The organism is Paenibacillus fonticola DSM 21315 (assembly GCF_000381905.1).
Classification (GTDB): domain Bacteria; phylum Bacillota; class Bacilli; order Paenibacillales; family Paenibacillaceae; genus Fontibacillus; species Fontibacillus fonticola.
Window position 1 is genome coordinate 68,798 of sequence record NZ_KB907247.1, and the last position, 115,343, is coordinate 184,140.

109 protein-coding genes and 2 riboswitches are annotated in these 115,343 nt (G+C 48.3%); of the genes, 73 read left to right on the top strand and 36 right to left on the bottom strand.

Features of this window, described 5'->3' with window-relative positions:
• Positions 1-169 precede the first annotated feature (169 nt).
• Positions 170-937: a sporulation protein YunB gene (yunB, locus tag G358_RS29395; RefSeq protein WP_019635861.1), complete on the top strand. Its 768-nt coding sequence runs from the start codon at positions 170-172 to the stop codon at positions 935-937.
• Between the two features lie 195 nt (positions 938-1,132).
• Here the strand turns inward: yunB and G358_RS0103770 are convergent, their stop codons facing one another.
• A complete protein-coding gene (locus tag G358_RS0103770) occupies positions 1,133-2,206 on the bottom strand; it encodes a M23 family metallopeptidase (protein WP_019635862.1) in 1,074 nt (357 codons plus the stop codon).
• A gap of 175 nt (positions 2,207-2,381) precedes the next feature.
• Between G358_RS0103770 and lipA the strand changes: the two genes are divergently transcribed.
• Positions 2,382-3,281 carry a lipoyl synthase gene (gene lipA / locus G358_RS0103775; RefSeq protein WP_019635863.1) on the top strand — a complete coding sequence of 300 codons (900 nt, stop codon included), beginning with the start codon at positions 2,382-2,384 and terminating at the stop codon, positions 3,279-3,281.
• 24 nt (positions 3,282-3,305) lie between these two features.
• Positions 3,306-3,638, top strand: coding sequence for a YutD family protein (locus tag G358_RS29400; protein WP_019635864.1), 333 nt, complete (start codon positions 3,306-3,308; stop codon positions 3,636-3,638).
• Positions 3,639-3,676: 38 nt separating this feature from the next.
• On the opposite strand, the gene G358_RS0103785 is transcribed toward G358_RS29400, so the two are convergent.
• From G358_RS0103785 to ylbJ, 3 genes are all read right to left on the bottom strand, one after another.
• Complete coding sequence (locus tag G358_RS0103785; RefSeq protein ID WP_019635865.1) at positions 3,677-5,119, bottom strand: S41 family peptidase; 1,443 nt, start codon at positions 5,117-5,119, stop codon at positions 3,677-3,679.
• Positions 5,120-5,234: 115 nt separating this feature from the next.
• A complete protein-coding gene (locus G358_RS0103790) occupies positions 5,235-6,038 on the bottom strand; it encodes an NAD kinase (RefSeq protein WP_019635866.1) in 804 nt (267 codons plus the stop codon).
• Between the two features lie 224 nt (positions 6,039-6,262).
• Complete coding sequence (gene ylbJ, locus G358_RS0103795; protein WP_019635867.1) at positions 6,263-7,483, bottom strand: sporulation integral membrane protein YlbJ; 1,221 nt, start codon at positions 7,481-7,483, stop codon at positions 6,263-6,265.
• A gap of 389 nt (positions 7,484-7,872) precedes the next feature.
• Here ylbJ and G358_RS0103800 point away from each other — a divergent pair, with 389 nt between their 5' ends.
• The gene (locus G358_RS0103800; RefSeq protein ID WP_019635868.1) at positions 7,873-8,250 is read left to right on the top strand and encodes a globin domain-containing protein; all 378 of its coding nucleotides are present in this window, start codon (positions 7,873-7,875) and stop codon (positions 8,248-8,250) included.
• A 46-nt stretch (positions 8,251-8,296) separates the two neighbouring features.
• Entirely contained in the window at positions 8,297-8,995 is a 699-nt protein-coding gene (locus G358_RS0103805; RefSeq protein ID WP_019635869.1) for a DUF2225 domain-containing protein, read from the top strand.
• 205 nt (positions 8,996-9,200) lie between these two features.
• On the opposite strand, the gene G358_RS0103810 is transcribed toward G358_RS0103805, so the two are convergent.
• Together G358_RS0103810 and G358_RS0103815 are read right to left on the bottom strand one after the other, a co-directional pair.
• Positions 9,201-9,434 (bottom strand): hypothetical protein, encoded by a 234-nt coding sequence (locus tag G358_RS0103810; protein WP_019635870.1) that lies wholly within the window; start codon positions 9,432-9,434, stop codon positions 9,201-9,203.
• Entirely contained in the window at positions 9,431-9,619 is a 189-nt protein-coding gene (locus G358_RS0103815; RefSeq protein ID WP_019635871.1) for a YycC family protein, read from the bottom strand. The genes G358_RS0103810 and G358_RS0103815 overlap by 4 nt, the downstream gene beginning before the upstream one ends.
• Before the next feature lie 89 nt (positions 9,620-9,708).
• Between G358_RS0103815 and G358_RS0103820 the strand changes: the two genes are divergently transcribed.
• Both G358_RS0103820 and G358_RS0103825 read left to right on the top strand, forming a co-directional pair.
• Positions 9,709-11,511: a M3 family oligoendopeptidase gene (locus tag G358_RS0103820; RefSeq protein WP_019635872.1), complete on the top strand. Its 1,803-nt coding sequence runs from the start codon at positions 9,709-9,711 to the stop codon at positions 11,509-11,511.
• A 446-nt stretch (positions 11,512-11,957) separates the two neighbouring features.
• Positions 11,958-12,368, top strand: coding sequence for a hypothetical protein (locus G358_RS0103825; RefSeq protein WP_019635873.1), 411 nt, complete (start codon positions 11,958-11,960; stop codon positions 12,366-12,368).
• 70 nt (positions 12,369-12,438) lie between these two features.
• On the opposite strand, the gene G358_RS0103830 is transcribed toward G358_RS0103825, so the two are convergent.
• Both G358_RS0103830 and G358_RS0103835 read right to left on the bottom strand, forming a co-directional pair.
• Positions 12,439-12,660 (bottom strand): alpha/beta-type small acid-soluble spore protein, encoded by a 222-nt coding sequence (locus tag G358_RS0103830; protein WP_019635874.1) that lies wholly within the window; start codon positions 12,658-12,660, stop codon positions 12,439-12,441.
• A gap of 678 nt (positions 12,661-13,338) precedes the next feature.
• A complete protein-coding gene (locus tag G358_RS0103835) occupies positions 13,339-14,313 on the bottom strand; it encodes an aldose 1-epimerase (protein ID WP_019635875.1) in 975 nt (324 codons plus the stop codon).
• A 1,497-nt stretch (positions 14,314-15,810) separates the two neighbouring features.
• Between G358_RS0103835 and trpS the strand changes: the two genes are divergently transcribed.
• The 3 genes from trpS to G358_RS0103850 all read left to right on the top strand — a co-directional run bounded on the left by trpS (position 15,811) and on the right by G358_RS0103850 (position 18,656).
• A complete protein-coding gene (gene trpS, locus G358_RS0103840) occupies positions 15,811-16,794 on the top strand; it encodes a tryptophan--tRNA ligase (RefSeq protein WP_019635876.1) in 984 nt (327 codons plus the stop codon).
• A 228-nt stretch (positions 16,795-17,022) separates the two neighbouring features.
• The gene (gene cyoE, locus G358_RS0103845) at positions 17,023-17,961 is read left to right on the top strand and encodes a heme o synthase (RefSeq protein ID WP_019635877.1); all 939 of its coding nucleotides are present in this window, start codon (positions 17,023-17,025) and stop codon (positions 17,959-17,961) included.
• Between the two features lie 89 nt (positions 17,962-18,050).
• On the top strand, positions 18,051-18,656 hold the full coding sequence (locus G358_RS0103850; protein ID WP_019635878.1) for an SCO family protein: 606 nt from the start codon (positions 18,051-18,053) through the stop codon (positions 18,654-18,656).
• Between the two features lie 7 nt (positions 18,657-18,663).
• Here G358_RS0103850 and G358_RS0103855 read toward each other — a convergent pair whose 3' ends face one another.
• The 3 genes from G358_RS0103855 to G358_RS0103860 form a co-directional block, all read right to left on the bottom strand.
• Positions 18,664-19,023 (bottom strand): toprim domain-containing protein, encoded by a 360-nt coding sequence (locus G358_RS0103855; RefSeq protein ID WP_026342041.1) that lies wholly within the window; start codon positions 19,021-19,023, stop codon positions 18,664-18,666.
• 173 nt (positions 19,024-19,196) lie between these two features.
• The gene (locus G358_RS33790) at positions 19,197-19,313 is read right to left on the bottom strand and encodes a sporulation protein YjcZ (RefSeq protein ID WP_240479929.1); all 117 of its coding nucleotides are present in this window, start codon (positions 19,311-19,313) and stop codon (positions 19,197-19,199) included.
• Between the two features lie 184 nt (positions 19,314-19,497).
• Positions 19,498-20,670: an MFS transporter gene (locus tag G358_RS0103860; protein WP_019635880.1), complete on the bottom strand. Its 1,173-nt coding sequence runs from the start codon at positions 20,668-20,670 to the stop codon at positions 19,498-19,500.
• 247 nt (positions 20,671-20,917) lie between these two features.
• Here G358_RS0103860 and G358_RS0103865 point away from each other — a divergent pair, with 247 nt between their 5' ends.
• The 12 genes from G358_RS0103865 (at position 20,918) to G358_RS0103920 (ending at position 34,791) form a co-directional block, all read left to right on the top strand.
• Entirely contained in the window at positions 20,918-21,361 is a 444-nt protein-coding gene (locus G358_RS0103865) for a hypothetical protein (RefSeq protein ID WP_019635881.1), read from the top strand.
• Positions 21,362-21,476: 115 nt separating this feature from the next.
• A complete protein-coding gene (locus G358_RS0103870) occupies positions 21,477-22,625 on the top strand; it encodes a transglutaminase domain-containing protein (protein WP_019635882.1) in 1,149 nt (382 codons plus the stop codon).
• 143 nt (positions 22,626-22,768) lie between these two features.
• Positions 22,769-24,817, top strand: coding sequence for a peptidoglycan D,D-transpeptidase FtsI family protein (locus tag G358_RS0103875; protein WP_019635883.1), 2,049 nt, complete (start codon positions 22,769-22,771; stop codon positions 24,815-24,817).
• Between the two features lie 224 nt (positions 24,818-25,041).
• Entirely contained in the window at positions 25,042-27,084 is a 2,043-nt protein-coding gene (locus G358_RS0103880) for a peptidoglycan D,D-transpeptidase FtsI family protein (protein WP_019635884.1), read from the top strand.
• 345 nt (positions 27,085-27,429) lie between these two features.
• Complete coding sequence (locus G358_RS0103885; protein WP_019635885.1) at positions 27,430-28,404, top strand: metal ABC transporter solute-binding protein, Zn/Mn family; 975 nt, start codon at positions 27,430-27,432, stop codon at positions 28,402-28,404.
• 45 nt (positions 28,405-28,449) lie between these two features.
• On the top strand, positions 28,450-29,208 hold the full coding sequence (locus G358_RS0103890; protein WP_019635886.1) for a metal ABC transporter ATP-binding protein: 759 nt from the start codon (positions 28,450-28,452) through the stop codon (positions 29,206-29,208).
• Positions 29,209-29,213: 5 nt separating this feature from the next.
• Positions 29,214-30,173, top strand: coding sequence for a metal ABC transporter permease (locus tag G358_RS0103895; protein WP_019635887.1), 960 nt, complete (start codon positions 29,214-29,216; stop codon positions 30,171-30,173).
• Positions 30,173-31,054 carry a metal ABC transporter permease gene (locus tag G358_RS0103900; RefSeq protein WP_019635888.1) on the top strand — a complete coding sequence of 294 codons (882 nt, stop codon included), beginning with the start codon at positions 30,173-30,175 and terminating at the stop codon, positions 31,052-31,054. Before G358_RS0103895 ends, G358_RS0103900 begins: the two co-directional genes overlap by 1 nt.
• Positions 31,055-31,226: 172 nt before the next feature.
• Positions 31,227-31,676 carry a GNAT family N-acetyltransferase gene (locus G358_RS0103905; RefSeq protein ID WP_019635889.1) on the top strand — a complete coding sequence of 150 codons (450 nt, stop codon included), beginning with the start codon at positions 31,227-31,229 and terminating at the stop codon, positions 31,674-31,676.
• Between the two features lie 197 nt (positions 31,677-31,873).
• Complete coding sequence (locus G358_RS0103910; RefSeq protein ID WP_019635890.1) at positions 31,874-32,617, top strand: Cof-type HAD-IIB family hydrolase; 744 nt, start codon at positions 31,874-31,876, stop codon at positions 32,615-32,617.
• A gap of 7 nt (positions 32,618-32,624) precedes the next feature.
• Positions 32,625-33,110, top strand: coding sequence for a DUF456 domain-containing protein (locus G358_RS0103915; protein WP_019635891.1), 486 nt, complete (start codon positions 32,625-32,627; stop codon positions 33,108-33,110).
• A gap of 55 nt (positions 33,111-33,165) precedes the next feature.
• A complete protein-coding gene (locus tag G358_RS0103920; protein WP_019635892.1) occupies positions 33,166-34,791 on the top strand; it encodes a putative polysaccharide biosynthesis protein in 1,626 nt (541 codons plus the stop codon).
• A 106-nt stretch (positions 34,792-34,897) separates the two neighbouring features.
• Here the strand turns inward: G358_RS0103920 and G358_RS0103925 are convergent, their stop codons facing one another.
• Positions 34,898-36,187, bottom strand: coding sequence for a DUF2515 family protein (locus G358_RS0103925; protein WP_019635893.1), 1,290 nt, complete (start codon positions 36,185-36,187; stop codon positions 34,898-34,900).
• A gap of 386 nt (positions 36,188-36,573) precedes the next feature.
• Here G358_RS0103925 and G358_RS0103930 point away from each other — a divergent pair, with 386 nt between their 5' ends.
• The 12 genes from G358_RS0103930 to G358_RS0103985 all read left to right on the top strand — a co-directional run bounded on the left by G358_RS0103930 (position 36,574) and on the right by G358_RS0103985 (position 50,083).
• A complete protein-coding gene (locus G358_RS0103930) occupies positions 36,574-36,936 on the top strand; it encodes a thioredoxin family protein (RefSeq protein WP_019635894.1) in 363 nt (120 codons plus the stop codon).
• Positions 36,937-37,161: 225 nt separating this feature from the next.
• A complete protein-coding gene (locus G358_RS0103935; RefSeq protein WP_019635895.1) occupies positions 37,162-38,130 on the top strand; it encodes a COX15/CtaA family protein in 969 nt (322 codons plus the stop codon).
• A 24-nt stretch (positions 38,131-38,154) separates the two neighbouring features.
• The gene (locus G358_RS0103940) at positions 38,155-38,871 is read left to right on the top strand and encodes a Cthe_2314 family HEPN domain-containing protein (RefSeq protein ID WP_019635896.1); all 717 of its coding nucleotides are present in this window, start codon (positions 38,155-38,157) and stop codon (positions 38,869-38,871) included.
• A gap of 107 nt (positions 38,872-38,978) precedes the next feature.
• A riboswitch (SAM riboswitch) is annotated at positions 38,979-39,131 on the top strand.
• A gap of 153 nt (positions 39,132-39,284) precedes the next feature.
• Complete coding sequence (locus G358_RS0103945) at positions 39,285-40,301, top strand: methionine ABC transporter ATP-binding protein (protein WP_019635897.1); 1,017 nt, start codon at positions 39,285-39,287, stop codon at positions 40,299-40,301.
• Positions 40,301-40,969 (top strand): methionine ABC transporter permease, encoded by a 669-nt coding sequence (locus G358_RS0103950; protein WP_019635898.1) that lies wholly within the window; start codon positions 40,301-40,303, stop codon positions 40,967-40,969. The genes G358_RS0103945 and G358_RS0103950 overlap by 1 nt, the downstream gene beginning before the upstream one ends.
• Before the next feature lie 68 nt (positions 40,970-41,037).
• Positions 41,038-41,907: a MetQ/NlpA family ABC transporter substrate-binding protein gene (locus tag G358_RS0103955; RefSeq protein ID WP_019635899.1), complete on the top strand. Its 870-nt coding sequence runs from the start codon at positions 41,038-41,040 to the stop codon at positions 41,905-41,907.
• Positions 41,908-42,111: 204 nt separating this feature from the next.
• Positions 42,112-43,101 (top strand): ABC transporter permease, encoded by a 990-nt coding sequence (locus tag G358_RS0103960; protein WP_019635900.1) that lies wholly within the window; start codon positions 42,112-42,114, stop codon positions 43,099-43,101.
• Between the two features lie 24 nt (positions 43,102-43,125).
• Positions 43,126-44,013, top strand: a complete 888-nt coding sequence (locus G358_RS0103965) for a carbohydrate ABC transporter permease (RefSeq protein ID WP_019635901.1) — start codon at positions 43,126-43,128, stop codon at positions 44,011-44,013.
• A gap of 85 nt (positions 44,014-44,098) precedes the next feature.
• Positions 44,099-45,814, top strand: coding sequence for an extracellular solute-binding protein (locus tag G358_RS0103970; RefSeq protein ID WP_019635902.1), 1,716 nt, complete (start codon positions 44,099-44,101; stop codon positions 45,812-45,814).
• Positions 45,815-45,887: 73 nt separating this feature from the next.
• Positions 45,888-47,456 (top strand): helix-turn-helix domain-containing protein, encoded by a 1,569-nt coding sequence (locus G358_RS0103975; protein ID WP_019635903.1) that lies wholly within the window; start codon positions 45,888-45,890, stop codon positions 47,454-47,456.
• 2 nt (positions 47,457-47,458) lie between these two features.
• The gene (locus tag G358_RS0103980) at positions 47,459-49,186 is read left to right on the top strand and encodes a sensor histidine kinase (protein WP_019635904.1); all 1,728 of its coding nucleotides are present in this window, start codon (positions 47,459-47,461) and stop codon (positions 49,184-49,186) included.
• A 123-nt stretch (positions 49,187-49,309) separates the two neighbouring features.
• The gene (locus G358_RS0103985) at positions 49,310-50,083 is read left to right on the top strand and encodes an SDR family oxidoreductase (protein WP_019635905.1); all 774 of its coding nucleotides are present in this window, start codon (positions 49,310-49,312) and stop codon (positions 50,081-50,083) included.
• A 103-nt stretch (positions 50,084-50,186) separates the two neighbouring features.
• Here G358_RS0103985 and G358_RS0103990 read toward each other — a convergent pair whose 3' ends face one another.
• Positions 50,187-50,432, bottom strand: coding sequence for a NifU family protein (locus tag G358_RS0103990; RefSeq protein WP_019635906.1), 246 nt, complete (start codon positions 50,430-50,432; stop codon positions 50,187-50,189).
• Positions 50,433-50,512: 80 nt separating this feature from the next.
• On the opposite strand from G358_RS0103990, the gene G358_RS0103995 reads away from it, so the two are divergent.
• Entirely contained in the window at positions 50,513-50,740 is a 228-nt protein-coding gene (locus tag G358_RS0103995; protein ID WP_019635907.1) for a YuzB family protein, read from the top strand.
• 38 nt (positions 50,741-50,778) lie between these two features.
• On the opposite strand, the gene G358_RS0104000 is transcribed toward G358_RS0103995, so the two are convergent.
• Together G358_RS0104000 and mqnE are read right to left on the bottom strand one after the other, a co-directional pair.
• Positions 50,779-51,840, bottom strand: a complete 1,062-nt coding sequence (locus tag G358_RS0104000) for an NAD(P)/FAD-dependent oxidoreductase (protein WP_019635908.1) — start codon at positions 51,838-51,840, stop codon at positions 50,779-50,781.
• Between the two features lie 59 nt (positions 51,841-51,899).
• On the bottom strand, positions 51,900-53,027 hold the full coding sequence (gene mqnE, locus G358_RS0104005; protein WP_019635909.1) for an aminofutalosine synthase MqnE: 1,128 nt from the start codon (positions 53,025-53,027) through the stop codon (positions 51,900-51,902).
• Positions 53,028-53,248: 221 nt separating this feature from the next.
• On the opposite strand from mqnE, the gene G358_RS0104010 reads away from it, so the two are divergent.
• Positions 53,249-53,605 carry a HesB/IscA family protein gene (locus tag G358_RS0104010; RefSeq protein WP_019635910.1) on the top strand — a complete coding sequence of 119 codons (357 nt, stop codon included), beginning with the start codon at positions 53,249-53,251 and terminating at the stop codon, positions 53,603-53,605.
• A 176-nt stretch (positions 53,606-53,781) separates the two neighbouring features.
• Here the strand turns inward: G358_RS0104010 and G358_RS0104015 are convergent, their stop codons facing one another.
• Entirely contained in the window at positions 53,782-55,023 is a 1,242-nt protein-coding gene (locus G358_RS0104015; RefSeq protein ID WP_019635911.1) for an AI-2E family transporter, read from the bottom strand.
• A gap of 181 nt (positions 55,024-55,204) precedes the next feature.
• A complete protein-coding gene (locus tag G358_RS0104020) occupies positions 55,205-55,426 on the bottom strand; it encodes a hypothetical protein (protein ID WP_019635912.1) in 222 nt (73 codons plus the stop codon).
• A 197-nt stretch (positions 55,427-55,623) separates the two neighbouring features.
• Between G358_RS0104020 and G358_RS0104025 the strand changes: the two genes are divergently transcribed.
• Together G358_RS0104025 and sda are read left to right on the top strand one after the other, a co-directional pair.
• Positions 55,624-56,286 (top strand): YheC/YheD family protein, encoded by a 663-nt coding sequence (locus tag G358_RS0104025; RefSeq protein ID WP_019635913.1) that lies wholly within the window; start codon positions 55,624-55,626, stop codon positions 56,284-56,286.
• A 228-nt stretch (positions 56,287-56,514) separates the two neighbouring features.
• Positions 56,515-56,655: a sporulation histidine kinase inhibitor Sda gene (gene sda, locus G358_RS0104030; RefSeq protein WP_019635914.1), complete on the top strand. Its 141-nt coding sequence runs from the start codon at positions 56,515-56,517 to the stop codon at positions 56,653-56,655.
• A 62-nt stretch (positions 56,656-56,717) separates the two neighbouring features.
• Here sda and G358_RS0104035 read toward each other — a convergent pair whose 3' ends face one another.
• The gene (locus G358_RS0104035) at positions 56,718-56,966 is read right to left on the bottom strand and encodes a hypothetical protein (RefSeq protein WP_019635915.1); all 249 of its coding nucleotides are present in this window, start codon (positions 56,964-56,966) and stop codon (positions 56,718-56,720) included.
• A 72-nt stretch (positions 56,967-57,038) separates the two neighbouring features.
• A complete protein-coding gene (locus G358_RS0104040; protein WP_019635916.1) occupies positions 57,039-58,040 on the bottom strand; it encodes an NAD(P)/FAD-dependent oxidoreductase in 1,002 nt (333 codons plus the stop codon).
• 415 nt (positions 58,041-58,455) lie between these two features.
• Here G358_RS0104040 and G358_RS0104045 point away from each other — a divergent pair, with 415 nt between their 5' ends.
• Complete coding sequence (locus G358_RS0104045; RefSeq protein WP_019635917.1) at positions 58,456-59,649, top strand: NAD(P)/FAD-dependent oxidoreductase; 1,194 nt, start codon at positions 58,456-58,458, stop codon at positions 59,647-59,649.
• A gap of 1 nt (position 59,650) precedes the next feature.
• Positions 59,651-59,896, top strand: coding sequence for a hypothetical protein (locus tag G358_RS0104050; RefSeq protein ID WP_026342043.1), 246 nt, complete (start codon positions 59,651-59,653; stop codon positions 59,894-59,896).
• Between the two features lie 83 nt (positions 59,897-59,979).
• Here the strand turns inward: G358_RS0104050 and hemQ are convergent, their stop codons facing one another.
• Positions 59,980-60,726, bottom strand: coding sequence for a hydrogen peroxide-dependent heme synthase (gene hemQ / locus G358_RS0104055; RefSeq protein ID WP_019635919.1), 747 nt, complete (start codon positions 60,724-60,726; stop codon positions 59,980-59,982).
• Positions 60,727-60,948: 222 nt separating this feature from the next.
• Between hemQ and G358_RS0104060 the strand changes: the two genes are divergently transcribed.
• From G358_RS0104060 to dnaI, 3 genes are all read left to right on the top strand, one after another.
• Positions 60,949-61,242, top strand: coding sequence for a YuiB family protein (locus tag G358_RS0104060; RefSeq protein ID WP_019635920.1), 294 nt, complete (start codon positions 60,949-60,951; stop codon positions 61,240-61,242).
• 646 nt (positions 61,243-61,888) lie between these two features.
• Positions 61,889-63,415, top strand: a complete 1,527-nt coding sequence (locus G358_RS0104065) for a replication initiation and membrane attachment family protein (protein ID WP_019635921.1) — start codon at positions 61,889-61,891, stop codon at positions 63,413-63,415.
• Positions 63,416-63,436: 21 nt separating this feature from the next.
• The gene (gene dnaI, locus G358_RS0104070) at positions 63,437-64,390 is read left to right on the top strand and encodes a primosomal protein DnaI (RefSeq protein ID WP_019635922.1); all 954 of its coding nucleotides are present in this window, start codon (positions 63,437-63,439) and stop codon (positions 64,388-64,390) included.
• A 184-nt stretch (positions 64,391-64,574) separates the two neighbouring features.
• Here dnaI and G358_RS32870 read toward each other — a convergent pair whose 3' ends face one another.
• Complete coding sequence (locus G358_RS32870) at positions 64,575-64,730, bottom strand: hypothetical protein (protein ID WP_019635923.1); 156 nt, start codon at positions 64,728-64,730, stop codon at positions 64,575-64,577.
• Between the two features lie 256 nt (positions 64,731-64,986).
• Between G358_RS32870 and trxA the strand changes: the two genes are divergently transcribed.
• On the top strand, positions 64,987-65,304 hold the full coding sequence (trxA, locus tag G358_RS0104080; protein WP_019635924.1) for a thioredoxin: 318 nt from the start codon (positions 64,987-64,989) through the stop codon (positions 65,302-65,304).
• A 196-nt stretch (positions 65,305-65,500) separates the two neighbouring features.
• Complete coding sequence (gene uvrC, locus G358_RS0104085) at positions 65,501-67,429, top strand: excinuclease ABC subunit UvrC (protein WP_026342044.1); 1,929 nt, start codon at positions 65,501-65,503, stop codon at positions 67,427-67,429.
• Here the strand turns inward: uvrC and G358_RS0104090 are convergent.
• A complete protein-coding gene (locus G358_RS0104090) occupies positions 67,398-69,125 on the bottom strand; it encodes a CPBP family intramembrane glutamic endopeptidase (protein ID WP_019635926.1) in 1,728 nt (575 codons plus the stop codon). The two genes, uvrC and G358_RS0104090, sit on opposite strands and share 32 nt — an antisense overlap.
• Positions 69,126-69,404: 279 nt before the next feature.
• Positions 69,405-69,566: riboswitch (cyclic di-AMP (ydaO/yuaA leader) on the top strand.
• Positions 69,567-69,773: 207 nt separating this feature from the next.
• Here G358_RS0104090 and G358_RS0104095 point away from each other — a divergent pair.
• Positions 69,774-71,063: a TrkH family potassium uptake protein gene (locus G358_RS0104095; protein ID WP_157274260.1), complete on the top strand. Its 1,290-nt coding sequence runs from the start codon at positions 69,774-69,776 to the stop codon at positions 71,061-71,063.
• A gap of 15 nt (positions 71,064-71,078) precedes the next feature.
• Complete coding sequence (locus tag G358_RS0104100; protein ID WP_019635928.1) at positions 71,079-71,747, top strand: potassium channel family protein; 669 nt, start codon at positions 71,079-71,081, stop codon at positions 71,745-71,747.
• Between the two features lie 174 nt (positions 71,748-71,921).
• On the opposite strand, the gene G358_RS0104105 is transcribed toward G358_RS0104100, so the two are convergent.
• The 4 genes from G358_RS0104105 to G358_RS0104125 form a co-directional block, all read right to left on the bottom strand.
• The gene (locus tag G358_RS0104105) at positions 71,922-72,596 is read right to left on the bottom strand and encodes a DUF4052 family protein (protein WP_019635929.1); all 675 of its coding nucleotides are present in this window, start codon (positions 72,594-72,596) and stop codon (positions 71,922-71,924) included.
• On the bottom strand, positions 72,580-73,584 hold the full coding sequence (locus G358_RS29405) for an ATP-binding cassette domain-containing protein (RefSeq protein WP_084662658.1): 1,005 nt from the start codon (positions 73,582-73,584) through the stop codon (positions 72,580-72,582). Before G358_RS29405 ends, G358_RS0104105 begins: the two co-directional genes overlap by 17 nt.
• Positions 73,485-73,850: a GntR family transcriptional regulator gene (locus tag G358_RS0104120; protein WP_019635932.1), complete on the bottom strand. Its 366-nt coding sequence runs from the start codon at positions 73,848-73,850 to the stop codon at positions 73,485-73,487. Before G358_RS0104120 ends, G358_RS29405 begins: the two co-directional genes overlap by 100 nt.
• A 139-nt stretch (positions 73,851-73,989) precedes the next feature.
• Positions 73,990-74,895, bottom strand: coding sequence for a LysR family transcriptional regulator (locus G358_RS0104125; RefSeq protein WP_019635933.1), 906 nt, complete (start codon positions 74,893-74,895; stop codon positions 73,990-73,992).
• 320 nt (positions 74,896-75,215) lie between these two features.
• On the opposite strand from G358_RS0104125, the gene G358_RS0104130 reads away from it, so the two are divergent.
• The 10 genes from G358_RS0104130 (at position 75,216) to G358_RS0104175 (ending at position 85,975) form a co-directional block, all read left to right on the top strand.
• A complete protein-coding gene (locus G358_RS0104130; protein WP_019635934.1) occupies positions 75,216-75,887 on the top strand; it encodes a succinate dehydrogenase cytochrome b558 subunit in 672 nt (223 codons plus the stop codon).
• A gap of 124 nt (positions 75,888-76,011) precedes the next feature.
• On the top strand, positions 76,012-77,757 hold the full coding sequence (sdhA, locus tag G358_RS0104135; RefSeq protein WP_019635935.1) for a succinate dehydrogenase flavoprotein subunit: 1,746 nt from the start codon (positions 76,012-76,014) through the stop codon (positions 77,755-77,757).
• Between the two features lie 12 nt (positions 77,758-77,769).
• The gene (gene sdhB / locus G358_RS0104140) at positions 77,770-78,534 is read left to right on the top strand and encodes a succinate dehydrogenase iron-sulfur subunit (protein ID WP_019635936.1); all 765 of its coding nucleotides are present in this window, start codon (positions 77,770-77,772) and stop codon (positions 78,532-78,534) included.
• Between the two features lie 336 nt (positions 78,535-78,870).
• Positions 78,871-79,998 carry an ABC transporter substrate-binding protein gene (locus G358_RS0104145; protein ID WP_019635937.1) on the top strand — a complete coding sequence of 376 codons (1,128 nt, stop codon included), beginning with the start codon at positions 78,871-78,873 and terminating at the stop codon, positions 79,996-79,998.
• A 60-nt stretch (positions 79,999-80,058) separates the two neighbouring features.
• Complete coding sequence (locus tag G358_RS0104150) at positions 80,059-80,931, top strand: branched-chain amino acid ABC transporter permease (RefSeq protein WP_019635938.1); 873 nt, start codon at positions 80,059-80,061, stop codon at positions 80,929-80,931.
• Between the two features lie 3 nt (positions 80,932-80,934).
• Entirely contained in the window at positions 80,935-81,906 is a 972-nt protein-coding gene (locus G358_RS29410) for a branched-chain amino acid ABC transporter permease (protein ID WP_033403786.1), read from the top strand.
• A complete protein-coding gene (locus G358_RS0104160) occupies positions 81,906-82,682 on the top strand; it encodes an ABC transporter ATP-binding protein (RefSeq protein ID WP_019635940.1) in 777 nt (258 codons plus the stop codon). The genes G358_RS29410 and G358_RS0104160 overlap by 1 nt, the downstream gene beginning before the upstream one ends.
• 17 nt (positions 82,683-82,699) lie before the next feature.
• Complete coding sequence (locus tag G358_RS0104165; RefSeq protein WP_033403793.1) at positions 82,700-83,407, top strand: ABC transporter ATP-binding protein; 708 nt, start codon at positions 82,700-82,702, stop codon at positions 83,405-83,407.
• Between the two features lie 779 nt (positions 83,408-84,186).
• Positions 84,187-84,753, top strand: coding sequence for an L-2-amino-thiazoline-4-carboxylic acid hydrolase (locus G358_RS29415; protein WP_019635942.1), 567 nt, complete (start codon positions 84,187-84,189; stop codon positions 84,751-84,753).
• Positions 84,740-85,975 carry a Zn-dependent hydrolase gene (locus tag G358_RS0104175; RefSeq protein WP_019635943.1) on the top strand — a complete coding sequence of 412 codons (1,236 nt, stop codon included), beginning with the start codon at positions 84,740-84,742 and terminating at the stop codon, positions 85,973-85,975. Before G358_RS29415 ends, G358_RS0104175 begins: the two co-directional genes overlap by 14 nt.
• A gap of 345 nt (positions 85,976-86,320) precedes the next feature.
• Here the strand turns inward: G358_RS0104175 and G358_RS0104180 are convergent, their stop codons facing one another.
• Both G358_RS0104180 and G358_RS0104185 read right to left on the bottom strand, forming a co-directional pair.
• A complete protein-coding gene (locus G358_RS0104180; protein WP_019635944.1) occupies positions 86,321-87,337 on the bottom strand; it encodes a S66 family peptidase in 1,017 nt (338 codons plus the stop codon).
• An 81-nt stretch (positions 87,338-87,418) separates the two neighbouring features.
• Positions 87,419-88,222: an IclR family transcriptional regulator gene (locus G358_RS0104185; protein ID WP_240479931.1), complete on the bottom strand. Its 804-nt coding sequence runs from the start codon at positions 88,220-88,222 to the stop codon at positions 87,419-87,421.
• 355 nt (positions 88,223-88,577) lie between these two features.
• Between G358_RS0104185 and G358_RS0104190 the strand changes: the two genes are divergently transcribed.
• The 9 genes from G358_RS0104190 (at position 88,578) to G358_RS0104230 (ending at position 96,979) form a co-directional block, all read left to right on the top strand.
• Entirely contained in the window at positions 88,578-89,504 is a 927-nt protein-coding gene (locus G358_RS0104190; RefSeq protein WP_019635946.1) for a copper amine oxidase N-terminal domain-containing protein, read from the top strand.
• Positions 89,505-90,376: 872 nt separating this feature from the next.
• Positions 90,377-90,667: an MbcA/ParS/Xre antitoxin family protein gene (locus tag G358_RS0104195; protein WP_019635947.1), complete on the top strand. Its 291-nt coding sequence runs from the start codon at positions 90,377-90,379 to the stop codon at positions 90,665-90,667.
• A gap of 152 nt (positions 90,668-90,819) precedes the next feature.
• Entirely contained in the window at positions 90,820-91,344 is a 525-nt protein-coding gene (locus tag G358_RS0104200; protein ID WP_019635948.1) for a hypothetical protein, read from the top strand.
• Positions 91,345-91,585: 241 nt separating this feature from the next.
• Positions 91,586-92,782, top strand: coding sequence for a hypothetical protein (locus tag G358_RS0104205; protein WP_019635949.1), 1,197 nt, complete (start codon positions 91,586-91,588; stop codon positions 92,780-92,782).
• A 176-nt stretch (positions 92,783-92,958) separates the two neighbouring features.
• Positions 92,959-93,726 carry a YwaF family protein gene (locus G358_RS0104210; RefSeq protein ID WP_019635950.1) on the top strand — a complete coding sequence of 256 codons (768 nt, stop codon included), beginning with the start codon at positions 92,959-92,961 and terminating at the stop codon, positions 93,724-93,726.
• 205 nt (positions 93,727-93,931) lie between these two features.
• Positions 93,932-94,480 (top strand): mismatch-specific DNA-glycosylase, encoded by a 549-nt coding sequence (locus tag G358_RS0104215; RefSeq protein WP_019635951.1) that lies wholly within the window; start codon positions 93,932-93,934, stop codon positions 94,478-94,480.
• 216 nt (positions 94,481-94,696) lie between these two features.
• Positions 94,697-95,479, top strand: a complete 783-nt coding sequence (locus G358_RS0104220) for an amino acid ABC transporter substrate-binding protein (RefSeq protein ID WP_019635952.1) — start codon at positions 94,697-94,699, stop codon at positions 95,477-95,479.
• 79 nt (positions 95,480-95,558) lie between these two features.
• Positions 95,559-96,218 (top strand): amino acid ABC transporter permease, encoded by a 660-nt coding sequence (locus G358_RS0104225; protein WP_019635953.1) that lies wholly within the window; start codon positions 95,559-95,561, stop codon positions 96,216-96,218.
• A 14-nt stretch (positions 96,219-96,232) separates the two neighbouring features.
• Positions 96,233-96,979: an amino acid ABC transporter ATP-binding protein gene (locus tag G358_RS0104230; protein ID WP_019635954.1), complete on the top strand. Its 747-nt coding sequence runs from the start codon at positions 96,233-96,235 to the stop codon at positions 96,977-96,979.
• Positions 96,980-97,625: 646 nt separating this feature from the next.
• On the opposite strand, the gene G358_RS0104235 is transcribed toward G358_RS0104230, so the two are convergent.
• A complete protein-coding gene (locus G358_RS0104235; protein WP_019635955.1) occupies positions 97,626-99,314 on the bottom strand; it encodes a response regulator transcription factor in 1,689 nt (562 codons plus the stop codon).
• Positions 99,315-99,382: 68 nt separating this feature from the next.
• Positions 99,383-101,191 (bottom strand): cache domain-containing sensor histidine kinase, encoded by a 1,809-nt coding sequence (locus G358_RS0104240; protein WP_019635956.1) that lies wholly within the window; start codon positions 101,189-101,191, stop codon positions 99,383-99,385.
• 207 nt (positions 101,192-101,398) lie between these two features.
• Between G358_RS0104240 and G358_RS0104245 the strand changes: the two genes are divergently transcribed.
• The 6 genes from G358_RS0104245 (at position 101,399) to G358_RS0104270 (ending at position 110,194) form a co-directional block, all read left to right on the top strand.
• Complete coding sequence (locus G358_RS0104245) at positions 101,399-102,280, top strand: carbohydrate ABC transporter permease (RefSeq protein WP_019635957.1); 882 nt, start codon at positions 101,399-101,401, stop codon at positions 102,278-102,280.
• Entirely contained in the window at positions 102,280-103,113 is an 834-nt protein-coding gene (locus tag G358_RS0104250) for a carbohydrate ABC transporter permease (RefSeq protein ID WP_019635958.1), read from the top strand. The genes G358_RS0104245 and G358_RS0104250 overlap by 1 nt, the downstream gene beginning before the upstream one ends.
• Before the next feature lie 68 nt (positions 103,114-103,181).
• Positions 103,182-104,480: an ABC transporter substrate-binding protein gene (locus tag G358_RS0104255; protein ID WP_019635959.1), complete on the top strand. Its 1,299-nt coding sequence runs from the start codon at positions 103,182-103,184 to the stop codon at positions 104,478-104,480.
• Between the two features lie 162 nt (positions 104,481-104,642).
• Entirely contained in the window at positions 104,643-106,649 is a 2,007-nt protein-coding gene (locus G358_RS0104260) for a beta-galactosidase (protein ID WP_019635960.1), read from the top strand.
• A gap of 105 nt (positions 106,650-106,754) precedes the next feature.
• Positions 106,755-108,104 carry a GH1 family beta-glucosidase gene (locus G358_RS0104265; RefSeq protein ID WP_019635961.1) on the top strand — a complete coding sequence of 450 codons (1,350 nt, stop codon included), beginning with the start codon at positions 106,755-106,757 and terminating at the stop codon, positions 108,102-108,104.
• Positions 108,105-108,244: 140 nt separating this feature from the next.
• Positions 108,245-110,194, top strand: a complete 1,950-nt coding sequence (locus G358_RS0104270; RefSeq protein WP_084662660.1) for a DUF2207 domain-containing protein — start codon at positions 108,245-108,247, stop codon at positions 110,192-110,194.
• A 180-nt stretch (positions 110,195-110,374) separates the two neighbouring features.
• Here G358_RS0104270 and G358_RS0104275 read toward each other — a convergent pair whose 3' ends face one another.
• The 3 genes from G358_RS0104275 to G358_RS0104285 form a co-directional block, all read right to left on the bottom strand.
• The gene (locus G358_RS0104275) at positions 110,375-111,100 is read right to left on the bottom strand and encodes an HAD family hydrolase (RefSeq protein ID WP_019635963.1); all 726 of its coding nucleotides are present in this window, start codon (positions 111,098-111,100) and stop codon (positions 110,375-110,377) included.
• A gap of 75 nt (positions 111,101-111,175) precedes the next feature.
• Complete coding sequence (locus tag G358_RS0104280) at positions 111,176-111,994, bottom strand: TPM domain-containing protein (RefSeq protein WP_019635964.1); 819 nt, start codon at positions 111,992-111,994, stop codon at positions 111,176-111,178.
• Positions 111,991-112,650: a LemA family protein gene (locus G358_RS0104285; RefSeq protein ID WP_019635965.1), complete on the bottom strand. Its 660-nt coding sequence runs from the start codon at positions 112,648-112,650 to the stop codon at positions 111,991-111,993. The genes G358_RS0104280 and G358_RS0104285 overlap by 4 nt, the downstream gene beginning before the upstream one ends.
• A 352-nt stretch (positions 112,651-113,002) precedes the next feature.
• Here G358_RS0104285 and G358_RS29420 point away from each other — a divergent pair, with 352 nt between their 5' ends.
• Positions 113,003-113,182: a hypothetical protein gene (locus G358_RS29420; protein WP_019635966.1), complete on the top strand. Its 180-nt coding sequence runs from the start codon at positions 113,003-113,005 to the stop codon at positions 113,180-113,182.
• A 127-nt stretch (positions 113,183-113,309) separates the two neighbouring features.
• On the opposite strand, the gene G358_RS0104300 is transcribed toward G358_RS29420, so the two are convergent.
• From G358_RS0104300 to G358_RS0104310, 3 genes are all read right to left on the bottom strand, one after another.
• Positions 113,310-113,792, bottom strand: coding sequence for a threonine/serine exporter family protein (locus tag G358_RS0104300; protein WP_019635967.1), 483 nt, complete (start codon positions 113,790-113,792; stop codon positions 113,310-113,312).
• Between the two features lie 23 nt (positions 113,793-113,815).
• Positions 113,816-114,739: a threonine/serine exporter family protein gene (locus G358_RS0104305; protein ID WP_019635968.1), complete on the bottom strand. Its 924-nt coding sequence runs from the start codon at positions 114,737-114,739 to the stop codon at positions 113,816-113,818.
• 189 nt (positions 114,740-114,928) lie between these two features.
• Positions 114,929-115,267 (bottom strand): L,D-transpeptidase, encoded by a 339-nt coding sequence (locus G358_RS0104310; RefSeq protein WP_019635969.1) that lies wholly within the window; start codon positions 115,265-115,267, stop codon positions 114,929-114,931.
• Positions 115,268-115,343: the final 76 nt, after the last annotated feature.

Here is a 115,343-nt window from a genome sequence, read left to right on the forward strand (position 1 = left end):
AGGAGATATGTACAAGGAGGGTGCATGAGACGGCACACGAGGAAATACACAAGACGGCGCACAAAGAAGCACAAGGAGGTACAAACCGGGAGTTAGTCCGTCTTTTTCAGGGCATTCCTGCATAAACTGGGTGGTGAAGCAATTGAAGCGCTGCCTGGAGGGATAGAGAATGCGGATTAGAAGGGGATGGCACAGCCGAAGAAGGGGAAAGCTCAGCAAAGCGAATATTTGGCTCATTGTCTTCATCTTTGTTGTTACAGCCTTCGTGCTGTTTGGCCAGTATGTGGAGCGCAATATGATCGGGCCCATTAAACATCTGGCCCAGATCCGGGTGAAGCAAATCGCCACCGAATCGATCAATGATGCGATTGCGGCCCAAGTGGCCAACCGGGAGCAAATTGACAACCTTATCGATTGGAAGACCGATTCCTCCGGCAAAATTACCGGATTCATGCTCAATTACTCCGCACACATGCAAATTACTTCCGATACGATCCAGACGGTTCGTTCTACGATTGATGAAGTGTCCAGGCTGTCGGAGCATATCCCTCTAGGACAGGCGCTGGGCAGTCCTATTCTGGCTTCCTTTGGCCCCAGTATTCCGATCCGCATCGAGCCGAAGGGCGATGTCAAGGTCGATTTGAATACCCGCCGTCAGGAGGCGGGGATCAACATGATTCTCGTCGAAGTATTTCTGCGGGTGCGTACGGAACTGGCCGTGGTCGTTCCTTTTGACATGGGAGCACAGTCCGTTGAGACGGAAATACCGGTATCTTATATGCTGGTAGTCGGCGATGTGCCTATGTATTACTACGACAGCAAAGGCAACCCTGTCGGGGAGAATGGCGTGAGTGCGCCGAATATTGCTTTGCCTTCTATTCCCGGGACCGGACAACCGAATACCCATAGCGGGAATGAAGTCCAAAGCGAGCATTAAGCAATGATCGCTTATATAGAATTAAGTGAAGCTATCCGGGTTTTATTAGAAAGAAACATAATAAAGTTTTTTTCGCAAAAAGAGTGTCAGCCTGAGGCTTAATGGAACTGTTTAGCAACTACGAGTTCTCTGCTAGAATTGACGGAATCGGTTCAGAAACGAGCCCATCAACTCGTAAAAGGAAGCCTCCGTCATTCAGGAGGCGCGCTTTTTGCTCTTTTTCGCAAGCTCCTCTCTTTCCCACTGCCTGAGAAGCGGATACGGGTTAAAGGCCCATTCACGGCTTCCGGTATCCCGGTAAATGCCATAATGAAGATGGGGTGGGAACCTGCCCTGTGTCCCAGGAGGGCCATAGCCGCTGCTGCCAACCCAGCCTATCGTCTGTCCCGGGATGACCGTATCACCGATATTAATCTTTTTTTCAAAGCCTTGCAGGTGTGCGTAATAATGATAGCGGTTATTTAAATCACGAATTCCGATTCTCCAGCCGCCATAGGGATTCCATCCCTTGGTCTCCACTATCCCATAGCAGACGCTGCGCACAGGCACGCCATACGAAGCGAACAAGTCCGTCCCTTCATGGATCCGCACCCCTCCCCAGCCGCGCCGGTCTCCCCAAGTATCGCGATAAGTATAGGTGCTCTTTACGGGAAGCGGAAAGGCACTGTCGGACAAATCAATGCGTTCAAAGGTGCGGTAAATTTTGGAAAATTGGCGAATGCGCTCTACGGAGGAATCATTTTTATAATAACGCCACAGCGCAATGCGGATATCATCGTCACTGTAGCCGAATGTCAGCAAATAAGCTGCTACCGCATATAGGGCATCCCTGTCATTTTTCGGATCTGCTACTTTGTCCGCCGTAGCGTCTTTGCCTATCCCTCCAAACAGCGCGATCGTAGCGGGATTCGTATCGCCGGAATCAGGGTTGGATGGTCCTGCCCACATCGTTTCTTTAATGCGGATACCTATTAATTTGCTGTTTTTTTCAGAGTTTTGCTGATTTCGGGGAGTAATAGTCCGCTCATACTGATCGATGGCAGCAAGCCAATGCCATGGAATTTGCGTTAGTAATCCAATTTCCTCATATAGACTCCGTCTAAGCTCGTATGAGCTTTTGGGCAAGGAAGTGCCAGGCTTTCCGGGAGCTTCTGCTGCCGGCGCGCCAAAACCGGGTATCATCCAGAACGATGTCAAGATTGCTACGCCAATTAGGCTAGTAAAAAGTTTGCCGGCAAATCTGCTGACGCCTACAAAAATCGACCTCATTTTAGAGATTTCCCTCCTTAAAGTTTACGCCGGTAAAATACTAATACTAACGACGCTTGCTTAGAGTTTGACAAAAGATGTTTTTTTATTCCATTTGTCAAGGGGGTTTTTCCAGCAGATTCATGGTATAATAATGGCGCTATAGCTTATTTTATGAGAAGGAAGGTCTCTATTCTTGTCTAAATTAGCAAAAGAACCGAAGCCGGATTGGATTAGAATCAAGTTGACAACTGGGGATAATTATCAGGAAATCAAAGAGATGATGCGTTCGAAGACATTACATACGGTCTGTGAAGAAGCGCGTTGTCCCAATATATATGAATGCTGGGCAAATCGTACGGCTACATTTATGATACTTGGCGATATATGTACGAGGGCTTGCCGCTTCTGTGCAGTGAATACTGGAATGCCTACGGAGCTGGATCTGCAAGAGCCTGAACGGGTAGCAGAAGCTGCCGAGAAGATGGGCTTGCGTCATTGCGTAGTTACGAGTGTGGCCCGGGATGATTTGAAGGATGGAGGGGCGGCTATATTTGCCGAAACTGTTCGCGCGATTCGGTCGCGGCTGCCGTTATGCAGTGTCGAGGTGCTGATTCCTGATTTTCTCGGCAATGAGGAATCGCTGCGGACGGTCATGAATGCCAAGCCGGATATTCTCAATCATAATATTGAGACGGTGGAGCGTCTTTCCGATCGCGTGCGTGCCAAGGCAAAATACCGCCGTTCATTGGAACTGCTGCAGCGTGCCAAACAGATGCAGCCGGACATCCCTACGAAATCCAGCATTATGCTTGGAGTAGGGGAAGAATGGGCGGAAATATTGCAGGCGATGGATGATCTGCGTGCTGTGGACTGCGATATTTTGACGATCGGTCAGTATTTACAGCCCTCCCCGCAGCATTTAACAGTCGAGAAATACTACCGGCCGGAGCAGTTTGCCGAGTTAAAGGAAGAGGGCATGAAGCGCGGCTTCAGTCACGTGGAATCCGGGCCGCTCGTCCGCAGCTCTTATCATGCTCACGAGCAGGTTAAGTCTGCGAAGAAAAACCAGCAGAGCGTTCCGGCAGAAATTTAAGGCAAGGCAAGAGGGGGATACCGGATGATCCAGATCGGTGGCAGAACATACGAGCTGATTCAAAATTACAAAAATGCTTGGGACGCAGAGGCGTTTAAGCAGCGGTATAGTGAAGTACTGGATCGGTACGACTATATTATAGGAGATTGGGGTTATGAGAAGCTGAGGCTTAAAGGGTTTCTGCGGGATAATCACCCCAAAGTAAACCGGGACACCGCATTTTCGGGGATTACGGATTACATTAACGAATACTGCAATTTCGGCTGCGCTTATTTTGTTCTCCAGAAGACGAAGGAGAATAAGGAGGGCAAGGGCCAGAAGTCTGCATCTTCGCATACAGAGACGGCTTCCGAGTAATCGGAAGCCGTCTTTGTTGTCTAGCGGCCAAGACAGGCTTATTTGACTTTAAGCTTCAAGCTGCCTTGCTGATAGCTCCATTCAATAGCAGGATACTGCTTCTTAAAATCGTGGAGCTCAATATAAGCTTCATCGTTAACCATTTTAACGCTGCCTGCGCTCCGTTTGAACTGCTGCACATTCCCTGCATTTCCGGTTATGGTCAGCACCCCTGTATTCGTTGTCCAGGATGCTTGGCCGTCTACAAGAGCGGCAAGGATCCGGGAGGGAGCGTATACTTTCTTTCCCTCCTGGACGGTGTCGATATAACCGTTGAAAGATACGTTGTTAATCGTAAACTCGGAAGGGCTTCCGGCCACTTCCATATTTTTAAGCCCGATTTGACGCATAGCTGTAATGAGCTGAGCAGCTGAATTGCGGTTGACTTCCACGTCTGGAGTGAGGCCGACATAATTGAAATCCTCTAGCTTCGGCGTGAAATATTTCATGATCGTTAATTTAAGAGACCCGCCGCTGGACAGAGCAAAAATATTTTGAATTCGCGCTTTGCCAAATGTTTGGGAGCCGACTAGAGTCGCTATTCCGTTATCGCGCAGCGCTGCAGCCAATATCTCGGAGGCGCTGGCGGTGGCTTCATTTGTCAGGACCACGACAGGTATGCCGATGGAATTGCCGCCTGTAATTTTAATCTCCTCCAGCTCGCCGCCCTGGCTTTCAGTGTACATGAGCACTCCGTCTTTGATGAACTGCTTGGCGATATTGTGGGCGGATTCAACATAACCTCCCAAGTTGTCGCGCAGGTCGAGAACGAGTGCTTTCATGCCTAATTTGCGAAGCTTGCTCATATGTACAGCGAATTCTTCGTCTGCCTGATCAGAGAAAGTAGAGACGGCGATATATCCGATATCGCCTGAGGAGATCAGACGGCTCGTAACGGCTGGCAAAGAGAAGTGCCCACGGGTTACCTGGTAGGTGAGCTGACTGCTTCCCCGTTTGATGGAAATGCTCACTTTAGTATTTTCCGGCCCCTGGATCAAAAAAATATCCTCAGGACTGCTTACTTTATTTCCATTGATCTTGGTCATAATATCGCCTTTACGCAGCCCGGCAGATTGGGCCGGGGAACTATCCAGAACTTCTGTAATGTATAAATTGTCATTTGCATAACGGATTAATACCCCAATGCCGACATATTCCTGATTAAGCTCATCTTCGAAACCCTGCAGTTCTTCTTCTGTGAAATAATCGGAATAAGGATCATCCAGAGTATAGACCATGCCCCGGATGGCATTCTCGATAAATTCATCTTGCTGGACGCCTTCAATGTTGTTGTCACTTAAATATTGAAGTACCTCGTGAATAATGCCGATATCGTAAAAATCCGCAGCATCGCTCGTGGATTGGGCTGCTTGTACTGCTTGAGGTAAACAAAGAGTGAGGAAAAGGAGAGATAGAGCTGTTTTGTGCCATAATTTTTTCATAATAATAAAAACGTCCTTTGCTATGTAATAACTATATCATACAGGTAAAAAAGGGAAAATTATATAGGAAAACGGATGTTTGTCAGACATCCGTTTAAAAAAAAGCGATTCATTTTTATCCGAGAAAAGCGTTGCGTACACGATCCCAAAAAGGGAAAGGCCGATAGCGGACAAAGCTGATGCTTTGTTTCGAAACTTGACAGCGCACCGAAATGAGATCGCTTATCGGATGATTGATATGATCCAACGTGATCAGCAAATTTTGTTCCTTGCGCGAATAAATGTTGCAGTGATGGTGTTCGGGAAGCACTAAGGATGACCCGATCGTCCGGAACACCCGGTTATTGATCGAAGCGATCTCGGAAATTTGCAATGCTTTGATGGAGGGATGAATGATAGCTCCGCCAAGACTTTTGTTGTATGCCGTACTTCCGGAAGGGGTGGAAATGCAAAAGCCGTCTCCCCGGAACATTTCGAACATCTGGTCATTAATATCCACTTGGGCTACGATCGTTCCATCGACCCCCTTAAGTGTAAATTCATTCAGACAAATATGCGAGGAGGTTCCTGACTTCTTCTGGATCTCCAGCTCAATCAGCGGATAACGAACGATTCGGGGCTTCAATACCGATTCGTCTTTATGCCTGGCAATCATATCCACAAGCTCGGGAATTTCATTGGCTTGCCAGTCGGCGAAAAAACCGAGATGCCCTGTATGTACCCCTACAAACGAGATGGACGGAATACGGTCGATAAACGTATGGAAAGCGTGGAGCATCGTGCCGTCTCCTCCGATAGAAACGACGATGTCCGGTGACTCTGCATCCAACTGAAGACCGTTTTTTGCGGCCAATTGATGGAACTTCTCACTTAATTCCACGGACAATTGATCGCCACGGTCAAGAACGTAGTATCTCAAGATGACAGGCTCCTTTGTATTAGATATCAGAAAGTATAAAATTCGAAGCATGAGCTTCCTGGTATCGCGAGAAAAACTGCCGCTGATCGCGGTTTTCGGGGGAAGTAAATCGGCAGACGTTTGTCATACATCCTCATACATTCTTCGTACATCCTCATATATCCTACTGTTAAGATCATAATCAATTCTGAAACAGAACACAATGTTTCATTTTCCCGCTGCACTTACCGCCGCTTCCCTATTCGCTGAATGAATCGAACGAGAAAAGACAAAATAAGGAGAAGCGTTATTAGGGTTAAAAAGACGAAAAAGCCGCTTGAAATTCCGCTCCAGGATGTAACGGACTCTTCTCTGGCCATGGTCAGCCAAGTGCCGGAGGCCGGCGGGCTCATAAGCGGATTCCATATGACCAGCAGCAGTACGGCCGCCATTATACCGTGAATGAAGCGAGCTGCCAGAAAGGGGACATAGCGCAAGTCCGCACCGTTCAGAATGCTCGCTACCTGAGCGTGCACAGACAGTCCCCCCCAAGATAAAATAAATGCCGCCGCGGCAGCTTTATACATGAGCGGGACAGTGGCCGGAGCGGCGGAGGCTTTGGCGCCAAGCGTTACCTCGAACATTCCGCCCACTAAAGATTCAGCCAAGGCAGGCGGCAGGCCTGCTACGCTCAGGATGGCGTGCACGGCAGAGTACAGCAGAGCCATTAACCCTGAAGCATTTAGCAATTCCAGCATGACAGCGAAAAAAACGACCAGCCCGCCGACGACCGTCATAAGCTGTAATGCGGAGTACACGGCTTGTTTCAGCAGTTCGCCAAGGCTGCGCCCGTCGTTCAGGCGCGCTTCATGCATCGCCTGGAGCGCCAGCTTAATGCTGAACCTTGCTGAGGGTTGAGGGATAGAGGGGCTGCCGCTGAGCTTGTCTTCCTTTGTGCCATAAAAACGCATGAAGCAGCCCAATACAAGGGCGCTTCCGTAATGAGCAAGTGCAAGGACTCCTGCCAGCTTCGAATTGCCAAAGAAGCCGACGGATACTGCGCCAATCAGAAATATCGGGTCGGATGTAGTCGTAAACGCGACGAGCCGCTCGCCTTCCACACGGCTGATAAGCCGCTGTTCACGGAGCTGGGTTGCCAGTTTGGCGCTGACAGGGTAACCCGAGGCAAAGCCCATCGCGGCAACAAAGCCGCCGCTGCCGGGAATACGGAACAAAGGCCTCATAAGAGGATCGAGCAGCTTCCCTAGAAAATGGACAATACCGAAGCCAAGCATTAGCTCGGAGATGACGAAGAAGGGAAACAGGGATGGAAACAACACTTCCCACCAAATGGAAAGCCCCATGACGCCGGCCTCCCATGAAGCTTTAGGATATGTCAGCATCAGGATGCCGAACGCAGCCATGGAAAGCAGCAGGAGCAGCATCGCTAATCGCGTTTTGTTCATGAGAAACGCCTCCACAATCTTCATAGTGGAGTGTATGACATTGTTGGGACAAACAGCACAAAAAAATAAAGAAAGCGATTACAAAATATACTGTATTTTTGAAGCAATTATGTTAGAATAAAAATCATAGATGTATACTTCATGGGGCAAAAATCTCAGATGGATGGAGTGTTGGCTATGAGTTTTGTAGCAGGTGTTCTTGTCTGCGCCTTTGTATATGTTATCCGTGTTTCCCGCGTCCATTCCAATGAAGAGGATTGGCGAAGTTATTAACTATAGCAGCAGGTTGATCCTGTTTTTACGTAAGAGCTCCGGTAGGAGCTTTTATTTTTTTTTGCTATAATTGATACAGAGTTAAAAAATACAATGTGAAAGTTGGAGAGGATCTCGTGAATCCAAGTTTAAGCATTTATGATAACCTGGGCGGAGAGAAGGTCATCCGGCGGCTTGTGGAAACTTTTTATCCTAAAGTCCAAGCTGATCCTCTGCTCGGTCCGTTGTTCCCCGAAGATATCGATCCGGTGATGGAGAAGCAGTATATGTTTTTGTCCCAATTTTTTGGCGGACCCTCTTTGTATTCGGATACTTTTGGACATCCGATGATGAGAGCGAGACATCTTCCTTTTCCGGTCACACGCGAAAGGGCCGAAGCGTGGCTGGCCTGTATGACTGAAGCATTGGAGGAGATTGGAGTTGAAGATGCGCTAAGGGACTTTGTCATTGCACGATTGTCTGGTCCTGCTTTTCATTTCGTGAATACGCCTTGATTGAGGATGATGCGCCATATGGCAGCGATAGAAAGGAAGTTATCGTGTGGAAATGCAACCATTATACAATATCAAGATCAACTGCGCTTATTGTGAAAATGAGTTTTCCACGTCACGGGTACGGCCAAGCCTTAAACGGGCCATCCGGACGGACAGCGATTTTTGCGGATACTACCGGGAGTTGAACCCCGATTATTACGTGGTAAGAATTTGCCCGTCCTGCGGGTTTGCCTCGACGGAAAATTCGAATGACCGGTTGACGGAACGCCAGCGTAATGAATTTGCAAAGCATATCGGCAGCCGCTTTGTAAAGCGCGATTATGGAGGTTCAAGAGACTGGGACAACGCGCTTGAGACGTACAAGCTCGCCCTGCTTTGCGCGCAGACGATCGGCGAGAAGGAGAGAATTATCGCTAGTCTGCTGCATCATATTGCCTGGTTGTACCGCTATAAGGAAGATCATGAGCAGGAGCAGCGTTTTTTAAAGCATGCGCTGAATTCGTACATAAAAGTGTATGAGAATGAAGGTGCCGGGGATAATGATGCCCGTCTTATGTATTTGATCGGCGAATTAAACCGGCGGGTTGGTGCATATAATGAAGCTGTCAAATGGTTCTCCAGAGTTATTAATGACAAGCGGATTATGGATGCAGCCATGATTCGCGCTTGCCGGGAGCAGTGGGCGCTGCTTCGTGAGGAAATGCAGGCGAAAGGTGAGGAATTGACGGAAGAGGTACAGGGTTAAATCCCGATATGTTTATCATTCACGTGTTAAGTTCAGAAGAGGCTGTCCATTAGAACGGCCTCTTCTGAGACTGCTGGATTGCAAAATTTATCTCTGCAACGCTGAATCCGTCGGCAGAAAGTTATCCGCGCAGCGTTCGTATTGCGTGCTCAAATCCGCCAGCAGATAAATGATCAGAGCACGATCGTAACAGTCGGCAGTAAATTTATCTGCGGATGTTCGTGTCCGTCAACAGGTAATCCTGATCGCTATCCAGCACGGTAAGCTTGTTTTTACAACATGGAAAAACAAGCAGTTTCTTCTTGCCTTCGCGAACGCTTTGCACTTCGCCGGGCTTCATGGACAGGAGAACATTTTCCTGCCCGCAAAAAGGACACTTTGGCGCGTAAACATCGCCCATAACAATATCATAAGGAAGCGATTTTTCAAAAGGAATCATGAGGACGTATCCTCTTCATTCGAAGGCGAGTGCTCTGCCGTTGGATCCTTCGCTTCTTCTTTAGCGATTTCCGCAATTTTCTGCAGTAAAATATGTTGCGGCATATGCATAAGGTGCTCAAGGGGCACCTTTAGTTTTTGGGCCAGCTTTATGGCAGTATCCGGTGAGACTTGCAGTGGTTTCATATGATCCCCTCCTGTTGATCTGGTTTCTATAATATACACTTTTAACACCAATTGCATCAACAATGGAAAAAGGAAAGGATGCGTATTTAATGACACAATTAACAGATCCGGTACAAATAACTTGGGAACTGGAATCTATTTTTCCAGGAGGCTCCTCTTCAGATAAGTTTGATAAATTTCTCAGCCAATTGGAAGAGGATATTGCAGCGATGCACCAGGATTTACAGGAACGGAACGCACCTCTGGCTTTGGAAGAGACTGCTCACCTCGATAAGCTTATTGACGGATTGCAAAACGCAGCTGGAAAAATTATCGAAGCGGACAGCTTTGTCGCTTGCTTAACGGCTCAAAATCAGCATGATAAAAAAGCTGTGCAGCTCTCCGGGAAAGTAACTACGATCCGTGCGGCTTATGAAAATACGATGACATTATTTCAAAATGTGCTGCGCAATACGGAAGATGATTTGTGGGAAGCCTGGATGGCTCGCGGTGAAATTGCTCCAATCTCCTACGTGCTCAGCGAGAAGCGTGAAATTGCCCGGGAGAAGCTGGCGCCAGAGTTGGAGAGCTTGGCGTCCGATCTTGCTATTGACGGCTATCATGGCTGGGGACAGCATTATGATACGATCGTGTCAAAGGTGGCCGTTCCTTTTAAAGAAGGAGACGGCAAACTGGCATCATTATCTGTAGGCCAGGCCGCGAACAAGCTGAATGACGACGACCGGGCAGTTCGTGAAGCGACGTTTGCAAACTGGGAGCGGGCGTGGAGCGGGGTTGCTGATTACTGTGCAGATACGCTGAATCGGCTGGCGGGCTTCCGGCTTAAGCTTTATGAAAGAAGAGGCTGGGATGACATTCTCAAGGAGCCGCTGATGATCAACCGGATGTCTCGTGAAACGCTGGACATGATGTGGCGGGTCATTGAGGAAAATAAACCAGTCTTCGTCAAATATATGAACCGGAAGGCCGAACTGATGGGATTGGATCAGCTAAGCTGGAGCGATGTGGATGCTCCGCTCGGGCAATCCGCAGGCAAAATTTCTTACGAGGACGCTGCGAATGAGATTGTAAAGCAGTTCCGCAGCTTTAGTCCAAAGCTGGCCGAGTTTTCGGTAGAGGCTTTCAACCGGCGCTGGATTGAAGCGGAGGACCGTCCAGGCAAACGTCCAGGAGGCTTCTGTACCTCGCTGCCGGTAAGCAAGCAGACGCGAATCTTTATGACGTATGGCGGAACGGTATCTAACGTATCTACGCTGGCACATGAGCTAGGACACGCCTATCACCAATATTTGATGGAAGAATTGCCGCAATTCAATCAGGACTATGCGATGAATGTCGCGGAGACGGCTTCAACCTTTGCGGAAATGATTGTGGCGGACGCGCTCGTGAAGAACGCAGCGGACGAGAAGCTGAAGCTGAGCCTGCTGGCGGACAAAATCGGCAGCAGTATCAGTTTCTTTATGAATATTCACGCTCGCTTCCTGTTCGAAACCCGGTTCTACGAGAAGAGAAAGCAGGGCGTACTGAGTGCGGATGAATTGTCTGCTTTGATGGAAGAAGCACAGCGTGAGGCCTATCATGGCGCACTGGCTTCTTATCACCCTCATTTCTGGGCTTCCAAGCTGCACTTCTATATTACGGACGTACCGTTCTATAACTTCCCTTATACGTTCGGCTACATGTTCAGTACAGGACTGTATGCAAGGGCGCAGCGTGAGGGAGAGAGATTCGCGGCAAAATATGATGCTTTGCTGCAGGATACGGGACGAATGACCGTGGAGGAGCTCGCGAGCAAGCATCTTGACGTCGATTTGACGAAGCCGGATTTTTGGCGTGAAGCGATGTCTGTCGCAGTAGCGGATGTACAATTGTTCCTGGAGCTGACGCAGTAAGCAGTGGGATTCGGCAGAATAATTTTATTGACCGTCTAGTTGACCATCTAGTTGACTGCTAATTTGATCGTCAGTTGATCGGCATTTGATCGTCTTTGGGTAAAAAGAACTAATTTTCACTGCCCGGTTCGATTTCAAATTGGTGGTACATGCAAATTATGTCACGCAGGCGACTTGTTTGAAAAGTATTGCACGGCGGAGGGAGACGCATAGTTCTACTCTGCCGTACAATACAAAACAGCTCCAGAAAGCTTGATTTTACAAGGAGAAATCATTGTCGTAAAAGTATATATTTTGGCGAATAATAAGTTTTGCAGATGTTGAAAATATTATAGATGTAGTAATAAATAACCATTTTTGTTTTATATTGTTGATAGGTGAATGATATTGGAATATAATGAGTCGTAAGCCCTATATAGGGACTCATATGGGAAGGGAGGGTGGATATGCTGAAGACGGACCAGCTTTCACTTGCCAGGCAGGTTGATATGGTGTTTAAGGAGCTTGAAGTAGAACTATCCGGCATGACGTCGGGAACTGTATTCATTCAAATTCGCAACAATGCCATTGGAAAATTCGGTATCCGCCATAATCCGATAGCAGGTCGTAACGGACAGTTGTCTGAGGAGGATAGAGGATTATCGCATCAGCAATTGAAATCGTTCAAAGCGATGGCCATCGAAGCGCTGAAATTCAAACGTTATTGGACGCATGGCGAGATTAGCTACGAATTTGCCTTACGGCAGGAGACCATCATAGTTGATGCTATTTTGGAGTCTAATTACAATATGGCGAATTTGATGATACAACGCTATTCACGGAAGGATTCAGCCAGTACATATCATGATATTTCATAATTTTATAACAAAAGACAGGCGACCTGCTTTTGGCAGACCGCCTGTCCACTTATCGTTTAGAAAATCGAAGTTACTGGTTAGAACGACCCGACAATTGCTGCTCCGCTATTTGAACTAGACGTTTAGTAATGTACCCCCCGAGAGAACCTGTTTCGCGGGAAGTATAGTTACCGTAGTAACCGTCTTGTGGAATTTGAACGCCCAGCTCTTGTGCAGCTTCATATTTCAGCTGCTGCAATGCAGCGTTCGCTTGAGGAACGACAAGGTTGTTGGAACGGCTTCCATTTGCCATGTTTGTCACCTCCTTTGCCTTTGTGAAGTTAGTATGGATTTTGTGAGCTAAAATATGCAGTCTTATTTCCTTCTATATGATTGGTAATTATTGCATTGCAAAATTAATGAAATTCTGCGCAACAGAGCGGAATTTTAACTTATATATCGCAAAAAAATATCGCAATAAACAATGTAACATCTACGAAAACAACCACGTGAACAACCACGAAAACAACCACGAAAACAAACGCGCAAACAAACGCGCAAACAACCATGTGAACCAACACGCAGAACAACGACGACGAAAACAACCGCGGAATCAACACCAGAACAACGACGACGAAAACCGACCATGCAAACCAACAACGTAACCGAGAACGTAACCAACAACGTAACAAACAACGTGAAAAAGACGCAAAACACCACGCAAAAGAACACAAAAAAAGCAACTCTCAAAAGAGAATTGCTCGCTAAACTTATTTGCAGCCATTTACTGTACTGATCATGTTGACAGTAACCACGCTGGTAGTGATTTGCTGTACTGATCATGTTGACAGTAACCATGCTGGTAGTGATTTGCTGTACTGATCATGCTGACAGTAATCATACTGGTAGTGATTTGCTGTACTGATCATGCCGACAATGATCAATGCGGTAGTAATCTGCTGCACTGACCATGCCGACACATATCCATTCCTTAGGTTGTTTGCGGATAAATCATTTTCAGCTGTAAATTCAGCTCTAACGACTGTCCAGGCTGCAGTTCAATAAGTCCCGTCAACTCGTTGGCCAAGCCTGAGTTAGGGGCATCTGGAAGCCATGTGTACGGTTCGATGCACAGAAACTGCTCAGCCTCTCCCTTTGTATACAGCACCCAATGCTTGAAATAGGCTTGGTCAGCGGAGTAGACAAGGCCGTAACCGTCATCGTGGAGCAACGTTGCCTGTGCAGGATGATCTCCGATTTGCAGCATCGTATCAAAGTTCCTGCCTTGCATGTTCAGGCCTGTGTTTAATTGTTCAAGCTCTCCAAGTGGTGCAATTTCACCGGTAGTGATCAGCTCTTCGTCCAGCTTATACATTCCGGTGACTGGGAGTGTAAGCGTCCATTTGCTTGGCTCGCCGTCCAACAGAAACCAGGTGTGCAGACCAAGACCGAAAGGGGCGGGACGATCACCGAGATGACTGATCTTGAACGTTTGGCTAAGTTCGGCTCCCTGGAGACGTAAAGTCATTTCAATCTTCAGCGGTTCAGGATATTGCCGGATCCAGTTTGGATCCTCTGAAGTGACGAACTCCGTTGTAATTGTACAACCCTCATCATCTTCTTCAATATCGCTGACACACCAGGCCTGCGTCCGGTGAAGTCCGTGGATATGGTTGTCGTTAGCTGTATTGCGGTCAAACAGATATTCTTGTCCGGCATAAGTAAATTGGCCTCTGCGAATCCGCCCAGGCGGAATGAGCAGGGGAATTCCAAAGTGGTAAGGCTTCTGCAGGTAGAAATCGAGCTCGCTTTCTTCAGGGCTGCGAAGTACATCGCGTTGCTGGATATGATCCCGTATGGCGATCACATTATTGCCTAGGCGGGGCAGCAGCGTGACATCAAGTTCACGGCTATGTAACGTATAAGTATCGTAACCGTTCCATTGCCCTTTGGTCACTTTTTTCATATCGATGCTCCTTTTCCCACTAAATAATCGAAAATGAATAACTAGACATATCATAACACTTTTTCTTAGGGACGAAAAACGTAAGTTGACATAGCAATTCGCTGCCAGGTATGATTGGACATATAAATTTAACAAAAATGAATGCGATGACAGGGATAAGTAAGCGAAGCGGACTTCTGCTGCAGAAAGCTGGTGGTTGATGCGAACCAGTGAAGTTGCTTAGGCCGAATGGACCCTGGAGCGCCGAGCCTAACAGATAGACCAGGATCTATCTTAGTATGCCGGCCGGCCGGTTCCACGTTACGGAGCATAAAGGCTAGATGACAGTGTTTACGAAAATACCGTGCAATCTGGGCGAATAAGGGTGGCACCACGGTCTCACGTCCCTTTCGGGCGTGGGATTTTTTTGCGTTACCTTGCATTTTTTTGCGTTACTTTGCATTGGTGTATCGATAGTTGTTGGGTTGTCGCGTTGTTGCATCACCTGCTATGTTAGTGCTTGTTGTATGATTTTTCATACACATGCCAGGATCTGGCCGCTAAGCGAGTGTTTGTGTATGATTTTTCATATACAATGCCATCATCTGGCCGCTAAGCGAGTGCTTGTGTATGATTTTTCATATACAATGCCATCATCTGGCCGCTAAGCGAGTGTTTGTGTATGATTTTTCAAACACAATGCCATCATCTGGCCGCTAAGCGAGTGCTTGTGTATGATTTTTCAAACACAATGCCATCATCTGGCCGCTAAGCGAGTGGATTATGTATGATTTTTCAAACACAATGCCATCATCTGGCCGCTAAGCGAGTGCTTGTGTATGATTTTTCAAACACAATGCCATCATCTGGCCGCTAAGCGAGTGTTTGTGTATGATTTTTCAAACACAATGCCATCATCTGGCCGCTAAGTGAGTGTTTGTGTATGATTTTTCATACACAATGCCAGCATCCGGCCCTATGTGAGTGATTATGTATGATTTTTCATATACAATGCCAGCATCCGGCCCTATGTGAGTGATTATGTATGATTTCTCATACAAATTCACGCTCACTACACGCTGGACTGATCGACTGTTTAGCTTAGCGGCAGTTGACGACGATCGGCTTCTTAGCTTAGCAGCAGACGATCGGACGTCCGGATCGTCACAGCGCGCAAAGAGCAGGTAATAAGCCTGCGGCGTGCTTACATCGGCATTTCCAGCAGCGGATACCAGTTTTGCCCGGTTTACATTAAGTTAAGGCTTATTCGCAAAGGCTTATTCGCAGAATTCAAAGCTGCGAAAATTTCGCTACTAAGCAAAAAGTTGCCTTACTAAACAAGAAATAAGCAGGAAAATTTACGTTACTAAGCAAAGCGAGCTGCGCAAATGTAGTTACTAAGCAAAGCGAGCTGCGCAAACTGCGCAAATAAAGTTACTAAGCAAGCAAAGCTTAATCCATCTCTAAAAAGCAAGCAAAGCTTAATCAATGTCTAAAAAAATCAGGAGGATGATAATTATGAAAAAAGTTCTTTCCGGCATCCAGCCTAGCGGTAAATTAACGTTAGGAAATTATATCGGTGCCCTTAGAAATTTCGTCAAGCTGCAGCATGATTATGCGTGTAATTTTATGGTGGTCGATCTGCACGCTATTACCGTGTCCCAGGAGCCTGCAGCTTTGCGGGAGCAATCTGAAGCGGTTGCCGCATTGTTCGTAGCTGCTGGTATCGATCCGTCTAAGGCCAACGTGTACATGCAGTCCCATGTGCTTCAGCATGCGCAATTGGGCTGGATCCTGACAACGCTCACCTCCATGGGCGAGCTTGAGCGAATGACTCAATTTAAGGACAAGGCTGAAGGCAAGGAGTCGGTAGGTGCGGGACTCTTCGTCTACCCCTCTTTAATGGCAGCGGATATTCTTGTATATAATGCTGACTTGGTGCCCGTAGGCGAGGACCAGAAGCAGCATTTGGAGCTGACCCGCGATTTAGCCGGACGATTTAATTCCCGCTACGGGGAATACTTTACGATCCCCGAGCCTTATATTCCAGAGGTCGGAGCTCGTATTATGTCGCTGGATGATGCTTCTAAGAAGATGAGCAAGAGCAATCCCAACCCGGGAAGCTACATCTCCCTTCTGGATACGCCGGCAGATATCCGTAAGAAGATTAGCCGCGCGACGACAGATTCAGGCAGTGAAGTAAGATTTGATCCGGTGAACAAGCCGGAAGTAAGCAACCTGATTACGATTTACAGCCAGTGTGCGGAAATTTCTGTGAATGAAGTAGAACGGCTGTATGAAGGCAAAATGTACGGAGCATTCAAAAAGGATTTAGCCGAGGTTGTCTTGGGAGTCATTGAGCCTTTGCAGCAGCGATACCGGGAAATCCGCGAGTCGGGCGAAATATTCGATATTTTGTCCCTGGGGGCAGAGAGAGCGGCCGAGACGGCGGAGCAAACACTTGCCGATGTTCAACGGATGATGGGGTTTATAACCAAATAAGCTGCTGAATATAACTGAATAAATTAGTGAATAAGTTTGGAAGCCCGGGATAAGGAAATCCGGGTTTTCTTCTTGTCGTCACTGAATTGTCATAATAACTTGGTCAATATGTAACGATTGTCAGAGACTTCGTGGATTTGATATGATAAAGTTTATAGCGAGAAAGCTTTTATTTCGAAAATTAATTAAAATTTATATATATTTTAGCATAGGAGGAAGATATAACGCATGGAAAAACCACTAAGCTACTCTGCTCCTACGGATTCCGCTGCGTTGTCCGTGAGACCAACTCCTCCGGGAGAAACGGCAACTTGGAAAGATTTTATCGCCTTGACGAAGCCGGGCATTATCCGCTCTAACGTAATTGCGGTATTTGCCGGGTTTTGGCTGGCTTCACAATGGGATTTACAATTCGGCAAAATGATCTGGACGATACTTGGGGCCGTTCTTGTCATGGCGTCGTCCTGCGTGTTTAACAACTATTTCGATCGTGATTTCGATATGAAGATGGAGCGTACAAAGAAGCGCGCCCTGCCTACAGGCAGGCTGTCGCCGCGCATCGTATTATGGTACGCGATTATTCTCGGCATACTTGGATTGGTCTCGCTTTTCAGTTTTTCCGGTCTGCTGGCAGGTATATTTGGCATAGTGGGCATGTTCGTGTATGTCGTTGTATATACGCTATGGCTAAAGCGTACGTCCACCTGGAGCACTTCCGTCGGAGCGATTTCTGGCGCGATGCCTCCGGTTATCGGCTATGTTGCGGTCACCGGCAAGGTTGATTTGGGCGCATGGCTGTTATTTGCCCTGCTGTTTTTGTGGCAGCCGCCGCATTTCTGGGCCCTTGGGATCCGGCGCGTAGAAGAGTACCGGGCAGCAGGTTACCCTCTGCTTCCGGTCGTTAAAGGTATTCCGAGAACGAAGCTGCAGATGATTCCTTATTTGGTATTGCTGCTTCCGATCCCCGTATTAATGTATGTTTACGGCTACACCGGAATGTGGTTCCTTATTATCGGCGAGGCATTGTCCTTGGTTTGGCTGTACATGGCGCTTAAAGGCATTCGCTCGCAAAACAATGATACATGGGCCAAAAAGGTATTTATTTTCTCTGTTAACTATTTGACCATTAGTCTCATCGTTATGATTCTGGATACGGTTAGAATTTAAATGAAGCATTGCCGTAAGGGGAGCCGAGGCCAAATACTGGACGGATACCGCGACGGATGCTACCGGATGCTTGTATGGAGGAACTGTAAATGACCTTGTTAAAAAAATATAAATGGACTTGGTTGATGCTGGCCATTTGCGTAGTGCTCGCGGGATATTTGCTGAAGGATTCCTTTGTGAAACCGAAGCTTCCCGTCATTGGCCAAGTCTCAGCATTTTCCCTGGAAAATCTCGACGGCAGCAACGTTACTTTAGAAGACACCAACGGGAAAGTCAGATTGTTCTATTTCTTTTTCTCCAATTGCCCGGATGTGTGTCCAGTTACGACTTTAAGACTCTCCCAGGTTCAAGATGAACTGAAAGAGAAAGGTCTGTTCGGTGAGGACGCCTCGATCGTATCGATTACTTTTGATCCAGAGAGAGATACGAAGGAGCGGCTTAAAGAGTTTGGCGATAAATTTAAAGCGGATTATGCTGGCTGGTACTTCCTTAGGGGGGATCAGGGGCAGATCATTGATCTGGCGATGAATTCTTTTAAAATATTGGTGAACCAGGATAAGGACGGCAATTTCGTCCATATGGATCTTATTGGGCTCGTTGACCGCAAAGGGAACATTCGTGAAATGTACCGGCCTGAAGCAACGGCTCAGGAGATCGCCGAAGGCGTCGCGGCTTTGGCCAAAGAAAAGAAGTAAGAGCCGTTTAGTTCAGATGATGAAATGAAGCCGGGTGGGGGTAGATGATGTAATCCTCCAGCCCGGCTTTTTCCAATTGAGCGATGAGGTACTCATCCGGCGTTCCCTCGACCCCGGCATATCCGCGCCGTGTGTACATTTGGACCGCATCAGGGAAAGCATCCCGAAGTACTCCGCGGATTCGCTTGCCGGAAGCATCATTGTCCATAAATAGAAATACTTCCTGATCTTTGACCTGTTTCCGCAGTGCTTCCAATTTTAATGAATTTAATGTCCCAAAGGTACAGAGAATTTTTATTTCCTCATCCAACAGACGACGGAGCTTGCTTCGGTCATTTTTACCCTCAACAATGATGTAGATAGACAATGGGATCACCTCGGGCCGAATGTTATTGAAATGGTATGCCTCTAGTGTATACCGCAAGCCTTTTAAGTGCAAAAAAGAACACAAGCAGAAGGGACTCTCCCGAGTAGTTAAAGACTACTTTTGGAACAGTCCCATTTTGTTTAAGCTTAGTTTACAAATATGTCATTTGAATTTTAGTAAAGAGGAGCGCGGAGAATGATCACCAATAAAATGTAAAGTACAAGGATTGTACCTGTTGACGTCCAGAAACCACCGATTGGTTTATGTCCGCAATGACCGATATGTCCCATCTGCTTCACCTCGCTTTCCATTTAATTGGTGGCTACACGTTTATAATATGTACAGCTGGTAATATTGCGCTGTGTCACTGCCTAAAGCGGGGAATTAATACCCTGTTAGACAGCCTAAACAGGGAGAAATATTGCTTCCGCAGCAGCCCCTCTCTCTTCCTGTTCTTTCCCCACTTCTAAATGGCTAGTGAAGGTTTGATGGCTTGGTGAGGGGAGGCATCCCTAATCCTTTTTTGCGGCTAGGCGGAACAATGATAATGACGCTCATTAAAATTAAAAATGCCATGAAATAGGGCGAATATGTGCCATGTATCATTCCGGCTGTTATAGGGCCGACGAAAGAGCCTAGAGACATGGCGATGGATTGCAGGGAGAAGACCGTACCCAGCCGCTCGCCGCCGCTCAGGTCGATAAAAAGTGAGGACATAGCTGGGTAGACAACGCCTTTAGCGATGCCTAGAGCGAGCAGGGACACAGGCAAGGGTACGCTGCCTAAAGCGGCTAGCGAGAAAAAGGAAAGGGCGATGCCCAGTATCCCTAGATGAGTCCGCAAATACGGTGAGAAATGATTAAGGAACATCATTGATAAGGTGACGAGTGCTCCAAGGCTAATGATCGAAAAATAGATCCCGGTGTGCATAACCCCTGCCGTTCCGCCCATTTGCAGCGGCAATTCAAAGAACAGTATCCCTTGCGAGCAGGATACCGCAAACGGCAATAAATAATATTTTAAGGGGATGACCTGGAATTGGAAGGAGGCGGCTTCATTCGTTAACGCGGCATTTCGATGGCGGAGGCTAGCGCGCTCGGGACGGGATTCCTGAATCATAAATATGGCGACAATCCCGGTGATGATCAATAGCCAGCCAAGGGACTGGAAGGTCATGGAATAGCCGCTTTGGGCAACTAGAAAAGCGCCAGCCGCAGGAGAAACTACGGAAGCGAGGGTGTGAACTACACCGTGACCGGCCATGAGCTTTCCTTGTCCGACTGGATCTTTGGACAGGGAAGCGAGCAGCGCTAGGCAAGCCGGGGACAGAAACGCCAAGACGAACCCGCTGATGGAGCGGAGCACGAGCAGCTGCCATGGCGCTGTCACATGGGCTTGCAGCAGCAGGATGATGCCCGCCCCGATCAGACTGAAGATCATATAGCCTTTGCTGCCATGCTTATCAACGCCTTGGCCGGCGATTAAATTTCCAGGCAGATGAGTTAAGGCATAGATTCCCATCATCCAGCCGATAAATAACGGCGGCGCGCCCAGAGAAAGTGCGAATGGGGTCAGAATCGGGTACTGAGCATGCAAATCAAAGAAAGCGAGGAACAAAAAAAAGTAAAGCCAGAATGCCATTTTCATTTACCTTGCCTCCAGTAAATCCATTATGCTCTACTTGTACGTCGCTTGGGACGAACTTATACCCTTTTCATGAACAGCAGGCGATTTTTTTACCCAAAGACCAGGGAACAAACAAGGGTTAGCTGACATCACTTAGGCCGATCATGTATAATAACTTACACTGTGGAAACTCCAAATTTGAAATGAAACTAAGCTTGCTTGTAATACGTTAAATAATTGAAAATGAGATTATAGGGGTGTTGTTATAATGGATTTGCAAGTGTGGACGGAATTTCTGAAGCAGAACTGGCTCGTCATAGTCGTTGCGCTGGTTGTCCTGTTTCTGATTTTGAATTTAGTCAAGACCGTCGTTAAATGGGCTCTAGTGATTGTTATCGCTGCGTTCATTGTGATTTATAGCGGTATTACTCTTAAAGATATCGGAGATGCCGTGAATACGGTCAAGGATCAGGCGGTTGAAATCAGTAAATCGGAAGTGCTCAACGTGATGAGAAAGGAAGCGAAGGAAGCGCAGTGGGTGCAAAACGAGGACGGTACGTTTACAATTACAACTCCGAATCTCGAAGTAACCGGAACCCCTGGCAGCGATAAGGTGAAGGTGACTTTTCGCGGCGTATCTCTCGGTGAATGGAAAATGAGCGATGCGCTCGAAACTTTCGTACAAGAAGCAAAACGCAATGCAAAACAATAAGTATTGTACGTAAAACAAAAAGAAAATTCAGTTGGCATAGCACAAAAAACAAAAAACAGTATGTAAATGTTATTGTGAACAGCTTGCGAATTATGGCACAAGACAGGAGGCGGACATGACGGAGGTCTGGATGGACAGTTTGCGGGAATACAACATGATTACCGCCTTGCTCATGCTGATTATGCTGATATCGGTCATACAGGGGCTGCTGCGCGGGGCTTCCCGTTCGGCCGGCCGGCTATTTACCCTATTTAGCGGAGGACTATTGTCTTTATTAAGCCTAGCTGCTTCCATTCCGTTTTCGTTATGGATTTCTCCTCAAGTGCAGAAGTGGGCAGGCGGTATTACTGCTCCAGTCCGGGAGCTATCGAAATGGGAGCAGCTTTATTATACGCTGCTGACCGCTGTAGGGGATTTTCCGCTCCTGCGCTTTGCTGTAGTATTCATACTCAGTTACTGGCTGATACGTTCTATTATGGGGCTTATTTGTGCCTTTGCATTCGGGGGCCCGCTATTCGGACGATTGGCATTTGGCAGGGAAGGAGACTCCTCTTGGCTTAGCCGCTTGACTGGGGCCGGGATCGGTTCAGTTATTGGAGCAGTGCGGTGCCTGCTGATTATCGCTATGCTGTTCATTGTTACCGCCTTGTTCCCGAATAGCGGATTCAGCCGGTATATTGAAGCTTCCCCTGTATACCGGCATGTAGCTGAGACGATTATTGAGCCGATATCCGGTGATTTGATCAAAGATAAGCTCCCGGTATTTACCCGGGGGGTGGAGGAAGAGCTTAACGGCATTCTGCAGCGGCGTTATGAGGTTATCGATGCGGAAATTCCCCGGAATATTGAAGAAGCCGCTGCACAAATTACAGAAGATGCGGCTAGCGATGAGGAAAAGGCCTATTTGCTGTATAAGTGGATTGGCACAAGAGTAAAGTATGACTATGACAAGGTAAAAGATTATGAAGAGAAGGGCATCTGGCATGAACAGACGCCGCAGATGACCTTTGACAGCAAGCGGGGAGTATGCATCGATTATTCCCGGTTATATGCCGTAATGGCCCGTTCTCAGGGCCTGCAAGTTAAAGTAGTGACCGGTCTTGGATATGACGGCCAGGGAGGATATGGTCCGCATGCCTGGAATGAAGTGTTTTTGACCGAGAAAGGGGCCTGGATCCCGCTCGATGCGACATGGGCGGGCAGCGGGGATTGGTTTAATTCCCCGGCCTTTGACGAAACGCATATTGCGGACAAAATTATTTAGTGGAAGCTGTTGGGAAAGCCGAACAATTTCGCATTTCCCCAGGGCGGTATGATACAATAATCGTGTGAAAAAGTGAGACTTCAACAGGCGATCTAATGAATCGTCTCTATTCGTTTTAATATAAGAAAGTGAGATTTTAAGCAATGAAAAAAGTTTATTCGGAAGATCCGCAGGAGCAGGAAATCGAGCTGCAGCGCCATTTTAATATTCGACTTAATTTGTTCTTCTTCAGTGCCTTTGCGATCTTTACGGTAATCATTGTTCGGTTGGCCATTTTGCAGTTTGTCGAGGGGCCGACGCTTGCCCAGCAGGGAACCTCTCTAAGAGTGAAGGATGTTCCGCTTCCACCGAGCCGGGGGACGATTTATGCGGCAGGAGGGGAGAGGCTGGCTTATTCGACGCCAGTTCAATCCTTGTATATTACGCTGCAGAAGGACTACAGCAAGAGTACGAACCGGGGGAAAGAGAATCGCCCCGAGGCGATAGCCTTGGCCGAGAAGCTAAAGGAGGCCTTCGATAAATACGGTGATCCGAATGGAACGCCGATGACGCACGAAGACATTGTCGATGCGATGGATTTGGAGTACCGGCGAGCCAACGGCTTCGCGCCCCGCCGTATCAAGATCGATCTGACAGATCAGGAAGTCGCTTATTTCCTCGAGCGGAAGGATCAGTTCCCGGGAATCGACATTGTGGAGGAGAGTATCCGCCACTATGATGAGGAGCGGGTTGCCGTCCAGACGATCGGTTACCTGCGGAAGTTCAGCTCCACGATGGATGTGTCCTGGTATGATTCGGTCAGGGAAACGATGGCATCGGAGAATAAGGATCCAGGACTGGAATATACGCCGGAGGAATTTGTGGGCTTCGATGGTTTGGAGATGCAATACCAGCATGAACTGCGCGGAAAGAACGGATATAAGAGCGTTCCGATTGATCCGCGCAACATGGCTTCGGGCATTCCGGAATTGACAGCTCCACAGAAGGGCCATGATTTGCATACGACGATCAATAAGAACGTCCAATTGACTGCCCAGCAGGCGATTACCGATCAGCTTAAGTGGCTGCACAGCAATCCGGTATCCGGCAAGCTGCATCCCAACGCCAAAACGGGCTACGCCGTGGCGATGGAAGTAGAAACCGGCAATATTATTGCCATGGCCAGCATGCCCGATTATGATTCCAACGTATGGAAGAGCGGCGGAGTAACCGGTGATATATGGAAGCAAATCGAGAACAGTTATAAGAACGGGACGATAACGCCGTTCGGTTCTGGCCGCTCGGGCCATAACTTCGAATCGACGATACTGCTTGGCTCAACGATCAAGCCGCTATCCGTGCTCATTGGGCTGAACGAAGGGCTTTTCTCGACGAATGATTATTACACGGACAGAGGAATTGCGTATTTCGGGCGGAATGATTCCTCCAGAGTGCGGAACTCCGGCAGCCATGCTTATGGCCCGCTGGATCCATCTAAGGCAATTTATAAATCCTCGAATACCTTTATGGTCGATATGGTTGGGAAGAGGTTATATAACAAATACGGGGCCGAAGGAATCGATGTTTGGGATAAATACATGAAGGACTTCGGACTTGGCGTATCGACCGGGATCGATTTGCCCTCCGAATATTTGGGCAAGCTCGAATACAAGGACGAGAACGAGACGGCGCTGGCGAGACTGGTCTATGCCTCTTTCGGCCAGCAGGGGAAATATACGGCTATGCAGTTGGCCCAATTTACAGCGACACTGGCCAGCCGCGGCAAACGGATGGAGCCGCATCTCGTCAGCAAAATTACCGATTCCGACGGCAATATCGTCAAGGAGTTCGAGCCTAAAGTGCTGAATGAAGTGGACTTTAAGAAGGAACACTGGAATGAAGTTATCAGCGGCATGAAGACGGACGTCTCCGCATTCAACGGCTTCCCTTATGATTTTGCCCGAAAGACGGGAACCTCTGAGCAGGCTTACCGCGGTAAAATGATTGACAACGGAGTATTTATCGCCTTTGCTCCACGGGAGAATCCGAAGCTGGCGGTGGCGGTCGTTGTTCCTGAGGGTGGATTCGGTTCGATGAGCGCCGCGCCGATCGCACGGAAAATCTTCGATGCTTACGATCAGGAATATGGATTGGACGGCGTGCCGAAGAAAACAAAACAATCGGCAACCGGACAGGAAACGGACGGAAATTAGCGGCAGATTCCGTTCGTTTGAGTAGTCAGGCATAAATATAGAGCGGCTTTCCGATCGTTACGATCAGGGGAGCCGCTCTTTTGGCTTGTTTCACCCTTTGTATGCGCCAAAGGCTATTTGCTCGGGTGATGATCGTTCAATTCAAATCTCTGGCAATTGGTTTATTTTTCATGTTACAATTATTTCATGTAATGAGATATTAATGAAAAGTGGAGATTTGTCATATGAAAAGCAGTTATGCTAAGGATTCCTTTGAGCAGGATGCCGAATTGCAGCGTCATTTCAATATTCGCCTAAATTTATTTTTTTTCAGCACGTTTGCTATTTTTACGGTCATCATTATTCGCCTAGCTATTTTGCAATTTGTTGAAGGTCCAACCTTGGCCCAGAGAGGTACGGAGCTGAGAGTAAAGGATGTCCCGCTTCCGCCGACCCGGGGAACGATATATGCGGCAGGAGGTGAGAAGCTAGCTTATTCGACTCCCGTTCAATCCTTGTATATTACGCTGCAGGAGGACTACAGCAGTAATACGAAGCAAGGTAAGATGAACCGTCCGAAAGCGATCGCCTTGGCGGAGAAGTTGAAGGTGGCATTTGACAAATATGGAGATCCTCATGCTCCAGAGATGAGTCTGGAGGAAATCATTGACGCCTTGGACCTCGAATACCGGAAAGCCAACGGCTTCGAGCCGCGGCGAATTAAGCTTGACCTGACAACGAAGGAAATTGCCTATTTCCTGGAACGGAAGGATCAGTTTCCGGGCATTGAGATCATAGAAGAAAGCATACGGCACTACGATCCGGACCGAGTGGCCGTCCAAACGGTGGGATATATGAGGAAATATGCAAATGCGTCGACATCTATACCTTTCTATGAAGAGATCAGAGCACAAGAAAAATCAGATCCGGCTTTACAATACACGGAGACGGAGAATGTCGGCTATGACGGCTTGGAGTTGTATTTTCAAAATGAGCTGCGTGGCAAAAACGGATTTAAGAAGGTTCCGGTTAATCCGCGTAACATGGCCAACGGAATTTCCGAAGTGATAGCCCCGGAGAAAGGCTATGATCTGCATACGAATATTAATAAAAACGTGCAGCTGGCGGCCCAGCAGGCGATAACTGACCAGCTGAAATGGCTGCACACTAACCGGGTATCCGGCAAGCTGCATCCCGATGCCAAGACGGGTTATGCGGTTGCAATGGAAGTGGAGACGGGGAATATAGTGGCGATGGCCAGTATGCCGGATTATGATACCAACGTATGGCAGAGCGGCGGGATCTCCAGTGAGGATTGGAAGCAAATCGTAGACAATTATCAGAACGGGACAATTACGTCGATAAGCTCGGGACGCTCGGGACATAATTTTGACTCTACGGTATATCTCGGATCAACGATTAAGCCATTGTCCGTTTTAATTGGATTGAATGAAGGGTTATTTACAACGAATGAGCATTACACGGACAGAGGAATAGCCTACTTCGGGCGGAATGATTCCTCCAGCGTCCAAAACTCGGGAAGGGTGTCTTACGGGCCGCTGGATCCGGCTAAGGCGATTTATAAATCGTCGAATGCTTTCATGGTTGAGATGGTTGGAGAAAGGCTATACAACAAATATAAGCTTGATGGGATTGAAGTGTGGGATAAGTACATGAAAGAATTCGGATTAGGCGTTGCGACCGGCGTTGAATTGCCGAGAGAGTTCTATGGCATACTTGATTACCGGGATGAGGGGGAGACGGTACTGGCCAGACTGGTCTACTCCTCTTTCGGACAGCAGGCGAAATATACTACCCTGCAATTAGCGCAGTATACCGCCACCCTAGCGAGCCGCGGCAAACGAATGGAGCCGCACATTATCAGCAAAATTACGGATGCCGAGGGGAATGTAGTCCGGAACTACGAGCCTAAAGTGCTGAATGAGGTGAATTTCAAGAAAGAGCATTGGAATGAAGTCATCGGCGGGATGAAGACGGATGTTTCGGCTTTTAATGGCTTCCCCTATGATTTTGCCCGAAAGACGGGAACCTCCCAGCAGGATAGCAAAGGGAAAATGATCGATAATGGCGTGTTTATCGCCTTCGCCCCGCGGGAGAATCCAAAGCTTGCGGTGGCAGTCGTTGTCCCGGAGGGGGGATTTGGTGCGACGAGCGCGGCGCCGATTGCACGCAAAATTTTTGAAGCATACGATCAGGAGTACGGACTGGACGGCGTGCCGAAGAAGGCTGTGCAGCAGAGCGGGCTAAATGAAAAACAAGAGGATTAAAATACAAAACAGCATGAATAAAGTACAAAGCGGAACAGTCAAAGTACAGAGCTGAACGGTAAAGGTTCAGAGCAGGACGGAAAAAGCGTTACCGGCTAAACAAGATCACTATAAAATCAAGCAGGAGAAAAATTTTCTCTTGCTTTTTTGCATATGTATAGTTTAAAATTTGCACTAGGGAAACATTTTTTTACTAAACAAACAAATGAGGTTTGGGGAAACATGCATTCCGTGGCTCAACATAACAAAAGCTCTATTAGCGATTTAACGATACAGTCACAGGGAAGCTTAGATTTTTAATAATTTAATTAACATTATAAATTGGATGATTAGGAGGGGAGCTATATGAATCAGTATAAGGTGAAGAAAGGGCCTTTACAGCGGTTTAAAATGACGCTTGGTGTTCTGGCGTTGATTATAGTTGCCGCATGTTCCAAAGTGGATGGCAATGGAATGCTAGCGAAGCGTGCGGGGGATCAGGATGTCATCCGGGTGGTGGTGACGACGGGAATGATCGCTGATCTTGTTCAGGAGGTCGGGGGCGATGAAGTAAACGTGGTCGCGCTTATGCGCCCGGGGGTCGACCCGCATTTGTTCAAAGCATCCCAAGGCGATATTCAAAAGTTGGATGAAGCTGACGTTATTTTTTATGGCGGACTGCATTTGGAAGGGAAAATGACAGAAATTTTAAAGAAGCTGGAACGTCATAAGTATACGGTCCCAGTCTCCAAGCATATCGATGAAGCATTGCTTCGGTCAGGAGCTGATATTAACGGAACGCAATTTGACCCGCATATATGGTTCGATGTCAAGCTGTGGATATCCGCTGCAGGAACAGTCCGGGATACGTTAGCTGAATATGATCCGGAACACGCGGAGCTGTACAGGCAGAACGCAGAGGCATACATTGAGCAGTTGAATACGCTCGATGCTGAGATTAAGGAGAAAATTAACGAAATTCCTGAATCCGGCCGGGTACTGGTTACGGCGCATGATGCTTTCGGATATTTTGGCGATGCGTACGGAATGAAGGTTATGGGGCTGCAGGGCATCAGTACGGCGGCTGAATACGGCTCCAAGGATGTCAGTAAACTGCGGGATTACCTCGTAGAGAACAAAATCAAGGCGGTATTCGTAGAGTCCAGCATTCCTCCCAAAGCGATGGAAGCCGTCATTGCCGGGGCCAAGGAAAAAGGGCATCTCGTTAAAATCGGCGGGGAGCTGTATTCTGATTCCATGGGCGAGCCAGGCTCGGATGCTGATACGTATATCAAGATGGTTCGCCATAATGTTAACACCATTGTAGAGGCATTGAAATAATATATAGGACGTGAAGATAGCCTAGAAATAAAGGAGCGAAAACAGATGAATTCATATCCACTGGAAGTGAACAATTTAACGGTGGCTTATCAGAAAAAGCCGGTGCTGCGCTCCGTTTCTTTTCAACTCCCGTCCGGGAAACTGATCGGTGTGCTCGGGCCGAATGGGGCCGGAAAATCGACATTGTTGAAGGCGGTGCTCGGTTTGCTTCCGAAGGTCGATGGCGAGGTGAAAATTTACGGTAAGTCGTACGAGCAGCAGCGTAAGTTAATCGGATACGTACCGCAGCGGGAGTCGGTTGATTGGGATTTTCCAACCAATGCGCTTGATGTTGTGATGATGGGGCGCTACGGGCATTTAGGATGGTTCCGCAGACCGGGTGCCGAGGAGCGGCGGATTGCATTGGAATGCTTGACGAAGGTAGGCATGGCGGATTACGCCAGCCGGCAGATTAGCCAACTGTCAGGAGGACAGCAGCAAAGGGTGTTTCTGGCTAGAGCACTTGCGCAGAACGCCCAGCTTTATTTCATGGATGAGCCCTTTGCAGGCGTGGATGCTACGACGGAGAAAGCGATTATCGGGCTGCTTCATGAATTGAAGGAGCAGGGCAGGACCGTGCTTGTCGTCCATCATGACCTCTCAACCGTGAAGGAGTATTTTGATCATGTTATCCTGCTGAATGGACAATTGGTTGCGGAGGGAGAGACGGAGGAAACGTTCACTCCGCCAAATCTACAGAAAACGTACGGCGGGCGGATTGCTATACTTCAGGATTTTGCCGCTATACCGGCAGGGATGGAGTGATCGGTATGATCTCAGTTATTTTAGGATGGGTTAGCGATCCGAACATGAGATGGATTTTAATGGGCTCCTTGCTGCTTGGCTTAGGCAGTGGAGTGATTGGCTCCTTCACCTTTTTGCGTAAGCAGAGCCTGCTTGGAGACGCATTGGCCCACGCTGCTTTACCCGGCATATGCATCGCCTTCATGCTGAGCGGGGTCAAGTCTGTCGGACTGTTTATGATCGGGGCGATATTGTCAGGTATGGCAGCCACTTTCGGAATTCATTTCATTACTCGTTATTCGCGGATAAAGCAGGACGCAGCTTTAGGAATAATACTTACCGTCTTTTTCGGCGTCGGAGTCGTGCTTATGACCAAAATTCAGCATAGCGGCAATGGCAATCAAAGCGGGCTGGATAAATATATGTTTGGGCAGGCCGCTTCCATGATGTTATCTGATGTCTACTTAATGGGAGCTGTCTCCATCATGCTCGTCCTTATTTGTGCGCTATTGTTTAAGGAATTCAAGCTTGTAAGCTTTGATCCGGGCTTTGCCCGCGGCATGGGAATGAAGGTGGGCCTGTATGAGCAATTGCTGCTCCTGCTCACGGTTATAGCCGTCGTTGTAGGCATTCAGGCTGTCGGCGTCGTTCTCGTTGCGGCTCTATTGATTACGCCGGCGGTGGCGGCGCGTTATTGGACGGACACACTCGGCGTGATGGTTGTTCTTGCAGGCGTGTTCGGCGCTTTATCGGGAGTTGCCGGCACATTAATCAGCTCGACGCTGTCCAATTTGCCGACTGGGCCCGTGACGGTGCTGGCTGCAACCGCGCTCTTTACCGTATCGATTTTATTTGCGCCGCGCAGAGGGCTGCTAGCGAAATGGCTGCGCCGTATCCGCACGCGCCAAGAAGTGCAAAGCAGTCTGGAAGTCCATACGGCGACATCGATGATAAGTCATCATCGAGCCGAAAGGAGGATGGACTGATGACGGACTTTTGGATTATCCTCACAGGTACGCTTGTGGCCGCTACGAGCGGCATTCTAGGCTGCTTTCTTGTATTGCGCAAAATGTCGCTCGTGGGCGATGCGATCAGCCACTCTGTTTTGCCGGGGATTGCCATCGCCTTTATGATTAGCGGGTCGCGTGATTCTCTGCTCATGATGTTTGGCGCCGCTGTGCTGGGGCTTATTACGGTGTTTCTGATTCAATTGCTGCAGCAGGGCGGACTGCAGTCGGACGCCTCCATCGGCATCGTATTTACCGCACTCTTTGCGATTGGTGTAATCATGATCAGCCGCAACGCCTCGAACATTGATCTCGATCTCGATTGCGTACTGTTTGGTGAGATTGCTTATGTACAATGGGATACGCTTATTATCGGCGGTTATGATATGGGGCCTGCTGCTATCTGGTTTCTCGGCATTACGCTGTTCATCGTCCTGTTTGTGATCGGGCTTTTCTACAAGCAGTTCAAAATATGCGCGTTCGATCCGGCGCTGGCAGCGGCAGTAGGAATTCCCGTCGCATTGTTCCATTACTTGCTAATGGGCCTTGTCTCCCTCTCTACGGTCGCTTCTTTCGAAAGTGTGGGGGCGATTCTGGTCGTTGGCATGCTGATCGTTCCCGCCTCTACGGCATATTTGTTAACCGACCGCTTAAGCATGATGTTATTGTACAGCGTTCTTATCGGGGCGCTTAGCTCTGCCGGAGGCTATTACTTCGCCAAATGGCTGGACGCCTCCATTGCTGGCTCGATGATTTCGGCAGCCGGGCTGCTGTTTCTCCTGGCCTTTCTATTCTCTCCGCATCACGGGCTGGTGGCCCGCCTAAGCAAACGGCGGCGCATGAAGTCGGTCACCATCTAAATTAAAGCTGGACATAGATAGTCCGTTTAATGGATAGTCCTGTTATTGATGAAAAAGGTCGAATTCCAGATGAATTTCGGGATTCGGCTTTTTTTTATTTTCTAAGTTGAATGTTTATAAACTGGTAATGTATTGTTATTACTAAATAATGTAGTGCAGAGGAGGTTAGCATTTGTTAATCAAGCTGGATGTCACGGATAACGATACGGCCAAGAAAATGATTGCGGTGCAAATCCCGGCCTACCGGGTTGAGGCGGAGCTGATCGGTTATGATGGTATCCCACAGCTGCTGGATACGGTTGAGAGCATTATGGAATGCCGGGAACAGTTCGTGGGACACTATATAGATGAGGAGCTGGCAGCTTTCATCTCCTATGAGGAAACGGAGCAGGAGGTTGAAATATGCAGGCTCGTCGTGCACCCTGATCATTTTCGCAAAAAAATCGCCACCGTGCTGGTGAAGCATGTCGTAGAGAAAATTGCTGGCGGCCGGAAGATCCGGGTAAGTACAGGAGCGTTGAATTTTCCAGCCAAGGGCTTATATCAAGCATTCGGATTCCGGCAGGTTAGAGATGTTGAAGTGGCGCCGGGCGTGTTCATCACTGAACTGCAGCGAAATTAGACTGCGAGTTTTTAGAATTGTGATATTAGAAAAGTTATATTTAATGGGTATATTTAGAAATAAAAAACGAGGCTGCCAGAGTGCGGACTGTCATCAGGCTGTTCCGGAAAATTCATGCTCTATGTCGTCCTTTCGTAATATGATAGAATGGCGATATATAGAGAAAAAGATTGAATTTTAGGAATGGAGGAGCTGCATTGAAATACAAATTGCTTGCGCTTGATATGGATGGAACCTTGTTGACCAGCAATCATGATATTTCACCGAAGACGGAGGAGTGGCTGCGCAAGGCGATGGCTGCGGGAGTCCACGTCTGCCTGTCGACAGGAAGAAGCTATGATGAGGCCGTTTCCTACGGAGAACAGCTCGGTCTGGAGACACCGATGATTACGGTCAATGGCAGTGAAGTATGGCGGACACCGCATGAGCTATATCATCGTGAGCTTTTCGATAAGAAGCTGATCGGACAAATGTATGAAATTGCAAGGGAGAAGGACGTCTACTTTTGGGCCTACGCCGTGGAAGGCGTATATAGGGAAGATAACTGGGACCCGAGCTTACTGGACCGGAACCAATGGCTTAAATTCGGATTCACCACCAAGGATGACGAGCTGCGCCACGCGATTAACATAGAGCTGCAGAACTTGCAGGGACTTGAAATCACAAACTCATCCCCCTATAATTTCGAGATCAATCCCCAAGGGGTAAATAAGGCCACTGGGGCAGCTCATGTCTGCGAACTGCTGGGCATCCAGATGTCGGAGGTCGTCGCTGTCGGGGACAGCCTGAATGATCTGGCAGCTATTCAGGCAGCTGGTCTTGGTGTTGCAATGGGAAATGCTCAGATCGCGGTGAAGGAAAATGCCGATGTTGTAACTGCTTCGAACAATGACGACGGGATTGCCCTGATTATCCGCGATTATATTTTGACGGAGGAGTGATCCGCCTTTGGATATACTCGGCTGGATTATTGTGATCGCCCTTTTTGCCATCGGGATGGCTGGGGCGGTGTTTCCTGTTCTTCCGGGAGTACTGGCGATTTATTTCGCCTTTTTCGTTTATGGGTGGTTTTTCTCGTTCCAGGAGCTGGGCCCTGTGTTCTGGATTGTCCAGACGTTTATCGTCGCCGCTCTGTTGGTGGCAGATTATGCGGTTGGTGCTTGGGGCGTCAAGAAGTTCGGGGGCAGCAAGCTGTCCGTCTGGCTAAGTACGATCGGCATTATAGTCGGTCCCTTTGTCATTCCTGCCTTCGGGCTTGTTTTGGGGCCGCTGATCGGAGCGATGATCGGGGAATTAATCCGAGGGGAGCCGCTTGCAAAGTCTTTCAAAGTCGGTGTCGGCTCCGTAATCGGCCTGCTCGGCAGCATGGTTGTCAAAATTGTGCTGCAGCTGGCTATGATCGTTCTGTTCATCATCTGGATTGTCCTTTTTTAGGCTCCCCGGATGGGCCGGCTACAGTGCTTAATGAAATGGAAAGAAGGAAATTTCGTTGTCCAAGAAAGAGTCTTTTGTTAAAGGAACTTTAATTCTTACCGCAGCCGCTCTTATTGCCAGATTGCTCGGACTGTTTCAGAGGGTGCCCTTAGAGCATATTATGGGGTCGGTTGGAAATGCTTCTTATACTCTGGCTAACGGCGTATATTTTGTGCTGCTGCCTTTGGCTACGGCTGGATTGCCCAGTACGTTAAGCCGGATGGTTTCCGAGCGGCATGCTCTCGATCGTCCTGCTGAATCGGAGCGGGTATACCAGGCTGCTCTCTGGTTTGCAGCTGTCATGGGCATCATTATGTCGTTATTTCTGTATTTTGCTGCCCCTTACTATGCGGCGGCTTCCAGAGTGCCGGAGGCGGCGATTGCAATTCAGGCGCTGGCCCCGGCACTGCTCATATTTCCGGTTATCGCGATCATTCGCGGTTATCTCCAAGGCCGTAACATTATGATCGCCGGTGGGGTCTCCCAGGTCATTGAACAAATTATCCGTGTTGGCTCCGGGCTGGCGCTGGGCTTCATGCTCTATTACATGAATGCCAAAGGGGAAGAAATTGCCGCAGCGGCTACGTTCGGCGCGGTGCTTGGCGGCGTGGCCGCATTGCTAGTCATGCTCTATTACCACTTTAGGACGAAGCGCCGCGACCGCAGTGAGGGACTGCCTCGGGCTAAAGATGATCCGAACCGGCTGCCATTCTCTAAAATATATGCGGAAATATTCAAGCTGTCGATTCCGATCGTCCTGACCTCGCTCGCTGTGCCTGCGGTCTATTTCATTGACGGTTCCATTCTAAAGCCTCTGCTCGGCCAGCAGGTCGGCCTGGAAGAGGCGACCAACCTGCTGGGCATACTCGGCACCCGGGCCCAGATGATCGCCGGAATTCCGCCGATTTTGGCGATCGCATTAAGCACGTCGCTGCTGCCGATCATATCGGCGGCGTTTGCCAGGAAGGACGAGGAACATCTCAACCGGCAAGTAACGATGGCTTTGCGGGTGTCTGTCCTGACGGGAATGCCGGTGATCATTGCCCTGAGTACAGCAGCGTATTCGGTTAACGGCCTGCTGTTCAGTACACGCGACGGCAGCAGCATCGTCGCCTTGCTGACCTTTGGCACGATATTTCAAATTACGATGATGATCAGCAATTCGATTTTAATCGGTATTAACAAGGTGAATTTATCGATGATTCATGTCGGGATCGGTGTGGCGGTGAAGCTGGCGGGAAGTCTGCTTCTCGCTCCTGTATGGGGCATTTATGGCATTATCACGGCGACGATACTCTGCTTCCTCGTCATTACGCTGCTTAACATCCGAACGATGAAGCAGATCGTTACATTCTCGATTATGGGCAGCCGCTGGGGAGGCTTCCTGCTGACGGTAGTCCTGCTGTCCGGTGCCGGCTACGGCCTTAACCAGGCGGGAATTCAGCTTGTATCCATCCTTCCGGCTCGCCTGGCCTTCTTTATTACCTGCTGCATTGTCGGACTTGCCGTAGTTGCGCTGTACCCAGTCCTGCTAGTCCTGCTGCGCGTCGTCCGGAGAGACGAGCTGGCGACGTATCCTGCGCCGCTGCGCAAGCTGCTGTCGCCGCTTATGCGGCTGCAGCGCGGCGTACAGCGCGGGTAAGGCGGCTAGCACGCTTACTGCTGCCAGCGGTAGCCAGTGGCAGTTTGCGGTAAGCCTGCAGGAACTCCGTGGCCGCATAAAGTTACGGTAAGCCCGCAGCGAAGCGCTAATCGGCGGCGTCGTGGGCGAGCGCCGTCTTCAGCACGCCGGCTCTGTGCTCGCGACTGATGTCGCACAGCAGCGGCGTCGAAGGCGCGCTGATTCCGTTCAGCGCGCCCGTGTCCTTGAGCCAATCCTCACGGGATATTGGCTCATAAGGCGTGTCGCCCCAAGCATCAAGGAGCTTGGGGCTGTAGAGACGCTCGCCCGGCGGCAGCGTCTCGCTCTCAAGAAGCTCTGACCCCTGCAAGGGCGCGGTCAGAGCTTCTTCTTTATTGGCCGTGAAGATGTCCGGCCAATAATCTGCACGCGAGCCCGTGTGCGGCACGGCTCGCGCAAAGGCCAGCGCGCCGCTGCGCACAGCGCGCAGGCCCATGAGCATCGCGTAAAGGCTTTTGCCTAACGCGATGCGGGCGGGCAGGCTGCCGAAATCCGTGACGGTTCGGCCGGCCAGACGGGTTACCCCAGCGCCTTCCAGCAGGGGGAGGATGACCTGATTCAGGCCTGATAGGCTGTACAGGTGGAAATTCATCTTTTCCGTCACATGCCTCTGATAGAAAGGATGCTGGATAACCCGCTGCTCGATATAGTTCTGTTCGTTAATAATGAGCCCGACTGTCAGCAGCGCGCTCCCCCGGTCAATCCAAAACCGCTCCCAAAAGGGGCGCATAAAACGCGACACGCTGAAATAGCGCAGCAGGTGAAATTGGCTTGTCCCGAGCTCGCGGCTTTTGCGGTACAGCAGCAATTGCGGGTAGGCGTCTTGAAAAATAAGCGCATTGCTGCGCTCGAGGAAACGGTAGATGGACCGCTTGCCTTCTTCATCCACTACATCGGACATCCGGCTGCCGCGTAAATCCGTCATGTTCCACCCGGCATTACGGGACACCATATGGGCAAGGAAGGCCCAGTGCAGCTCGGGGCATGCTTCATAGCATTCCAGATAAGCGGCGGTGCGCGTAACGTTGCTGACACCGGCCCGGCTCGTTGCTTTTAAAATATCCTCGCCCAGTTCCCGGTCCGCAGAGGTCCATTTCTCTTCATCCTGGGAGCGGTATGCTGCACCGCGCCTTAACAGCTCTTCGATCTCACCGGACACCGTTCGGGCGGAAGCTTCGTTCCAGCCTAGCGAAAGCCGCTTTTCGCGGAGCTTCGAAGATTGCGTGAAGTCCATCGCTTTACAGCGGATGGCTTCGCGAACCGTCGATGGCAGGCGAAACAGCAGCAGTTTGAGACGCTGGACCGCAGTCGTGCCTGAAGGTTTATCCGGAGGGAAATTCTGCTCATTCTGCTTCATGTGAATTCCTCGCTTTAATATCCACACATTTTATTAAAAGTATGGCCTAAAAATTTGACTTCCACTCTCCAATTTGTTTGACTAAAGGAAGGTTATTCAAAACAAAAAAGATGTTCAAACCGCGCGCATCTCCCAGCGCGCGGTGCTTCGCTGCATGACATGACGGAGGTCGGTCGAGTGAGAAGGCCGCCCAAAGAAAGAAAGCCGTTTAATGTGAAAGCAGGCCGAAAGAAGTAGACCGTTCCAAGTTTATAGCATCGGCCTGAGCCAGAACATCGGCCAAAGAAAAAGGCCGTTTTAGGAAAGAATATCCTTCAAAGCGCTGGCCTTCAAAAATTTGAACTTGTGCTAACAATCCGGAGCGAAAGAGAAAGGAATGAGCTAAAGTGAAACAAGTGGCATCCGCAGGGGAATTCAATGTAAGCATTCAATCCAGCAATTTAATCGTGGCCGTCTTCAAGGCGGACTGGTGTGGTGACTGTAAGTTTATCGATCCATTTATGCCGGAGGTTGAGGAGAAATACGCTGACCGCTTAACACTCATCGAAGTCGATGTAGACAAAGTGGGCGAGGTTAGCCAGGAGCAGAACATTTTAGGAATTCCTAGCTTCGTGGCGTATACGGACGGACGCGAGCTGGTCCGATTCGTCAATAAGCTGCGGAAATCGCGCGAAGAGATTGAGGATTTCTTGAATAAGGCTTTGGCTGTTTATCATACTTTGCATGACACACCGGAGAGAAAAGAATAACATTGGCGCATAAAATGCCTCACTTAGATAACGAAATCAACAATAAATAACGCAATCAACAACATAAATCACATCGCCTCCTAAATTAACGGGGAGGCGATGTTTTATTTTTGAACATTTTGTCACAGTTTAACTATGACTGCATGTTCCTTATCGGTTATAATGAAGAATGATTTAGGGTGTAATCGGTACTTATTAATCCAGAAATTGCAGGTGAAGTAACCTTTGAACACAAAGCAACTGAAATGGATCGCTTATATTTCCTGTTTGGTCATGTTTTTGGCTACACTAGGCGGAAGCGTTGTCACCAAGACGGAGTCGGGACTCGGCTGCGGCAATGAGTGGCCGCTCTGCCACGGTAAATTCGTTCCGGCGCATACGTTAGCCTCGATGATTGAATACTCGCACAGGGCGGTTAGCGGAGCTGCGGGTTTACTTTCCGTCGCTGCGTTCGTCGCCTTTTGGAAATACCGTAAAAACCGCCGCGACCTGCAGCTTTATGCGCTGCTGGCGCTGATTTTCGTCATGGTCCAGGCGTTTATGGGCGCGATGGCTGTCATAAATCCGACGTCCTCCGCGGTGATGGCGCTGCACTTTGGCTTTTCACTGATCGCTTTTGCCAGCTCGGTCATGCTTGTACTCGGCATACGCGAAGACGAGATCAGGCAAGGAAGCCCGCCAACAGCTCCGCGCGCGCGCGTATCTTTGCGGTTTCGAAATTGGGTATGGGCAACGACGGCCTACACTTATATCGTTGTATATCTTGGCGCTTATGTAAGCCACACGGATTCGGCTGGCGGGTGCACGGGATGGCCGCTCTGTAACGGAGAGCTTATCCCGGAATTGTCCGGGGGCGTGGGCATTGCCTTTTTGCACCGGGTAGCGGCGGCTCTGCTGCTTTTACTTATCGCCCTGATAGGACACGTTGCCTTCTGGAGATATCCCGATAACCGGGAAGTCCGCACACTTGGCTTAGCGGGAACGATTCTGGCTGTCATTCAAGTTTTTACGGGCGCAAGCATTGTGTTCACGATGAACAATTACCATGTTTACTTGTTTACATCGCTGGCCCATATCGTCGTTTTGGCTGCTTTGTTCGGGGTGCTGTCTTATTTAAGCGTAAGGACATGGCAGATGAGCCGCTTAGGGGACGGGAAGAGCCAAGGCGAAGGCGTGCATACGGTGCAGTCATAATCATTCCAGGAAGCGAGGATAAGCATGCTGCGTATACTACTTGGTGAACCCCCCAGACAGAATGAAGGGCTGCTGGCGGATACGATAGACGCGATGTTCAGGACGATCAGGCTGCTGCAGAAGGAAATGGAGCGGCGCCAGGATTCCTTGCATGATTTGCGTAAGTTAGAAATTTGGATTCGCGGATTAATTTCTTCACTGGATGAGCTTGAACAAGGGAAGTATGCTGCTAACTTTTTTCGCCGCAAAGTAGTTCACGATTATTTGGAGGATATGACGGCGGAAGAGAGAAGCGATTATGCGCGGTACTTGTACTTTTATAAAGATGGCTTTATCCGTGTGTTTTCTATATTGGATAAATTAGGGACAGTGCTGAACGAACTGTTTGAGCTCAATACGTCGAAAGTGAAAATGCACTTTTCCTTTTTTACGGTGCTGCGCCAGTTTCGTTATTTGAAGGTGCATCCCGAATTGGCTGACCGGCTGTTCTCCATCAAGGAGAAGCATAAGGAAGCGATGGGCGTGCTGCGGCGCCGCCGCAATACCGAAATTCATTATATGAACGCAGAGATGCAGGATGATTTGTGGCAGAGGCATCAGACTCTGAATGACAAGGTGGAATTGGAGGATCTCGACCAGTATCTCCGCGATTTGGAGCATGGCTACGAGATGGTGTGCGAGACTTTATTTACCGTATTTGTCTATACGAACGAGAGATGGAAAAAAGTTAAGCAGAGTTAACGCATAGAACTAGAGTAATTTCCTTTGACAAAAGCGGATAAAGACTCTATACTCTATTTCTAAGATAGTTTTCAGAAATAATCATGCTTGTTTCTTAATTTCATATTTTCTTATCGAGAGAGGCGGAGGGAAAGGCCCGATGAAGCCCAGCAACCGATTTGGTCAAACTGTGGTTGATCACCGCTACCTTTGGCAAATGTCATGGTGCTAATTCCTTCAAGACCGTTCCTTAAGAAATGGGCGGTTTTGGCAGATGAGAAGGCATTGTCTTTACGTAAAGAGAGCCCTTTGATTCTGCGGGGCTCTTTATTTTATTATGGCGGTTCGCCCATCGAGCCCAGGCAGCCCTTATAGCTGCACAAGTCACTCCATTTGCTTTCTGATCGACTATGATTACGGGAGGATCATTCGTTTTGATAGAACTCAAACAGCTCACCAAAACTTACGGCAGCAAGAAGAAGTTAACAACCGCTTTGTCTGAGCTTAACCTTACCGTGAACAAGGGTGAAATCTTCGGTGTTATCGGTCATTCCGGGGCAGGGAAGAGCACGCTCATTCGCTGTATAAATTTACTGGAACGGCCAACCGAAGGGGAAGTATGGGTAGGCGGTGTGGAGCTGACCAGGTTAAAAAAGCGTGAACTTCAGCAGCAGCGCCAGAAGATCGGCATGATTTTTCAGCACTTTAATCTGCTGTCTTCCGCAAATGTATATGACAACATTGCCTTTCCGTTACGGCTGGTGGGCACTCCGAAACGGCAGATCGACGCCAAGGTCAATGAGCTGCTCTCGCTCGTTGGTCTGACCGACCATAAGCAGAAATATCCCGCCCAGCTATCCGGCGGGCAGAAACAGAGGGTTGGCATTGCCCGGGCGCTTGCGAGCGACCCTGACGTGCTGCTTTGTGATGAAGCGACATCAGCTCTTGATCCGCAGACGACCGATTCGATTCTGAATTTACTGCTGGAAATAAACCGGAAATTTAGTTTGACTATTTTGTTGATTACGCATGAAATGCACGTCATCCAGCGGATCTGCGACCGGGTCGCTGTCATCCATCAGGGCGGCATCGTGGAGCAGGGTCCGGTAACTGAAGTGTTCCTCAAGCCGCGGCATGCGGTTACGCGGGAATTCATCAGCCGCGAGCTGGCTGGCGAAGAAGGCTTTAAGCTGGCAGCCTCGGTTCCGCGGCCGGAATGGGCCCGTCTGGTTAAGATAACGTTCCTTGGCGCAAAGACGTATGAATCGGTGCTGTCCCAAGTCGTAAGAGAGACAGGAGTTAATTTTGCTATATTGCAAGGGACGATCTCCACGATTAAGGAAGTCCCATATGGCCAACTGACCGTTTCCTTCGAAGGCGATAATGCCAAGGTGGATGAAACGCTGAAGCTGCTGCGGGAGCGCGAGCTTGATGTGGAGGTGATCGGGTAATGGGCAATTTTGATTTTTCCAAAATCAATTGGGATGAAATGCGCACCGCCACGGGCGATACGCTGCTCATGATGGGCTATGCGACTTTCTTTACTTTTCTGATTGGCCTGCCGCTCGGGATTATGCTGTATAGCTTCTCGCGATCTAATCACTGGCTAATCGGTCTGCTCTACAGAATATTGTCGATCATCGTAAACATTGTCCGATCTGTACCGTTTATCATTTTGATCGTAGTACTTATTCCATTTACCCGGATGGTCGTCGGGGTATCGTATGGTGTTCAGGGAACGATCTTGCCGCTCGTGATCGGGGCTGCTCCGTTCTTTGCACGGCTCGTCGAGACTTCCTTGCGTGAAGTTGATCGCGGCGTTATTGAGGCGTCACAGGCGATGGGGGCTTCCCCGCTGCAGGTTGTTCGAAAGGTTCTTCTGCCCGAATCGCTGCCAGGGCTGATTGCCGGTATGACGATTACGGCAGTTACACTCGTCTCCTATACGGCGATGTCCGGCATGGTTGGGGGCGGGGGACTTGGCGACCTGGCGATCAGGTACGGCTACCACCGTTACCAAAAGGAAGTCATGATCGTCTCTGTTGTCTTTATGATCATATTCGTGCAACTGCTGCAAATGATCGGCGACCGTTTGGTTATTTATTTTACGCGGAAATAAGGAATTACTATATATATAAAGCACATCCTTATTCAAAAAAAACATATTCATTAGGAGGGCATACTGTTATGAAAAAATGGACATTATCTTTGTTGACACTGGCGCTTGTATTGGTGCTCGCCGCTTGCGGAAACAAGCCTGCGAACAACAGCAACGGTGCTGCAGAGGCACCGCAAAACAATGCGGGCAACGCAGAGCAGGCAGCACCGGCACCGGAAGAAACCGTTAAACTCGTTGTAGGTGCTACTGTACCGCATGCTGACATCCTGAAGTTCATCGCGCCACAATTAAAAGAAGAAGGCGTAGAACTGGAAATCAAAGAATTTACGGATTATGTTCAACCGAACGTACAAGTGTTCGAGAAACAGCTTGATGCAAACTATTTCCAGCATCAGCCTTATCTTGACAATCAAAACGAAGAAAACAAGATGGATCTTGTCTCTGTTGTAGGTGTTCACGTTGAGCCGTTTGGAGCATATTCGAAAAAATATAAATCTGCAGATGAGATCGCCGACGGCGCAAAGGTAGCTATTCCTAATGACCCTACCAACGGTGGACGTGCGCTTCTGTTGCTTGAGAAGCAAGGTCTGATTAAGCTCAAAGAAGGCGCAGGCATTACAGCTACAAAAGCCGACATTGTTGAAAACCCTAAGAACTTTAACATTATAGAGCTTGAGGCGGCTATGCTTCCTCGCCAATTGGATGAAATGGACTTTGCTCTAATTAATACGAACTATGCGATCGAAGCTGGCTTGAATCCAATTAATGACTCCCTGTTCATTGAGGATAAGGAATCCCCTTACACGAACTTGCTTGTATCCCGTCCGGACAACAAAGATTCCGATGCGATTCAAAAGCTGGCTAAAGCTCTTACTTCCGATGAAGTAAGAACGTTCATTGAAGAAACTTACGAGGGAGCATTGGTCCCTGTATTCTAATCATACGCAAGGGATTGACCCTTGCCCGTCATAATATAACGATGATGATTCCGCAGCCCTATGGCTGCGGTTTTTTTTGTTTTATGTGCGATTTCAGCATCCCTAAAGATCGTTAATTTGTTACATCATTCGTTGACCAGTGCTGTAGAAGGGGGAGGTGTTGTATTTTACAATGAAAATCAAAGATAAAAAGTTGGTGAGAGAATGAATGCGAAAGTGACGACAGAATTGCAGGGGCCGTCTCCTAAGGTTCCAGGCAGCAGGCCGGTAAAAGAAGACTCGCTGTGGCTCAGATTGGGGAGACAGTGGGAATTCCAGATTATGATTTGGCCAGCGCTCCTATTTTTGCTGATTTTCAGCTATGGTCCAATGTGGGGAATTGTAATGGCTTTCAAGGAGTACAATCTCTTCACAGGACTGAAAGGAAGCCCCTGGGTAGGCTTGGATCAATTTAAAATGTTTATTGAGTCTCCTGAATTTTGGGAGATTATGCGCAATACGTTCGGGATTAGCCTGCTTAAGCTGTTCATTGGATTTCCGGCGCCGATCATTCTTGCCTTGATGCTGAATGAGGTCGGGGGGCTATTTAAGCGTGTCGTGCAAACGGTAACCTACATTCCGCACTTTATGTCCTGGGTAGTCATATCCGGAATGGCATTTTCGATGCTGGCTGTAGACGGCGGTTCCATAAACAGTCTGCTTATCGCCTTGAAGCTGATTGATGAGCCGATTAACTGGATGTCTACACCTTCCTACTTTTGGGGAGTGGTGACAGGGCTGAATGTCTGGAAGGAAATCGGTTTTGGCTCCATAGTATATTTGGCAGCGATCCTCGGGATTGACCCAGCGCTGTACGAATCAGCGTCGATTGATGGGGCAAACCGATTTAAGCAAATTTTCAAAATTACGCTGCCGAGCATTGCGCCTGTTATGATCATTTTCTTAATATTGGCGATCGGAAATACGCTGAACGCAGGCTATGAGGATATTCTCGTCCTGACGAAAAATTTGAACAATGGCATACTGCTTCCTGTAGCCAATGTTATTGATACTTATGTGTATCAAATGGGCATATTGAACCAGCGCTTTTCCTATGCGACAGCTGTCGGGCTGTTCAAATCGCTATTGAGTGTTACGCTGCTGGTTACCGCTAACAGAATCGCAAGAAAAATGGGGAATACGAGCCTGTGGTAACACACGGACGGAGGTGAAGACAATATGAAATTATCCGCTGGCGATAAAGTGATGAAGCTGATTATATATATTCTGTTAACGTTTCTAGCTTTTATTACATTTTATCCGTTTTGGAACTCGCTGGTATTATCATTTAACGTAGGCTCAGATACCTCATTAGGCGGCGTTACCTTCTGGCCTCGCAAATTTACATTGGAAAATTATCAGATCGTCTTTAAGGAAAAACATATTTATCAAGCATACATCATTACCATTTTGAGAACGGGCTTGGGAACTGTGCTTTCCATGTTTTTCACGGCGTTATTCGCTTATGCCATGTCCAAGAAAGGGATTATATTCAAAAAGTTTTATATGCTGCTCGCTGTATTCACGATGTTTTTTAACGGCGGCTTGATCCCCTACTTTATTCTTGTATATAACATTGGGCTGTATGATACCTTTACGTTCTTGCTCATCCACGGGATGATCAGTGTCTATAATATGATTATATTTCGGACGTTCTTCATGGAATTGCCGGACGGATTGGAAGAGTCGGCCAGAATAGATGGCTGCAGCAACTTGGGGGTATTTTTCCGGATTGTACTGCCTGTTTCCGGCCCGGTATTAGCTACGCTATCCCTGTTTACGGCGGTTTTCCTCTGGAATGACTGGTTTACGCCGGCGGTGTTTATTAACAGCCAGAACCTGATTCCGCTGCAGACACTGCTAGTGCAAATTATTAACGCCGGAGCGACAGCTAGTTTGCTGACTAACTTGAACTCTTACGCCCAAAGCATGGTGCAAAATACGGTAACCGTAAAAGCGCTGCAAATGGCTACGATGATGGTGGCAACCTTGCCGATTTTGATGATTTATCCATTTTTGCAAAAGTATTTTGTTAAAGGCGTCTTGGTAGGTTCATTAAAAGAGTAGATTTATATATTGGGTTATTGAGCTGGCTGGTCATTTGACCGATCGGCATATAACATAAAATGCAGTAGGTGAAAGGAGAAATGAAATGAATAGAAAGAAATCGTTTCGGGGTCTGCTGGCGATCGTTATCGGATTATCGCTCATGCTGACCGCCTGCTCCGGAAGCAAGGGGGGAAATACAAGCGAGCCCGCGAATAATGCGGCTGCCGCTAACAGCACGAATCAGACGGAACAGCCGAAAGGCGGGGAAGCCGTATCTACAAATCCTAGAGAAAAAGTAAAACCCGTAACATTTACCCAGTTTGTCAACTATGACTGGTACACCGCTCCGACCTGGGACGAGCGTCCGCATGGGCAGTGGATTACGGAAAACCTCGGCGTAACGATGGAGCCTGTACAATCCAACGGTGCGGCTGCGACGAAGCTGAATTCCATGATCGTTTCTGGACAACTGCCTGACACGATCGTGCTTGACCGCGGCAAAGACGTTGAACGTATGGTAGATGCGGGCAAGCTGGTCGCCTTGGATCCTTATTTAGAGAAGTACCCTGAATTTGTTGCCACAGTCGGAGAAGAGACGCTGAACATGCTGCGCAGCGGTGACGGCAAGCTCTATCAAATTCCGAACTGGTTTATAAGTGGGGACAACGGCAACGGTAATGCCGCATACCTTGTTAACAGCAAAATTTACAATGAACTCGGAGCTCCTGCTCTCGAAACCTGGTCCGATCTGGAAGCGTATTTGAAGCTGGTCAAGCAAAAATATCCCGATATCGTTCCTTTGGATTTCGGTGAAATTCGTGATGGCGAATCTCAAATGCTCGGGATGCTCTATAGTGGGGCCGCTAACGATCGTACGCCCGCCTTCATTTCCGCTGGATCAGGAAGCGTGTTTGGCATCCCTAACGGTGACAAGCTCACTTCAATGTATGAAGATGAAGCGTTTGTGAAAACGGCCTTATTCGCCAACCATATTATGCGTGAAGGCTTAACTTCACAAGATGCATTTACGCAAACCCGCGATCAAATTCTTGAGAAGTTGAAAAAAGGTAAAATCGCCGTCTTTGCCGCTTACGATGCTGTAGTAGAAGGTATCGGCAGGGAGGCGAACAACCAATTGAAAGCGATCGATCCGGCAGACGGATACGACGTCATTTGGCCAATCCATGATGAAGGCGTTGACAAGGGCAAGGTTTATCCTAGCGGATACAATACACTCGGCTGGAACGTAAACGTTATTACTACGAACGCCAAAGATCCGGAAGCCATTTTTGCTTATATGAACTGGGCCGTTAGCGAAGAAGGCCAGCGCATATTCTTCTTTGGTCCGGAAGGGTTGTTCTATGATACGGTTGAGGATGGCGTACCGGTTCCAAACGATGCTTACATCGATCGCGATCCGAAGAAATACGACGAGTTGAAAATCGGAGAATTTAACTGGTACGGCAATACCAGTTATGTGGATACTACGAAAGGAAAGAGAGAGCAATTGCTGCCTGGCGAAGCGCAGGATTGGACGACAGTCGCCCAAACGACGGTATCCTTTCTAACTTCGATGAATCTGACCGAATTCTCCAACCTCGATCCGGTTCCAAACTCCAAAGAAGGCATTATCATGCAGCGCTTGAGAGACCATTACAAGCAGGTTATTCCTAAGGTCGTATTCGCGAAGAGCGAAGAAGAAGCTAGAAAGTTGATCGATGAAGCGAAAGCGGAGGCTGACAAGCTCGGCTATCCGCAGCTGCTGGAATGGAAAACGGCCAAATGGCAAGAGAATCTTAAAATTATGGGAAAGAAATAACTGGAATCTACTCCACGAGAGGATATACTTAGGTATATCCTCTCTCTGAATTTATTTTATAAGGAGCAATAGTATGTATAGAGCAATGCTGGTTGATGACGAGAACTTCGATTTGGTAGGCATGCAGAAGCTCATCCCGTGGAGCTCGCTAGAAATTGATGTCGTATACAGCACGAGTAGTTCCCTTGCCGCACTTGATTATGTACATAACCATGAAATCGATATACTTATTACCGATATTAAGATGCCCGTGATGTCCGGCATTGAGCTGGCCAGATTAGCTTTGGAAGTAAATCCGCAGCTTAAAACAGTGTTTATCAGCGGGTATCAAAACTTTGATTTTGCCAAGCAGGCCCTTCAATTGAAGGCCGATGGCTATATTCTTAAGCCGATAGACGATAACGAAATCATATCAACTCTCCAGGAAGTTGTAGCCGGATTATCCGTCCGCTTACATGAGAAAAGCGATAATGCACTGCTGAATGACTTTGACTTTATCCGGAATGATTTTCTGCTCCATTTGCTGGAGGGAACGATTGATGAAATTACATTGGCCGCTTTTCTTCGCAAGTACCCGATGGATCTTCCCAGCGGCAAGGCGCATGCCGTTATCGTAGAGATCGACGATGTGATCAACAAGCGGGGCGGGAGCGGAGAGCAGGAGGATTTGCACCATATATATGAGCTGCTTGAAGCTTATATATCCGCCCGGCAGCTAGGCCACATTTGCCGCCTTACACCGAACCGGCTGGGCATCATTTATTTAGCGGACCCGAGCAGTCTGCAGGTTGAACTGGAAGGCTTGCTGGCCGAAATCCGGGCAAAGACAGACTGTACAGCTACTGTTGCTTACGGGCGGCTGGCGGATGTGAATACGGAGCTGCCGGTCTCGTATCGTGAGGCCGTTTACTTTATCAGCTGTAAAATGTTTTTTGGTAAAGACAGAGTGATTGATCCAGGGGAAGCCCGGCAATTCAGCATCAAAAGCACGAAAGACGTCAATACGAGCCTGGACGAATTATTTCAGGCGATCACCAGCTATGAACTGGTGGCGATATGCGATGTGCTCGAGGAATTGTTTGAAAGTGTGAAGAAGTTTGCAGAGCCGGTCAAGGTGTATCATTTCTCGAGACATCTGATTGCGCGGTTTGAAGGTTATCTCAAGGCTTCTGGGAGGAATGTTCCAGCTTCAGCCATGGAAGGGTGGAGTGAAGAAAGTCTCGCTTATGTGGAGAAGTTTGAGACTATCGAGGAAATTAAATCCTGGCTGCGGCGCAGGGCGTTTGAGCTGTCGGAAATGCTGCATATGAGCAAGCAAAAAAGCTCCTGGAAGCTGCTCTCTCAAATTGAGTTTTATGTGAGAACGCATCTTTCCCGCGACATTACTCTAAAGGAAACCGCGGCTCATTTCGCTTATTCCCCCAATCATTTTGGCGTATTATTCAAAGAACAGACCGGGATGAGCTTCAATGATTTTGTAGTGCAGGAGCGGATGGAGCGGGCGAAGAAGCTGCTTCAATCCCCATCGCTCAAAGTATATGAAGTGGCGGAAGAAGTAGGCTACAGAAGTTTGACTTACTTCAGCCGAACCTTTAGAGAAATGTTCGGGATAACGCCCGGTGAATACAGGAAGCAGGTGTAGGTATGAAGCACGTCCGGCCTGGCTACATCCCTTTCCAGTATAAGCTGCTCATTTCTTATGTTCTTCTGTTAATTATTCCTATAGGCGTCATCGGTATTTATTCGTACTTGTCATCTTCAGCGGCCATTGAACGGAATACCCGGAACAATCTGGAGGTGGCCGTAAACCAAATCAGCAGCAATGTGCAGTATCGCGTAGTCGATATCAAGCGCAGCGCGGAAGAATTATACGATGATCAGCTGCTGTCGCGCTACTTAAATGGCCGTTACGAATACTGGGATCGCTTTCAAGTAACGACTCAGTATGTTCAGCCCCGCCTTGAATCAGCTGTACATTTGCCCAAGCCCAACATCCGGCTTACTTTATATTTAGAGGAGCCCGCGATCGGGGAAATCTATTATGAAGAGACCGAGCAGGCGCTGACAGCTGGGGAGCGCTTGTATCAGATCAGATATGCAAACCGGGTTGTGGATGAACCCTGGTACCGGTCGTTGAACCTGCCCTATGATGGTTTCGATTGGAAGCAGGTAAGTAGTGATGAGAAATTCGGATATATATCGCTCCTGCAGCCGATGATCAACTATGAAACGCTCGGGACGATCGGCTTGATCCGAGTATCCGTAAAGCTGAAGGACATTTTCGGGGACGTGGATGTGAATCAGCTGGGCGAGGAAACGAAGTTATTTGTTCTGGATGAGAACAGTAATTTACTCTATCCGGCCAGTATGGCCGACTTTTCCGAATCGCTATTAAATGATGAGAGATATTTGAAAATAACGAAAGAAATCGATCATCTTTCCGTGAGTCTCGTCGCGCTGATTCCCTATCAATCTTTCAAAGAAGATTCTATCAAAGTACGCAACTTAACGATTCTCATTTGTTTGCTTAGTCTTATTGTGATGACTTTTACCAGCTATCTGATCGCCAAAACTTTGACGAAATGGATAACGAAGCTGACTTTTTCTTTACGCTCCTTCAAGGAAGGAGAGTATAGCCGCCGTATTCATTATCGTGGAAAGGATGAGTTCGCACTTATTGCCCAGTCCTTTAATGACATGGCTTCCACGACCCAGAAGCTGATTGATGAAGTTTATATAAGCAAGCTGGAGAAAAAGGAAGCGGAGCTGCAAATTTTGCATTCGCAAATTAATCCACATTTTCTATACAACACATTCTCCTCGATTAGCCGTATGGCTAAGCTCGGTGAAATAAACAAGCTTCATGAGATCATCCGCGAGTTGGCCAAATTTTATCGTCTGACGCTGAACAAAGGCGAAATGCTGATCTCCGTTGAGAAAGAGCTGCAAATTATCGAGGCTTATCTGAACATCCAAAATATTAAATATGCGGATCGCATCAATATGTCCATTTCCGCTGACCCGGGGACGGAAAATTTTGAAACCGTCAAGTTCATTCTTCAGCCTTTCGTCGAGAACGTGCTTGAACATGCCTGGTACGATGATGAAATAACCATTCAAATTCGTGTGTTTTGTGATGGCAGCAACAATATGGTTATGGAAGTGAACGATAACGGACTTGGGATGAAGCAGGAGATGGTAAATCAAATTTTGGGCACGGGAGATAAGATCGGCTATGGCATCCGTAACGTGGATCAGAGAATAAAGCTCCATTACGGCAAAGAGTATGGGGTATCCCTGACGAGCAAGGTTGGTGAGGGGACGTCAGTCAGTATCGTACTGCCAAAAGTTCTATATGACAGCAGCAACTAAAATAAGGTGCCGTTGGATCGTCTCATCATTACGAGGGAAGCGAGGGTCCTACCCGTTTTATTGTGGGAACGCCTGTAATCATCTATACTTGAGAGGAGTATAGTTGTGAGGAGGAGAAGGACGTTGGTGGGAAAAGTCGTTCTGATTACAGGAAGCGCCAAAGGCTTAGGGAAAAAAACAGCGCTGACTTTGGCAGAGCAAGGCTGCCATATCGCACTGAATTATGTACATAGTGAATCGGAAGCCCGCGCCCTTCAGTCGGAGATTGAACAGCTTGGGGTACGATGTATCGCTGTACAGGCCGATATTTCCAAGCGAGATGAAATTGAGTCGTTAGCGGCACAAGTTTGCAGCGATCTTGGAACGATCGACATCCTTGTAAACAACGCAGGTCCTTTTATACGGGAGCGCCGATTGTTTACCGACTACAGCCAGACAGATATTTTGGCTATGATTGACGGTAATTTGGTCGGAGCAATGCTTCTTGATCATCTTGTCCTTCCAGGCATGAGGGAAAAGGGCTGGGGACGAATTATTCATTTCGGCTTTGGTCATGCTGCAGAGTCGAGAGCTTGGCCGCATCGTGCGGTGTATGCTGCTGCCAAAACGGGGCTTGTCTCCTTTACGAAGACTCTGGCGGTGGAAGAGGCTCCGTACGGCATTACTGTCAATATGGTGTGCCCCGGCGATATTCGGGGACAAAATAAAGAAATGTCGATTGCCGAAGTCCGGGAGCTGTCGGATCAGGAGACCCCCTTGGGCCGGCCGGGAAGCGGCGAGGATATTGCCCGTGTCATTTCATTTTTGTGCCATGCGAATTCCGATTTTATTACCGGCAACATTATGGATATTTCCGGCGGGCTTGACCCGATTCGTCCGTGGATTAAGCGATCATAAAATATAAAGAAAAAAACGACCCTTCCCGTAAAATGGGAAGGGTCAGTGTATTTGTGCTGCATGCAAGGTTGCCGATGCATATTTTGCTTACTGTGAACGGCTATTAGAATACTTGGACGACCTCTTGAACGCCTTCCACTTCTTCAAACAGCGCGCGCTCAATACCCGCTTTGAGGGTAATGGTGGAGCTTGGGCAGCTGCCGCATGCACCTACCAGCTTCAATTTAACGATGCCATCCTCGACATCGACGAGTTCCACGTCACCACCGTCGCGTTGCAGGAAGGGGCGAAGCTTATCCAGAACTTCCAATACCTCGTCGTATAATTTATCTTGAACATGTTCGCTCATTGTTTTCAACTCCTTTCCTTTATATATTATAGTACAATTAAGCTTAAAATTAAATGGTTCGAAAATGGGGGACACACAAGTTGAAAGTGATCGTTGAGTTTTGCGCCAACAATAGTCACTTCGGCACGGATGAAGTGATGAAGAAGCTGCAGCAGCATCCTGATTGTGAGGTTTATGAATACGGCTGCCTTACAGGATGCGGCATGTGCTATTTGACGCCTTATGCGCTCGTTGACGGCGAGACCGTCGAGGCCGAGACGGCGGAGGCATTGTACGATGTTATCCTTGCCCTTATTAATTCAAATTAAAAGCAACGGACCGCGATTTATCCGAACTTCGAATGATCTTATCCGATATGAAACTTGGATAACCACAGAACGCCTGTCTTTAAAATCCGCGGAACCCGCCCGGTTACCTGGGCTTTGCCCATTAAGCCAAAGCCGGCCTTTTTGCCCAAAGAGCCGAGCGTTCCTTTAAGCTTCAGCCGCTGCAGCTTCGGTTCCTCGCCTCGCCATAATGAGGAGGCAATTTGTGCGATTTGCTGGCCCTGGCCCTCTGCCACCTGAGCGCTTGGGGCGAACGGAAGGCTGGCGCAGTCCCCGCAAACGAAGACTTCCGGATAGTCCGGAATTTGATAATATGCGTTAAGCAGCACCCGTCCCTGCCGGTCCTTCTCGACTGCTAAATTTTGTACGAGAGCCGGAGGTTGAATGCCTGCCGTCCAAATCGTGACATCAGACGCAATTTCACCGTCTGCATGGTAGATAACCCCGTTCTCCAATTTTGTGGTGGAGATGTTTGACAGTGTCGCTACCTCATGCTCCTCAAACCATTTGGTTACGTATCCTGATACTTTCGGCGGGAACCCGCCGAGCACCCGTGAGCCGCGATCGATGATGCTGATGTTGAGATCGGGACGGCTCTCACGAAGCTCGGCGGCAATCTCCACGCCGCTGAGCCCCCCGCCAATAACATTGACCTTGCCGTAAGGCTTAACGTTGTTTAGCTGCAAATAGGCTTCCCGTACAGCAGAGAAGGACTGAATTCCGTAGGAATGCTCTTCGGCACCCGGAATTTGATGATAATTATCAGTACAGCCGAGAGCTATAACGAGCTGATCGTATTCCAGCGGATCCCCCTGCTGGAAGTGGATGAGACGATGGCTCAGATCGATGGAGCTGACTTCCCCATACTTGATCTGCAGCCCCGAATAGTTAGGAAAGGGCACGCGCAGCTCATAATCGGACACGGTGCCGGCCGCCAGGGCATAGTATTCCGTCTTCAGGCTATGAAAAGGCAGCCGGTCAACTAATGTGACTTGAACATCCGATGGGATGTGTCCTTTGAACAGTTCATGAATAACGGCGGTTCCTCCGTAGCCCCCACCAAGAATGACGAATTGTTTCATCTCATTGATGTCCTTTCTACCCGGTCTCCAACTTTTGCAGAAGGAGGCCCAGAAGGCTTTTATTCGTAGATCTGAATTTCGTTATAGAAGGTGTCCCGCTCAACCGGGATGCGTCCGGCGCCTTGGATTAGCCAGATAAGCTCTTTGCGGGTCAATCCTTCCGGAGTCAGCGCTCCGGCCGCATGGCTAATGCGTTCCTTAATGATCGTGCCATGTACGTCAGAAGCTCCAAAGGTAAGAGCCACCTGGGTTAATTGCACACCGATATTAATAAAGTAAGCTTTAATATGCTGAATATTGTCCAGCATGAGCCTGCTTATAGCGAGCGTTTTAAGGTCCTCGTACGCAGAATTGCGCCGTGTAATGCCAGCGTTCTTATTCCGCGGCTGCATCGACAGTGGGATGAACACCATAAATCCGTTCGTTTCGTCCTGAAGCTCGCGAATTTGCAGCATGTGGCGGATCCGGTCTTCGTGGGATTCGATAGCTCCATACAGCATCGTCGTATGGGTCTTCATGCCAAGCTGATGCGCGGTTCTGTGTACATCGAGGTATTGATCGACATTCGCTTTGTCGACCTTCATTTTTTGGCGGTATTGATCGGACAATATCTCTGCCCCGCCACCGGTCAAGGTTTGCAGTCCGGCTTCCTGCAGCTTCAGGAGAACCTCCCGCGTGCTCAGGCCGCTGATGCGGGTGAAAAATTCGATTTCCGCCGCCGTATACGCTTTAAGCGTCACTTCAGGGAAGCGTTCATTCAAAGCTTTTAGCGAGTCCACGTAATATTGAAAAGGAACGTGATTGTTATGGCCGCCAACGATATGAAATTCACGTATTCCAGGATGGATATGCTGTTCGACATAAGCTACCATTTCCTCGCCGGATAAAGTATATGAACCTTCTTCGCCCTGATCTTTGCGGAAGTTGCAAAACGCGCAGTAGGATTCGCATACGTTCGTAAAATATAGACTCATATTTTCGATAAAATATACTTTATGACCGTTTTTTCTGAGATTGACCTCGTTAGCTAACTGACCAATGGTCAACAAGTCGTTGCTTTCATATAAATATACCCCGTCTTCCAGCGTAAGACGCTCTCCTTGCCGGACTTTAGCGACGATGTCCGCCATTTTGCTGTCGACACTCGGGCTGATCGCAATAGACATGATAAAAACCTCCGTTTCCATTAGATGACTCCTGCATGTGTGGAACGTCAGGGAATTTGGAGACCCCCGAGCTATTCTCTCCATAGTAGAAGAGCATCAAATTAGACAGTGTGTACCACCTCCCCTATTATAAACTTCCATTTGGAAGTGGGCAACAAATTGTAATAAAAATCACATATCTTGAGAGGGAGGTTGATGTGGAGTATACTTTAATTAAGTAAGGAAAAGGAGTGTGAAGACAAATGATTAACATTTCCGATAGTGCAATGGCTCGCATAAAGCAGATGCTGGACCAAGAAGAGACGCCAGGTATGTTCCTTCGCCTTGGAGTCAATGAGGGCGGCTGCAGCGGTTTTTCATACGGTATGGGCTTGGATGATGAGGAGACCGAGGACGATGTCCACATGGACGTACATGGCCTGAAAGTCGTTGTGGATAAGGAAAGCATCCGCTATTTGAACGGCCTTGAAGTAGACTACAAGGAGTCTGGCATGAGCGGAGGCTTCACGATCCACAATCCGAACGCGATGGCTTCCTGCGGCTGCGGCCAGTCGTTCCGCATGAAGGACGAGGAAGGCCGGCCGGAGGTTTGTGATTGATCATCGTTCACCGTTGCCCCTTGCGGGATATTTGCTAATATAAAAAGCGCGGCTCTCGCGGAAGAAATTCCGCTGAGGGCTGCGCTTTTTAGGTTATCGTGCAATGAGCATATGGGTGTGTAGGCCATTAATTCCCTCAAGGAATCCCTTGGTCATCTTGCTGAGGGCTGGCCTGATCAGTCCGCCTCCTCTTCCGCTTTGTCCGCGCTGCGGCGGACGTCTGGGGCAGCTACTTTAACGGTAACCTCCATATCCAGATCGGAGACGTCCGCACCGCCCGCGCCTTCCTCTTCATATAGCTTGGAGCGCTGTTCAAACCATTGGAACAGGTGGGTAAAGATAACTTTTAAGACGGCATAGCCTGGCACCGCCAAAATAATCCCGAGCACGCCGAATAAGTTTCCTGCCGTCAAGATGACGAAGATGATTGTAATCGGATGAACGCGCAGCGTCTTGCCCATAATTTGCGGGGAGATGAACTTCCCTTCAATAAGCTGGACGACGGTCCATACGATGATCAGCTTCAACAGCATGAAGGGCGAAGTGACAATCGCTATGATCAAGGCTGGCGTAATCGCAATCGCCGGACCAAGGTAAGGAACGACGCTTGTAAATGATGCGATGATAGCTAGCACCAGGGAATAATCGAGCCCGATAATCAGAAAACCGATATACAGCAGGACCCCGATACAGAAGCTGACGATAATCTGTCCCCGTATGTAGGAGCTGATTTGGCCATTGGCTTCGGTCATGACTCGATGCGTCTGTTCACGCAGCTTGACCGGCACGAATCGAAGTATATAATTCGGCAGCTTCTTCCCGTCCTTCAGCAGGTAGAACAGAATAAACGGCACTGTGACAACGGTCAGTACAATATCGACGATCGCCCCTACAAACCCGCCTATGCCGCTGAATGCGTTCTGCAGAATCGAGGAAGCCCGTTCCGATACCGTTTGGGCCAGGTCGGTGAAATTGAAGCCGGTAGACTGCTGGAACTGATAAAAGAAGTCGCTGCCGATCAAAGCTTCGAATTGAAGCTGGACTTCATAGCTGTATTTCGGGAAATTATAAATCAGCTCTGTTACCTGCTCTTTGACGAGCGGAATGACGGAGATAATAATGATCGTTATAATTCCGATGATGAATAAATATAGAGCCGCAATCGTATAGCCGCGGGGTATTCTTTTTCGTTCCATCCAGTTGACTAACGGGTTTAGCAAATAATAAATAGCTCCCGTCAGAAGAATAGGAATCAGCACCGTTTTAAGGAGCACGGCCAAAGGCTTGAATATGAACGATATTTTTGTCAGGATAAAAATATTTAAACCAATCAATAGCAAAATGAGTAAAAAGAGTACAAACCGATTGTTAATGAAAAACTTTGTGAATCTGTTATTCCAAATTTGTGAACCATTCATGCAGAACTTGTCCCCCCTGTCAGCGACCTAGCTGTTTCTACTATTAATATAATACGTACATAAAAAATTAAGTTTCAGCAATTTTCAAGAGGATAGCCAATATGAAAAAGATTCATACCTTACTTCAGCACAGTGAGGGTATGAATCTTTTTCATATTGATCGGAGGGTCAGACTATGGAATTATAGAAACTGCTTCTGTATCATCAGTACAATCATGGCAGCGGCGATAATTGAGAACAATATCGATCCGCCTCCCAGTACTTTACGGGAGGTCTTTATAAATTTGATCCCTATTGCGAACAGTGCGGCGGTAATGGCAATAAGCACAAGGGACATAGCGATCATAGATATCCAGTACAAAATTTCAAATAAAGACGCGGTAAACGATTGGTCTGTATCCAAGCCGTGATCCTCCTTTTTACTTTCCCGTATTAAACACTACATCAAATTACTATACGCCATAACACTGATTTTGCAAAGATAAACGACGCTTGGAAAAAAGGCACGCGCGCGCGGACAATCATACAAGAACAGAAGCCTTGTCCTGAGTATGTATATTCTATAACGCCATAAATAAGCGCCAGAAAGGAGAGAGTGCCATGGCTGGAAGACAATTAGCCAACAAATGGCTGAAGACCGAAGCGCTGCTTAGAAACGCCGATGTAGCCGTTCACGTCCCGCAGACTCGTTTATACAGTGCAGAAGCGCTGAAAAGCATATTGCACCAGTTTGGAATGGCGGTTATTAAACCCATTCGCGGTGGCGGTGGGTACGGGGTCATTAAGGTAGTATATGCGGGTGGGAGATACGGGTTCACCTATATGTCTCACAGTCGGTCATTTGGAAGCTTTGGTGCGATGTTTCGAGCGTTAAACCAATCGAAGGTTAGAAGAAAATATATTATACAGCAAGGAATTCACTTGGCGCGAATCGGCGGGAGACCTATAGATTATCGTGTAAAGGTTGCCAAGCATAACGGGAAATGGGGGTACCGCTCTATGGTGGGGCGGCTGGCTCGCCCGGGGCTGTTCGTGACGAACCTGAGCAGGGGCGGCACCCAGTTAACAGCAAGTCAGGGGCTGGGACGGTCGTTGGGGAAAGGGGCAATTGTTAAAAAGCGCGCAGAGATGCGGGCGCTGACGAACAAATGTATCGGTATTATGGAATCGGCTTTCCCTGGCGTTGGGGAGCTCGGTTTTGATTATGGGCTCGATAAGAGCGGGAAGATTTGGATTTTCGAAGTGAATACTCGTCCACAGTAACTTGTTTACAAATATTTTTTTCAGTGGAAAAGTAGGCTGCACAACCTGTGAATAACTTTTGTCCACAACAATATAGTGTATTTTTCAACTGATCCAGACAATTGTCCACACGTTATTCACAGGATTTCCACAATGCATTGTGGATAACAGGAACGCTTGTTCCGCTGTTGAATTCTTGATATGATCTAAATATGAATATAGGAAGAAAATAGAAAGGATGTGTTACCAATGGCGATGTTGACAGACGAAATGCTGCTTGAGTCCTATCACATGGCGACGGAGTTACAGCTAGACAGGGAGTTCATCGCGCTTCTGTTGGCAGAAATCCATAAGCGTAACCTCAATTTGAACTTGTCCACAATACATTAATATGACAATAATAGATTAGATATGAGAGCGCACTGATCGAGTGTCCGATGCCTGAACTTACCTTAAGGCGCCGGCCATGCGTTGACATGATAAATATAAGCCTCATGACAATGAGGACATTGAACGACATGCTCACAACCAGCCGGAATTTCCGCGGATAATGCCGAGGTATACTGATCGGCTGAGCCATAGGGGCTGTAAGGGCCGGCGTAATCCTGTTTTTTACCGGCATGCTCCAGAGTGGTGCCGCAATCAGGACAGGAAGCTGTCAGGGCGGCTAACCCGTTACATAATGGGCATATAAATGACAAAGGGTATCCCTCCTTTACGGCAGATCACAAATCCGTATGGTTAGGATACCCTTTATGACGATTGTTATGAATCTACAACTTTAAGTTGCTGCTATGACCTGGGGATAATTTTGCTTCCGGGTCAATATATACTTTCGCATTGTTTACAGCCGTAGGGGCTTCGCCAAATCCGACGGCAATGAGGTCCAGCTTGCCAGGGTAAGTCGTAATGTCCCCGGCGGCAAAAATACCAGGAATCGAGCTTTCCATACGCGAATCTACAACGATGGAATTGGACTCGATCTCCAGTCCCCATTCTGCAATCGGGCCTAGTGCGGACACGAAGCCAAAGTTGACGATCACATCATCCACTTCAATCTCCTGCGTTTCTTTCGTCTTTACGTGCGCGAGGGTTGCCCGCTCGATCTGGTCGTCGCCATGGAGGGCAACGATTTCAGACGGTGTAATGACCTGTACGCCGGAGTTCATTAAATTTTCCACACTGTGTTCATGTGCGCGGAATTTATCGCGCCGGTGAATCAGGGTAACCTGCTCAGCAATTGGCTCAAGCATAAGCGCCCAATCGACTGCGGAATCCCCTCCGCCACTAATCAGCACCTTGCGTCCGCGGAACTTGTTCAGGTCGCTTACGAAGTAGTGCAAATTTGTTTTCTCGAAGCGGGAAGCTTCCTCAAGCTCTAGGCGCCGCGGCTGGAATGCGCCGACCCCGGCTGCGATGATGATGGCTCGCGCGTAGTGAACATCGCGATCCGTCGTTACGACGAAATGACGCTCTTCCTTCTTCTCGATGCGCAGAACCTTCTCTTCCAAACGTATATCCGGGTTAAACAGCTTCAATTGCTCATTCAGGTTATGAACAAGCTCTTGACCTGTAACTTTAGGAAAGCCGGCAATATCGTAAATATATTTCTCAGGATACAGGGCGGCGATTTGTCCCCCGAGCTGAGGCATACTTTCGATCAATTTGACGGATGTTTTTCTCATACCGCCATAGAAGGCTGCAAACATACCTGCCGGACCACCTCCGATGATAAGCAGGTCTGTGAATTCGCTGCCGGAATTATGGGATGACACTGGCAAACACCTCCAGGTAGTTGTTCAAACTTTTATAATGTCAATGCTACTTTATTATAAGCATCCTCCTTATACTTGCAAAGGGAGCACTAAAGGCGGGTTTATTGGCAAGAAAAAGGGTTGAAAACCCCATAAATCCGCGTAAAATAAGACTTGATCTTTTATAAAAAAGTCGATATCATTCAGAATATGTGCGTACATAAATGTGACGAAATAGGTAACTCTTATGAATAGGCGCACATTCTTTTTGATAAAATAGCATTTAAGGTTTAAAATTGATGTGACAAATGTCGCATCTGCTACTTCGTTTATGGCCAGAGACTATTATTTTATGTGTCAATTTTCACATTTCACATTTCAGTTTTTGGTTTAATTTAAAATATAGAGTGTTCACATTGGAAGGAGAACAAAATTCATGAGTACCATACCTAAAATCGTTATACTTGGTGCTGGTTATGGCGGTATTTTAACAGCCCAGCGATTGCAGAAAGAACTGAACTACAACGAAGCGGACGTTACTTTAGTCAACCGTCACGATTATCATTATTTTACAACGCATCTTCATATGCCTGCGGCCGGGACGGATTCGATCGAGAATACGCGCGTGCCGATATCGAAGCTGATTGACGAGTTCAAAATTGACCTCGTGAAATCGAATGTACAGGAAATTCGCATCGCTGACAAGAAGGTTGTGCTTCAAGACGGCACATTATCTTATGACTACCTTATTATTGCCCTTGGAGGCGAACCTGAGTCATTTGGTATTCCCGGACTTGGAGAATATGCGATGACGATCCGCAGCATCAACTCGGTCCGTTTAATCCGCCAGCATATCGAATATCAATTCGCTCTCTATAAAACGGATGAAAGCCGTACTGATCGTCTTAACTTCGTCGTTGGCGGCGCCGGTTTCAGCGGTATTGAATTCGTCGCTGAATTGGCTGATCGCGTTCCGGAATTATGCAAGGCTTATGATGTGGATCCTGCCCTGGTTAACGTATACAATGTAGAAGCGGCTCCGACTGCACTGCCTGGATTTGATCCGGAGCTGGTTGAATACGCAATGGATGTTCTTCGCAAGAAAGGCGTTCAGTTCAAAATTGGCGTAGCAATTAAGGAATGTACTCCAGATGGGGTAGTCCTGGCTACAGGCGAAGAAATCAAAGCGGCAACAGTAGTATGGACCGGTGGTATTCGCGGTAACCGTCTTATCGAGGCGGCCGGATTTGAAACGGCTCGCGGCCGGGTAAAAATCGATGATTACCTGCGTGCGCCGGAGCATGACAATGTATTCATTATTGGCGACAACTCATTGATGTTCAACCCAGAGGGCCGTCCTTATCCGCCAACGGCTCAAATTGCCATGCAGCAAGGGGTTACCTGCGCGCAGAACGTCGTTGCTTCCATACGTGGCAAAGAGCTGAGGAAATTTGCATTCAGCAACAAAGGTACCGTTGCTTCCCTCGGTAAGGGTGAAGCCATTGCATCGGCATTTGGCAAGAAATACAAAGGCTGGGTTGCCGCTCAGCTCAAGAAGCTGGTTGACATGCGTTATCTGTTTACGATCGGCGGTATTCCGTTAGTATTGAAAAAAGGCAGATTCTTGTAAAATGCGCCATTGCAGTGTTCAGGTACGAGGTTTGTTGACGCGCGATGAGCTTGACAGATACAATGCACTGATGGAAGTTGGCTCTTATTTGGAGTCGCAGCAAAGGCATGATCTCGCTTACCATGTGCAGAAGGAAGTCGATATTCTTATTCTTCCGGCAATCGAAAGGCTGAAGGAAAAAGGCAGAGCCCGTGACCGTGCTACAGCAGAGTTCCTGGAATCGCTGCGGGAAGACGAGGAACAATAAATATAGTGTTCATACAATAACAGGGGTGTCCAGATTCGATCTGGGCACCCCTGTTTACATACTAAATTAGCATGAATTTTAGCTTATAGCTTAAGCATTTCCTCGAACCGCTGCTCATCGAGCAAATTCCCTACATAGAACGAGCCGAACTCCCCGTAGCGGGCGCTCACTTCGTCAAAGCGCATTTCATAAACCAGCTTCTTGAACTGAAGAGCATCATCCGAAAACAGGGTCACACCCCATTCCCAATCATCGAGACCGACGGAGCCCGTAATAATCTGCTTCACTTTGCCGGCGTAGCTGCGGCCGATGAGCCCATGGCTGCGCATCAAGGCACGGCGGTCATCCATGGACAACATGTACCAGTTGTCGTTCAGCTCGCGCTTCTTGTTCATCGGGTAGAAGCATATATATTTCGATTTCGGCAAAATCGGCTGCAGGCGGGCCATAACTTCGGGATTCGCCTTCGGATCGCCGCCTCCCGATGCTAAATAGTTGCTCAGTTCGACGACGCTGACATAAGAATAAGACTTAGTAGTGTATTGGGCAAATGTTGTTTTGTTGAAGGCGTTCTCGAGAGCGTTCAAATCTTCGAGCGTTTCGCGAAGATGCATAAATACAAAGTCAGCCTTCTGGCCTACGACGGAGTAAACGGCGGTGCTTCCGTTCTTCACTTGCTCCACATTGCTCCATTCCTGTAAGAAGGCGTGCAGCTCTTCCAGCGCCCCTGCCCGTTCTTCATCGTCGGCGGCTTTCCAAGCAGTCCAGTTGATTGAACGGAAATCATGCAGGGCGTACCAGCCTTCCAGCGTCAGTGCTGCTTCATTCATTTATAATCACTCCTAGGTTTCCTATAATTTCAAGAGAGAACATGCTGTCCCTATTGTATCCTAAGGCTGCATAGCGGGCAAATCGATTCACAATCTATTCACGGAAAGTTCGTTGCTTCGCAACATTTTTTCTAGTAAACTTACTACTAGTGCTAATTAAATGTGATCTAGCTTATAGAGCCAGTTCTTTTTGAATGGCCTCTAAGGAAGGGTTGGGAAAGAATGGGTTGGCTTGTTGTATTCATACTGATGGTACTCTTTTTTGTTATGATGTTCGGGATCGGGTTTATTCTTAATATGCTGATGAAAACTACATGGTTTCCGGCTTATATTTTTATTATTGTCATTTTGCCGATTGTCGTATACTCGCTATGGAATCATGAGCAGGCCTTCTGGACTTATGTAGCCTCGTATCGTCTCGTGGATTACTTGACGGCTGTGGCTGGATTAGTTGGAGCGGTCTTGAGCGGATGGACGATCCGCAAACTGCGCCAAGGCGGTTACAAAATGTTCTAAAATAAGTACTTTAAAAATCATTATGCAGGAAGCCCCAGGCCATGGCCTGGGGCTTGCTATCTAAGTTGAACAATTGAAGTGTAAGTGGTCGCCTACACCCATTCTTTACTGATATAAGCGGCGTACCACTAATCTATGTGCCACTAATCTATGCGCCATTAAGCTGTGTGCACTAAGCTATCCCGTACTAAGATGGCTGTGTCGTATACTAAATGGAATTCATGTATCTAATTATACTACAAACGAATGTTTCGAGGTGGTAGATGGATTTCATGCACCTAAAATCAAGAATCCAGCCAATGATAGGCATCTTCCTCCTTTTAATGACATGAATTACATTAAAAACTGCCTTCCCTTCCTTGACGCAGAAACTAACTGCTAGAAATCCATTTATATTTGTTGAACAATTGAAATGGTTGTGGGGCAAGTACGCAAAATGCTCCTACGATCGCTTCATGTTATATTGTTGCAGGCTGCCTTTTCTGGAGTAAGCAATCCGCAAAAAGAAGCAGAAACATCGTCTAACGTGCTGACCGAGCGCACTTTTCGGCGAAATTTGTAAGGTCTAAACGATTCAGAAAGAAAGCTTTTGTGATAGAATAAAAGAAGTCTACACGGACGTGAGCTTGGAAGGAGCGAAGAAGTAATGCGCATGAACAATATGCTGCATTTTACCGAGAACCACCGTTATTGCGTATACCGCGACTTCAGCCTCGGCGCTGTCGACGGCAGGATGCTTACCCTTATTTATCAGCCGATGGTTGGCGCATTCGCGATCAGCCTGTACCGTTTTCTGGCTGACCGGGTGCCTTTGGAACAGGTCGGTTATTCCTCGATTGAGCAGCAGCGGGAAATATTTCTCACTTTAGGCCTGGAGCCGAGTGAGAAGGGACGTAAATATTTAATCGAGCTGGCATCCAAACTGGAAGCTGTGGGCCTTCTGCAGAGCAGTCGTCTGTACATACACGAAAATGATGATTATATGTACGAGTATGAATTGCAGGCGCCGCTTTCTCCCGCTGATTTTTTCCGGACACAGCACTTAACTTTGCTGCTCCGCGATAAAATTGGCAAGTTTGCCGTCCTGTCTCTTCGGGAGAAGTTATTCAGCGAGGAGCCGGCCGAATGGGCAGGATTAAATTATAATAAAGAGAATATCTCGGTGCCATTTTACGATATTTTTGAGTTGAATACACATGTGATAGATTATGAGCTGGAGCAGGCGATAGCCGAGTCCTCCGTTGCCAGGCCGAACGATGGCATGGAAAAGGCGGAGGAAGCGATCAATTATGCAGACATCATCATTCGTTTTCCGCGGGAATCTGCGAACCGCTCCTTTGTAGAAGGGCTGCGCTTTAATTCGGAAGCTATGGCAGTCGCTAATTATGTCGCCCATAAGTATGAATTGAGTGTTCAGGATCTGTGCCGGTTGCTGGACGAGGATGGTGTGTTTGATGCGGAGGGCAGCTTGCTGCTGGAAAGTCTGCAGCATAAGGCGAACCTTCATTTCCGCCAAGGGAAGCGCCGGAAGGATGAGAGGGAAGTTGCTTATGCGAAAGTTGTGGCGCTGCGCTCCCCTGAGCGGGGCGCCGAGGAGTCTCCGCCGCAAGAAGTTGCCGTACAAATGGAGTATTACGTGGAAGTTCCCCCTCAGTTTCTGAGTAAATGCGACATTCACCAATATAACATGATGCTGCGCAATGAGCCGTATACACGTCTGTTAAAGACGTTTTTCCCCGGCTCGGTACCTGATAATTTACTTGATATATTTGAAAAAATTGATTTGAATTACAAGCTTCCCGGTGAAGTGATCAACGTCCTGATCCATTACTTGATGGAATTGCTCACTTCTGGCGGGGAACAGCGTATCAACCGCAACTTTGTTGACGCCATCGCTGCGAATATGCTGCTCAAAAGCATTAACACATATGAGAAAGCCGTCCAATATATTCGCGACCAGGCTAAAGTCAAAGAGAAAGTCAAAAGCCCGGGTACAGCGGCCAAGGCGCCGGGACGGGGGCGGACGTATGCCCGGGGAACAGGACCGGCCAAGCCCGATATTCCGATCGTACAAAGTTCAGAAGGGAATGGCAGCGTTACGGAAGAGGAGTTCGCGGAGCTGCTGAAGATGGCTGAGCAGATGCAGGCCAGTAAAAATAAAGGAAGTATGTAATCAGGAAGGTGAAGTTAGCTTATGGAATCACTCGGGGAACTGCTGTCACAAATAAAAAGCCCTGCGCTTCGCCGCCGCTCTGAGGAGTTGACGGCAAAGCTGCTGAGCGATCCGCTAGTGCTTGAGCTGAGGTCTCTTTACCCGGAACTGGGTGAAGACGAACTCAGGTTGAATATGGCCAAGCTCTACCAATATGTGCAAAACGCTCGACACTGTGACAGTTGTCCAGGTCTCGACCGCTGCCCGAATGATTTTCCTGGTCATTATACGAAGCTAACGGTAGAAACTGTTTATGGCGCAGCTTCTATTTGTGACCGTCAAGTACCTTGTAATCTGCAAATTCAGAGAGAGCGGGAACTGGCGATCAAGAAACGAATCCACAGCTTCTATGTAGATGAGCGCGCATTAAACGAAGGCTACAGTGAAGTGGAGATTATGAGCAAGGATTTGAAGCGGGCGCCGGCGGTAGGCCGGATATTTCAATACATTAACGAGGTTAAGGAAAATGGCTTGTCCCCTAGCGGATTGTACCTGGAAGGTCATTTTGGAACCGGCAAGACGTTTCTGATGTGCTATTTGCTGCATGAGCTGGCGAAGGCGGGCTATTCTGGTGTTATTGTGTACATGCCTGAATTCGTAGAGGAACTGAAGTCCATGTTCCAGGATAACCAGAAGCTGAAGGAAACGGTAGAAATTATGAAGCAGGCTGATCTGCTTATATTCGATGATATTGGGGCAGAGAATTTGAATCCCTGGGTTCGCGACCATGTGATGGGTTCGATTTTGAACTACCGTATGAACCGCAAGCCGACTTTTTATACGTCCAACTATTCGCTCAGCGGACTGGAGAAGCATCTTGGTTTTACGAGCAAGGACGGGGAGGAGATTCATAAAGGAGAGCGTCTGATGGATCGGATCGCACCGTTTGTGGAGGTTGTTCCAGTGCGGGGGGTTAACAAGCGGGGGCAAAAATAAGCCGGATAAATGCGAAAATGCAGGAATTTTCCGATTAAGGCGCCTATCTTGGGCGTTAAACGGAAAATTCCTGCATATATGCAGGCTTTACAGCGAAGAATATTGTATTCCTGACGTTCTTAACAGGGCTCTCTATGTATGGATGAGCATGAAGTGGCCCTCGTGCTGCAGGTCATGAAGTTTCTTAGCTGGCAAGAAACTTGAAGATGACCATTCCAAAGAAAATAATAGCCATTAGCGTAAACATGCCGAAAAATCCATTCATCAAATCAAACAAGTCGTTGCGGGGTTCTTCGTTAATATGCTCACGCGGGTCGTTTACATGTGTATTTGCGTCCATGGCGACGGGGCCTCCTTGAAAAATAATCATTATCAGTGAAATACGTCATAGACAAAACGTTTTTGGGTTATTATTAGTATAACCAATCGTTAAACATTTTGTAAAGGAGAAGCCGCGGGTACTATTTTTCATTTGCTATATATTTGTGGTATACTTTGAATGACGCTAATTTTTATTTTTGCTGTCAACGAATAACAACACAAATCATGTTGCAAAACATGTTATGCGTGCTTTAACATGAAGGAGGAGATTTTAAATGGCTATCGTTAACGTATCCGATCAAACTTTCAATAGCGAAGTGGAAAGCCAAGGTACCGTCCTTGTTGATTTTTGGGCCCCTTGGTGCGGACCTTGTAAGATGATTGCCCCAATTCTTGATGATTTGGCGGCTGATTTAGGTGATTCCGTTAAAATCGCCAAGCTGAACGTTGACGACAATCCGGAATCAGCATCCCGCTTTGGCGTGATGAGCATTCCGACGCTTATTCTCTTCAAAGACGGTCAACCGGTCGATAAAGTTGTCGGTGTGAACTCGAAAGATTCTCTGAAAAGCCTGATCGCCAAGCACCAGTAATACAGGTGTAAGATTGGTGCAAGAGGTAAGTGCTTTTCCCGCGCCTCCGGTATTTCCGGGGGCGTTTTCTGTGTAATGTTGGCATTAGCCATACCGCGTTAGCCATTTTAGGGGAAAGGGGGACAACGGCGTGGATCCAACGGTTAATGATTCACAGGCATCCGAAAAGCCGCAGCAATTACAGCAATCAGAGCAAATGCAGCAATTGCAGGATCAGGAAAAGGCGATGGACAATATCCGCCATAAGCTGGCGCTTCTTCCCGACTTGCCGGGCTGCTATCTGATGAAAAACAACCAGGGAACGATCATTTATGTCGGTAAAGCCAAAGTGCTGAAAAACCGCGTCCGCTCGTATTTTTCGGGCAGTCATGACGGTAAAACGCAGCGGCTTGTTTCTGAAATCCGCGATTTCGAATACATTGTTACGGCAAGCAATATGGAAGCACTCATTCTGGAATGTAATCTGATTAAAACCCATCATCCCCGGTATAACGTATTGCTGAAGGACGACAAGACGTTTCCCTATTTAAAAATTACGAACGAGCCCCATCCGCGGCTTGAAGTTACCCGGCGGGTGCTAAAGGATAAAGCAAAGTACTTCGGTCCCTACCCGAACGCTTATGCAGCCCAGCAGACGAAGAAGCTGCTTGACCGGATGTATCCATTGCGTAAGTGCAACGTGATGCCCAAGGAGGTATGCCTGTACTATCACATGGGCCAATGCTTGGCGCCCTGTGTCAAGGAAGTGCCGGAGACAGCGTACGATGAAATTACGCAAGAGATCCATTCTTTTTTGAGCGGCGGACATGAAGAGATCAAGAAAGAGCTGCAGCGCAAAATGCATGAAGCGGCCGAGGAACTGTATTTCGAGCGGGCCAAGGAGCTTCGCGATCAAATTATGAACATCGACGCGCTGATGGAGAAGCAGAAAATAACGATGTCCGATGCCAAGGATCGCGACGTATTCGGGTATGCGGTTGATAAAGGCTGGATGTGTGTGCAGATTCTGTATATGCGCCAGGGCAAAATGATCGAAAGGCATGCGTCTGTATTTCCATTTTACGGCGAAGCTTATCAGGATTTTTTGTCGTATGTGACACAATACTATAGCGACAATCCGGCAGTGCCGCAGGAGATTTTGCTGCCGGACAATCCGGAAGCCAGCGTGAAATCGAACAAGGCTAATACAGAGGAATCAGAAAAAGTAACCTCTGATACTTCAGAAACCTCTGCTGTGGCTGGCTCCGATTCATTCCATGAACCGGCGGATGCAATTAACGGGGCAGCGGAACTGCAGCAATGGCTTGGCGTCAAGACGCTGGTGCCGCAGCGCGGTCTTAAGCGGCAAATGATTGCGATGGCCGAGGAGAATGCGCACGTAGCCTTGGAGGAGAAATTCCGGCTTATTGAGCGCAATGAGGAACGGACTTCCAAAGCGTCCGTAAATTTGGGGCGATCCATTGGAATTGAGTCGCTGTCACGAATTGAGGCGTTTGACAACTCAAACATTCAAGGGGCGAATCCCGTATCGGCCATGGTCGTATTTATGGATGGAAAGCCAGCGAAAAAAGAGTACCGGAAATACAAAGTACGCACCGTCGAAGGACCCGATGATTATGAAACGATGCGCGAAGTCATTCGCCGCAGATATGAGCGGGTGCTTAAAGAAAACCTGCCGCAGCCGGATCTTATCGTCGTGGACGGCGGGAAGGGACAAATTTCCGCCGCCGTGGACGTGCTGGAAAATGAACTGGGCCTGTACATTCCCGTTTGCGGTCTCGTTAAGGATGACAAGCATAAGACCGCGCAACTGATGGTAGGAGATCCGCCAGAGCCGGTGCATTTGCCGCGCGACAGCCAGGAGTTTTATCTTCTGCAGCGGATTCAGGATGAGGTTCACCGCTTTGCGATAACGTTTCACCGTGAACAGCGGGCGAAATCGATGGTGACCTCTCGGCTCGATGCGATACCGGGAATTGGGGAGAAGCGGCGCAAAATGCTGTTGAAGCATTTCGGTTCGCTCAAAAAAATAAAAGAGGCCTCAGTCGAAGACTTCCGGCCTCTGTCGATCGGCGACAAGCTCGCCAATCAAATTATAAATGCCCTTCGGGATGAGGAGTCGTAAATTGCGGCTCCTCTTTTTGTTGTATCACCGGCCTATTTTGCGGCCGGCCTCGGCCTGGGGGATTGAACAGGTAAATTACAAAGGCGACCAGGGCTGGCAGTGCAATATAGAACAGGCCCGCTGACCAGTTGAGAGCGCCGCCCATGAATATCAGGCTAAGCGACATCAGAATGCTGTTGAAAATGACGTGCGTGAACATCGCTGTAATATAGCCGTAACGCAAAAAGATAAAGCTGAACATTAGTCCGATCAAGGTAAGCTCAATCGGGCGAGAATAGACAGGGAATATCGGATACAGCGAATGTCCGAACGCCCAGATCAGCGATGATAAGAAACAGGCGATGAACGTACTGCGGAATATGTTCTTTAGCATCGGTATGCCGAACAAGCGGTACACCGCTTCTTCGCCGATCCCGGCGACCCAGGCAAGTAAAGGAAGCAGCAATGGATAGGCCATGTTGTAAGGTGATTGCGCAGCGTCTGTCGTTGACCAGACTCCGAATGATTTTTCGAAGATTAAAAAGATGATCGACTGTAAGCCGAGCAAAACAAGCGCCCATTGATAACCCTCACGCATTGAATATACGACGGACTGTCCGTATCCTGCCTCGTTGGCGCGCCCCCACAAATTGATGCCTTGCTTACGCCACAATCCGTCGCCGCCAACCAGCGAAAAATAAATAGAGGCGGATATAAGCAGCGTCAGCAATCCCTGAATGACGAAACCGACAATGAGGGCAGCCGGATCAAATCCATCTTTTTGTAAATACGGCAGCAAATTTAGCGCTCCTACCATGGAAAAGATAAAGTAAATGGAGGAAAGAACTATACCGCGTACAAAAGAAGAGAACGGACGTGTCTTTACGCTGAAGATGATGGCTAAAATGCCGAGAATAAAGGTGAACAGGGCGTAGCCGATCCAAAAGAACCAGCCAGCCAGACTTTTCTGGTCTTTTACATAAGTCATATGAGCGGCAGGAGGTTCAAAATAAGTTTGCACGGCGGAGACTGTTCCAAATTCATAATTGAATTTGATAAATCCTTGGGATTGCCCCACATCATAACCTGCAACCTTGTAAACGAGGCCGAGCTCTCCTTCGGAACTGACTGCCTTCAGGTCTGCGTGCTCGAAACCAAATGTACTGAAATAAGGCTGTGCCAAACGTTCTTTGTCTGCCAGGGACAAATCCCCCTCTAGGCTTAACAGACTTTCAACAGATTCCCAGCCGAGCTTCAGGAGTTGTTCTTTGACGGTATTGCTATAAGTGGAAAACCGTTCAAACCCAACCACTTTGCCGCCTGACAAATTAACGTCTACCGTCAGGGTACTGCGGGTACCATCCGCATTGTCAAAGCGAACGCGAAATACTTCTAAAGGAAACTGCTCGTTATAAGTTTTCAAGTAAGTATCCATGACCTTTTCACGGACTAAATAACCGTAAATGTTCGACTGGCTATCATATGTAACTAGTGCTTTACCGGGTGGATTAGTTATGTCAAATGTGGATATAGCAAACTCTGCAGCTGCTTTCTCCGCCTGCTGCTTCGTAATTGTTTTCTGAATTTGTCCCAGAGAATCAAGCGAGGTCATAGGAAGAATCTGCAAGAGCGTAAAAATGACGAGGCCGATACCTGCCAGCACCCATAGCGTACTTTGCTTAGGCACTCGTCCTGACGAAGAAAAGACGGAATTCATTAAAAAACCCCTTTGCAATAATGTTAATGGTTACCAAAGTAAAGATACCATAAGCCCTAAGCAATCGCCAGAACCGAGATGGAAGATGACAGAGAATACGCAATAATGCTGTAAAAATACAGCATGGCTCAGAGAAAGAACGGCGATAAGCTGTGTATCACCCTGAATAGGTCATTTTCAGTGTTTTTTCAGGTAAATAGAGCTTTGTGATCAACGGTATTTAAGCTTATAATCCAATTCATAGAGATGGAATGAAAATGAAATGAAAATTAATGAAAAAAATAATACAAGCCGAATTTCCACAGGAAAACGGGGGAACCAATTTATAGGGGTGAATTTCGACTCTGCCTGGACAAGCAAGTCCGGCGTAAGGAGCGAATAGGGCAACTGTGCATGCCCGAATCCGTCAGCTAACCTCGGAGGCGTATTGCAACAGGAACCATATCCGAAAGGCTCTGGAATTCCAGTGCTTTTTTCTTTTGTCAAAGTGCTCATAATAAATGTGGTGTAGTGAATGTGGTGAAAATGTTGTGAAGATGTTGTGAAGATGGTCCATACTCAAAGACGACAAAGTCAATTTACGCATAAGAAGAGGTGAACGCGTTGGTATCACACTGGTTCAAATTATCTCCCCCACGTATATTGGTAATGGGTTTTGCGGTAATCATTTTGACCGGGGCATTGCTATTGATGACGCCGCTTGCCAATGCGACCGGGGAGCCGCTTCCGTTCATTGATGCATTGTTTACAGCTACATCTGCGACCTGTGTAACAGGTCTTGTTGTGCGCGATACAGGAACCTACTTTACGACGTTTGGCCAAATTGTCATTATTACACTCATTCAGGTCGGGGGCCTTGGGTTCATGACGATGGCTACGCTGTTCTCTCTTGTGTTTAAACGGCGGATTTCGCTGCGGGATCGTCTTTTGCTGCAGGAGGCGATGAATCAAAATTCAATGGAAGGCATCGTGCGGCTTATTCGCAAGGTACTGATGTATTCCTTAATTATTGAAGCGAGCGCTGCTGTGCTATTTACGATTCGCTGGGCTTTCGATATGCCGCTTGGAAGAGCTATGTATTATGGAATTTTCCATGCAGTCTCCATGTTCAACAACGCCGGGTTTGATTTGTTCGGAGAGTTCCACAGCTTAACGGGATATGTCGGCGATCCCATCGTCAATTTCGTGGCGATCTTTTTGATTGTTTCAGGAGGTCTTGGTTTTGTCGTATTGTCCGATCTTGTTGAATTTCGCCGCAGCCGCCGATTGTCGCTGCATTCCAAGGTTGTTCTCTCGATGACAGGCGCACTTATTGTTATAGGTACTGCAGTTATTTTAATATTTGAATTTACGAATACGAAGACGCTGAGTTCGTTGGATTGGAGCGGGAAAATATGGGGCTCGTTCTTTCAATCGGTTACTTCGCGGACAGCTGGGGCGAATACCGTCGATATTAGCGCGCTTCGGCAGGCCTCGCAATTTTTCATCATTATTCTGATGTTCATCGGTGCATCGCCAGGCTCCACGGGGGGCGGGATCAAAACAACAACGTTCATGATTCTTGTAGGGGCGGTGTTCTCCATGATTCGCGGGCGTAATGATTTGGTACTGTTTCGTTTCCGCCTGGCCCAGGAGCGGATTTTCAAGGCGGTAACGATTACGATGCTGGCACTGTTTCTTGTTATTGCTGTTGCTATGGTGCTGTCGACGACGGAAGAGGCTAGCTTCTTGAGCATACTGTTTGAGACGACTTCTGCGTTTGCTACCGTAGGCTTATCGATGGGGTTAACGCTGGATTTGACCGATGTCGGCAAACTTATTATATCCTTCATGATGTTTACCGGCCGCCTAGGACCTCTGACATTAGCATATGCGCTCGGACCGAAAAAGGGTAAAGAGTTATATCGCCATCCCGAAGGGAAAATGATTATAGGATAGGGGATTGACCATTCAATGATGAAACAACAGTTTGTGGTGATCGGCTTAGGGCGCTTCGGCTCCAGTCTGTCGCTGGAATTAATGGATTTGGGATATGAGGTTCTTGGCGTGGACTTGAATGAGGAAGTTGTAGACGACATGAGCAATTATTTAACCCATGCTGTCGTGGCGGATGCAACGGATGAAGAAGTGCTTAAATCGTTTGGCGTCCGTAATTTCGATTGCGGTATCGTGGCGATCGGCAGCGACATACAGATGAGTATACTGGCCGCTATTCAACTTAAGGAATTGGGCATCAAGACCGTCGTTGCCAAAGCGATTTCCGTGCTCCACGGCAGAGCTTTGGAGAAGCTGGGCGTGGATCGGGTAATTTTCCCGGAGCGGGATATGGGCGTCCGCGTCGCGCATCAGCTAGTTACGCCTAATTTATTGGATTATATCCAGCTGTCCAAAGAATACAGCATCGTAGAACTGAGGGTACCGGACTCCCTCGTCGGAAAAACGCTTGGCGAGATTAATCCGCGCGTAAATTACGGCTGTAGTGTAGTGGCTCTTCATAAGCAAACGGGTGTAATAGTCGCACCGACGGCGATGGATATTTTGAGCAGTGGCGATATTATGGTGCTGATTGGTTCCAATGACAATATAGATAAATTTGAAGCGGTCATTAGCGAGAGCGAGTGACGGTGGTCAAATCAAAGGAAGCTGCAGCTCGAATATGAATCGGGCGTGCAGCTTTCACTGTTTGTCTTGCTGTTACTTGTTTGCTTGCAGTTTACCTGCTTCTTGCGTTCGTTTTTGTCCTGCTGTTTGTCCACTGTTTATCTAGTGTTTGCCCCGCTGCTTCCTTGCGTTGTTCTAGGAGGTTTTTACATCGGCGCTCCGGTACAGCCGCCGGCAAATAAGGGCGATGCCCAAAGACACTGCGATCGCGTAATGGGGCGGGATAATATCCACAAAGGTTTTGGCCGCTGCATCGATGAGGGTAGGGTTGTTCGTCCCGTAAATATTTAAACTTAAAATGTAAATGACGATCAAGCCGGCCCCTGATAGAATGCCGAATCGATACATCATCGTACTCAGCAGGAACACCATCATCGCCAGGAGGAAGTAAGCTGCTGTCTGCGAATACCACAGCGGGCCGAATGATACGACGACATTATCCAGATTGAAGCCGAGCAGTGGAAGCAGAAGCTTAAGCAAGGCTATAAGCAAGGTATGTGCAAAAGAAATCGCCGTACTGAATGCAGCGAAGTATATAAGGCTGCTCCAATAAAATTGCTTGCGGGTATAGCCGAAGCCCATCAATAATGGGAAGGAATTGGCGGCTGCGATATAAGCGATCAGTACGGTGAAAATGGAAATTGCCGCGAAATTGTTATTCATCACTAGTGGCAAGGCATTTTCAGGCTCGTATATGCCGTATCCGGCAAGCAGCCAAAAATCAAGGAACAATACAATAGCTCCAAAAAATAATAAGCGCTTGCGATTATCGTACCAATGAAAGGCGAGTTGCCTACGAAATGTTTTCATGGACAGGCACCTCCGAAGTTTTCTGCTCCTGGCGGGTTAAATAGACGAATAGCTTCTGCAGGGGAACTGGGCTTATTTCGATCCCTTGCTCTCTTAAATACTGCTCATTGTCGATGGGGCCTAGCCAGGCGATTCTCGTTACACTGCCAAGGGACTTTGAATTCAGGACTCTTGCATCCCCAAGGTAGGCCCCCAAATGCTGCGAATTCCCTTGCAGATAGCGGGCTTGGGCCACGAATTCCTCCGTTTCCCGGTGGGCAGTGACCGTCCCTTTCTGCAGCAGCGTAATGTATTGAAACAGATCGGCGGATTCATCAATCAGGTGCGTAGACAGGATCACCGTTCTCGAATGCTCGCTATAATCACGCAGGAGCAGTTCATAGAATGCTTCGCGCTTCTCCGCGTCAACCCCGAGCGTCGGTTCGTCAAGCAGTGTGATCGGGCAGCGGCTGGCAAGGCCCTTAACAATGCCGAGCAGCGATTGGTTTCCCCGTGACAAATGTTTGTATTTTTGTTTTAGAGGAATGCTGAACCTGCCCAGCATCTCAGCGGCAAAATCGGCGTCCCAGCTCGGGTAGAGCAGGGAGCAGAATTTCAGGATATCTTGGGCCTTGTATTCGCTCCAAGCATATTCTACAGATTTGGCGAAGCAGATATGGGGGACGATGTCCGGATTTTCATGAACGGGATGATCGTCTGCCGTAACGGATCCTTGATCCGGGAACAATTGGCCGGAGATGAGATGAAGGAATGTCGTTTTTCCCGCGCCGCTCGGGCCCAGCAGCCCATGGATCGCATTGGGCTCAAAATCGACGCTAACATTGTGGACAGCCTGGGTGTCTCCGTATTTTTTAGAAATTTGATGGCATTTCAGTGTGTAATCCAGTCTTAAGCATCTCCTTTCATAATCATTTCGGTTAACTGCTTCGTCGTTATGCCTAGTTTCGCAGCCTCGCGAATCATCGTGATCACGTAATGCTCGTAAAATTGCTGTTTCCGCTTCTCCATCACAGCATTACGGGCTCCTTCCGCCACGAACATGCCGATCCCCCGCTTCTTGTACAATATTCCCTGGTCAACTAGCAGGTTAACGCCCTTGGCGGCTGTTGCAGGATTAATCTGGTAGAAAGCCGCAAACTGATTCGTGGAAGGCACTTGGGATTGCTCAGGGAGCCGGTTTTCAATAATGTCGTCTTCAATCTTCTCTGCGATTTGCTGGAATATCGGGCGGCCATCGTCGTTTAGTAAGGCCATATCCACACACCCACTTTGGTTAATTACTTATGTAACTAACCATAGAACCATTTGCAATTATTGTCAATACTTCGTTAGTTATAGGGAAGCGAGAATACAACAAACAGCAGCCGAGCATTCCGACTGCTGTTGTTGACTATTACTCCAACTCTAATGCATCGATCAGGCTGCCTTTAATGTCCTTGATCCATTCCTTTGTTTCCTGGGTCAGCTCGGAAGTGCTGCTGTAAATCAGGCAGGTTTCTCGCCTCGTCTGCTCCAGCTCTTTCATCGGCATTGCGGCGAGATCATTGTCCTTCAGCAGCTGGGGCCTGAGGTACGACTGCGGCAGAAGTGCGGCTGCCCGGCAAGTTGGCGCGAGGCGGACAATTGCTTCAAAGGAATCGATTTCCATGCGGACGTCAGGTATAATGCTGTAGCGCCCGAACAGGTCGTCTATTAATTTACGGTACCACGTCCCTTTGGAGAAAATAATCATCGGCAGACCGTTTAAATCCTCCATGACAGCCGGTCTACCCGTGGCCAGCGCATGGCTCCTCGGCACGACCAACTGTAAGTGATCCTGGAACAAGGGAATGCATTTCAGTCCTTGCTCGGAGATGGAGGAAGCGACGACCCCAAGGTCGACCCTTTTATCCCGGACGTAGGAGACGATCTCATGGGTTTTGCCGGTGACGAGCTTCACTTCAATATCCGGTGACTTGTTCATCAAAGCGGTAACGAGGGGAGGAAGCGTCGTCTGGATTGTGGTCAGGCTCGCACCTAGCGTAACGACTCTGCGTTCAGCCGTTTTGAAGCGGGAGACTGATTGCAGAAAATGCTGGTGGCGCTGGCGCTGTTCCAGCGCATAAATATATGCCTCCTGACCGACGCGGGTTAATTCAAGCCGCTTTCCCTTCCGGTCAAATAACGCAACACCCCACTCCTCTTCTAGTTTGGCTATTTTTCGCGATAGTGCTGGCTGTGACAAATTGAGCAGCTTTGAAGCTTTGTTCAAGCTGGATTGTTCGACGACCGTAGTGAATACGAGTAAATCCTCCATCATAGGTGAGTCCCTCCCGATTGTTGTGTGTAATATATGAAATTGATATAGAAATAAAATTTTTGCAATTGATATGGAAGCCTTATACTGTTATCGCCACTGTTATGCATATTTGTTATAACTATTAATACGTATATTGCAATTCCATTATAAGATAAAAAGGAGTAACATTGAAAGTGACACAAGATGTTCACATGTTATCAAATTCACATGTGAATAGGGCTGTTTTTATGTGGGATATATCATATACTTCCCTGGTGGCCAATGTTGAATGATGTTGTCGAATAGGGAACGATGGAAACGAGAAAGGGGAACACGCACTTATGAAAGGGTTTTATTCCAGAAAGCTGCACTCGCTCCTGGGTGTCATTCCGCTAGGTTTTTTTATTCTGGAACACATGATTACGAACTTTACAGCCGTTGAAGGCGGGAGACAGGGATTCACAGATGCCGTTTTACTTCTGAATAGTCTGCCGCTTGTTGTTGTTATCGAAGCGTTATTTATTTGGCTGCCTTTGCTGTATCATGGCGTATACGGCATGTATATCGCATTTCAAGCGAAGCCGAACAATGGCAGATTCCGCAATGAACGTAACCTGCGTTATTTGCTCCAACGGATTAGCGGGGTTATCGTATTTGCGTTCGTTATCTGGCACGTTTGGGAGACTCGTGTACAAGTTGCATTGGGTAGAGTGACGCACGAGGAGGTTGGTTCATTGATGCACGGGATCGTTATGCAGCCGATCTTCTTCATTATTTATGTAATTAGTGTGATCGCGGCTTCGTTCCACTTTGCCAACGGCATGTGGTCTTTCCTCGTTAGCTGGGGAATTACGGTCGGCCCGCGTGCGCAGCGCGTTTCTTCGAACATTTTCATGGGGCTGTTTGTGATCGTGTCCGTGATGTTTATTTGGTCGCTGTTTGCATTCCGCAATGTGGAATTTGCTGCGGAAGGAACGGCTTTGCTGCAGACGCTGAAGTTGTTTGTCAGCTAGGATTGATCAATTAAATGATGTAGTAATGCTGAACAAAACTAAGTAGATGCTTCCGAAGCAAGTTTTGTTACGAAGTAACCCTGGGAAGTATAGCTCAACAAAACTTTTAGGAGTTGAAACATATATGGCTAAACAAAGCATTATCGTCGTAGGCGGCGGGCTGGCTGGGCTCATGGCTACGATCAAAGCGGCGGAGGCCGGGACTCAGGTACATCTGTTCTCCCTCGTTCCGGTCAAGCGTTCGCACTCCGTCTGCGCGCAGGGCGGCATCAACGGTGCCGTCAACACGAAGGGCGAAGGCGACTCCCCATGGGAGCATTTTGACGATACGGTATACGGTGGAGACTTCCTTGCGAATCAGCCGCCGGTTAAAGCGATGTGTGAAGCGGCTCCAGGCATCATCCATCTGATGGACCGGATGGGGGTTATGTTTAACCGCACGCCGGAAGGTTTGCTGGATTTCCGCCGTTTCGGGGGAACGAAGCATCACCGCACGGCGTTTGCCGGAGCGACGACGGGGCAGCAGCTGCTGTACGCGCTCGATGAGCAGGTACGCCGCTATGAAGCTGCAGGTCTAGTGACGAAGTATGAGAGCTGGGAGTTTATGTCCGCGGTGCTGGACGACGAAGGCGTCTGCCGCGGGATCGTGGCCCAGGACCTTCGCTCGATGGAGGTCGTTACCTTTGCTTCCGATGCCGTGATTTTGGCGACGGGCGGCCCGGGGATTATTTTTGGAAAAACGACGAACTCGGTTATCAATACAGGTACTGCGGCGAGTGCCGTCTATCAGCAGGGTGTTCATTACGCGAATGGGGAGTTCATTCAAATTCACCCGACGGCGATTCCGGGCGACGATAAGCTGCGCTTGATGTCAGAATCGGCTCGCGGTGAAGGCGGACGGATCTGGACTTATAAAGAAGGCAAGCCATGGTATTTCCTTGAGGAGAAATATCCAGCCTATGGCAACTTGGTGCCTCGGGATATTGCCACCCGGGAAATATTCAACGTCTGCGTAGAGCAGAAGCTCGGCATTAACGGTGAAAACATGGTGTATCTCGATTTGTCCCATAAAGATCCGAAGGAGCTGGACATTAAGCTTGGCGGCATCATTGAGATTTATGAGAAGTTTATGGGGGATGACCCTCGTAAAATCCCGATGAAAATATTCCCGGCAGTTCACTACTCCATGGGCGGCATGTGGGTTGATTACAACCAGATGACGAATATCCCGGGGCTGTTTGCCGCCGGTGAATGTGAGTACCAGTACCACGGGGCGAACAGGCTTGGAGCCAACTCGCTCGTATCGGCGATTTATGGCGGCATGGTGGCCGGGCCGAAGGCGGTAGAGTACATTCGCGGGTTGAAGAAGTCGGCGGAAGATCTTAGCCCGGCGATTTTTGAGAAGAACCGCAAGGAGCAAGAGAACAAGTTCGAGGCTTTGCTGGCGATGAACGGTACCGAGAATGCGTATGTCATCCATAAGGAGCTTGGCGAGTGGATGACTGATAACATGACGGTCGTTCGCCACAATGATAAGCTCGAAGCGACGATTGGCAAAATCAAAGAGCTGAAGCAGCGTTATCAAAATATTAACATTAACGATACGTCCCGCTGGAATAACGCCGGTGCTGCGTTTACCCGCCAGCTCTGGAACATGCTGGAGCTCGCGGAAGCGATGACGCTAGGCGCACTGCTGCGCAATGAGAGCCGCGGTGCCCACTACAAGCCGGAATTCCCGGATCGAAATGACGAGGAGTTCCTGAAGACGACGAAGGCGGCGTGGACGCCGGAAGGACCGCAAATTTCGTATGAAGAAGTGGATGTCTCGCTGATTCCACCGCGGATTCGCGATTATTCGAAGGAAAAATAGGAGGGGAATGTCATGGCTACAGCGGAAACAACGGCCAAGAAGGTGAAATTCATTATTACGCGCCAAGACAAGCCGGATTCGGCTCCCTATGCGGAAGAGTTCGAGCTGAATTACCGTCCGGGCATGAACGTAATTAGCGCCCTGATGGAAATTCAGCGTAACCCGGTAAATCTGAATGGCAAGGACACGGCTCCGGTATGTTGGGATTCCAACTGCCTGGAGGAAGTGTGCGGTGCTTGCTCGATGGTAATCAATGGCAAGCCGCGTCAGGCTTGCGCTGCATTGATCGACAATTTGGAGCAGCCAATTCGGCTGGAGCCGATGAAGACGTTCCCGGTTGTTCGGGATTTGGTCATTGACCGCAGCCGCATGTTTAATGCGCTGAAGCGTGTCAAAGCTTGGATTCCGATCGACGGGACGTATGATCTGGGGCCAGGCCCGCGCATGGCGGAGAAGAAGCGCCAGTGGGCATACGAGCTGTCCAAGTGCATGACCTGCGGCGTCTGCCTGGAAGCCTGCCCGAACGTGAACGAGAAGACCGATTTCATCGGCCCCGCAGCGATTTCGCAAGTAAGGCTGTTCAATGCGCATCCGACAGGCGAAATGAACGCGGAAGAGCGTCTGGACGCGCTGATGGGCGACGGCGGAATCGAGGGCTGCGGCAACTCGCAGAACTGCGTGCGCGCTTGCCCGAAAGGCATCCCGCTTACGACGTCTATCGCCGAGATGAACAAAGCAACGACGAAGCATATGTTTAAAAGCTGGTTAGGCGTGTAACTTGCGTTTGTATTGCGATTGTATTGTCCAAACCAAAAAACAATAATAGAGGGCTTATTCCGCACTGATGAGGTGCAAGGGATAAGTCCTTTTTTACTGCAGAAATACTTTGACAGGGGTGACGATTATCGACAGTGGGAAAGAAAGCTGTTTAAATAGTATCCTTTTGTTTCAAATTGTTTCAAAAAGATTGGTTCCCAAAATATGGTTTGAATTTGATAATGTCAAAGTGTGTTCGATGATATAAAATTAACTGTTGCTTTTTCGAAAAAATCACCTATAATAAAATTCATACTTAACTTATAGGATTAATTTTAGTACTTGAGGGGGATCAACATGAAGAGGTCTTTTTTGGTAGTTATATTGGCAGGATTGCTTGTCGGTCTATTGGGCGGATGCGCCGCAAACGATGGATCGTCGGCTAAGAGTGATACAATTCGAATTGGTCTTGCGGCACCGATTTCCGGCACGCAGGCTCAATATGGACAGGCCTTCAAAAATGGCGCTGAACTGGCCGCAGCCCAAATCAACGACGCAGGTGGAATCGACGGCAAGCAGGTGGAGATCGTCGTACAGGACGATAAAGGCGACTCCAACGAGGCTGTCAACGTAGCGAACAAATTCGTATCGGATAAGAGCATTCTGGCTGTCGTTGGCCACTTCAACAGCTCGGCTACATTGGCCACGGCGCCTGTATACAACAAAAACAAAATCGTCGAAATTTCTCCGTCCTCCAGTGCGCCTGGCGTAACGGATGCTGGGGAATACACCTTCCGGGTCATTACGACGGATGCGTTCCAAGCCGATTATTTGGCAAACTGGTCCAAGGAGCTTGGATACAGCAAGGTTGCCCTAATTTATGAACAATCTGATTTCGGTCTAGGCTTGTTGGACGTTTATCAAAAGTCAGCTCCAGCCAACAATATCGAGGTTGTTGCAGCCGAAGCCTATAACCCTGGCGACAAGGATTTCAGCACGATCCTGACAAAGATTAAGGACAAGCAGCCAGAGGCTATTTTTATCGGGGGCTTCTATAATGAGGCGGCTCTGATCTCGCAGCAGGCCAAGAAGCTGAACCTGAACGTTGACTTTATCGGCGTCGATAGCCTGTATTCCGAAGCTTTGCTTGAACTTGGCGGAGATTCTGTGGAAGGCTTCAAGCTGATTGGCTTCTTCTATCCGGGCGGCGACAATGAAGAGGCGACAAAGTTTGCCTCAGATTATGAGGCGGCATACAGCAGCCAGCCGGATACCTACGCAGCTTATTCCTATGTCGCTACTTCGGTGGTCATCGAGGCGATTAAAGAGAAGGGCGCAGACAGAGAGAGCATTAAGACTTACCTGGAAACCTTGAAAGATTACAAAGGAGCGACTGGCGTGCTGAGCTTTGACGAGAACGGCGACGTTGAGACGATTCCTTCGAAACTGACGGTGCAAGGCGGAAAGTTCGAACTTTATAAATAAGCGCTATCTGGAGCAGGACTGAATTTCAATCCTGCTCCCTGGCTTTGAAAGGATGTTACTATGCTCCTTCAACAACTAACCAACGGATTGACGATCGGGATGATTTACGCCTTGATTGCGCTCGGCTATACAATGGTCTATGGCATCCTGAAAATCGTGAACTTCGCGCATGGCGATATTTTCATGATGGGCAGTTTCCTGGGGCTTTTTTTTATGAAAGAACTGGATTTGCCGTTATATCTCGCATTTCTGCTGTCGGCAGTCGTAACTTCGGGGATCGGAATTCTGATCGAACGGTTCGCTTACCGGCCGCTGCGCATGGCTGACCGGATCGTTCCCTTGATCAGTGCGCTGGGCGTATCCACGTTTCTGATCAGCTTGGCCCAAAAAATATGGGGGACGGAAATGCGTCCTTTTCCAACGGCGTTTGGCAGCCGTACTTATACCTTGGGCAGCATTACGTTTTCCGAAATTCAAATTTTGATTCTGATTCTGTCCTTTATTCTAATGCTTGGTCTGCATCTGTTCGTCACGAAGACGAAGACTGGCACGGCGATGCGGGCGACCTCCATGAGCCTGACCAACGCGGCTTTGATGGGCATCAATACGAACCGGATGATCAGTCTGGCCTTCGGGATCGGCTCCGCACTTGCCGCCTGTGCAGGTATCATGGTCGGTATTTACTATAACGCGGTATACCCGACGATGGGGTATATGGCAGGGATCAACGCCTTTACGGCGGCGGTACTCGGGGGGATCGGCAGCATCCCCGGAGCGATGTTAGGCGGCGTATTGCTCGGGCTGGTGGAGACGCTAGGCGGCGCTTATATTTCCACGCAGTACAAGAGTGTCATTTCGTTCGCAATCCTTATCATTGTGCTGCTGATCCGGCCGTCCGGCATTCTCGGCAAAAAAGATATCAACAAAGTGTAGGTGATGAGCTTGAGCTTAAGAAAAACAACGGCCGTAGGGGCAGCGGCTGCCGTGTTGATCGTTCTGCCTTTAGTGCTGCAGCAGGTCAACGATTACTGGATGCACATCGTGATCATGATCGGGATTTTCTCCATCCTGTCGATGAGTCTCAACGTCATTATCGGATACGCCGGGCAGTTTGCGCTCGGACACGCTGCTTTCTATGGCATTGGCGCTTATTCCGCGGCCCTGCTCATGATACATTTTCATGTTTCGTTCTGGATCGCGCTGCCTGCCGCTGCTGTGATTGCAGGATTTTTCGGCTTTTTGCTGGGAACTCCGGTTATTCGCCTGAGGGGGGACTATCTCGGGATCGTAACGCTTGGCTTCGGAGAAATTGTGCGGCTCATCTTCGTCAACTGGGTGGATGTAACGCGCGGGCCTATGGGCTTGCCGGGGATTCCCGCGCCGACTTTGTTCGGCTACACCTTTAGCGGCAAAACGGAGTTTTATTATTTGATTCTGGCGCTTGCGCTGCTGACGTTCTTCGTCATTCACCGCATCGTCCATTCTGGCATCGGCCTCAGCCTGCTGACCATTCGCGAGGACGAGACCTTGGCGCAATCGGTCGGAATCCGTCCGAATAAATACAAGCTGCTCGCTTTTACCGTGGGGGGGTTCTTCGCTGGCATCGCCGGAGCGTTCTGGGCTTCCTATATTTCCTTCGTCAGCCCTGACGCCTTCCGCTATTTGGATTCGGTCAACATCCTGGCGATGGTCATCCTGGGTGGATCGGCCAGTCTGCCCGGCTCCGTGCTTGGTGCGGTCATTCTCGTATTGGCCCCTGAGCTGCTGCGGTATATGAGCGACTATAGAATGATGCTGCTCGGTCTCGCGATTGTCCTGATGATGATCTTCAAGCCGACCGGGTTCTGGGGAGAGAAGCACCGCAAGTATAATTTCTACGGCATGGTGCGGAAAGGTGAGGGCAAGTGATGGAGAACGTACTGGAGCTGGAGAAGGTGTCGGTGAAATTCGGCGGGCTGGTTGCCTTGAATAACGTGGATATGGCGGTTCGCCGGGGTGAGATCCTGTCGATCATCGGACCGAACGGGGCGGGGAAAACGACGCTGTTCAACCTGCTGACGGGCATCTATCAGCCGACCTCTGGCAAGATCATTTACAAGAGCCGGGTCATCAACAAGCTGAAGCCTTTCAAGCGGGTCGGTCTGGGAATTGCCCGAACCTTTCAAAATACGCGATTGCTGAAAAATATGACGGTACTCGAGAATGTGCTTGTCGCGCATGCGGAGTGTAACAGGGAGGGGCTGCTGCAATCGATTTTTGCCGGTGGCTCAATAGCTAAGCGTCGTGCCGCCATCGTTGATGAATGCACCCGGAACCTGGAAGTAGTAGGGCTGGCGCATAAGCTGGACGTTCTAGCCGGAAGCCTGCCGTACGGGGAGCAGCGGCTGCTCGAAATTGCGAGGGCGCTGGCTACAGGCTGCGAGATACTGCTGCTGGATGAACCAGCCGCGGGCATGAATGCGGCGGAAAAAGCCGAGCTCGTAAAGAAAATCCGGCAGCTCTCTAAGGAATTCAACATCGAGATCATTTTGATCGAGCATGATATCGGGATGATCATGGATATTTCCGACCGTATCGTTGTTTTGAATTACGGCGAGAAGATCGCCGAGGGCAGCGCGGAGGAAATTCAGAACAATCCGGATGTCATTCAGGCCTATTTGGGCGGGGAGGTCGAGGAATTTTGACAAGCGACAGCCAGGCTATTTTGGAAATAAAAGATTTAAGCGTAAATTATGGCGTGATAGCGGCTGTAAAACAACTGAATCTTCATATTAGGCCAGGGGAAATCGTGGCGTTGATCGGGACGAACGGCTCGGGAAAAACCTCGGCCCTGCGCAGCATTTCCGGCCTGAATAAGAGCATTCAGGGACAGATTCGCTTCGAGGGGCAGGAGATTACGAAGCTGGATCCCCATAAGATCGTGGAACGGGGCATTTCGCAGGTGCCTGAGGGCCGGGGCGTATTCCCCGATTTGACCGTGCTGGAAAATCTAAAGCTCGGCGCCTATGTCCGGGGCGACAAGGCGGGGATTGCCGCAGATATTCAGGGCATGTTCGAGTTGTTTCCGCGGCTGGAGGAGCGCAAGAAGCAGCTCGCCGGGACGATGAGCGGCGGGGAGCAGCAAATGCTGGCGATTGCCCGCGCTCTAATGGCGAGACCGAAGCTGCTGCTGCTGGATGAGCCTTCGATGGGCCTTGCGCCGCTGATCGTGAAGGAAATCTTCGCGGCGATCCGCAAAGTGAACGAGGAAGGCGTATCCGTATTGCTGGTGGAGCAGAATGCCACTATGGCGCTCGCGGCCGCCCATCGCGGCTATGTGATGGAGACGGGCAGCATCGTCGTAGAAGGCGAGGCTGCGGAGTTAAGGAACAACGACGTGGTCAAATCGGTATATTTGGGCATCGGCTAGCAGCCAAAATAGACTGTTGATGTGATTATGAATTTAAATCACCCTAGAAGTCTGGGTACAACAGTGGTCGTAGGAAACTTTTACGTACTTGCCACACATTCATTTCAATAGTTCAAGTTATTGTAAATGGATTTATAGTAGTTAGTTTCTGCGGTAAAGAAGGGAAAGCAAATTTAAATGGATTTCATGTCGTTAGAGGAAGGGAAATGGCCTAGCATGGGCAGGATTCTTGATTTTAGGTACGCAAAATCCATCTAATCCCTTGAAACGTTCGTATAGAGCGTAATTAGATACATGAATTCCATTTAGTCTGCGTCTGCTTAGTGTACGACAGCTTAATGTAACAGCTTAGTGCACGAGAGCTTAGTGTACAACAGCTTAATGTAACAGCTTAGTGCACGAGAGCTTAGTGTATAACAGCTTAATGTAACAGCTTAGTGCACGAGAGCTTAGTGTACAACAGCTTAATGTAACAGCTTAGTGCACGAGAGCTTGGTGTACAACAGCTTAATGTAACAGCTTAGTGCACGAGTGCTTGGTGTACAACATCATAAGTGTACCTCAACTTAGTCTAAGACAACTTAGTGTAAAACAGCTTAGTGTCTGATAACTTACAGAGTAAGATGAACTAAAAGGGCGTACTTGATCTACATTCATTTCAAAAGTTCAACGTATAACGTATATAGCTAGATAACATGGCAACGAAAGCAACTTGTGCTGTAATGAGTTAGTGCTGAAGTCAGTCAGTACAGATAGATTAATAGAGGAGGCGTCTGAAGATGAGCCAAGAAAAACAAGACAAACAAGACAAACTACAAGAGGAATCCCAGCAAAAGCTGAACCATGACGAAAGCCTGGAGCCGGTTTCTCCTTATACAATCATGGCGAAATTGTTTGCCCATCTCTCCAAGGCGGTAGTGGACCGCTTTGGTGAAGAAGGAAAGGACGCGATACGCGAGGGAGTTCGTACCTTCGGCGAAGAACGGGGCCGGGATATCGCCCGCCGCGCGGCCGCTGCCGGACAGCCGAACGACATTCACAGCTATTTGCCGAATTATGATATGGGCCGCAGCGATCTGTTCGAATATGAAACAGAATATCATCCGGTTGAAATCGAGCAGAACTTCACAAGATGCGCATTCGGGGATCAGTGGAAAAAGGACGGCATGGAGGAGTATGGAATACTTTACTGCGAGATGATTGATCCGGCGATTGCCAGAGGCTACAACCCGAATTTTGAAGTTGTGCATGATAAATACTTGCTTAAAGACGGAAATTGCCATTTTAGGTTCCAGATGAAATCATCGGAGAAGGAGCCTGGGGGTGAGGAGAATGGAAATCAATAAGGATCGCTTGTGGGCGAGATTAATGGAGCTGGGACAAATCGGCAAACAGACTAGCGGGGGAGTCACCCGCTATTCTTTTACTCCCGATGAATCCCGTGCGAAGGATCTCGTTATCGCGTATATGAAGGAAGCCGGGCTAGCCGTACGCGAAGATGCAGCCGGGAACGTCATCGGCCGCCGGGAAGGGACGAACCCTGAGGCTGCCGTAGTTCTGACAGGGTCCCATATCGATACGGTTCCCGACGGAGGGGTGTTCGATGGAGCGCTTGGTGTCCTCTCTGCTATCGAAGCGCTGCAGTGTATGAATGAGCTGGAGATCCGGAACGCTCACCCGATCGAAGTCATCACATTTACGGATGAGGAGGGTTCCCGGTTCGGTTTAGGGATGATCGGCAGCCGGGCCGTTGCTGGAACGCTGCGGCAGGAGGATTTGGAGCAGCGGGACGAACAGGCAATTTCAATTGCCGATGCGATGCGAACCGCAGGATTAGATCCGCAGCGCATCGGCGAGGCAGCGAAGCCCTCGGATGAAGTGAAAGCTTACGTAGAACTGCATATTGAGCAGGGGCGGGTGCTGGAAAATTTGCATGAGCCAGTAGGCCTTGTGACCGGCATCGCTGGCCCGCTCTGGCAGCAGTTCACGCTGATCGGCCATGCCGGCCATGCCGGGGCAACCCCGATGCATCTGCGGAGAGATCCGATGCAGGCGGCAGCAGAAATTCTAAACTATATTTATACCGAAGCGAAGAAATATGAGAACGCGGTGGCTACGGTAGGGAAGCTCAGAACTCTGCCAGGCGGAGTAAACGTCATCCCCGGCGAAGTGCAATTCTCGCTCGACCTGCGGGATATCGATGAAGCCGACCGAAACCGGCTGGAGGCGAGTATTCATACCTACAGCCAGCAGGTGTGCGAGCAGCTGGGGATCGAGCTGGAGGTCGAGCTGCTGCAGAGAGTCGCTCCGTCTCCTAGCTCCCCCTTGGTGCAGGAGGCCGTAGCCCAAGCTGGTAAAATAGCGGGACTGTCAGACCTGCCGCGTTTAGTAAGCGGTGCCGGCCATGACGGAATGCAGTTCAGCTCCCTATGGCCGCTGGGCATGATCTTCGTTCGCTCGCGTAACGGCATCAGCCATAATCCCGAGGAGTGGAGCTCTCCCGAGGACTGCGCGGCGGGAACGGAAGTGCTGTATCACACCTTACTGGGGCTAGCAAATGAAGAATAAATAGAGACTCATTCAGCATTGGAGAGCCCTCAGAATTGAAAGGCTTCAGCATAGGACGGGCAAGACTGAGGTGCTCCGGATATTGAGGGATACTCTGGGGTATCCTGGGATATGCTAAGATAAACCTTAAATAAGGGGCCGGCTGCACCCGATCCTCCTGTGCAACTTCCGTTACAAGAGTGGTTGGCTGGATGAGGTACAGAAATAGACCGTCACCCTATCACTAAAGTGTTCCCTTTTTGGGTACATAGATCATTTTGGCATGACAATTTTCAACACTTGGCCCTTAAAAAGCGATAAAAGAAACAGTCTAGCGGCTGTCTTTTATCGCTTTTTAAGTGATAATTATTGGTCAAAGAATTGCATCACGGAGCCCTTACCATCTCTCACTTCAATTTTAGCATATGCCCCGTTGATGAAAGTGATTTGTGGTGGAACATGGCCACAATCTATATCGTAAATTATTGGAATCTGCAGCTCCTCATACAGTTCTTTGTAAATATCCTCTGCTGTATAATTGTCAACGGGTTGATTTGCATCGCTTCTTCCAAACAGAAGACCTGTGCAGTTATTAAACCAACCTGCTAATTTCATCTGAACCAACGACCTGCGTAAATCAGTCGTCGATAGTTCGCAATTCTCCAAATACCATAAAATGGGATCGTTACTTATATACTCCTTTTGAAAATGTTGTACATCACCGAACGAAGTGCCAATTAAATGTCTTATCACATCGATACATCCACCAAGTAACCGGCCCTGTATTTTAACATTAGTATTTGAAGCAACCTTCCAATATGTTTGTTCTGTTAAATGAAACACACATCGCGAAGGGTCAGAATGTTTCCATTCCTTTTGATATTTTTCCGAGGAATGTTGGATGATGGATTCGCCAGTTTTAGTTGATAAGACAGATTGCCACATGGCAGTTGTGTTATCTGAGAAATCACCTCTTAAATCAATGAGATTGGTACCATGAGCAGTAGCTATACCTGTTTTTAAAGTTATTGCTAACAATAGTACACTTGTATCTGAATAACCTAAAATCCACTTGCAGTTAAAGTTATCAAAATCGAGGTATTCAAGAATTTCAATTAAAAGTTCGCCACCCCAAGGTGGAATGATAATATTGATGCGATTATCTTTCATCATTTCATTGAATTCAGCGGCACGTACTTTGGCTGACGAAGACTTAGCCTTTTCTTGAGTCCAAACTGTTTCTCCGCAAATAACGTTGAATCCCATTGTCTTCATTCGACTAAAGGAAAGTTTAAGCAAACTATGTAATTCAACTTTTAACCCTGACGAGGGTGCTGTTACACCAATTGTTGCTCCTTCTTCTAAGGACGGAAATCTAATCATACAAACCACCTTCCAAAGTTTACAACACTCACGCTGGATAAATTCGTTTCGAGAGGGCTGAATAAAAATTCAGCCCTTTGTTTAGAGCCGTACTTCGCTTTTAGCAGGTTTGACCGGATATCCGAATTGTCTGGAAATTTCCCCTGCCGCAGCTAGCAATTCCGCGAGAACCTGCTCCTCGTTCTCCTTGATCCGGGACAGCGAACCGACAATGCTGATCGTGCCGATCGTTTGCCCGGCGGCATCCTTTACGGGGGCGGCGATGCTGTAGGCGCCCGCCTCGATTTCCTCGTCCTCAACACTGTATCCTTGCTCACGGATTTGCTGCAGATTATTCAGGAGCTTCTTTTTATCGGTAATCGTGTTCTCCGTCAGTTTGGTTAACTTATAATTCTGCAAAAAGCTTTGCAGCTCAAGCTCCGGCATATGGGCTAAAAATACTTTTCCCGAAGCGGAGGCATGCATTGGAAGCTTGCTGCCTGCCCGGGAGCTGATGATGAAATAGTTATTCGGCGACTCTGCCTTGTCTACGCAAAAAATCTGCTCGTGCTGATAGACGTATAGATGAGAGGTCTCGTGAAATTTCTTGGTCAGCTCTGTAAGATACGGATGGCCGATCTCCTTGAGGTCGAGGCTTTGGGACACCAGATTGGCCTTCAACAGAAACTCGAGGCCTAACCGGTATTTGCCGTTGTTCGGATTTTTATCGATGTATGAGTACGCGCAGAGCGTATTGATAAGACCGTAAACGGTGCTTATGTTCAGATCCAGCTTCTCGCTGATTTCAGTGAGTGACAGTTGGGTATGCAGCGAATCGAAGCAGTTCACGATATCAAGCGCCCGTTTCACGGATTGAATCAGGCGGGGATTTTTCTCGTTCAACACAATAACCTCCAACTAGATAAACCTGTAATTTTCTCTCTCATCACTATGTTCAGGGCTTTATCCGACAATGTCAATAGGAATTTGATAATGTAGATCATCAAGCCATGCTAATAATAAATTCTCTGAGAAAAATGGAATTGAATAAAGACGCAGAAGTTCGGAATTTCGAGAATTAGCTATATATAGCTTTCTGGGTATTTAGGATACGTTCCTTAATTATGACTTTATTCCTATATATAGTTCTTATAGTATATTATTAGAGGGGGGCGTAGGATAAAATAGATAAAAGTTATAGATAACATCACATTTGTTAAATAATTACTATCATAAATTATAAAAGGAAGGTACTTATAAGATGAAAAAATGGATAACTGTCTTGTTAGTTGGTGCTTTAGCCTTTTCTACTTCTCAACTCGCAGAGACTGTAGAGGCTGCTAGTAGTTCTGTTATTACCGTCTTGGTCGATGGACGAAAGGTAAAATTTCAAGGCGGTGATCCGGTCATGGAGAACAACCGGGTTCAGGTACCGCTTCGCGGAATCGGAGAGTCACTAGGGGCAAAGGTAGACTTTAGCGAAAAAACCGTAACCTATTTGAAGGGCGAGAAATCGATCATTCTTACAATAGGAAGTAAGGTAGCTACGGTTGATGGTCAAAATGTAACGATGGATACGGCAGCCAAAGCAGTAAGGGGACGTACCTATGTTCCGTTGCGGTTTGTTAGCGAGAACCTGGGTGAATCAGTGAGCTGGGATCAGGTGGGGAATTGGGTATGGATTGGGGAGAAGGTGGTACCAACCTTAGAGGAAGTTGGCTTGAAACCAGTGAGTATTGATCCATATTTAAAGTGGTTTAAGGATAAAGAATACCTTCTTAAACGTCCACGAGAAGATATAACTTATGAGAAGGTATTGATTTTTAAAGAAGCGGATTTGCCTACGAAATTTTTGCGTGAAATTTACAGTGTTGAGCTGTTTACAGAGCCCACATCAAAGGCTGTCTTTCTTAAAGTACGAGCTAAGACTACCTCTACGGCAGGAAACCTGTTTTACCTTACTAACAAAAATGATATTCGCTTTCGTAATCATGTAGTTGGCAGAACTATTAATAACGGTGACGGAACTAAATATGACTTTTATCCAATATGGTCTCTGTCTGATAAAACGTTAGACGGAATTATTGACCAGAAAATTTTGGAATTAAGTGACATTGAGTACATTGGATTTGATGGGGGAAAACAGGATTATATCCCTCTCATGATTAACCCATGGAAAGTAAATTAAATCCATGGAGAAAAAAATTAAGCGTTTTATATGGCCCTTTCTCTTCGATTGCGAGGCGTGCGGAAGGTGGAAGGACCTCATTGCTTACTTCAATTGGGATCATGGCTTCGCAATATCACAATCCAAAGGAGCTTGAATTATAATTGTGTGATTTTAGCCGCTCATCTCCGGGGGGAAGCGCCTTAAGTCACTAATTTATACGAGAGGCTATGCAACGGACGATAGAAGTATTACGGCAAAACGAATCTCGGAATCTTTTGCAGTACAGAGCAATTGGAGTACCTGACTCGTTCGGCCATGATAGTCTACAGAGAGCGAATTCTTAATTAAATTTGGTATGGGAGGTTTTACACCAAAGTGAACCTAAATAATGAATTAATTAGTCAACATAAGATCGATGGTTAAATTGTATATGTTATAGCTACAAAGGCTTTTGAACTTCTAATAAAAAATCCTGTAATTGAGGATCAGCCAATAAATGCATTGGACTCTGTTTGCAATATGATGGATTTCGTGCGAAAGTATGGTTCTTTTTCTCTTGCGTTCTATTCTTTAGGGAATCAGAATAAATGGATGTTTTGTATGTTACTCGACAAAAATGAGAAAGTAAAAAGAGTACAAATCGAAAGTGTGCATTGTAAAGTATGTGATTGGAAGGGGGTTATTGCAAACCCGACAATTCCAGAATTGTATTATGGTTGCCCTGATAGATGGGGAGCACTGAAAGAAGCTCATAAAACACCAATCGTTAATTGTCTTAACTGCAATAGCAAATTACCTTGACATTCTATTTGGGCTAGTAGCTAAGACCTGTTATTATTTTATTTTTATTTGATGGATCGATAATAGGACGATGATGGAGGCATGCTAACTTGAGTTTTCATATTTTTGCTAAAGAGTTTAAGGAAGAATATTGGCTGAATTTTTATAAAATGAGTCAGATATACTTTAATTCCTTACCTGATCCCATTAAAACAAGTTTGGACAGTTTTGGAATTCAAGAAGATATTAAGACAGTTTTAATTTATCGACTAAGGAATAATGCAAAGTCCTGGTTAAATACTGGATTACCTTTGCTAGATGGTATAAAACCGTTAAATTTATTGGATTCGGTGGAAGGGACTAATGCGTTAAAAGAAATTTTACTTAGAATGCCGGACTAAAGTATGTAACCTTGATTGGCTCCGTGCTTTCAAGATGCCTGCGTAGTTGGTGACGGGGATAAATGGAGCGACTGCGTTAGATAACCAGCATCCAATTACACGAAGGATAAATTGCTTAAGGAGGCGTTAAACTTAATGGGAGGCGAGGCCCGATGAATACTGGTAGCATCGATATATCGATAAATAATATAACAACGGTGGGGACAGCAGGGAGAGTTATATTCCTTAATAAAAAGAATACAGTATTTTTTGAGGAACAAGATAAAGTTTTATGGACAATTACAAATGAAGTACTTGAAGGCATTTGTTTTATTGAATATATGCTCGACATAGAAAATCAATTATTTTACTTCTCGGACAATAATAGTGAGGTTCTCGTTAAAATTTGTACTAGTAATGGTGTATTTGAAACAATCAAGTTAAACAGAACTGAGAAGGATGATTCGGATTTTTATAGAAGCAGCTTTTTTCCGAATCAAGATGGCTGTTTGTTTGTTTATGAGGGCGGGCTAATACAATTTAATAATGATGGCACGATGCAATGGTATAAAGAACATCAATACTATGATTGGTTTTTTACTGGTATAAATAACGGCTATGCTCTTTATGAAAGTGAGCATGATGGTAAATGGGGATACCAAATAAAAACAGGAGAAAAAAAACAATTCGATTTTTAATTTAAGTTCATGCCTTGATTGGCTTCGTGCCTTTCAAGGTTTTTTTGTATTGAATTCTTCCGGATTATAATTCAACAAATTTACCTAAAAACAACAAAATACGACAAACTCCTCGTTCGTCAAATGGTATGATTGTCCTATATTTCCTAATACAAGTGCCTGACGAATTATATTTTTATGGGGCCATAGGAAATATGCATCGTATAACTCATCTATTATGAAGAACAGGAGCGTACATAACATGAAGAAATGGATGGTTGGAAGGTTTACTATAGTTTTAGTGACAGCCCTCTTGGTTGGGGTAACGAGTGTTTCTCAGGATAAGGCTGGAGCCAATAATACTGCAACTACGGCTTCTAAGCAGGAAGCTGCATTGCCAGCGGCTTTGCCAATTGCGAATCAGCCTGTTCAGCGGGGGGAATTCCTTAAGCTGGTTGTTGCCACACTGGAGATGGCTCTAGAGGAAGCCGCGGGTTCCGGGTATGAGGTTTATGCTAAGGCAGCACGCGATCATCAATTATATGTTGAGACGGACTTTCCAAACTCATCCCAATCGCTGAGCAAGCCTATTACCCGCAAGGAGGTCGCTAGAGTGATTGTGCGGGCAACGGGAGGGAATACGCAAGAAGACGATAAGTGGATGTATCTGGCTACCAAATCAGGCTTGCTAACGGGGCTGGGTAAGGGGGAGCTTGGCGAGGACAAGACCATAACTCAGGCCCAAGCTGACAAAATTATGGAACGTATTCGGACGTTAAATGCAGGAGGGCAGTTAGAAGCTGACAAGTATGCGGTCTCCAGTGCCGAGCTAGCCTGGCATAAGACGAATATATTTACCGTTATGCCAGAAATTTTTGTCACTAGAGAGGAACATTATAAGGGGAAGACAATAGAGGAGTTGTGGCGTGAGGATTTAATGGTCATTGAAACGAAGAATGGCCTATATAAGGGACAATTGGATGCGCTTATCGCTATTGATTTAGAGGATCCCAATGACCCGAATTTAAAGCTGCTTGATCCAATCCAGGAGTTAAAGATTGATTTTCACGGAGCCAGAATAAATAATGTACCTGTGGACAACTATCCCATTACAGATTGGAAGAAAAGCTACATACTTCTATTCAAGGGAAGAACAATATACAACAAAGATAAAACGAAATTTGCTACGTATCAGCACGGGCCGTTAACTGCCATTCATGGAATAGAACCGCCTGATATTCAATTGTTTCGACAAAAGAAGGTCTTGAATCAAGCTGCCAGTCTTTATCGCAAAGAAGCTAACGATGTGGAAGCTTATATTATACCCAAAGAAGGGTGGATTCAGGAGAAAGAAAGACAAATTTATATTACTATTAGAACACCGGCATTATCTGAATGGGTTGGTGGAATCGAAAATAAATTAATTAGAGTTGACGGCCCTAAATATATTAAGGACTAGGAATACGCGCTTTGATTCTATGGAGGTAAATTTTAATGAGGGTGCCGGAGCTAATACTAAAATATTAAAATTGAATTTATTAAGGGTAATGAGGTTATTGATACAGTTGAAGTAAATGACCGGTATTATCGAGGGAAAATTACATTTTCCGGTGAGGCAAAGAAAGGAAAATGCTGATGGACGTGACCGCTTTTTTTCGGGTAGAGGATGCTCCTGACTTCGGGTTGTATTCGACTTCCCATCTCGTAGCGATGGGGCTGTTTCTTTTGCTAATTGCGGTGCTATTTGCAGGGAGAAGGCATATTCGTTCCAGCGCTGCAGCCGCGAATGCGATTCGCTATGGACTGCTTGGTATACTGCTGTTGTCCGAGATTGCCCTGAACTTGTGGTATGTGCTTGAGGGACGGTGGGATATTAAAGATACTCTCCCGCTGGAGCTTTGCAGTGTGTCATTGCTGTTGTCGATTGTGATGCTGCTGACGAGGAACCAGCTGCTGTACCAGATTTTGTTTTTCGCCGGGATAGGCGGAGCGCTGCAGGCATGGCTGACGCCGAGTTTGGATTTTGGGTATCCGCATTTTCGTTTTTTTCAATTTTTCATCGCACATGGTGCAATCATTCTTGCCTCGCTCTACATGACCTGGATTGAACAATATAGGCCGACATGGAAATCGATTGCCTGGACCATGCTGTTTCTGAATGCACTCGCCTTAGCGGTCGGTGCGCTGAACTATGCGATTGGCGCGAATTACATGTTCCTGCGAAACAAGCCGGGTACGTCGTCCATATTGGATCTGTTTGGACCGTATCCTTACTATTTGTTGGCCGAGGAGATGATTGCACTTACGATGTTTATAGTTATGTATGGGCTGTTCTTCTGGCTTCCTGATCTGAGGAGAGGGGCGGCCAGGCAGCCGGAGAGCAAAAGGAAGCTTACAAGATAGAGCAGCTGTGAAAATATGTTGCTGTAAGCACGGCAGAAGTCTTAGCGCCGGTGTGTTGACACCTTCATAAAAGGGAAGTTTCAACAAGAACTCTTCTTTAAAGGTACACGGAATCTAAGAAACTGCATTTCAACATAGAGAAATACGCTTAGCTCACTATACAACGTATTAGCAGCAAATCGACAGCAAAGGAGGAAGCAGAGTTATGGATGAAGCAGGTGAATCTTCGGCGTTAACGGAAATTGCGGATCATTTGGACTACGGGCTGAGCATCGTGTTCATCGGCTTTAATCCAAGTATTCGTTCCGGGCAGGTCGGTCATCATTATGCGAATCCACGCAACAATTTTTGGCGGATATTACACAGCTCAGGACTAACGCCAAGATTGTATCATGCCTCGGAAGACGGGGAACTGCTGAAGCTGGGATATGGCTTCACGAATATCGTGGCGCGCCCGACGAAGGGGGCGGAGGATATTACTCGGGAAGAGTATAGGGAGGGCCGCGAAATTTTGCGTGCAAAACTGGAGAAATATCGTCCGAAGGTGGCGTGCTTTGTCGGCAAAGGCGTCTATACGGAATATAGCCGGAAAACGCGGGTAGATTGGGGGTTTCAAGACAGTCCAGTTGTGGAAGGGATTCAAGAATACGTAGCTCCCTCATCCAGCGGTTTGGTTCGGATGCCGATGACCGAGATCGTGGAGATTTATACGAGGCTAAATAAGTTTCTAACAGGAGCCTTTGCTCCTGAATAACAATCGCTGGCTTTGACCGGCTTCAATATACGTTTCAGGACTGTTTGCTTACCCGCTGCTCTTAAAAAAAGTTGAATCACTAATCACCTGTGGAAATTAGATCCAGCCCCTCATTCCTCTCGACTCTTTCAAGGCGATGTGCTATGATATAACCTTGATAACGTATTAACGAACTAAAGTATTTAAGGCTGTGCGGATGAGACGGGGAGGATCAACATGAAGAGAAATAGACTGGTTGTACTTGGATTAATTGTAGCAGTTATGATAGCTGCGTTAGTAGGATGCTCCAGCTCCGGTGGAGCAAAAGATGACGGCAAGCTCATCATCGGAGTTGACGATAAATTTGCACCGATGGGATTCCGGGATGAGAAGAACGAGCTGGTTGGCTTCGATATTGATTTTGCGAAGGCTGTTGGCGAAGAAATGGGCATGGAAGTGACTTTTCAGCCGATTGAGTGGAAAACAAAAGAATCGGAGCTAAACAGCGGACGGATTGATCTGATTTGGAACGGTTATACGATTACTGAGGAACGCAAAGAGATGGTTCTGTTCACAAAGCCTTATTTGGAAAACAGCCAGATGATCATTACATTGGCCGATTCTGACATCCAGAGTATAGCTGATTTGGCTGGTAAAAATGTAGGTTTGCAATCGATGTCCTCAGCGGAAATTGCGCTTGAAGCTAACCCGGTTCATGCTGAGGTGAAGAGTATTTCGGAGTTTACCGATAATGTGCTCGCGTTAACTGACTTGAAAATAAAGCGGCTGGATGCCGTTATTATTGATGAAGTCGTTGCTAGATATTATATGTCTAAAGAAGAGGGAACATTTAGACTGGTAGAAGAGTCTCTGGCACCGGAAGAGTATGGAATCGGCGTTAAAAAAGGCAATGAAGCTTTGCTGGAAAAACTCCAAAAAGCTATAGATACTCTTAACGATAATGGAAAAGCAGCCGAAATCTCCAAGAAATGGTTCGACGAAGATAAGGTACTAAAGTAGAAGCGAAGAAAAGTTAATATACTATAGCCGGATCGTTTATCATATCATCCGGTTTTTGTTTTTGGGGAGAAGAAATAATATGAGTCTAAGTAAACTATGGGACACAACGCTACTCATGCTTCAGGGTTCTGGAATGACAATTATATTGTTTTTTATTGCAATTACTGTATCGATCCCGTTAGGCTTTTTATTTACATTAATGTTGAAAAGCCGTGTTAAACCGGTTAAATGGCTGGCTGAGGGATATATTTATATTTTTCGCGGGACTCCGCTGCTGCTGCAATTAGTGTTTTTTTGCTTTGGTCTGCCGATGCTGCCAATCATTGGTGAATATCTTGTAATGGACAGATTTGCAGCCGCTTGCCTTGCTTTTATTTTGAACTATGCGGCCTATTTCGCGGAAATATTCCGCGGAGGCATGCTGGCGATTGATAAGGGTCAGTATGAAGCTGCGCAGGTGCTGGGACTTAGCCGGTGGCAGACTTTAACGCGAATTATTATGCCGCAAATGTTCCGTGTAGCCCTCCCTGCAGTGTCAAATGAATCGATTACGTTAATTAAAGATACGGCCCTGCTTCATGCGGTATCTGTATCGGAATTGCTCCATGTTGCATACACGGTAGTAAATCGAGATTTTACGACTGTGCCCTTAATCATTGCGGGAGTTATTTATCTCTTAATGACTTTATTGCTTACTCTGCTGTTCAAAGCGCTTGAGCGAAAGTTCAAATTCGAATAAAGGACTGTCTGGCTATGGCAATCATTGAAGTTAACAATTTGAAAAAAGTATTTGGTCAGCTTGAAGTGTTGAAAAGCATCTCCTTCAATGTTAACCCGAGCGAAGTAGTAGCTGTAATAGGCCCTTCAGGCTCAGGGAAATCGACGATGCTGCGCAGCCTCGTTCATCTGGAAGAGGCGAACGGCGGCAGCATCAAAATTGGGGACGGGTACCTCGTTAAGGATGGCGTTTTCTCTAGTGGTCAGCAAATTAAAGCGATCACAGCCCGCATGGGAATGGTGTTTCAGCATTTCAATCTGTTTCCGCATCTGACGGTGAAGGATAACTTGGAGCTGTCCCCTAAGCTGGTTAAAAAAATGTCTGCCGCCGAAGTATCCCGGATGAGCTTGGAGCTGCTTGATAAGGTTGGCCTGGCCGATAAAGCAAACGTTTATCCATCCAGTTTGTCCGGGGGGCAGAAACAGCGGGTAGCGATTGCTCGCGCCTTGATGATGAATCCGGAAATCCTGCTATTTGACGAGCCCACCTCTGCCCTCGATCCTGAATTGACGGGGGAAGTGCTGCAGGTAATGAAGCGCTTGGCCGAAGAGCAGATGACGATGATCGTCGTGACGCATGAAATGGGCTTTGCCCGGGAGGTGGCCGACCGAGTGCTGTTTATGGCGGACGGCGAAATTATCGAGTCCGGCACACCCGAGCAATTGTTCGGGAACCCGCGGCATGAGCGGACTCGTGCGTTCCTGACCCGGGTATTGGCTTAACTTAGAGACGAATACCTCCCATATCTATATTACAGGGCTGTTCCTAAGTCATGGTTGCATGACCCGGGAGCAGCCCTGTTTATATCCGTACAGCAAGCTTATGATCATTTTGACTTATTACTGCAAAGATATTGGTAAAGGCACTAAAGGCACTTCATATTAATATCCACACTAAGATGCTTACACTAAGAGCATACACTAGAATCCATTTACTAAGATGCGTACACTAAGAGCATGCACCAGGAGGATGCATTTATTAAGCTGCGTAGACTAAATGGAGTTCATGTATCTAATTATGCTTTAAACGAATATTTCAACAAATAGATGGATTTTAGGCACCTAAAATCAAGAATCCAGGCCATGATTGAGAATTTCCTTCTACTAACGACATGAAATCCACCTAAATCTACATTCTCTTCTTTATCGCAGAAAATAACTACTATAAATCCATCTATATAAGTTGATCCTAATCACTGTTGACTGTTGCTCTTAGATTTTTCGGATGATAAATTTTCCCCCTATGTTTCATTACTTCCCCCAAAAATTGATGTAAAAAATATAAGTAAATCCTAGAAGAAGCGGGTTTGCTGTAGGGCTATGGATCTCGATCTGAATCTGGATCCATTATTGAACGTACTGGCTCACCTTAGGCTTCAAGCTTGCTGCGGTACATTTTAGGAGACAAGCCCTCCTGCTTCTTGAACACTTTGCTAAAGTATTTAACGTCATTGAAGCCGACAAGCTCGGCTATTTGCGTAATCGTTAAATGGGGATTATGCATGAGCTGCTTCGACTTGTCGATCCGATAATGGGCTAAAAAATCCGAGAAGTTGATGCCAAAATCCTGTTTGAATTTTCGGGAAACATATTCTCTGCTAACATAGAAGCGGCTGGCGATATCCTGCAATGTGACTTCCTCGGCATAATGCTGTTCGATATAGCCGACAATGTCGCCGATCGTACGGCTCTCCTTCGCTCTGCACTCGGCAATAATGTCGGTCAAGCGGTCCATCAGATGAAGGGACCAGTCCCGCCAGGCGTATAACGAGAAAGAGTAGCCGCTGGTATGGGGAGCGGGATAGTCCTGATCCTCGGCCGCCAGCCGAGTGATGGCTTTATCGGCTTCATCGCTCAGCGTCTCCCGCAGCAATTGGGTGCAAAATGCCAAGGCATCCCGCTTCCACGTTTCGAGTAACTCCGGGGTAATGAAGCCGCCCCGCCCAAGGTCGTCAATCCATTTCTGGGAAGCCATTGTAATCGCTTCGCGTCTTCCGCTCATGACGGCCATCTTCCAATCTTCCTGGACGTGCCTGAAGGACAGCACTTGCGAAGACTGTCTCTGAAGCGCGCTGCCCTTTTGACCAAGCGAATTGCCGGGTCCAGAAACCGGTATTTCTGCTGGCGAAGGAGCTGCTTTCAAGGCATGGACATAGGCTTCGGGAATCAATAAGTTTCGCCTACGAAGCGCGGCCTGTGCTTCGGCGTACTGTTCCGGCAAGCTTTCCGGCAGCGTTCCAGTCGTGCCTATCCCAAAATGCATTCGCCGCTGCAGTGTATGGAACAATCCCTCGTTCATATCGGCGATCAGTTCGGATACCTGATCAGGGTTTTCCCATACGAGCAAAATGATCTCGCCAGGTACTCCCCAGTACTTGAAGGCAACTCCTATTGGTTTAGTACGAAGGAATTCATTGCAAATGTTAATCATGGCAAAATGCAGCAACTCGCTGTCATTTCCGAATCTGTTCAGCAGCGGGATATCTCCCCCATCGGTTTGCAGCAGAAGCAATCTCGCCTCCGCGAAATCGGGAGAGATAACCCCGTCAGCCTGTAAACGGCGGAGATTGGCCGCTGCATTGAACGGATCATCAATCAGGGAGGTAAGAAGCTTCTCTCCGTAAATCGGCTTGAGCTCGTTGAGCTGAACATTTTTGCGGTGATATTCCATCCGGTCCGTCTCTTCTCGCTGCCAAGCGGCTACGGCCTTGGAAACGGCAACATTTATCGCATCTTTATCGATCGGTTTCAAAATATAATCGATGCCGCCATGACGCACCGTATTCCGCACAAAGTCAAAGTCATCGTGCCCGCTCACGACGATAAATTTAATATTGCCTGCATACTCGCTGACCCAAGCCATTAACTCCAGCCCGCTGCCTGATGGCATCATCATATCCATAATGACGATGACCGGCTTAACCTGCCGAATCAAATCTATGGCAACTGTCCCGTTCTCTGCTTCCTCGACCTCTTCGATTCCATGGGCCTTCCAATCCACAAGAAGCCGTACGGCCCGGCGTACGCGGGCCTCGTCGTCAACGATAAGAGCTCTCATGAGCTTCACTCCTCTTCGAAATTCAAAAATTCAACTATTCTACAACGCAGCAGTTAGAAATTCCGCAGCTAGCGATCTTCTTCGCTCTTAATGGCCAAACTGAGCGTAATCCGGACTCCTGCCGGCTCCAGATTCTCAATCTGGAGTGCAGCCGAGCCGCCATAAACGAGCTTTAATCGCAGCAATACGTTGGCCAGGCCGATGGAAGCGCCAAGCTGCCCGTGCTGCTCATCGCCGGGATTGAACTTTTCACGCTGGGTCTCCTCAATTTGCTGGCGCAAAAGGGCAAGCTGATATTCGGGAATCGGATGTCCGTTATTTTCAATTACGATTGTAATTTTACCAGAGTCGTCCTGAGTGGCCCTTAAGGTAACCAGGCCATCGGACTTGGAGCGGTCCATGCCGTGCTTGAAATAATTTTCGACAATAGGCTGTAAAATCATTTTGGGCATAGTTGCCGGCAAGACACTGTCCTGGACCTGCTCATGATATTCAAACCGGTTCTCGAACCGTTCTTTTTGCAGCTCAATATAAGCTTTGACATGGTCCAATTCATCCTGCAGTGTAACACTCTTGTCCTGATTATGCATGCTGTAATGCATCATTTTGGCGAGTGCGGACAGCAGAGCGTAAATTCGCTGCGCTCCCAGCTCCAAAGCAAGGGTGCCTATAATTTGCAGCGTGTTGTTGAGGAAATGCGGATTGATTTGCGCTTGCATCGCCCTCAGCTGGTTCGTTTTGTTCGCTAGTTCGAGCTTGTATTCACGCAGTATCAAATTGTTGATCGTATTCATCATCCCGCGGAAGCGAATCATGACTGCGCCGATCTCGTCGTTGCTGGCCGGACGGATATCCACATTGAGATTACCCGACTGAATTTGATTCATGTAGCGGTTCAATTGCTTGATAGGGGCGGTAATTCGTACTGTAATAAAAATGGTCGCCCCCACGATAATCATCAGTGATATGGCAAGCAGCAGCAAATTGATGGCAACCGCCTTATTGGCCTCTTTGTTCAAGTAGGAGACGGGGATTTGCTTCACGAGCGTCCAGTTGGCCCCGGCCTTATCCAAGCGCTGATAGATGAATACATTGTTGTCCTGTTCGAAGTTTCCTTGAGACTCGCCGGAAACGGCAATTTGCTGCTCGTACCAGTCCGCTTCGAGCGGCAGGCCTAGCTGGCTCTCCTCATCGCTGTAAATGACGTCCCCGCGATCGTCTACAATATATACTTTTTCACGATTGACTTCATACAGGTGCTCTACGATTTCCGTCAGCGCCGACAGCTTTACATCGATGGCCAAATAGCCGATGACTTCACTGGAAGGTACTTTCTCGATCCTGCGATGCAGTGTGAATACAGGCTCCGGCGGATAGTTCGGCTGAATGGCCGCGAACCCGTAAATATGGCTCATATGCGTCTTCTGAACGGCCAGGCTGCGGTCAATATTCAACAGAATATCCTTGTACGGCTCGGTATCGAAAGACCGTTTAGGCGTATTCAAGGTTAACAGAGTAGCCCTGCGGTTAACGTTCTCGTATAAATAGACCTGATAAATATCAGGGATCGAGGTCGAGATATAAGATAATGCGGCGTATACTCTCGAACTGCTTTGCGGGTCGTCATACCCGCCTTCCAGCAGCCTGAACAGCTCCGCATTAGAATAAATCGTGGACGAACTGCGGTTAAGGTCGTTCAACAGATCAGCCAGGTTCCGCTGGCCTTGGTAAAGCAAATTGGCATTCTCCTGCACGGTCCTCGTTCTTAACGATTGCGTCGTATACAAGTAAGTAACGAACATGGTGGCAACGATCGGAATGATCGTGGCGATCAGCATAAAGACGATCAATTTAGTGCGAATACTGTTCCATTTCACTAGTTACTCTCTCCGATCGATAGATCAATAAATTTTGCCTGAGGATAGATGGATAATTATCTCCAGAGAATAAATCAATAAAATACACCCGAAAATAGATCAATAAATTACACCTGTGTGTTCACCTCAGTAGGTGTTTCAAGAGATGAAACTCCTTCATAATTAACAATACAACAGTTACTCGGTAGAAAGAAAGGGGGCTGCGGCATGAGCAGCAGGAAACTGTCTTCATGGGGGCTGCAGTTATTTTTTATAGGGCCCGTTCTACTGTTCTTTGTTATTATTATGATCATTCCGTTTTTGCTAGGCATGTACTACTCGCTTACGAACTGGAATGGCGTATCGGGATCAGTGGACTGGGTAGGATTTGAGAACTTCGTTAAAGTATTCAAAAATGACCCGGATTTTTGGTCGTCCTTTTGGTTTACGGTAAGATTTACGATCGTTGGCGTTGTTCTTACTAATATTGTCGGTTTTTTTCTCGCTTATTTTCTTACTAAACGACTGAAGCTCCGCAATTTTTTACGAACGATCTTCTTTATGCCTAACGTCATCGGCGGACTGCTCCTTGGATTTATTTGGCAGTTTATTTTCATCAAAGGGTTTGCCACAATGGCGGATATTACCGGATGGTCATTTTTTGGACTGCCATGGCTTGGGGATGCGGCAACGGGCTTTTGGGGAATTACGATTGTTTTCGTATGGCAAACAGCAGGTTATTTAATGGTCGTCTATATTTCCTCGCTGACCAATGTACCGTCTGAAGTGATGGAGGCGGCGGAAATCGATGGCGCCAGCCGTTGGCAAATGCTGCGCAGCATCATTATTCCGCTGATTATGCCAGCGATTACGATTTGTCTGTTCCTGGCGATATCCTGGGCGTTCAAAATGTTCGACCTGAACCTGTCTCTTACGAAAGGCGGGCCGTTCAAATCGACGGAATCCGTAGCTATGAACATTTACGTCGAGGCGTTCCAGAATAACAGATACGGTATGGGAACGGCCAAAGCAATGCTATTCTTTATTATTGTCGCGGTGATCACTTTGTTCCAGGTTCGCCTGACGAAGAGCAAGGAGGTCGAAGCTTAATGGACAATAAGAAATATAACTCCCGCATGCTGGTTACTGAAATTGTCATGGTGCTGGCTGGCCTGATCTTCTTGGCGCCGTTCTACTTCCTGTTCGTAAACTCGGTCAAGCCGTTTGGCGAAATTATGTCCAACTCAGCAAGCTGGCCAGAGGTATTCCGCTGGGAAAACTATAGCAAAGCGTGGGAACTGACGAGGTTCCCGGAGGCATTTACCAACTCTCTGTTAATTACATCCATCAGCGTGCTGCTCATGGCACTCATCAGCGCTATGGGAGCGTACCGCATGGTCCGTTCGGATACGCTGTTCAATCGAGCATTGTTCTTCCTGTTCATTGCAGCGATGGTTATTCCGTTCCAATCGATCATGATTCCGCTGATGCGTGTCGTTAACGTGCTCGGTGTCAATAACAGCATGTTCGGTCTGATTCTGACCTATCTCGGCCTGGGCGCCCCGATGTCGTTATTTCTGTTCCACGGCTTCGTCAAATCTATTCCGCTGGAAATTGAAGAAGCGGCTACCGTGGATGGGTGTACGCCGATTACCGTCTTTTTCCGGATCGTCCTGCCAATGCTAAGACCGATGCTCATGACGGTGATCGTGCTGAACTGTCTCTGGGTATGGAACGACTACCTGCTTCCATCACTCATTTTGCAAAGACCGGAGATGCGGACGATTCCGCTTGCTACCTTCGCCTTCTTCGGACAGTACACGAAGCAGTGGGATATTGCGCTTCCAGCACTAGTACTGGGGATTGCCCCGATCATCATTTTCTTTCTGTTTTTGCAGCGATATATTGTCGAGGGAATTGCAGCCGGTTCGGTCAAGGGCTAACAGGTCATTCATGACCGGCCAGGCTGTTCCATTATAAAATTAAAGTAAAGCAAGGGGGAAACTACGCAATGAAGAACAAGAAGTATTCCATGTTATTGTTGTCTGTTATGATGATCATGTCGTTGCTTCTGGCAGCATGCGGAGGGAAGGACAACGCAGCAGGCAATGCCGGCGGTGCGGAGGACGGAGCGAAAAAAGACCGCAAAACGGTAACGATCTTCCAATTCAAGACGGAAATCGTAGAGGGTCTTAACGAATTGAAGGTTGAATTTGAGAAGGAGTATCCGGATATCAAGCTAGACATCCAAACGGTCGGCGGCGGCGCAGACTATGGCGCGTCATTGAAGACGAAATTTGCTTCCGGCGATGCGCCTGATATTTTCTCCAACGGCGGATACACTGAAATGGATATGTGGCTGGACAAGCTCGAGGACTTATCGGATCAGCCTTGGGTGAAAGACCTGATTCCGCTTGCGGCCGAACCGATGACAAAGGATGGCAAAGTATACGGAATGCCGATGAACCTGGAAGGTTTCGGATACATTTACAATAAGGAATTGTTTGAAAAGGCAGGAATTTCGACGCTGCCAAAAACATACTCCGAGCTGGAGGCAGTCGCTAAACAGCTGCAGGACGCAGGCATTACGCCATTCGCCAACGCTTATCAGGAATGGTGGCTCATGGGCAACCAGGGGATTAGCGTCGCTTTTGCCCAGCAGGATGATGTCGATGGATTTATTGCCGGACTGAACGATGGTTCCGCATCCATCGTCGGTAATGAAAAGTTTGAGAACTGGGCTAAACTGATGAAATTGACGGTTGATTACGGCAACAAAAATCCGTTGACTACCGACTACAATACGCAAGTAACGTTGTTTGCCAATGGGGAAGCAGCCATGATGCAAGAAGGCAACTGGGCGCAAACGATGATCGACAGCATCAATCCGGATCTGAATGTTGGCGTACTGCCTATGCCGCTTGGCGATGATCCGCAGGTGAACGATAAATTGACGATCGGTATTCCGGCTAACCTCGTTATCAACAAGGAGTCCGATGCGAAGGAAGAGGCTAAAACGTTCTTGAATTGGCTTGTGACATCGGATATCGGTAAAGAGTATATCGTTAAGAAATTCAAATTCATTCCTGCTTTGTCGACGATCGAAGCAACGCCGGAAGATATGGGCGATATCGGTACCGAACTGTGGAACTATATCGAGGCGGATCAAATTTACAGCTTGCAGTCTTCGAAATTCCCGGATGGCGTAGCTCAAGAGTTCGGCAGCGTGATCCAGCAGTACATCGCCGGTCAAACCGACGTAAACGGCTGGGCGGAAAACATGCAGGCGGCTTGGGATAAATTGAAATAACCCGATGAATGCAATAGCAATTCGCCATGTTGGCAATTCGCTAACCTGGCAATTTGCCAGAAAGTGAATTTGGCTGCTTCCGAGGCTTATCGAAATAGATGAGCGAGGGAGCAGCCTTTTTGCTTATATTTAACCAAATCGCGTTAAAAAGGAGTCATTGCCATGAACAAGCATGCGAACGAGGTACAGGTAGGAGTCGTTTACTATCCGGAGCACTGGGATGCATCTCTTTGGGAAGAAGATGCCCGGCTGATGAAGGAGACGGGCGTTCGCGTAGTCCGGCTGGCTGAGTTTGCCTGGAGCCGGATGGAAAGCAGCTCCGGGGTATACCATTTCGAATGGCTCGATCAGGCGATCGATCTGTTCCATAAATATAATATCCGCGTCGTGTTATGTACGCCGACTAATACGCCCCCGCGTTGGCTCACGGAGCTGAGGCCGGATATTCTGCCGAGAAATGCCGACGGCAGTATTACTCATCCGGGAGTAAGGGGGCACCGCTGTTATAACAGTGAACCGCTGCAGTTCTATGGCCTGCGGATCATCGAAAAAATGACGCAGCGCTACGGCGGCCATCCGGCGGTTATTGGCTGGCAGACGGATAACGAGTACTGGATGATCGATTGCCATTGCGATGCCTGCAGCGATAAATTCCGGGAATGGGTCAAGCGGAAATACGGCACGCTGGAAGCTTTGAACCGTGAATGGGGTACGGTCGTCTGGAGCGGGGAATACAGCGGCTGGTCGCAGGTTGGCGTGCCATACGGAGGCTCCAGGCATCAGAACCCGTCCTATTTGCTGGATTTTGCCCGGTTTCAGTGGGACTGCATAGAGGAATTTCAGCGCAGCCAGATTGATGTTATCCGCAGAAACTGCCCGCATCACTTCGTGACTCATAATTTCCATACTTATCCCCAGCGGCTGAATCTGTACCAGACAGGTGCCGATCTGGACTTTGCCTCCTTCGATTATTATCCAAATACTTCTCCAGACAAGCAATCTACCGGGCCGTATAGCGGCGCGCTGGCTCTGGATGTCACCCGCGGAATTAAGCGGCGGAATTTCTGGATTATGGAGCAGTTAAGCGGTTCGCCGGGCTGCTGGTTCCCGACGTGGCGAGCGCCGTATCCCGGTTTTATCCGCGCCTTCGCCTGGCAGGCGATCGCCAAAGGAGCCGACACGATCGTCCATTTCCGGTGGCGGACGGCGGTCATGGGAGCAGAGCAGTTCTGGCACGGCTTGATCGATCCTAGCAATATTCCCGGCCGCAGATTTGCCGAATTTGCGGAGTTTTGCGGGGAGGTGAACGCTTTATCCGGCAAGCTGCAGGGGACGGCTCCAAAGCATGAAGCGGCAATACTGCTCTCGCATGAGCAGCTTGAAGCGCTGCGTATCCAGCCTCAGGTCGAAGGCATGGATTATTACGAGAACGTGAAGGATTTCCACCGCGCCCTGACAAAGCTCGGGATTGGCTGCGATGTTATCGAATGGACTCAGCCTTTGGACGGCTACAAAATCGTAGTTGCTCCTAGCCTATACTTGCTGAGCGAGGAGATCGCGGCTTCGCTGGAACGCTTTGCTGCGGCAGGGGGCACGGTAATTGTCACAAACCGCTCGGGAGTTAAGCATATGAACAATCAGGCGGCCATGCTGCCGCTGCCTGGATTGCTAGCCAAATGCACGGGAATCCGGGTGGAGGAATATGATCCAATCGGTCTGGACAGTCATCGTGTTGTTAATGCAGCAGGCCATTCTTTTATGGTCTCGCAGTGGTGCGATATTATAAGTCTTGAAGGCGCGGAAGCGATCGCTTGGTATGACGAGGACTTCTATAGCGGCGTACCGGCAGTGACGGTAAATTCATTCGGGCAGGGGAGAGTGTACTATCTCGGCACGCATCCGGAGGAAGCATACTTGCAGGAGCTGTTTACAAAAGAGGCAGAAGCGCATGGAATACAGATGTTCCCGGGGCTGCCAGAGGGCGTGCAGGTCGCGCTGCGCAGCGGGGAATCGGCGGCATATCTGTTCGTGATGAACTTAAGCCGTCAGCCGCATCAAATAACTTTGCCGGCCTCCTGCCACAGTGTGCTGTACGACAAGAAACGGCAGGAAACGTTGAGCCTGGAGCCTTACGGCATCGATATATTGGAACTGCCCGCGTTAGTTTGAATGAATTATTAAAAACTTGAAATATTTCCCTTTACGATGATCAGCGGGTTATTTATATTTAGTATGTAACCATACATGATCGAATCATAGTAGGGGGGAATTCACGTGACCATCATACAATTTCCGAAAAACTTCGTCTGGGGCGTATCTACCTCGGCTTATCAAATCGAAGGCTCCTTGGATAAGGACGGGCGAGGCCTGAGCATCTGGGACGTTATGGCGGCAACGCCCGGCAAAATTTTTCAAGGCGATGACGCAAGCGTTGCCTGTGACAGCTACAACCGTTACGAGGAAGACATTCAGCTTATGAAGGAGCTGGGTGTTAAAGCCTACCGCTTCTCGGTATCGTGGCCGCGCATTTACCCGCAAGGCTTCGGCGAAGTGAACCGGAAAGGAATCGAGCATTACAAACGCCTGGTGAACAAGCTGCTCGAGAACGGAATCGAGCCGTTCTGCACATTGTACCACTGGGAGCTGCCGCAGGCGCTTCAGACTAATGGGGGCTGGGAGAACCGGGAGACGATCGATGCCTTCGTCATGTTCGCCGAAACGATGTTCCGTGAGTTCGACGGCTTGATCAAGCATTGGATGACGTTCAATGAGCCATGGTGCACCGCGATTAACGGCCATTTGCTCGGCAGGCATGCACCGTGCATTATGAACTGGCAGTCGGCCATTCAAGCCGGGCATCACCTGCTGGTAGCGCACGGCAAGACGGTAGCGAAGTTCCGCGAGTTGGGGACGGAGGGCGAGATCGGTTATGCGCCGGATATTTACTGGTACGAGCCGTTCTCCCGTAAGCAGGAGGATATCGCCGCAGCGTATCGGGCATTTTCCATATATACATGGTTCGTGACCCCTGTATTTACAGGCGAATACCCGGCGGAGATGGCCGCCTGGATCAGGACGAAGGGCGCTGAGCCTGTCATTGAGCCGGGGGACATGGACATTATATCGCAGAAAATTGATTTCCTCGGGCTGAACTTCTACGGCGGCAACATTGTGCGCCATAAGGAAGGCAACAACTATTTGGATCTGGAGCATGTCGATCTCGGCTACGATAAATCGGATAAGGGCTGGTTCATTTTCCCGGAGGGGCTGTATTTAACCTTAAGCTGGCTAACCGAGCAGTTTGGGCCGATTCCGATATACATTACCGAGAACGGCGCCTGCTACAATGACGAAGTGGTGGATGGAAAAGTTAACGATGTCCGCCGCATCAAATTTCTGGAGAGCCATGTTGCCGAGCTGGGCCGAGCAATCGAATCCGGCGTGAATTTGAAAGGCTATCTCACCTGGTCGCTGATGGACAATTTCGAGTGGGCGTTTGGATACTCGTGCCGCTTCGGCTTGATCCATGTCGATTACAGAACGCAGGTACGTACGCCGAAAGAGAGCTATTACTGGTACCAGAAGCTCATACGCAAAAATTGGCTTGAGCTGGAGAGTCGTTAACAATTGATAGTTTTTGGTGAAAAATGTCATAAGTTCACGAATGCAAGCCCGTCCTTAGTACGAAGGAACGGGCTTTTTGTCGGATTTTTTTTATTTTAAATTCGTATATAATAGTTTGAAGGTTTTAAGGTAGGGGTGACATGATGAGGAGATGGTTATGGCTCCCGCTTGCACTTTTTGTCGTTATATTGGCAGGCTGCGGGGGAAGCAAGAAGTTTACGATAGAGCAGGCGGATGTCGCGGCGAGAATTATGCCGAATGGCGATCTTTTTATACAGGAGCTATTTACTTATCGCTTTGAAGGCGGCTGGAATGGAATGACCCGGTATGTCGACCTTAAAGGGCATGAGGGGATCGAGTTTTTTGAAGCGTATATTCCGCCGTCAGGCAAATATTTCGAAGACTTTACATATGACAATTTGCAGCGTCTTACAGTGGATTTCAACGAGGATAACGACACTTACTATGTTCATACACCGTCCTCGGATGAAACGAAGCGGGTCTATTACCGGTACCGGATTAAAGGCGCTGCCGTACGCTATGCGGATACAGGCGAGTTGGCGTGGAGTTTTTTCAAGAACAACAATGACGACATCCATAACGTGACGATCAACCTGCAGCTACAGGAGCCGTATGACGAGCAACGCATCCATTATTTCCTGCATGACCGGACGGGCGGGCAGGTTTCCCTAAAGCTTGGCGGGAGTGGGGAGTTATCCTCCATCCACTATTACAATGCGCTTCTCGATCTGAACGGCACGGCCCGTTTAAGAGTGCTGTTTCCGGCGGAGTGGATTAGCGAACAGGAGGCCCGTCCCGCAGCACTTCCGCTGGATCAGGTTTTGGCCGAGGAACATGAACGGGAGCAGCGGCTCGTTAAGAGGGAGAATCATTTATCGCTTGCCGATTCCGTGCTGAACATTGTGCTCTATGGGGCTCTTCTATTGCTTTTGCTCCATTTGCTGCCGCTCAAAAGAATTGCCGGACGGCTGCTGCACAAAAGTCTTTTGCCCGAGCAGTTGGAACGGCTGGATCCACTGCTTGCCGTATATATTTTCCGAAAAGGGCGGCTTAAGAAGCGGGATATATTTGCGGGAGTATTTTCTTTGCGGCATAGAGGGCTCGTGGCAATGGAGGAAAGGCAGGCCCCTCCACGGCTGCAGGCAGACAAGAAGGCGCCTGACATCCTGCCGGAATTCGTCTTTACGGGAAGGCGTTCCGCCTTAAACGAAACGGAGAGATTTTTCCTGGATAAGTTCTTCTATGGAAAAAAGCTGGAGACAGAACGGTTCACCGGGCCTACGCGGAAGGAGAAGAAGGATTCGAACGAGTTGAAGCGATATCGGCGCCTCTCTGAACGCATTCATACCGATTTCAAAAAATGGCGTGAACTGCTTGGACGTATGGACAATTTTCATGAGTATGTGTACCCGAACCGCCTGCGCAGAATATTGAAGACTGCTCTTATTTTTCTGCATTTCATTATTGTTCTTGCGCTTTATATTACTGATGTCTCATCGACTGTGAAAATAGGCTGGGTTTTCCTAATTGTTGGTACGGCCGCCGGACTCGCTTTCGCCTTCCCGAAGCGAAGATGGATTACGGGGGTATATTATGTAGTTTGCTTTGGCGCAGCCGGCCTTCTTTATGAGAGCCCTGCTGCGACTACGTATGCGCTGCTGGTGATTGTAACTGTGATTTTTGTATACATTCTTCCTTCTTATCGGCTGACGCTGACAGGCTGGAAATATTACGCGGCACTTCGCTATTGGCGCAGGCGGCTTAAACGAGGAAAGACTTATTCTGGGTCCGGAGCATATGACACGGAATCGAGTCTTAAGCTGGCCGAATTCGCTCTTGTGCTGGATGCAGGTCCGCAGCTGCTGAAGGCGATGAAGCGTCGGTCCGATGATGAGGCGTTGCAATCACTAGTTTCGCGCATAAGCCAACCGGCTATAGAAGGTCTTGTTTATTCGCAAAGATCGATCTCCTATATGCCGCCAGATACCTCATCCGGAGGCAGTGGCGGATTTACCGACGGCGGCGGCGGTGGAGGCGGCGGGGGCGACGGTGGAACCGGCGCTTTCTAGCTATGGACTGTAAAAATAAGAAACCTGAAAAAAGAACCTGTCAAGTTACGAGGGATAGCCCTCTGTCAGGTTCTTTGGCTTGTTTTTGCAGTGATGAATGCTGCGTACATTTCCTTATAGTGATGAATGCTGCGAGTATAAGCTACATTCTTTGTAGTGACGAGTGGTTTCGATGCTAAGCTACATTCGTTCCAGCAGTACATGAGCGATTTCCTGGTAATCGGCCACTCGGTGGTGCGGCTGATGGTCCGATTCCGGTTCGACGCTGCGGTGGTTGAACCACAACACCTTCCAGCCGGCATCGAGCGCGCCAACGACGTCATTGCGCCAGGAGTCGCCGATGTAGAAGCAATTTTGGGGAGCCAGGCCAAGCTGACCGGTCACGTGCTGGAAGAGACGTGCATCCGGCTTAGTAAATCCGACGGCTCCCGAAATATAAATCAGCTCTTCCGGGATGAGCCTAGTCAGGTTCAGGGCTTTGACTTTGTTCATTTGATGGTCGCGGGGCCCGTTCGTAATGACGCCTACTACGAAGCTTCTGGCTTGCAGCTCCGTGATCAGCTCCTCTACGCCATCATACAGTTCGATTGCATATTGTAGGCTAAGGTACTCCTCCTGAACAGTTTGCGCTAGTTCCGGCGCGAGCGAGAGGCCGAATTCGGCCAAGGCGAGCTGGAAACGCTGCCGCCGCATTTGGTGCAGCTCTTCGCCATGGGTTGGCGTCCCCCCAAGCTCCGCAGATAGAGCGTCGCTGTAGTAACGCATCCGATGGTAGGCTTGATCGTACGGAAAATCTGGCGGCGTCGATAGTATGTTGGTCAGTGCAGCGCGGAAAGGATTAAGGTGATCATACAGTGTGTCGTCGAGGTCGAAGAACACGGCCCGCCGCCGCGAAGTAGATGTCATGAGTAGAGTTCTCTCCCTTGTAGTTGATCATTAGTATTAGTTACTATTATACCGCCTACCGGAAGTGAACAGGGATTAAAATCTGCGGCTCGCTCCGCCACCGCCGGAAGAGCCTCCACCGCCACCGCGGAATCCTCCGCCTCCGCCTCCACCGCCTCCTCTCCCGCCCCGGCCGAGGATCGACAGCAGGAGAATGGTAAACGTTCCGCGGAAGAACACGATGTCGATGAAGATGAACGCCACGATGATGATGATCCATAACGGGGACAGGCCGCCGCTTCCTGCCGAATTTGCAGAACCTGCTGTGTCCGGCAAAGTGACTTCCTGAGGGTTCAGTTCCAGTTCTGCGCCGTACTCTTTGGCGACCTCGTTATACAGAACTTTATATGTCTCGACGATACCTTGTCCGGGCTGCTCATTTTCGATATACGGAATGGTGACCTGATCGAGAATCCGCCCGGTTTTGCCGTCGGGCAGCGCACCCTCTAGACCGTAGCCGACCTCGATACGGACCTGCCTGTTGCCAGGCAGGTTGTCGCCTAAGGAGATGAGCAGCAGGACGCCGTTATTTAGCTTGGCATCGCCTAGCTTATAAGTTCGCAGCGCCTCGAGCGCATACTCCTCGATAGGCTCATCTCCCAGGGAAGGCACGGTCAGCACGGCGATTTGCGCCTTCGTGCGGTCTTCAAGCGCCCTGCCGAGCGCCAGAAGATACTGGGACTGCTCGGCTGTTAGAAGATGCTCGAAATCCTGCACATAAATATCTCCTCGAGGCTCGGGAATCTTTGGGACAGCTGAGACGCTGGACGAAGGGGCCGCAAATACGGATAAAATCAGGATGAGAAGCGGGAGCAAGCTCCGGATGAATCGTTGTCGGCATGGTGCGGGGCTCATGCCCATTCCTCTTCCGGCTGCAGCCAGAGATGCTGAGGACGGGCTGCCGGAGGCGCAGGAATCCGCGAAGTCTCATCCGTGCCGAAATCGACCTCTGGATTCGTTCTGGATTCCGGCGTCGTCTCGAAGTACCGCTTCTCATTGAATCCCATGATCCGTGCGATAAAAACCCCGGGGAAACGCCGAATCAGCTTGTTGTATTCCGCAACCGCATTGTTATAGTCGGCGCGGGCGACGGCGATCCGGTTCTCCGTTCCGGCCAGTTCGTCCATGAGCTGGGTAAATTGGGCATCCGCCTTCAGCGTCGGGTAGTTCTCGACGATAACAAGCAGGCGGCTGAGCGCGCCTTGAAGCTGTTGATCGGCTGCGGCCAGCTCGTCAGGCGTACGTGCCCCGCCGAGCGCGGCTCTGGCATCGGAAACTTCCTTAATTACTTCTTTTTCATGCTTGGCATAGCCTTTGACGGTGTTGACCAGATTGGGAATCAGATCGTATCGCCGCTGCAATTGAACGTCGATTTTGCTCCATTGCTGGTTTACCGTTTCTTCGGAGGTCATGAACTTATTGTAATTTCCCGCGAACAGGGCAATGCCGATAATGACAACCGCCGCAATGATAATGATGGGAATCAGACAGCCTTTTCCCTTTAAATTCATTTGCTATACTCCTCCTGTTCATGTCGCTATTACTTATCTTTATACCCTTTGCTTTATTTCTAAAAACTAAACAGTGTTTTGCAAATTGCTTTAGAGCACATCGCGAAGCGGGCTTAGAACTAGATTAGATGCGCCAATTGGCCGTCAACAGGCATAGTGGTTTACATGAAATGGGAGGAATATGGACGATGCGTGAGCATTCAGGAGGATGTTTGCGACTGGTGGTTGTGGAGATCACGAGCATTGATGGGATAGCTTCTCATACATGAGGATACTGTCTCGCTGCGTTTTCCCTTGGAGCAGATACACACTATAATTAGAGATGTTTTTTAAATAATAAAGAGGAGTTGACTTGAACTTGGCTTATGATGAAGTGTTGGAGCGCCGTAATGAGCTATTGAAGAGACAGGTAGGTGAGATGCTCGCCAAGGAGAACCAATATGGATTGAAAGATCAAGAGAGTCATTTCCTCCGGCGGATGATTAAAGAGCTGCATCAGACAGAATTCGAGCTGAGCGGCAAATCATTGTGATTATTGAAGAAGATCTGATTAGGAGTTATGACGACGATCGAGGATATGCACTCGCTGCATATCCTCGATCGTCTATTTTGCGTGTATAAAGATGATGTGATGCTTACAGGGGAGTAAGGAGTACGCTTTATGACTGCGGCGGCTCCTTCTTTGCCGGGCGCTGCCTTCTCGAAAGCTTAAACACCATTTGATTCAGCACCTCGGAAAGGACGAGCCCGATGGCGATAGAGCCCGAGATCAGAAATGCTTTGGCGGCGAGCTGGACGGCCAGGTTGTATTCGCTCTCGACGAACTGGCGCATGGCATCATAAGCCAGTCCCCCCGGAACGAGCGGAATGATCCCGGATACGCTGAACAAAATGACCGGCTTTTTGTATATTCTGGCCAGCGTTTGGCTGATGACCCCTACGATAAAGGTTGCCACGACCGTGGCAAAGACGGCATCGAGTCGCGGCGACAGCAGGACGTAGGCGATCCATCCCATCATCCCGGCGAGCCCGCAATGCAGGAGCATCCTTCTCGGGGCATTAAACAAAATGCCAAAAGCGGCGGAAGCGATGAAGCTCGTAATGAGATGAAGGCTGAGCGATATAATTTGCGGCGGTATCATTTTATGATTAACCTTCTTTCCGGTTAAAAAAATGTGACAACAACGGCTATTCCCGTTCCGATGGCGAAGGCGGTCAGGATAGCTTCCGCGCCCCGGGACAAGCCCGAGACCAAATGCCCAGCTATCAAATCCCTGACTGCGTTCGTGATCAGAAGTCCGGGTACGAGCGGCATGACAGAGCCGATAACAATCTTGTCCGGCTCCTGTCCGAGTCCAAGCCCAACGAAAAAGACGGCCAAGAGTCCGATGAAAAAAGCTGCGGAAAATTCCGCGAAAAATTTCACCTTGACTAAACGGTGCAGCGCAAGGAACAAGGCAAAACCGGCTCCGCCGCACAGGACGCCGGGCAGGATGTCGGCCATACTGCCCCGGAACATATAGGTGAAGCAGCCACTGGCGGCAGCCGCCGTGATGATTTGCAGCCAGACCGGATACTCGTGCCCGGCTTGATCAATGTCAGCCAGCCTGGCGTAGGCGCCGGCGGGCGTAATGTGTTTGCTAGCCAGCTTGCGCGATACGTCGTTAATAGCGGCGATCTTCCCTAAATCGGTCGTCCGTTCAACGATGCGAATCAGCCTGGCCGACTGCGAGCTGCTTGGCTGGAACACGATTCCCGTCGGAGTGACATAACTGTGCGAGCCTCCGAGACCCATCGCTTCCGCCATACGGGTCATCGTATCCTCGACTCTATACGTTTCGGCCCCGCTTTGCAGCATCATTTTGCCGGCGAGGAGACAGAGTGCGGCAGGCCCGATATGGCCTTGTTCGGCGTCATCTGCATGAATAGGCTCTGCTGTCTCTGAAGACTTTTTGCCGAAATAGCTCTCCGCTCCATTTACCGCCAAGTCATGGCCATCCATATGCAAGTCATTTTCCTTGCCAACATCCCCATGTGCCGGCCTGCCGCTAGCTGTTTTCTGATGTTCACGTCCACCTGCATTATCCATGTTTATTCACCCCTGGTGGTTAATACTGCGTTCATTATATCATGCACGCCTTGATCAGGCGGTGATTCGTCTTACTGCTGCGGCAGCAGGTAGAGCCGCTAAATAACTAAAGTAATTTAAGCAATTAGAGCAGTCAAAGCAATTAGAGCAGTCAAAGCAGTTAAAGCAGCAAGGCCCATTCTTTTGCTGTTACGGCCGAATCGTTACTCTCGTTCCTATTGGCACAAGCGAGGATAAGGTTAGTACGTCTTGATTATACATACGTATGCAGCCGTGGGACACCTCGTGGCCGATCGAAGAAGGATTGTTAGTCCCATGGATGCCATAGTGGGGCTTGGAGAGGCCCATCCAAAATGCCCCGAACGGTCCGCCGGGATTAGGCTGCTTATTAATGATGACGTAATCTCCCGTTGGGGTCTGGGTAAGCATTTTGCCGATGCCTACAGGAAAAGATCTTACGACGGCGTCCCCGTCAAGCAAATGCAGCTGCCGTTCCGATAAATCTACAATGATCCGGTAATTAGGCATTTATCATTCCTCCTGCTTAGGTGTATGAAGGATCTGAATCACCACAGGATATATATATATTCGCACAAGGGGCTGA

Bases quoted from the DNA above. Each gene is read 5' to 3' on its own strand.
- yunB (WP_019635861.1), top strand. From the start codon at position 170: ATGCGGATTAGAAGGGGATGGCACAGCCGAAGAAGGGGAAAGCTCAGC.
- G358_RS0103770 (WP_019635862.1), bottom strand. From the start codon at position 2,206: ATGAGGTCGATTTTTGTAGGCGTCAGCAGATTTGCCGGCAAACTTTTT.
- G358_RS29400 (WP_019635864.1), top strand. From the start codon at position 3,306: ATGATCCAGATCGGTGGCAGAACATACGAGCTGATTCAAAATTACAAA.
- G358_RS0103785 (WP_019635865.1), bottom strand. From the start codon at position 5,119: ATGAAAAAATTATGGCACAAAACAGCTCTATCTCTCCTTTTCCTCACT.
- ylbJ (WP_019635867.1), bottom strand. From the start codon at position 7,483: ATGAACAAAACGCGATTAGCGATGCTGCTCCTGCTGCTTTCCATGGCT.
- G358_RS0103810 (WP_019635870.1), bottom strand. From the start codon at position 9,434: ATGATTCCTTTTGAAAAATCGCTTCCTTATGATATTGTTATGGGCGAT.
- G358_RS0103815 (WP_019635871.1), bottom strand. From the start codon at position 9,619: ATGAAACCACTGCAAGTCTCACCGGATACTGCCATAAAGCTGGCCCAA.
- G358_RS0103820 (WP_019635872.1), top strand. From the start codon at position 9,709: ATGACACAATTAACAGATCCGGTACAAATAACTTGGGAACTGGAATCT.
- G358_RS0103825 (WP_019635873.1), top strand. From the start codon at position 11,958: ATGCTGAAGACGGACCAGCTTTCACTTGCCAGGCAGGTTGATATGGTG.
- G358_RS0103830 (WP_019635874.1), bottom strand. From the start codon at position 12,660: ATGGCAAATGGAAGCCGTTCCAACAACCTTGTCGTTCCTCAAGCGAAC.
- G358_RS0103835 (WP_019635875.1), bottom strand. From the start codon at position 14,313: ATGAAAAAAGTGACCAAAGGGCAATGGAACGGTTACGATACTTATACG.
- trpS (WP_019635876.1), top strand. From the start codon at position 15,811: ATGAAAAAAGTTCTTTCCGGCATCCAGCCTAGCGGTAAATTAACGTTA.
- cyoE (WP_019635877.1), top strand. From the start codon at position 17,023: ATGGAAAAACCACTAAGCTACTCTGCTCCTACGGATTCCGCTGCGTTG.
- G358_RS0103850 (WP_019635878.1), top strand. From the start codon at position 18,051: ATGACCTTGTTAAAAAAATATAAATGGACTTGGTTGATGCTGGCCATT.
- G358_RS33790 (WP_240479929.1), bottom strand. From the start codon at position 19,313: ATGGGACATATCGGTCATTGCGGACATAAACCAATCGGTGGTTTCTGG.
- G358_RS0103860 (WP_019635880.1), bottom strand. From the start codon at position 20,670: ATGAAAATGGCATTCTGGCTTTACTTTTTTTTGTTCCTCGCTTTCTTT.
- G358_RS0103865 (WP_019635881.1), top strand. From the start codon at position 20,918: ATGGATTTGCAAGTGTGGACGGAATTTCTGAAGCAGAACTGGCTCGTC.
- G358_RS0103870 (WP_019635882.1), top strand. From the start codon at position 21,477: ATGACGGAGGTCTGGATGGACAGTTTGCGGGAATACAACATGATTACC.
- G358_RS0103875 (WP_019635883.1), top strand. From the start codon at position 22,769: ATGAAAAAAGTTTATTCGGAAGATCCGCAGGAGCAGGAAATCGAGCTG.
- G358_RS0103880 (WP_019635884.1), top strand. From the start codon at position 25,042: ATGAAAAGCAGTTATGCTAAGGATTCCTTTGAGCAGGATGCCGAATTG.
- G358_RS0103885 (WP_019635885.1), top strand. From the start codon at position 27,430: ATGAATCAGTATAAGGTGAAGAAAGGGCCTTTACAGCGGTTTAAAATG.
- G358_RS0103890 (WP_019635886.1), top strand. From the start codon at position 28,450: ATGAATTCATATCCACTGGAAGTGAACAATTTAACGGTGGCTTATCAG.
- G358_RS0103895 (WP_019635887.1), top strand. From the start codon at position 29,214: ATGATCTCAGTTATTTTAGGATGGGTTAGCGATCCGAACATGAGATGG.
- G358_RS0103900 (WP_019635888.1), top strand. From the start codon at position 30,173: ATGACGGACTTTTGGATTATCCTCACAGGTACGCTTGTGGCCGCTACG.
- G358_RS0103925 (WP_019635893.1), bottom strand. From the start codon at position 36,187: ATGAAGCAGAATGAGCAGAATTTCCCTCCGGATAAACCTTCAGGCACG.
- G358_RS0103940 (WP_019635896.1), top strand. From the start codon at position 38,155: ATGCTGCGTATACTACTTGGTGAACCCCCCAGACAGAATGAAGGGCTG.
- G358_RS0103950 (WP_019635898.1), top strand. From the start codon at position 40,301: ATGGGCAATTTTGATTTTTCCAAAATCAATTGGGATGAAATGCGCACC.
- G358_RS0103955 (WP_019635899.1), top strand. From the start codon at position 41,038: ATGAAAAAATGGACATTATCTTTGTTGACACTGGCGCTTGTATTGGTG.
- G358_RS0103960 (WP_019635900.1), top strand. From the start codon at position 42,112: ATGAATGCGAAAGTGACGACAGAATTGCAGGGGCCGTCTCCTAAGGTT.
- G358_RS0103965 (WP_019635901.1), top strand. From the start codon at position 43,126: ATGAAATTATCCGCTGGCGATAAAGTGATGAAGCTGATTATATATATT.
- G358_RS0103970 (WP_019635902.1), top strand. From the start codon at position 44,099: ATGAATAGAAAGAAATCGTTTCGGGGTCTGCTGGCGATCGTTATCGGA.
- G358_RS0103975 (WP_019635903.1), top strand. From the start codon at position 45,888: ATGTATAGAGCAATGCTGGTTGATGACGAGAACTTCGATTTGGTAGGC.
- G358_RS0103980 (WP_019635904.1), top strand. From the start codon at position 47,459: ATGAAGCACGTCCGGCCTGGCTACATCCCTTTCCAGTATAAGCTGCTC.
- G358_RS0103990 (WP_019635906.1), bottom strand. From the start codon at position 50,432: ATGAGCGAACATGTTCAAGATAAATTATACGACGAGGTATTGGAAGTT.
- G358_RS0104000 (WP_019635908.1), bottom strand. From the start codon at position 51,840: ATGAAACAATTCGTCATTCTTGGTGGGGGCTACGGAGGAACCGCCGTT.
- mqnE (WP_019635909.1), bottom strand. From the start codon at position 53,027: ATGGAAACGGAGGTTTTTATCATGTCTATTGCGATCAGCCCGAGTGTC.
- G358_RS0104010 (WP_019635910.1), top strand. From the start codon at position 53,249: ATGATTAACATTTCCGATAGTGCAATGGCTCGCATAAAGCAGATGCTG.
- G358_RS0104015 (WP_019635911.1), bottom strand. From the start codon at position 55,023: ATGAATGGTTCACAAATTTGGAATAACAGATTCACAAAGTTTTTCATT.
- G358_RS0104025 (WP_019635913.1), top strand. From the start codon at position 55,624: ATGGCTGGAAGACAATTAGCCAACAAATGGCTGAAGACCGAAGCGCTG.
- sda (WP_019635914.1), top strand. From the start codon at position 56,515: ATGGCGATGTTGACAGACGAAATGCTGCTTGAGTCCTATCACATGGCG.
- G358_RS0104045 (WP_019635917.1), top strand. From the start codon at position 58,456: ATGAGTACCATACCTAAAATCGTTATACTTGGTGCTGGTTATGGCGGT.
- G358_RS0104050 (WP_026342043.1), top strand. From the start codon at position 59,651: ATGCGCCATTGCAGTGTTCAGGTACGAGGTTTGTTGACGCGCGATGAG.
- hemQ (WP_019635919.1), bottom strand. From the start codon at position 60,726: ATGAATGAAGCAGCACTGACGCTGGAAGGCTGGTACGCCCTGCATGAT.
- G358_RS0104060 (WP_019635920.1), top strand. From the start codon at position 60,949: ATGGGTTGGCTTGTTGTATTCATACTGATGGTACTCTTTTTTGTTATG.
- G358_RS0104065 (WP_019635921.1), top strand. From the start codon at position 61,889: ATGCGCATGAACAATATGCTGCATTTTACCGAGAACCACCGTTATTGC.
- dnaI (WP_019635922.1), top strand. From the start codon at position 63,437: ATGGAATCACTCGGGGAACTGCTGTCACAAATAAAAAGCCCTGCGCTT.
- G358_RS32870 (WP_019635923.1), bottom strand. From the start codon at position 64,730: ATGGACGCAAATACACATGTAAACGACCCGCGTGAGCATATTAACGAA.
- trxA (WP_019635924.1), top strand. From the start codon at position 64,987: ATGGCTATCGTTAACGTATCCGATCAAACTTTCAATAGCGAAGTGGAA.
- uvrC (WP_026342044.1), top strand. From the start codon at position 65,501: ATGCAGCAATTGCAGGATCAGGAAAAGGCGATGGACAATATCCGCCAT.
- G358_RS0104090 (WP_019635926.1), bottom strand. From the start codon at position 69,125: ATGAATTCCGTCTTTTCTTCGTCAGGACGAGTGCCTAAGCAAAGTACG.
- G358_RS0104095 (WP_157274260.1), top strand. From the start codon at position 69,774: ATGGGTTTTGCGGTAATCATTTTGACCGGGGCATTGCTATTGATGACG.
- G358_RS0104100 (WP_019635928.1), top strand. From the start codon at position 71,079: ATGATGAAACAACAGTTTGTGGTGATCGGCTTAGGGCGCTTCGGCTCC.
- G358_RS0104105 (WP_019635929.1), bottom strand. From the start codon at position 72,596: ATGAAAACATTTCGTAGGCAACTCGCCTTTCATTGGTACGATAATCGC.
- G358_RS0104120 (WP_019635932.1), bottom strand. From the start codon at position 73,850: ATGGCCTTACTAAACGACGATGGCCGCCCGATATTCCAGCAAATCGCA.
- G358_RS0104125 (WP_019635933.1), bottom strand. From the start codon at position 74,895: ATGATGGAGGATTTACTCGTATTCACTACGGTCGTCGAACAATCCAGC.
- G358_RS0104130 (WP_019635934.1), top strand. From the start codon at position 75,216: ATGAAAGGGTTTTATTCCAGAAAGCTGCACTCGCTCCTGGGTGTCATT.
- sdhA (WP_019635935.1), top strand. From the start codon at position 76,012: ATGGCTAAACAAAGCATTATCGTCGTAGGCGGCGGGCTGGCTGGGCTC.
- sdhB (WP_019635936.1), top strand. From the start codon at position 77,770: ATGGCTACAGCGGAAACAACGGCCAAGAAGGTGAAATTCATTATTACG.
- G358_RS0104145 (WP_019635937.1), top strand. From the start codon at position 78,871: ATGAAGAGGTCTTTTTTGGTAGTTATATTGGCAGGATTGCTTGTCGGT.
- G358_RS0104150 (WP_019635938.1), top strand. From the start codon at position 80,059: ATGCTCCTTCAACAACTAACCAACGGATTGACGATCGGGATGATTTAC.
- G358_RS29410 (WP_033403786.1), top strand. From the start codon at position 80,935: ATGAGCTTGAGCTTAAGAAAAACAACGGCCGTAGGGGCAGCGGCTGCC.
- G358_RS0104160 (WP_019635940.1), top strand. From the start codon at position 81,906: ATGGAGAACGTACTGGAGCTGGAGAAGGTGTCGGTGAAATTCGGCGGG.
- G358_RS29415 (WP_019635942.1), top strand. From the start codon at position 84,187: ATGAGCCAAGAAAAACAAGACAAACAAGACAAACTACAAGAGGAATCC.
- G358_RS0104175 (WP_019635943.1), top strand. From the start codon at position 84,740: ATGGAAATCAATAAGGATCGCTTGTGGGCGAGATTAATGGAGCTGGGA.
- G358_RS0104180 (WP_019635944.1), bottom strand. From the start codon at position 87,337: ATGATTAGATTTCCGTCCTTAGAAGAAGGAGCAACAATTGGTGTAACA.
- G358_RS0104190 (WP_019635946.1), top strand. From the start codon at position 88,578: ATGAAAAAATGGATAACTGTCTTGTTAGTTGGTGCTTTAGCCTTTTCT.
- G358_RS0104200 (WP_019635948.1), top strand. From the start codon at position 90,820: ATGAATACTGGTAGCATCGATATATCGATAAATAATATAACAACGGTG.
- G358_RS0104205 (WP_019635949.1), top strand. From the start codon at position 91,586: ATGAAGAAATGGATGGTTGGAAGGTTTACTATAGTTTTAGTGACAGCC.
- G358_RS0104210 (WP_019635950.1), top strand. From the start codon at position 92,959: ATGGACGTGACCGCTTTTTTTCGGGTAGAGGATGCTCCTGACTTCGGG.
- G358_RS0104215 (WP_019635951.1), top strand. From the start codon at position 93,932: ATGGATGAAGCAGGTGAATCTTCGGCGTTAACGGAAATTGCGGATCAT.
- G358_RS0104220 (WP_019635952.1), top strand. From the start codon at position 94,697: ATGAAGAGAAATAGACTGGTTGTACTTGGATTAATTGTAGCAGTTATG.
- G358_RS0104225 (WP_019635953.1), top strand. From the start codon at position 95,559: ATGAGTCTAAGTAAACTATGGGACACAACGCTACTCATGCTTCAGGGT.
- G358_RS0104230 (WP_019635954.1), top strand. From the start codon at position 96,233: ATGGCAATCATTGAAGTTAACAATTTGAAAAAAGTATTTGGTCAGCTT.
- G358_RS0104235 (WP_019635955.1), bottom strand. From the start codon at position 99,314: ATGAGAGCTCTTATCGTTGACGACGAGGCCCGCGTACGCCGGGCCGTA.
- G358_RS0104245 (WP_019635957.1), top strand. From the start codon at position 101,399: ATGAGCAGCAGGAAACTGTCTTCATGGGGGCTGCAGTTATTTTTTATA.
- G358_RS0104250 (WP_019635958.1), top strand. From the start codon at position 102,280: ATGGACAATAAGAAATATAACTCCCGCATGCTGGTTACTGAAATTGTC.
- G358_RS0104255 (WP_019635959.1), top strand. From the start codon at position 103,182: ATGAAGAACAAGAAGTATTCCATGTTATTGTTGTCTGTTATGATGATC.
- G358_RS0104260 (WP_019635960.1), top strand. From the start codon at position 104,643: ATGAACAAGCATGCGAACGAGGTACAGGTAGGAGTCGTTTACTATCCG.
- G358_RS0104270 (WP_084662660.1), top strand. From the start codon at position 108,245: ATGATGAGGAGATGGTTATGGCTCCCGCTTGCACTTTTTGTCGTTATA.
- G358_RS0104275 (WP_019635963.1), bottom strand. From the start codon at position 111,100: ATGACATCTACTTCGCGGCGGCGGGCCGTGTTCTTCGACCTCGACGAC.
- G358_RS0104280 (WP_019635964.1), bottom strand. From the start codon at position 111,994: ATGAGCCCCGCACCATGCCGACAACGATTCATCCGGAGCTTGCTCCCG.
- G358_RS0104285 (WP_019635965.1), bottom strand. From the start codon at position 112,650: ATGAATTTAAAGGGAAAAGGCTGTCTGATTCCCATCATTATCATTGCG.
- G358_RS0104300 (WP_019635967.1), bottom strand. From the start codon at position 113,792: ATGATACCGCCGCAAATTATATCGCTCAGCCTTCATCTCATTACGAGC.
- G358_RS0104305 (WP_019635968.1), bottom strand. From the start codon at position 114,739: ATGGATAATGCAGGTGGACGTGAACATCAGAAAACAGCTAGCGGCAGG.
- G358_RS0104310 (WP_019635969.1), bottom strand. From the start codon at position 115,267: ATGCCTAATTACCGGATCATTGTAGATTTATCGGAACGGCAGCTGCAT.